The sequence below is a fragment of the Pseudaestuariivita sp. genome, from assembly GCF_052825805.1.
The window spans coordinates 225,603-338,091 of sequence record NZ_JBRBVB010000002.1 but is presented as its reverse complement, the minus strand read 5'-3'; the positions used below and the strand labels follow the sequence as shown (position 1 = coordinate 338,091).

The 112,489-nt window shown below is 65.9% G+C and carries 104 protein-coding genes (2 of these 104 only partly in view); 40 read left to right on the top strand and 64 right to left on the bottom strand.

Features of this window, described 5'->3' with window-relative positions:
- From ACU0B3_RS02690 to ACU0B3_RS02670, 5 genes are all read right to left on the bottom strand, one after another.
- Positions 1–481: the 5' portion of a carnitinyl-CoA dehydratase gene (locus ACU0B3_RS02690; RefSeq protein WP_446259266.1), read on the bottom strand. It extends 302 nt beyond the left edge of the window; the window shows 481 of its 783 coding nt (coding positions 1–481); its start codon is at positions 479–481; its stop codon lies beyond the left edge, outside the window.
- Entirely contained in the window at positions 478–2,499 is a 2,022-nt protein-coding gene (locus tag ACU0B3_RS02685; RefSeq protein ID WP_446259265.1) for an acetate--CoA ligase family protein, read from the bottom strand. Before ACU0B3_RS02685 ends, ACU0B3_RS02690 begins: the two co-directional genes overlap by 4 nt.
- A gap of 253 nt (positions 2,500–2,752) precedes the next feature.
- Complete coding sequence (locus ACU0B3_RS02680) at positions 2,753–3,913, bottom strand: acyl-CoA dehydrogenase family protein (protein WP_446259264.1); 1,161 nt, start codon at positions 3,911–3,913, stop codon at positions 2,753–2,755.
- The gene (locus tag ACU0B3_RS02675; RefSeq protein ID WP_446259263.1) at positions 3,910–5,325 is read right to left on the bottom strand and encodes a carnitine 3-dehydrogenase; all 1,416 of its coding nucleotides are present in this window, start codon (positions 5,323–5,325) and stop codon (positions 3,910–3,912) included. The genes ACU0B3_RS02680 and ACU0B3_RS02675 overlap by 4 nt, the downstream gene beginning before the upstream one ends.
- Positions 5,326–5,377: 52 nt before the next feature.
- On the bottom strand, positions 5,378–6,286 hold the full coding sequence (locus ACU0B3_RS02670) for a 3-keto-5-aminohexanoate cleavage protein (RefSeq protein WP_446259262.1): 909 nt from the start codon (positions 6,284–6,286) through the stop codon (positions 5,378–5,380).
- Positions 6,287–6,361: 75 nt separating this feature from the next.
- Here ACU0B3_RS02670 and ACU0B3_RS02665 point away from each other — a divergent pair, with 75 nt between their 5' ends.
- Complete coding sequence (locus tag ACU0B3_RS02665; RefSeq protein WP_446259261.1) at positions 6,362–7,336, top strand: GlxA family transcriptional regulator; 975 nt, start codon at positions 6,362–6,364, stop codon at positions 7,334–7,336.
- Positions 7,337–7,747: 411 nt separating this feature from the next.
- On the opposite strand, the gene ACU0B3_RS02660 is transcribed toward ACU0B3_RS02665, so the two are convergent.
- The 3 genes from ACU0B3_RS02660 to ACU0B3_RS02650 form a co-directional block, all read right to left on the bottom strand.
- Positions 7,748–8,479 (bottom strand): RlmE family RNA methyltransferase, encoded by a 732-nt coding sequence (locus tag ACU0B3_RS02660; RefSeq protein WP_446259260.1) that lies wholly within the window; start codon positions 8,477–8,479, stop codon positions 7,748–7,750.
- 92 nt (positions 8,480–8,571) lie between these two features.
- Positions 8,572–9,684, bottom strand: a complete 1,113-nt coding sequence (locus ACU0B3_RS02655; protein ID WP_446259259.1) for a Ppx/GppA phosphatase family protein — start codon at positions 9,682–9,684, stop codon at positions 8,572–8,574.
- 95 nt (positions 9,685–9,779) lie between these two features.
- The gene (locus ACU0B3_RS02650; RefSeq protein ID WP_446259258.1) at positions 9,780–10,451 is read right to left on the bottom strand and encodes a sulfotransferase family 2 domain-containing protein; all 672 of its coding nucleotides are present in this window, start codon (positions 10,449–10,451) and stop codon (positions 9,780–9,782) included.
- 164 nt (positions 10,452–10,615) lie between these two features.
- Between ACU0B3_RS02650 and ACU0B3_RS02645 the strand changes: the two genes are divergently transcribed.
- The 5 genes from ACU0B3_RS02645 to guaA all read left to right on the top strand — a co-directional run bounded on the left by ACU0B3_RS02645 (position 10,616) and on the right by guaA (position 16,124).
- Positions 10,616–10,912, top strand: coding sequence for a virulence factor (locus ACU0B3_RS02645; RefSeq protein WP_446259257.1), 297 nt, complete (start codon positions 10,616–10,618; stop codon positions 10,910–10,912).
- 26 nt (positions 10,913–10,938) lie between these two features.
- Positions 10,939–11,859 carry a methylenetetrahydrofolate reductase gene (locus tag ACU0B3_RS02640; RefSeq protein WP_446259256.1) on the top strand — a complete coding sequence of 307 codons (921 nt, stop codon included), beginning with the start codon at positions 10,939–10,941 and terminating at the stop codon, positions 11,857–11,859.
- Between the two features lie 185 nt (positions 11,860–12,044).
- Entirely contained in the window at positions 12,045–13,127 is a 1,083-nt protein-coding gene (locus tag ACU0B3_RS02635; protein ID WP_446259255.1) for a methyltetrahydrofolate cobalamin methyltransferase, read from the top strand.
- Between the two features lie 162 nt (positions 13,128–13,289).
- Positions 13,290–13,901 carry a LysE family translocator gene (locus tag ACU0B3_RS02630; RefSeq protein WP_446259254.1) on the top strand — a complete coding sequence of 204 codons (612 nt, stop codon included), beginning with the start codon at positions 13,290–13,292 and terminating at the stop codon, positions 13,899–13,901.
- A 639-nt stretch (positions 13,902–14,540) separates the two neighbouring features.
- Positions 14,541–16,124: a glutamine-hydrolyzing GMP synthase gene (gene guaA, locus ACU0B3_RS02625; protein ID WP_446259253.1), complete on the top strand. Its 1,584-nt coding sequence runs from the start codon at positions 14,541–14,543 to the stop codon at positions 16,122–16,124.
- A gap of 363 nt (positions 16,125–16,487) precedes the next feature.
- On the opposite strand, the gene ACU0B3_RS02620 is transcribed toward guaA, so the two are convergent.
- Together ACU0B3_RS02620 and ACU0B3_RS02615 are read right to left on the bottom strand one after the other, a co-directional pair.
- Positions 16,488–17,537 (bottom strand): phosphotransferase, encoded by a 1,050-nt coding sequence (locus ACU0B3_RS02620; protein WP_446259252.1) that lies wholly within the window; start codon positions 17,535–17,537, stop codon positions 16,488–16,490.
- Positions 17,538–18,164 carry a hypothetical protein gene (locus ACU0B3_RS02615; protein WP_446259251.1) on the bottom strand — a complete coding sequence of 209 codons (627 nt, stop codon included), beginning with the start codon at positions 18,162–18,164 and terminating at the stop codon, positions 17,538–17,540. It abuts the gene before it with no gap.
- A gap of 80 nt (positions 18,165–18,244) precedes the next feature.
- Here ACU0B3_RS02615 and ACU0B3_RS02610 point away from each other — a divergent pair, with 80 nt between their 5' ends.
- From ACU0B3_RS02610 to ACU0B3_RS02575, 8 genes are all read left to right on the top strand, one after another.
- Complete coding sequence (locus ACU0B3_RS02610; protein ID WP_446259250.1) at positions 18,245–19,150, top strand: DMT family transporter; 906 nt, start codon at positions 18,245–18,247, stop codon at positions 19,148–19,150.
- Positions 19,151–19,314: 164 nt separating this feature from the next.
- Complete coding sequence (locus ACU0B3_RS02605) at positions 19,315–20,631, top strand: OmpP1/FadL family transporter (protein WP_446259249.1); 1,317 nt, start codon at positions 19,315–19,317, stop codon at positions 20,629–20,631.
- 267 nt (positions 20,632–20,898) lie between these two features.
- On the top strand, positions 20,899–21,807 hold the full coding sequence (locus tag ACU0B3_RS02600; RefSeq protein ID WP_446259248.1) for a DMT family transporter: 909 nt from the start codon (positions 20,899–20,901) through the stop codon (positions 21,805–21,807).
- A 52-nt stretch (positions 21,808–21,859) separates the two neighbouring features.
- Complete coding sequence (locus ACU0B3_RS02595) at positions 21,860–22,720, top strand: ATPase (protein WP_446259247.1); 861 nt, start codon at positions 21,860–21,862, stop codon at positions 22,718–22,720.
- 62 nt (positions 22,721–22,782) lie between these two features.
- A complete protein-coding gene (gene metA / locus ACU0B3_RS02590; RefSeq protein ID WP_446259246.1) occupies positions 22,783–23,715 on the top strand; it encodes a homoserine O-acetyltransferase MetA in 933 nt (310 codons plus the stop codon).
- 41 nt (positions 23,716–23,756) lie between these two features.
- Positions 23,757–24,713, top strand: a complete 957-nt coding sequence (locus ACU0B3_RS02585; protein ID WP_446259245.1) for an alpha/beta fold hydrolase — start codon at positions 23,757–23,759, stop codon at positions 24,711–24,713.
- A gap of 258 nt (positions 24,714–24,971) precedes the next feature.
- Positions 24,972–25,841, top strand: a complete 870-nt coding sequence (gene ppk2 / locus ACU0B3_RS02580; protein ID WP_446259244.1) for a polyphosphate kinase 2 — start codon at positions 24,972–24,974, stop codon at positions 25,839–25,841.
- Entirely contained in the window at positions 25,834–26,445 is a 612-nt protein-coding gene (locus ACU0B3_RS02575; protein ID WP_446259243.1) for a TetR/AcrR family transcriptional regulator, read from the top strand. The genes ppk2 and ACU0B3_RS02575 overlap by 8 nt, the downstream gene beginning before the upstream one ends.
- On the opposite strand, the gene ACU0B3_RS02570 is transcribed toward ACU0B3_RS02575, so the two are convergent.
- Positions 26,426–27,580 (bottom strand): glycosyltransferase, encoded by a 1,155-nt coding sequence (locus tag ACU0B3_RS02570; RefSeq protein ID WP_446259242.1) that lies wholly within the window; start codon positions 27,578–27,580, stop codon positions 26,426–26,428. The genes ACU0B3_RS02575 and ACU0B3_RS02570 overlap by 20 nt on opposite strands.
- Positions 27,581–27,619: 39 nt before the next feature.
- Between ACU0B3_RS02570 and ACU0B3_RS02565 the strand changes: the two genes are divergently transcribed.
- Entirely contained in the window at positions 27,620–28,540 is a 921-nt protein-coding gene (locus ACU0B3_RS02565) for an ATP-grasp fold amidoligase family protein (RefSeq protein WP_446259241.1), read from the top strand.
- Between the two features lie 60 nt (positions 28,541–28,600).
- On the opposite strand, the gene rpsI is transcribed toward ACU0B3_RS02565, so the two are convergent.
- Complete coding sequence (gene rpsI / locus ACU0B3_RS02560; protein WP_446259240.1) at positions 28,601–29,104, bottom strand: 30S ribosomal protein S9; 504 nt, start codon at positions 29,102–29,104, stop codon at positions 28,601–28,603.
- Entirely contained in the window at positions 29,104–29,568 is a 465-nt protein-coding gene (gene rplM, locus ACU0B3_RS02555; protein WP_446259239.1) for a 50S ribosomal protein L13, read from the bottom strand. Before rplM ends, rpsI begins: the two co-directional genes overlap by 1 nt.
- A gap of 205 nt (positions 29,569–29,773) precedes the next feature.
- Here rplM and ACU0B3_RS02550 point away from each other — a divergent pair, with 205 nt between their 5' ends.
- Together ACU0B3_RS02550 and ACU0B3_RS02545 are read left to right on the top strand one after the other, a co-directional pair.
- Complete coding sequence (locus ACU0B3_RS02550) at positions 29,774–30,079, top strand: hypothetical protein (RefSeq protein ID WP_446259238.1); 306 nt, start codon at positions 29,774–29,776, stop codon at positions 30,077–30,079.
- Complete coding sequence (locus ACU0B3_RS02545; protein ID WP_446259237.1) at positions 30,079–31,110, top strand: hypothetical protein; 1,032 nt, start codon at positions 30,079–30,081, stop codon at positions 31,108–31,110. The genes ACU0B3_RS02550 and ACU0B3_RS02545 overlap by 1 nt, the downstream gene beginning before the upstream one ends.
- 104 nt (positions 31,111–31,214) lie before the next feature.
- On the opposite strand, the gene ACU0B3_RS02540 is transcribed toward ACU0B3_RS02545, so the two are convergent.
- A complete protein-coding gene (locus ACU0B3_RS02540) occupies positions 31,215–31,640 on the bottom strand; it encodes a PaaI family thioesterase (RefSeq protein WP_446259236.1) in 426 nt (141 codons plus the stop codon).
- Between ACU0B3_RS02540 and ACU0B3_RS02535 the strand changes: the two genes are divergently transcribed.
- The 3 genes from ACU0B3_RS02535 to trmFO all read left to right on the top strand — a co-directional run bounded on the left by ACU0B3_RS02535 (position 31,639) and on the right by trmFO (position 35,567).
- Positions 31,639–32,484 carry an enoyl-CoA hydratase gene (locus ACU0B3_RS02535; RefSeq protein ID WP_446259235.1) on the top strand — a complete coding sequence of 282 codons (846 nt, stop codon included), beginning with the start codon at positions 31,639–31,641 and terminating at the stop codon, positions 32,482–32,484. The genes ACU0B3_RS02540 and ACU0B3_RS02535 overlap by 2 nt on opposite strands.
- A gap of 259 nt (positions 32,485–32,743) precedes the next feature.
- On the top strand, positions 32,744–34,090 hold the full coding sequence (locus tag ACU0B3_RS02530; RefSeq protein ID WP_446259234.1) for a cytochrome-c peroxidase: 1,347 nt from the start codon (positions 32,744–32,746) through the stop codon (positions 34,088–34,090).
- A 121-nt stretch (positions 34,091–34,211) separates the two neighbouring features.
- Positions 34,212–35,567: a methylenetetrahydrofolate--tRNA-(uracil(54)-C(5))-methyltransferase (FADH(2)-oxidizing) TrmFO gene (trmFO, locus tag ACU0B3_RS02525; RefSeq protein ID WP_446259233.1), complete on the top strand. Its 1,356-nt coding sequence runs from the start codon at positions 34,212–34,214 to the stop codon at positions 35,565–35,567.
- Between the two features lie 169 nt (positions 35,568–35,736).
- On the opposite strand, the gene ACU0B3_RS02520 is transcribed toward trmFO, so the two are convergent.
- Entirely contained in the window at positions 35,737–36,612 is an 876-nt protein-coding gene (locus ACU0B3_RS02520; protein WP_446259232.1) for an NAD(P)-dependent oxidoreductase, read from the bottom strand.
- Between the two features lie 98 nt (positions 36,613–36,710).
- Between ACU0B3_RS02520 and ACU0B3_RS02515 the strand changes: the two genes are divergently transcribed.
- Positions 36,711–39,179 carry a penicillin acylase family protein gene (locus ACU0B3_RS02515; protein WP_446259231.1) on the top strand — a complete coding sequence of 823 codons (2,469 nt, stop codon included), beginning with the start codon at positions 36,711–36,713 and terminating at the stop codon, positions 39,177–39,179.
- Between the two features lie 70 nt (positions 39,180–39,249).
- Here the strand turns inward: ACU0B3_RS02515 and hflX are convergent, their stop codons facing one another.
- The 9 genes from hflX to dusB form a co-directional block, all read right to left on the bottom strand.
- Entirely contained in the window at positions 39,250–40,542 is a 1,293-nt protein-coding gene (gene hflX / locus ACU0B3_RS02510) for a GTPase HflX (RefSeq protein WP_446259230.1), read from the bottom strand.
- A complete protein-coding gene (gene hfq, locus ACU0B3_RS02505) occupies positions 40,539–40,778 on the bottom strand; it encodes an RNA chaperone Hfq (protein WP_446259229.1) in 240 nt (79 codons plus the stop codon). Before hfq ends, hflX begins: the two co-directional genes overlap by 4 nt.
- 124 nt (positions 40,779–40,902) lie before the next feature.
- Positions 40,903–42,429 (bottom strand): TrkH family potassium uptake protein, encoded by a 1,527-nt coding sequence (locus ACU0B3_RS02500; RefSeq protein WP_446259228.1) that lies wholly within the window; start codon positions 42,427–42,429, stop codon positions 40,903–40,905.
- Positions 42,429–43,805 carry a Trk system potassium transporter TrkA gene (gene trkA, locus ACU0B3_RS02495; RefSeq protein WP_446259227.1) on the bottom strand — a complete coding sequence of 459 codons (1,377 nt, stop codon included), beginning with the start codon at positions 43,803–43,805 and terminating at the stop codon, positions 42,429–42,431. Before trkA ends, ACU0B3_RS02500 begins: the two co-directional genes overlap by 1 nt.
- A gap of 193 nt (positions 43,806–43,998) precedes the next feature.
- Positions 43,999–45,411 carry a nitrogen assimilation response regulator NtrX gene (gene ntrX / locus ACU0B3_RS02490; RefSeq protein ID WP_446259226.1) on the bottom strand — a complete coding sequence of 471 codons (1,413 nt, stop codon included), beginning with the start codon at positions 45,409–45,411 and terminating at the stop codon, positions 43,999–44,001.
- Between the two features lie 17 nt (positions 45,412–45,428).
- Positions 45,429–47,678: an ATP-binding protein gene (locus tag ACU0B3_RS02485; protein ID WP_446259568.1), complete on the bottom strand. Its 2,250-nt coding sequence runs from the start codon at positions 47,676–47,678 to the stop codon at positions 45,429–45,431.
- A gap of 189 nt (positions 47,679–47,867) precedes the next feature.
- On the bottom strand, positions 47,868–49,247 hold the full coding sequence (locus tag ACU0B3_RS02480) for a response regulator (protein WP_446259225.1): 1,380 nt from the start codon (positions 49,245–49,247) through the stop codon (positions 47,868–47,870).
- Positions 49,248–49,250: 3 nt separating this feature from the next.
- Complete coding sequence (locus ACU0B3_RS02475) at positions 49,251–50,336, bottom strand: two-component system sensor histidine kinase NtrB (RefSeq protein WP_446259224.1); 1,086 nt, start codon at positions 50,334–50,336, stop codon at positions 49,251–49,253.
- A complete protein-coding gene (gene dusB, locus ACU0B3_RS02470; protein WP_446259223.1) occupies positions 50,336–51,319 on the bottom strand; it encodes a tRNA dihydrouridine synthase DusB in 984 nt (327 codons plus the stop codon). Before dusB ends, ACU0B3_RS02475 begins: the two co-directional genes overlap by 1 nt.
- Before the next feature lie 160 nt (positions 51,320–51,479).
- Here dusB and ACU0B3_RS02465 point away from each other — a divergent pair, with 160 nt between their 5' ends.
- From ACU0B3_RS02465 to ACU0B3_RS02455, 3 genes are read left to right on the top strand one after another with little or no spacing between them, the layout of a single operon-like run.
- Complete coding sequence (locus ACU0B3_RS02465; RefSeq protein ID WP_446259222.1) at positions 51,480–52,622, top strand: bifunctional 2-C-methyl-D-erythritol 4-phosphate cytidylyltransferase/2-C-methyl-D-erythritol 2,4-cyclodiphosphate synthase; 1,143 nt, start codon at positions 51,480–51,482, stop codon at positions 52,620–52,622.
- On the top strand, positions 52,619–53,107 hold the full coding sequence (locus ACU0B3_RS02460; protein ID WP_446259221.1) for a phosphatidylglycerophosphatase A family protein: 489 nt from the start codon (positions 52,619–52,621) through the stop codon (positions 53,105–53,107). Before ACU0B3_RS02465 ends, ACU0B3_RS02460 begins: the two co-directional genes overlap by 4 nt.
- Complete coding sequence (locus ACU0B3_RS02455) at positions 53,104–53,595, top strand: CinA family protein (protein ID WP_446259220.1); 492 nt, start codon at positions 53,104–53,106, stop codon at positions 53,593–53,595. Before ACU0B3_RS02460 ends, ACU0B3_RS02455 begins: the two co-directional genes overlap by 4 nt.
- 4 nt (positions 53,596–53,599) lie before the next feature.
- On the opposite strand, the gene ACU0B3_RS02450 is transcribed toward ACU0B3_RS02455, so the two are convergent.
- Together ACU0B3_RS02450 and ACU0B3_RS02445 are read right to left on the bottom strand one after the other, a co-directional pair.
- Positions 53,600–54,943 (bottom strand): MmgE/PrpD family protein, encoded by a 1,344-nt coding sequence (locus ACU0B3_RS02450; RefSeq protein ID WP_446259219.1) that lies wholly within the window; start codon positions 54,941–54,943, stop codon positions 53,600–53,602.
- A gap of 84 nt (positions 54,944–55,027) precedes the next feature.
- A complete protein-coding gene (locus tag ACU0B3_RS02445; protein ID WP_446259218.1) occupies positions 55,028–55,474 on the bottom strand; it encodes a type II toxin-antitoxin system RatA family toxin in 447 nt (148 codons plus the stop codon).
- Positions 55,475–55,586: 112 nt separating this feature from the next.
- Here ACU0B3_RS02445 and hpt point away from each other — a divergent pair, with 112 nt between their 5' ends.
- The 3 genes from hpt (at position 55,587) to ACU0B3_RS02430 (ending at position 57,589) form a co-directional block, all read left to right on the top strand.
- A complete protein-coding gene (hpt, locus tag ACU0B3_RS02440) occupies positions 55,587–56,123 on the top strand; it encodes a hypoxanthine phosphoribosyltransferase (protein ID WP_446259217.1) in 537 nt (178 codons plus the stop codon).
- 90 nt (positions 56,124–56,213) lie between these two features.
- Positions 56,214–56,693, top strand: a complete 480-nt coding sequence (locus ACU0B3_RS02435; RefSeq protein WP_446259216.1) for a c-type cytochrome — start codon at positions 56,214–56,216, stop codon at positions 56,691–56,693.
- A gap of 8 nt (positions 56,694–56,701) precedes the next feature.
- Entirely contained in the window at positions 56,702–57,589 is an 888-nt protein-coding gene (locus ACU0B3_RS02430) for a c-type cytochrome (protein WP_446259215.1), read from the top strand.
- A gap of 211 nt (positions 57,590–57,800) precedes the next feature.
- Here the strand turns inward: ACU0B3_RS02430 and lipA are convergent, their stop codons facing one another.
- Entirely contained in the window at positions 57,801–58,769 is a 969-nt protein-coding gene (lipA, locus tag ACU0B3_RS02425) for a lipoyl synthase (RefSeq protein ID WP_446259214.1), read from the bottom strand.
- Between the two features lie 216 nt (positions 58,770–58,985).
- Positions 58,986–60,062 carry a DUF6456 domain-containing protein gene (locus tag ACU0B3_RS02420; protein ID WP_446259213.1) on the bottom strand — a complete coding sequence of 359 codons (1,077 nt, stop codon included), beginning with the start codon at positions 60,060–60,062 and terminating at the stop codon, positions 58,986–58,988.
- Positions 60,063–60,339: 277 nt separating this feature from the next.
- Here ACU0B3_RS02420 and ACU0B3_RS02415 point away from each other — a divergent pair, with 277 nt between their 5' ends.
- Positions 60,340–60,636 carry a DUF6477 family protein gene (locus tag ACU0B3_RS02415; RefSeq protein WP_446259212.1) on the top strand — a complete coding sequence of 99 codons (297 nt, stop codon included), beginning with the start codon at positions 60,340–60,342 and terminating at the stop codon, positions 60,634–60,636.
- Positions 60,637–60,958: 322 nt separating this feature from the next.
- Here ACU0B3_RS02415 and ACU0B3_RS02410 read toward each other — a convergent pair whose 3' ends face one another.
- The 20 genes from ACU0B3_RS02410 to ACU0B3_RS02315 form a co-directional block, all read right to left on the bottom strand.
- The gene (locus tag ACU0B3_RS02410) at positions 60,959–62,557 is read right to left on the bottom strand and encodes an isochorismatase family protein (protein ID WP_446259211.1); all 1,599 of its coding nucleotides are present in this window, start codon (positions 62,555–62,557) and stop codon (positions 60,959–60,961) included.
- Positions 62,558–62,724: 167 nt separating this feature from the next.
- Positions 62,725–63,573, bottom strand: coding sequence for an N-acyl homoserine lactonase family protein (locus tag ACU0B3_RS02405; protein WP_446259210.1), 849 nt, complete (start codon positions 63,571–63,573; stop codon positions 62,725–62,727).
- 66 nt (positions 63,574–63,639) lie between these two features.
- Positions 63,640–64,728, bottom strand: a complete 1,089-nt coding sequence (locus ACU0B3_RS02400; RefSeq protein ID WP_446259209.1) for a vWA domain-containing protein — start codon at positions 64,726–64,728, stop codon at positions 63,640–63,642.
- 64 nt (positions 64,729–64,792) lie between these two features.
- On the bottom strand, positions 64,793–65,674 hold the full coding sequence (locus tag ACU0B3_RS02395; protein WP_446259208.1) for an AAA family ATPase: 882 nt from the start codon (positions 65,672–65,674) through the stop codon (positions 64,793–64,795).
- Complete coding sequence (locus ACU0B3_RS02390; protein WP_446259207.1) at positions 65,674–66,705, bottom strand: xanthine dehydrogenase family protein molybdopterin-binding subunit; 1,032 nt, start codon at positions 66,703–66,705, stop codon at positions 65,674–65,676. The genes ACU0B3_RS02395 and ACU0B3_RS02390 overlap by 1 nt, the downstream gene beginning before the upstream one ends.
- A gap of 1 nt (position 66,706) precedes the next feature.
- Positions 66,707–68,548, bottom strand: a complete 1,842-nt coding sequence (locus ACU0B3_RS02385; protein ID WP_446259206.1) for a xanthine dehydrogenase family protein molybdopterin-binding subunit — start codon at positions 68,546–68,548, stop codon at positions 66,707–66,709.
- Positions 68,548–69,030 (bottom strand): (2Fe-2S)-binding protein, encoded by a 483-nt coding sequence (locus tag ACU0B3_RS02380; RefSeq protein ID WP_446259205.1) that lies wholly within the window; start codon positions 69,028–69,030, stop codon positions 68,548–68,550. The genes ACU0B3_RS02385 and ACU0B3_RS02380 overlap by 1 nt, the downstream gene beginning before the upstream one ends.
- Positions 69,031–69,810: an FAD binding domain-containing protein gene (locus ACU0B3_RS02375; RefSeq protein WP_446259204.1), complete on the bottom strand. Its 780-nt coding sequence runs from the start codon at positions 69,808–69,810 to the stop codon at positions 69,031–69,033.
- The gene (locus ACU0B3_RS02370) at positions 69,807–70,253 is read right to left on the bottom strand and encodes an SRPBCC family protein (protein ID WP_446259203.1); all 447 of its coding nucleotides are present in this window, start codon (positions 70,251–70,253) and stop codon (positions 69,807–69,809) included. Before ACU0B3_RS02370 ends, ACU0B3_RS02375 begins: the two co-directional genes overlap by 4 nt.
- The gene (locus ACU0B3_RS02365) at positions 70,253–70,693 is read right to left on the bottom strand and encodes an SRPBCC family protein (RefSeq protein ID WP_446259202.1); all 441 of its coding nucleotides are present in this window, start codon (positions 70,691–70,693) and stop codon (positions 70,253–70,255) included. Before ACU0B3_RS02365 ends, ACU0B3_RS02370 begins: the two co-directional genes overlap by 1 nt.
- Positions 70,694–73,534, bottom strand: coding sequence for a flotillin domain-containing protein (locus tag ACU0B3_RS02360; RefSeq protein ID WP_446259201.1), 2,841 nt, complete (start codon positions 73,532–73,534; stop codon positions 70,694–70,696). It abuts the gene before it with no gap.
- Positions 73,535–73,577: 43 nt separating this feature from the next.
- A complete protein-coding gene (locus ACU0B3_RS02355) occupies positions 73,578–74,384 on the bottom strand; it encodes a phosphoenolpyruvate hydrolase family protein (protein ID WP_446259200.1) in 807 nt (268 codons plus the stop codon).
- A gap of 24 nt (positions 74,385–74,408) precedes the next feature.
- Entirely contained in the window at positions 74,409–76,550 is a 2,142-nt protein-coding gene (locus ACU0B3_RS02350) for a Tm-1-like ATP-binding domain-containing protein (RefSeq protein ID WP_446259199.1), read from the bottom strand.
- Positions 76,547–77,317, bottom strand: coding sequence for an ABC transporter ATP-binding protein (locus tag ACU0B3_RS02345; protein WP_446259198.1), 771 nt, complete (start codon positions 77,315–77,317; stop codon positions 76,547–76,549). The genes ACU0B3_RS02350 and ACU0B3_RS02345 overlap by 4 nt, the downstream gene beginning before the upstream one ends.
- A complete protein-coding gene (locus ACU0B3_RS02340) occupies positions 77,314–78,384 on the bottom strand; it encodes a branched-chain amino acid ABC transporter permease (protein ID WP_446259197.1) in 1,071 nt (356 codons plus the stop codon). The genes ACU0B3_RS02345 and ACU0B3_RS02340 overlap by 4 nt, the downstream gene beginning before the upstream one ends.
- Before the next feature lies 1 nt (position 78,385).
- On the bottom strand, positions 78,386–79,408 hold the full coding sequence (locus tag ACU0B3_RS02335) for a branched-chain amino acid ABC transporter permease (RefSeq protein ID WP_446259196.1): 1,023 nt from the start codon (positions 79,406–79,408) through the stop codon (positions 78,386–78,388).
- A 170-nt stretch (positions 79,409–79,578) separates the two neighbouring features.
- Positions 79,579–80,400, bottom strand: coding sequence for a helix-turn-helix domain-containing protein (locus ACU0B3_RS02330; protein WP_446259195.1), 822 nt, complete (start codon positions 80,398–80,400; stop codon positions 79,579–79,581).
- A gap of 134 nt (positions 80,401–80,534) precedes the next feature.
- A complete protein-coding gene (locus ACU0B3_RS02325) occupies positions 80,535–81,968 on the bottom strand; it encodes an aldehyde dehydrogenase family protein (RefSeq protein ID WP_446259194.1) in 1,434 nt (477 codons plus the stop codon).
- A 24-nt stretch (positions 81,969–81,992) separates the two neighbouring features.
- Complete coding sequence (locus tag ACU0B3_RS02320; RefSeq protein WP_446259193.1) at positions 81,993–83,075, bottom strand: hypothetical protein; 1,083 nt, start codon at positions 83,073–83,075, stop codon at positions 81,993–81,995.
- A gap of 159 nt (positions 83,076–83,234) precedes the next feature.
- A complete protein-coding gene (locus ACU0B3_RS02315; RefSeq protein WP_446259192.1) occupies positions 83,235–84,497 on the bottom strand; it encodes an ABC transporter substrate-binding protein in 1,263 nt (420 codons plus the stop codon).
- A 267-nt stretch (positions 84,498–84,764) separates the two neighbouring features.
- Between ACU0B3_RS02315 and ACU0B3_RS02310 the strand changes: the two genes are divergently transcribed.
- Both ACU0B3_RS02310 and ACU0B3_RS02305 read left to right on the top strand, forming a co-directional pair.
- On the top strand, positions 84,765–85,868 hold the full coding sequence (locus ACU0B3_RS02310) for a 2'-deoxycytidine 5'-triphosphate deaminase (RefSeq protein WP_446259191.1): 1,104 nt from the start codon (positions 84,765–84,767) through the stop codon (positions 85,866–85,868).
- Positions 85,869–85,881: 13 nt separating this feature from the next.
- Positions 85,882–86,967: a hypothetical protein gene (locus ACU0B3_RS02305; RefSeq protein ID WP_446259190.1), complete on the top strand. Its 1,086-nt coding sequence runs from the start codon at positions 85,882–85,884 to the stop codon at positions 86,965–86,967.
- 255 nt (positions 86,968–87,222) lie between these two features.
- Here the strand turns inward: ACU0B3_RS02305 and ACU0B3_RS02300 are convergent, their stop codons facing one another.
- The 7 genes from ACU0B3_RS02300 to ACU0B3_RS02270 form a co-directional block, all read right to left on the bottom strand.
- On the bottom strand, positions 87,223–87,426 hold the full coding sequence (locus tag ACU0B3_RS02300; protein ID WP_446259189.1) for a hypothetical protein: 204 nt from the start codon (positions 87,424–87,426) through the stop codon (positions 87,223–87,225).
- 54 nt (positions 87,427–87,480) lie between these two features.
- A complete protein-coding gene (gene scpB / locus ACU0B3_RS02295; RefSeq protein ID WP_446259188.1) occupies positions 87,481–88,149 on the bottom strand; it encodes an SMC-Scp complex subunit ScpB in 669 nt (222 codons plus the stop codon).
- Positions 88,146–88,928, bottom strand: coding sequence for a segregation and condensation protein A (locus ACU0B3_RS02290; RefSeq protein ID WP_446259187.1), 783 nt, complete (start codon positions 88,926–88,928; stop codon positions 88,146–88,148). Before ACU0B3_RS02290 ends, scpB begins: the two co-directional genes overlap by 4 nt.
- A gap of 10 nt (positions 88,929–88,938) precedes the next feature.
- A complete protein-coding gene (locus ACU0B3_RS02285) occupies positions 88,939–89,931 on the bottom strand; it encodes a glycoside hydrolase family 3 N-terminal domain-containing protein (RefSeq protein WP_446259186.1) in 993 nt (330 codons plus the stop codon).
- Positions 89,928–90,881, bottom strand: coding sequence for an SPOR domain-containing protein (locus tag ACU0B3_RS02280; protein ID WP_446259185.1), 954 nt, complete (start codon positions 90,879–90,881; stop codon positions 89,928–89,930). The genes ACU0B3_RS02285 and ACU0B3_RS02280 overlap by 4 nt, the downstream gene beginning before the upstream one ends.
- 71 nt (positions 90,882–90,952) lie before the next feature.
- A complete protein-coding gene (gene argS, locus ACU0B3_RS02275) occupies positions 90,953–92,698 on the bottom strand; it encodes an arginine--tRNA ligase (protein ID WP_446259184.1) in 1,746 nt (581 codons plus the stop codon).
- Positions 92,699–92,764: 66 nt separating this feature from the next.
- Positions 92,765–93,934, bottom strand: coding sequence for a deoxyguanosinetriphosphate triphosphohydrolase (locus ACU0B3_RS02270; protein WP_446259183.1), 1,170 nt, complete (start codon positions 93,932–93,934; stop codon positions 92,765–92,767).
- Between the two features lie 77 nt (positions 93,935–94,011).
- Here ACU0B3_RS02270 and ACU0B3_RS02265 point away from each other — a divergent pair, with 77 nt between their 5' ends.
- Positions 94,012–94,335, top strand: coding sequence for a HesB/IscA family protein (locus ACU0B3_RS02265; RefSeq protein WP_446259182.1), 324 nt, complete (start codon positions 94,012–94,014; stop codon positions 94,333–94,335).
- 131 nt (positions 94,336–94,466) lie between these two features.
- On the opposite strand, the gene ACU0B3_RS02260 is transcribed toward ACU0B3_RS02265, so the two are convergent.
- A complete protein-coding gene (locus ACU0B3_RS02260) occupies positions 94,467–95,567 on the bottom strand; it encodes a DUF6902 family protein (RefSeq protein ID WP_446259181.1) in 1,101 nt (366 codons plus the stop codon).
- A 68-nt stretch (positions 95,568–95,635) separates the two neighbouring features.
- On the bottom strand, positions 95,636–96,367 hold the full coding sequence (locus ACU0B3_RS02255) for a hypothetical protein (RefSeq protein ID WP_446259180.1): 732 nt from the start codon (positions 96,365–96,367) through the stop codon (positions 95,636–95,638).
- A gap of 459 nt (positions 96,368–96,826) precedes the next feature.
- On the opposite strand from ACU0B3_RS02255, the gene xth reads away from it, so the two are divergent.
- The gene (gene xth, locus ACU0B3_RS02250) at positions 96,827–97,609 is read left to right on the top strand and encodes an exodeoxyribonuclease III (protein WP_446259179.1); all 783 of its coding nucleotides are present in this window, start codon (positions 96,827–96,829) and stop codon (positions 97,607–97,609) included.
- A gap of 78 nt (positions 97,610–97,687) precedes the next feature.
- Here the strand turns inward: xth and dksA are convergent, their stop codons facing one another.
- Positions 97,688–98,110: an RNA polymerase-binding protein DksA gene (gene dksA, locus ACU0B3_RS02245; protein WP_446259178.1), complete on the bottom strand. Its 423-nt coding sequence runs from the start codon at positions 98,108–98,110 to the stop codon at positions 97,688–97,690.
- A 186-nt stretch (positions 98,111–98,296) separates the two neighbouring features.
- Here dksA and ACU0B3_RS02240 point away from each other — a divergent pair, with 186 nt between their 5' ends.
- The 6 genes from ACU0B3_RS02240 to ACU0B3_RS02215 all read left to right on the top strand — a co-directional run bounded on the left by ACU0B3_RS02240 (position 98,297) and on the right by ACU0B3_RS02215 (position 103,593).
- The gene (locus ACU0B3_RS02240) at positions 98,297–99,139 is read left to right on the top strand and encodes an AAA family ATPase (protein ID WP_446259177.1); all 843 of its coding nucleotides are present in this window, start codon (positions 98,297–98,299) and stop codon (positions 99,137–99,139) included.
- Positions 99,140–99,361: 222 nt separating this feature from the next.
- A complete protein-coding gene (locus tag ACU0B3_RS02235; protein ID WP_446259176.1) occupies positions 99,362–99,817 on the top strand; it encodes an N-acetyltransferase family protein in 456 nt (151 codons plus the stop codon).
- Positions 99,817–101,190, top strand: a complete 1,374-nt coding sequence (locus tag ACU0B3_RS02230) for a DUF2927 domain-containing protein (protein ID WP_446259175.1) — start codon at positions 99,817–99,819, stop codon at positions 101,188–101,190. The genes ACU0B3_RS02235 and ACU0B3_RS02230 overlap by 1 nt, the downstream gene beginning before the upstream one ends.
- Before the next feature lie 14 nt (positions 101,191–101,204).
- Entirely contained in the window at positions 101,205–101,375 is a 171-nt protein-coding gene (locus ACU0B3_RS02225; RefSeq protein ID WP_446259174.1) for a hypothetical protein, read from the top strand.
- 292 nt (positions 101,376–101,667) lie between these two features.
- The gene (locus ACU0B3_RS02220) at positions 101,668–102,852 is read left to right on the top strand and encodes a vWA domain-containing protein (protein ID WP_446259173.1); all 1,185 of its coding nucleotides are present in this window, start codon (positions 101,668–101,670) and stop codon (positions 102,850–102,852) included.
- A 57-nt stretch (positions 102,853–102,909) separates the two neighbouring features.
- Positions 102,910–103,593 carry a M48 family metalloprotease gene (locus ACU0B3_RS02215; RefSeq protein ID WP_446259172.1) on the top strand — a complete coding sequence of 228 codons (684 nt, stop codon included), beginning with the start codon at positions 102,910–102,912 and terminating at the stop codon, positions 103,591–103,593.
- A gap of 141 nt (positions 103,594–103,734) precedes the next feature.
- Here ACU0B3_RS02215 and ACU0B3_RS02210 read toward each other — a convergent pair whose 3' ends face one another.
- The 3 genes from ACU0B3_RS02210 to ACU0B3_RS02200 are packed head-to-tail and all read right to left on the bottom strand — an operon-like array spanning position 103,735 to position 106,006.
- Positions 103,735–104,277: an RSP_2648 family PIN domain-containing protein gene (locus tag ACU0B3_RS02210; protein ID WP_446259171.1), complete on the bottom strand. Its 543-nt coding sequence runs from the start codon at positions 104,275–104,277 to the stop codon at positions 103,735–103,737.
- A gap of 1 nt (position 104,278) precedes the next feature.
- Positions 104,279–105,487 carry an RSP_2647 family RNA methyltransferase gene (locus tag ACU0B3_RS02205; RefSeq protein ID WP_446259170.1) on the bottom strand — a complete coding sequence of 403 codons (1,209 nt, stop codon included), beginning with the start codon at positions 105,485–105,487 and terminating at the stop codon, positions 104,279–104,281.
- A gap of 54 nt (positions 105,488–105,541) precedes the next feature.
- Positions 105,542–106,006: a hypothetical protein gene (locus ACU0B3_RS02200; protein ID WP_446259169.1), complete on the bottom strand. Its 465-nt coding sequence runs from the start codon at positions 106,004–106,006 to the stop codon at positions 105,542–105,544.
- A 352-nt stretch (positions 106,007–106,358) separates the two neighbouring features.
- On the opposite strand from ACU0B3_RS02200, the gene edd reads away from it, so the two are divergent.
- Positions 106,359–108,164, top strand: coding sequence for a phosphogluconate dehydratase (gene edd, locus ACU0B3_RS02195; protein WP_446259168.1), 1,806 nt, complete (start codon positions 106,359–106,361; stop codon positions 108,162–108,164).
- A 10-nt stretch (positions 108,165–108,174) separates the two neighbouring features.
- Complete coding sequence (gene eda / locus ACU0B3_RS02190) at positions 108,175–108,813, top strand: bifunctional 4-hydroxy-2-oxoglutarate aldolase/2-dehydro-3-deoxy-phosphogluconate aldolase (protein ID WP_446259167.1); 639 nt, start codon at positions 108,175–108,177, stop codon at positions 108,811–108,813.
- A gap of 77 nt (positions 108,814–108,890) precedes the next feature.
- Here the strand turns inward: eda and ACU0B3_RS02185 are convergent, their stop codons facing one another.
- The 3 genes in view from ACU0B3_RS02185 to ACU0B3_RS02175 are tightly spaced (each overlapping or abutting the next) and all read right to left on the bottom strand, a layout consistent with a single transcriptional unit that may run on beyond the window.
- Positions 108,891–109,613: an alanyl-tRNA editing protein gene (locus tag ACU0B3_RS02185; RefSeq protein ID WP_446259166.1), complete on the bottom strand. Its 723-nt coding sequence runs from the start codon at positions 109,611–109,613 to the stop codon at positions 108,891–108,893.
- On the bottom strand, positions 109,610–112,027 hold the full coding sequence (locus ACU0B3_RS02180) for a DUF3772 domain-containing protein (RefSeq protein ID WP_446259165.1): 2,418 nt from the start codon (positions 112,025–112,027) through the stop codon (positions 109,610–109,612). The genes ACU0B3_RS02185 and ACU0B3_RS02180 overlap by 4 nt, the downstream gene beginning before the upstream one ends.
- On the bottom strand, positions 112,024–112,489 hold the 3' portion of the coding sequence (locus ACU0B3_RS02175) for a cysteine synthase A (protein WP_446259164.1). 569 nt of this gene lie beyond the right edge of the window; the window shows 466 of its 1,035 coding nt (coding positions 570–1,035); its start codon lies off the right edge, out of view; its stop codon occupies positions 112,024–112,026. The genes ACU0B3_RS02180 and ACU0B3_RS02175 overlap by 4 nt, the downstream gene beginning before the upstream one ends.

Below are 112,489 nucleotides of genomic sequence, written 5' to 3'. Positions count from 1 at the left end.
CGGTCAGCAGCATCTCCATCGCGATGTGGTACGGGATGCGCTTTGGCAGCTTGACGCTGGCGGCATCGGCCACCGTGCCCGAGCGGATTTCCGGCAGCGCAAAGCTGGCGTGCTCGGCTGCGATCAGGATGTCCGCCGACAGCGCCAACTCCAGCCCGCCGCCGCAGCAAATCCCGTTGATCGCGGCGATCACCGGTTTGTTCAGCCCGCGCAGCTCTTGCAGGCCGCCAAAGCCGCCGACGCCGTAATCGCCGTCCACCGCATCGCCGTCCGCCGCCGCCTTGAGGTCCCAACCGGCAGAAAAGAACTTCTCCCCGCCGCCCGTCAGCAGCGCCACGCGCAGCGCCGGGTCATCGCGAAAATCCCGGAACACCTCCCCCATCCCGCGGCTTGTCGCGAGGTCGATCGCGTTGGCCTTGGGGCGGTCCAGCACCACCTCCAGCACCGCGCCGCGGCGCGTGATCGTCAGGGCATCTGTCATGCGGGCGTTCCTTTCCGAACCAATGCGTCCACCGCGACCGCGCGCGTATGCGTCACGATCAGCGGGTTGATTTCCACCTCTTCGAGCGTTGCGGCCTCGGCGATGACCGCATCCTGCACCGCCATGACCGCGTCGAGCAACGCCGCGCGCGCGACAGGCGGCGAGCCGCGCCAGCCGTCCAGCAGCGGCGCGATCCGGAGCGATGCCAGCGCCGCATCGACGGAGGCGCGGGAGGCCGGCACCAGCAGCGAGGCGGTGTCCTGCCAAAGCTCGGTCAGCGTCCCGCCCGCCCCGAGCGTCAGCACAAAGCCGTGCGCCGGATCGCGCACCACGCCCACCAGCAGCTCGGCGAGCCCGTCGGTCACTTGCTCTTCGATCAACACGTGCGTGCCTGGCAGTTCCGCCGCCGTGCGGGAGAGGTCCGGGATCGAGAGGCCCAGCCGCACCGCGCCCGCCTCGCTCTTGTGCGCGAGCCCCTGCCCCTTGGCCACCAGCGGTGGATGCAGGTTTTGCGCGGCGTGCGCAGCGTCGGCCCTGGTGGCGCTGACGCCCCTTGGAACCGGCACGCTGTATCCGGCCAACCACGCTTTGGCTTCCGCCTCCGCCAAAAGCGCCACGTCCGTCGGCGGCTCGGTCCAGACAACAGGCGCTGCTTCAGGCACACCGATGCCACCCGCCGCCCGGATCGCGCGTAGACCGTCCTCCATCCCGCAGAGCGTCGCGATGCCCGTGGCATGCAGGTCCTGCGCAGTCTCCTCCGGCATGGTCTCGGGCAACGTCGAGAGCAGCGCCAGCCTCCCGCCCGTCTCGGCCACCGCCGCCTTCGCTGCATCAACGATGCACATCCAGTCCGCCGGGTCTGCGCGATCGGCCAGCGGAAAGTCGGCGACGATGCAGGTCAACGCCTGATCGCCGCGCAGCATCGCCGCATAGGCGCGCGTCATCGCAGGCACGTCGTTCCAAATATACGTGTGATAATCCAACGGGTTGGCAATCGCGACCTTGGGTCCCAGTGCTTGCGACAGTGCGTGCGTCTGCGTGCCTGAAAGCCGGTGCCAGGCGACGCCTCCCACGCGATGCGCGGCATCTGCCATCAGGCTTGCCTCGCCGCCAGAGCACGACATCGACGCGATGGCATGGCCCTTGAGCGGACCGCCGACGTGCAACAGCTTGAGCGTTTCGAGGAAATCCTCGACCCCCTCCGCCTCTGCGCAGCCAAGGCGCCGAAAAAGCGCAGATGCACCGGCGTGCGAACCGGCAAGCGAGGCCGTGTGCGAGACTGCCGCCGCCTGCGCCTCGCGTGAACGGCCGGTCTTGAGTACAACCACGGGCGTACCGGCGCGGTGTGCCGCCACTGCGAGTGCCTCGAACGCGCGCAGATCACCGATGCCCTCGATATGCAGGCCAAGTGCCGTGATACGCCGGTCCGCGACCAACGCGCGCCCAACTTCCGCGAGGCCAATCTGCGCCTGGTTGCCGGCGGTCACGACCATCGCGATCGGCAAGGCGCGCCTTTGCATCGTCAGGTTGATCGCAAGGTTCGAGGATTGCGTGACGACAGCCACGCCTCGGTCGACGGGTTGGCACCCGTGCACGTCCGGCCAAAGCGCAACACGGTCGAGCGCATTGACAAAGCCGTAACAATTCGGCCCGAGCACAGGCATCTCGCCCGCCGCCGCGCGCAACGCAGCCTCGCGCGTAACTCCGCCGTCGACTTCGCCAAATCCACTCGCAAAGGCAACCGCACCGCCCGCCCCCTTGGCGCGCAGGTCCGCAACGACCTCCAGCGTTGCAGCATGATTGACCCCGATAAAGGCGGCGTCTGGTGCGATCGGCAAGTCGCGCACCGAAGGATAGGTTGCGATCCCATCGATCCTGTCCCGTGTCGGATGCACCCGGAACACCGGTCCGCCAAAGCCGAAACGCGCAAGTGCGTGCACCGCATTTGTACACCAGGTCCCGCCCCCGACAACGGCGACGCTTTTCGGCGCAAGCAAACGGGAAAGTTCGCGTTTCATGGGGAGATGGCAGCGCAGGCGGACGCGTCGGAGCCTCCGGCGGGGATATTTTTCGCCAGAAGAAGCCCGAGGTAACGCCCTGTTAATGCGCGTCGTGACAGGAAGGGATGCGGTACAGGCGGGGACGCCGATGACCGCGCCAGGAGAAGCCCCCGAGCTGCCAGCGCACCTCGGGGGTGGACCCAGGTCTTGTGACTTCTTCTGGCTGAAAATATCCTCGCCGAAGGCATTGGACTTTTGGGTACACCGCGTGTCATGCGCCGAGCGGTCGCAGCAGGCTGCGCGCGATGATGTGGCGCTGGATTTCCGAGGTGCCGTCCCAGATGCGCTCGACGCGGGCATCGCGCCAGAATCGCTCGATGGGAAAGTCGCTCATCAGGCCCATGCCGCCGAAGATCTGCAGCGTGGTGTCAGTGACCCGGGCCAGCATTTCGGTGGCGTAGAGTTTGGACGAGGCGATTTGGCGGTTGGCGTCATGGCCCTGGTCCAAAGCCCACGCCGCGGCCAGTGTGAGGTGGTCGGCTGCATCGATTTCAGTGATCATGTCGGCGATCTGGAAGCCGACGCCCTGGAACTTGCCGATCTGCTGGCCGAACTGGCGCCGGGTCGCGGCGTGGTCGAGCGCGTAGTCGAAACAACGCCGCGCGCGGCCGACGGACATCGCCGCGACGGTGATGCGTGTGGCGTAGAGCCAGGTGTTCATCACCTCGAAGCCGCCATCGACCTCGCCCAGCACTTGCGCATCCGGGAGGCGGCAGTCGTTGAACTCCAGAATGCAATTCTTGTAACCGCGGTGGCTGACCGACTGGTAGCCGTCGCGGACCTCGAAGCCGGGGTGACCACGGTCGATGAGGAACGCCGTGATGCGTTTCTTGGGTCCCTTGCGGGTTTCGTCGACGCCCGTGGCGATGAAAACGATAAAGAAATCAGCGTGATCGGCGCCGGAGATGAAGTGCTTCGTGCCGTTAACGACCCAATCGCCGCCCTCGCGCTGCGCCGTGCAGCGCATGCCGCGAACGTCTGAACCGGCCTCGGGCTCGGTCATGGCGAGCGCGTCCATGCGGTCGCCGCGTACGGCGGGCAAAAGGTAGCGTTCGCGTTGGTCGCCCTCGCAGGCCATGAGGATGTTTTGTGGCCTGCCGAAGAAATGCGTGAGCGCCATGGAGCCACGCCCGAGCTCGCGTTCGACAAGGGCAAAGTCGAGGTGGTTCAGCCCGGCGCCGCCGACCTCTCCGGGGAAGTTGCAGGCGTAAAAGCCAAGCTCCTGGGTCTTGCGCTTGATGTCTGCGGCGAGGTCGGGCGGCACTTCACCGGTGCGTTCGACCAGCTCTTCGTGCGGGTAAATTTCGTTCTCCACGAAGCTGCGCACGGTGGAGACGATCATCTCCTGCTCGGACGTCAATCCAAAATTCATGTTTTGGCTCCGTGGGTTGCGGCGAGGCGTTCAACCTCTTCCATGACGTCCGCGCGCGGCGGGCAGCTACGGCGGGTCTCGAGGCTGACGTGGATGAGCATTTGCGTGCACGTGGCGTGGAGCGTGCCGTCAGCGCCCATCATCTCGTGGTGCAGTTTCAGCTTTTTGCCTGCACCCTCAATTACTTGCGTTGTGACTTTGATGTCTGCGCCCGCGTGCGTCTCGGCCAGATACTTGATGGTCGTTTCGACTGTGAAATAGCTGAGGCCCGCGTCGATGTAGGTTTGGTCGGCGCCGACGAGGCGCATGACGCTGTCGGCGGCGTCGGAGAACACTTGGCCGTAGCGCCCCTCGTTCATATGGCCGTTGTAGTCGGTCCAATCGACGGGAACCGTGCGCGCCACAGTCTCCAAAGGAGACGCATTATCAAGGGTTTGCGAAATGATCTTTTCATGGTGATTTAAGTGTGCACCGGCTGCGCTGCCTTGTTGGCGGAGGGCCCGCAGAAGGGCGACTAGGTTGTCGTCGCGAAGGCGTTCGAGTTCGCGGATGGACAGATGGCCCGATTGCGCGTCGGATTGCGCGGCAATCTTGTCGATCAGCGCGGCGTCAAGGTCGGGGACGTCCATCAGCTTGGTCCATGGCCAGGCGAGCGCGGGGCCGAATTGTTCGATGAAATGGCGCATGCCGGCTTCCCCGCCGGCAATCCGGTATGTCTCGAACAATCCCATCTGCGCCCATCGGAGGCCGAACCCCATGCGGATGGCCTCGTCGATCTGGGCAGTTGTGGCGATGCCGTCCTTGATCAGCCAGAGCGCCTCGCGCCAGACGGCCTCGAGAAAGCGGTCGGCGATGTGCGCATCGATTTCTTTCTCAACGCGGAGTGGGAAGAACCCGATATCTGTCAGGAGGTTCTGGGCCTTTTCAAATGTTTCAGGTGAAGATTTTGAACTGCCGACGAGTTCAACGAGCGGCAGGAGGTAGACCGGGTTGAACGGGTGCGTGACGAGGATGCGGTCCGGGGTCTTCGAGCCCTCTTGCAGCTCCGACGGTTTGAAGCCGGAGGTGGATGAGCCGACGAGCGCGCCCGCGGGTGCGTGGGCGATGATCTCTGCGAGGACCTTGTGTTTGAGCGGCAAGCGCTCGGGAACGCTCTCCTGCACCCAAGTTGCGCCGGTTACCGCGTCCGCGATCGTGTCGTGGAACGTGAGATTCCCTTCGGGCGGCAGGGCCACGTCGTAGAGCATCGGCAGGGCACGGCGGGCGCCGGCGAGGACTTCACCGATCTTGCGTTCGGCCTCGGGGTCGGGATCGTAGACACGCACATCCCAGCCCATCAGGAGGAACCGCGCCGCCCATCCGCCGCCGATGACGCCGCCTCCGATGATCGCTGCCGTGGTTTGGATCTGCATTGATGTATTGCCTGAGCTTTGCCGTGTATGGCGTTGCAATTGCTTATCTACTTCAAATTGGCGCGCGCTTCGTAAGACCCAGCCGGGTGCGCACTTCGGCGGGGCCAAGGAGCGTTGCGCCGAGCCCTTCGATGATGGTGCGGGCGCGCGTGACGAGCTCGGCGTTGGTGGCAAGCTGGCCCTTGCCGAGCCAGAGATTGTCCTCGAGCCCGACGCGCACATGGCCGCCTGCCAGCACGGAGGCTGCGACGTAGGGCATCTGGTGGCGTCCGAGCGAAAAGGCAGAAAACGTCCAGTCGGGCGGGACGTTGTTCACCATCGCCATGAAGGTGTTGAGGTCGTCGGGCGCGCCCCAGGGCACTCCCATGCACAGCTGGACAAGCGCGGGCGTCTCGATCACGCCATCCGCAACCAATTGTTTTGCATACCAAAGATGGCCAGTGTCAAAGGCTTCGATTTCGGGCTTCACGCCGAGGTCGGTCATGATCCTGCCCATGGCCTGCAGCATGCCGGGGGTGTTGGTCATCACGTAATCGGCCTCGGCAAAGTTCATCGTGCCGCAATCGAGCGTGCAGATTTCCGGGCGGCACTCGGCGATGTGGGCGGTGCGTTCTTCGGCGCCGACCATGTCCGTGCCGGCCACAAGGGGGAGCGGCGCGTCAGTGCCGCCGAACACCAGATCGCCGCCCATCCCGGCGGTCAGATTGAGCACGACGTCGACGTCCGCGTCGCGGATGCGGTCGGTCACCTCGCGGTAGAGTTTGAGATCGCGCGAGGGCGTGCCGGTTTCGGGATCGCGCACGTGGCAGTGGACGATGGCCGCGCCGGCCTTGGCGGCGGCGATGGCGCTCGATGCGATCTGCTCTGGGGAACGCGGGACGTGCGGGCTGCGGTCCTGTGTGCTGCCCGAGCCGGTCACGGCGCAGGTGATGAAGACCTCGCGGGTCATGGTCAGTGGCATGGCGCTCCCCCCCCGGTTGCGCTGCCACGGTAGATCGGAGATGACATGGCGACGCCCCAGAATTGGACGAAAATCATGCCGGATTGGACATGTGTGCCGCAGGAGCGGGTAAACGTCAGCTTTCTACTGCTCGATCAATTCTCGAACCTGTGTCTGGCCAATTGCCTTGAGCCGCTGCGCGCGGCGAACATGTTTTGCGGCGCGCCGGTCTTTGCCTGGCAGGTGTTCAGCGTCGATGGCGGGCCGGTGGAATCTTCGTCGGGGCTGCCGATCGTGCCGGATGGCGCGTTCGAGGAGCTGCTGCCGGAGGGCGTGGTGCAGGTGCTGGCGAGCTATGGGCATGGGGCGCATGATACGGCGGCCTTGCGGCGGCGGCTGGCGGCGCTGAGGAGGCCGGGTGTGCGCGTCGTCGGGCATGATACGGCGCCTTGGTTGATGGCGGCGGCGGGTCTGCTCGACGGGCGGATGGCGACGGTTCATTGGGATGTGCTGGACGCGTTTGCGGAGCGGTTTCTGGCGGTGACGGCGCTGCGCGAGCGGGTGGTACGGGACGGGCCGGTCTGGACCTCTGCGGGGGCGATGGCGGCTTATGATCTGACGCTCAAGCTGGTGGAGGAGACGTGCGGTGCTGCGATGGCGATAGATATCGCGGGGCTGTTTCTGAGCGATGGGCGGCAGACGGGGCGGCATGTGCATGAAGGCGACGAGATCGGCGCGATGCTGGCGGTGATCCGGGATACTTTGGAGGCGCCGCTGTCGGTGCCGGAGCTGGCGCGGCGGGTGGGCCTCGATCCCAAGACGCTGGAGCGGCGATGCCGGGCGCGGCTCGGGGCGCCGCCGAGCGTCGTGGCGCGGCACATTCGGCTGAGCGCGGCCTATCAGTGGGTCCTGACGACGCGCCAGCCTGTGAGCGAAATCGCGCTGCGGGCGGGGTACGAGACACCAGCCGCGCTGACGCGGGCGTTCAAGGCGCGGTTCGGGGTCACGCCGCGCGATTTGCGTCAAACCGGATCAAAACGCCATGAAATCGCCGCGTGGACGGTCGAGTAATGCCGCCTTGGGGCGGTATCCGGCGCGCATGGAACAGCGCAAGTTTGATGAGATCGCAGCTGCGGCGTCAGGGCATGGGCGTGTTTTGGCGCGTGGATCCGGTGGCCGTTCACAAGATGCGCGGACGCGCGGGCGGGCGCGGCTCTTCAAGCTGGTTGAACAGCAATCCCGCGATGAGGCGCCCGTCGATGACGCGCCAGCGCTCGCAACGCCCAAGCCGCGACGGGAGGCCGAGGTCTGTCCGGCGTTTGCCCGGAGGTTTCAGGAGATGGCGGCCCAGTCGCTGGGACATCGCCCTGCCAACCGCGAGTTGACGCTGAGGTTGCGCGGTCGATGAGACGGCGGATGCCCGGCATTTGAAGACAACGAACTGGTTCTAGGTCAGAGCAGTGTCTGCTAGACCTGCGAAGGCTAATCGTCTGACGATATCTCGCGGTTCGGGCCGCCGCGAAAGCCCCGAGCGACGACGAACTTTTCCGAGCTGTCGGAGCGCGAGGCGGGCGGTTTGACGTTGGCCACGGTCGTGAACTGCTGTTTGAGAAGCGTCTGGAGGCTGGCCTCCGCGCCGCCCTGCAGCACTTTGGCAACGAAGGTCCCGCCGGGGCTCAGCACCTCCATTGCGAAATGCGCCGCGGCCTCGCAGAGGGTGATGATGCGCAGGTGGTCGGTCTGCTTGTGGCCAGAAGAGGCCGCGGCCATGTCGGACATCACCACGTCCGCCGGGCCTCCGAGCCAGTCCTTGACCTTGTCGTCGGCGCCCTCTTCGAGAAAGTCGAGCTGGTGCAGCTCGGCACCCGGGATCGGCTCGACCTCCTGCAGGTCGATGCCGATGATACGGCCCTGCGCTTTGCCCGCGCGGTCGCCGAGGGCGTTGATGCGCGGGACGGCCACCTGGCACCAGCCGCCCGGCGCACAGCCGAGGTCCACGACGCGCGCGCCTGGCACCAGAAAGCGGTACTTGTCGTCGAGCTCGAGGATCTTGTAGGCGGCGCGCCCGCGCATGCCTTCGGCCTGGGCGCGTTTGACGTAAGGGTCGTTGAGCTGGCGCTGCAGCCACCGCGTCGAGCTGAGCTTGCGCCCGCGGGCGGTCTTGACCTTGACCTTGAGATCGCGCTGTCCGCGCCCGGAGGGGTTCTTTGCCATGGGCCTGTTTTAGGCGCAAACGGGGATGGGTGGAACCACCCATCCTACGGGGCGCGCGACCTCGTAGGATGCGGTGCTTGCACCCATCCCGGTCAGAAGGGGCCGTCTTCGAGCACGCCGTCGGCGCACATCTGCGCGTAGAGCAGCCCCTCGCGCAGACCACGGTCGGCGACGGAGAGACGGTCGGTCGGCCAGAGCCGGAGCAGAGCTTGCAGGATTGCAGCGCCCGACATGATGAGCGCCTGCCGGTCCTGCCCGATGCGCGGGTCGCGGCGGCGGCCTGCGGGACCAAGCTCGAGGTAGTCGCGGATCACCGCCTCGATCTGGGCGGAGGTCATACGCAAACCGTCCACCTTGGTCCGGTCGTAGCGCTTGAGGCCGAGGTGCGAGGCGGCGACGGTTGTGACGGTGCCGGAGGTGCCGACGATCTGAAAGCCCGCGCGGGCCTGCTCGTCGCCGTAGGGGGTGAAGTCCGACAGGTTCTCCTCGAAATACCAGCTCATCAGGGCGTAGCGCGCGGCGTCGTCGCTGACGTCCGAGAACTGATCGCGGAGCGTGGCGACCCCGAGCGGGACGGAGATCCAGTCGACCACCTTGGCGGCCGGAAAGGGGCTGTCGGGCGTGTGAAAGCCGGCGTGCAGGCGCATGATCGATTTGGGGCGGTCGTGCGCGGGCACGCCCGAGAGGTCGATCCACACCAGCTCGGTCGAGCCGCCGCCGATGTCGACGACAAGCAGCTGCTCGGTCTTGGTCGAGACAAGCGGCGCACAGGAGATGACGGCGAGGCGCGCCTCCTCCTCCGGCTCGATGATCTGCAGGCCGAGGTCGGTCTCGCGCTTGACGTAAGCTAGAAACTCCTTGGCGTTGCGCGCGCGGCGGCAGGCTTCGGTCGCCACGAGCCGCATCCGTTTGACGCGGTGGCGGCGCAGCTTTTGCTGGCAGATGCGCATCGCGTGCACGGTGCGTGACATCGAGGCACGGCTGAGCCTCCCCGACCCTTCGAGGCCAGAGCCCAGCTGGACGGATTTCGAGAAACTGTCGACCACATGGAACTGGTTGCCCTTGGGTTGGGCAATCAGCATGCGGCACGAATTTGTGCCCAGATCCAGCGCCGCATAGAGGTCGGCTGGATCGGGTTTGGCCGGTGCGGGGCTCTCAACCGGTTTCGGGAAGGCGCCCGCACCTTTGGGGCGCTTGGGCGCCATGTCACGCCCTCCGAGTCATGTGTTGCTCTAGAGACTAGGGACGGCCCGCGAGTCGCGCAAGGTGCGTACGGGGCGCGCGTGCTGTGCGCGGCGGATCAGGCGGTGTGCGCCGGCAGGGGATTGCGGTAGAGCCCGCCGAGATAGACATATTCCGCAGCGAGGCGCGCGCTGATCGCCTGCACCGTTTTTGGCGCCAGATCCCCCAGCGTCAGCCGCGCCTTCGACGAATTGGCGCGGGGCATCTGCACCTCTCGCCCCGTGCGGGCGCTCAGATCATCGGCGAGCTGTCCCAGCTCTTCGGTCTTGTAGACGCGGTCGAAATGCTCCTGCACCTGCCGCGGTCCGAGAAAGAGCCAGGCCGGCAGCACGTGGTGTTTCACGACCGAGGAGGCGCCGATGTAGGCGTCGAGGTTCTGAAAGAAGAAGTCCGGGTCCGGGTCGAGCGGCAGATGGGCGTAGTCCGGGTGCGACAGGTTGGGCGAATTGTGCAGCTCCTGCCGTCCGACCACCCGGTCGGTATAGGCCGACATCAGCCGCTTGACCGGATCGCGCACCACGCAAAACCGCCAGTGCTTGCGGTATTTGTGCCAGCGGTGCGGACGGAACCGCATGGTCTGGTAGATGTCGTGCACCTCTTCGCTGTCGGTGATCGTCTCGGGCGCCGGCGCGGTGGGGTCGAGCGCCAGAAGCGCCGATTTCACGGACGTACACCCCGCCTTGGGAAGCGCCATATAGGCGATCTGGAACGCGTCGACTGCAATGACCATCTGACGGACCTACCTCGAAAATGTCGCCCACGACCTCGCCCTGCTACGCGGCGTTAGCGGCAAGACCATGGCACAAGTCGGCATTGGACGTGGCAATGTCGAATTTGTCTCAGAGCTTTGCGATACCATCTCTTAACGAAGGGATAACTTGAGAGGATCGGCACATGCCCGACGTCACCATCGTCTACTGGCGCGACATTCCCGCCCAGGTCATCGTCGGCAAGGGCCGCCGGGGCGCGAAAAAGCAGCTGCCCGAGCGGTTTGAGCAGGCCATCGACCGCGCCGCGATGAAGGTGGGCGCGGCGGACACCGACGCCTACCTAGCCGAATGGCGCAAGGCGCCGCCGGTGGCGATGGAGGGCGATCCGCACGAGATTTGCGAGGCCGAGGCGACCCGGCTCGACACCGAATACGACACCACCCGGATCAAGGCACTCATCGCCAACGACGGATGGGCCTGACACCTTTGCGGATATGGGAGACCGCCATGGCTTTGCTCAACTTCAAGCGCAAGAGCGCACCCGGCCCGAGCGCCGACATGTCGGCCTTCCTTGCGGGCTACTCGATCGAGGTGATGCCGCGCACCGCCGAAAAGGTCGATGATTTCAAGACCCTGCTTGCCCCCGGCACGCGCGTCTACATCGCCCATATCGAGGGCACCCCGATTGAGGATATGGTGGCCACGGCCAAGCGTCTGGCGGACGACGGCTTTCCGGTCATGCCGCACTTTCCAGCGCGCATCATCAAGGATGACGCGACGCTTGGCGACTGGATCGCGCGCTACCAGGGCGAGGCGGGCGTCGATCAGGCGCTGCTGCTGGCGGGCGGTGTGACCACGCCTCACGGCGAATTCGACAGCTCGATGCAGCTGATGGAGACCGGGCTTTTCGACAAGGCGGGCTTTACGCGGCTGCACGTCGCCGGCCACCCCGAGGGCAACCGCGACATCGACCCGGACGGCGGTGAGGCAAACGTGATGGAGGCGCTGCGCTGGAAGCAGGCGTTCTCCGAGCGCACCGACGCGCAAATGGCGCTGGCCACGCAGTTCGCGTTCGAGGCGAAACCGATCATCGCCTGGGTCGACGCGCTGACCGCGGCGGGCATCGACCTGCCGGTGCACATCGGGATCGCGGGTCCGGCCAAGTTGCAAACGCTGATCAAGTTCGCCATTGCCTGCGGCGTCGGCCCCTCGCTCAAGGTGCTGCAAAAGCGCGCGCTCGACGTGACCAAGCTGGTGCTGCCCTACGAGCCGACGGACGTGCTTTCCGAGCTGGCCGCGCACAAGGCCGCGAACCCGGGCTTTGGCATCGAGCAGGTGCACTTCTTCCCGCTCGGCGGGATCAAGACCAACGCACGCTGGGCCATCGAGAACGGCGGCGCAGGCACCCGCCCGGTCGCCGCCGCGTGACCTTACAGATGGGGCGCGCGCCTCGCGCCTCATAATCAACCTGAGCAGATTTCACGCCCCTGCCCTCGCGCCTACCCGCGCGGGGCGGTAAAGAGCACCCAAGCCCAGATGTTTCGCGCGCGAAACATGGATTAACCAAAAGTTGCGCACGCAGCGGCGCACGACCCCCAGACAGAGAGCCCGCCATGACCCGCACCGTGATCGAAAGCCAGACCAAGACCGCCGTCATCGGCTTTGACGAGCCCTTTTGCGTCATCGGCGAGCGCATCAACCCCACGGGGCGCAAGATCCTGAACGAAGAGCTCGAGCGCGGCGATTTCTCCCGCGTGGAGGCGGACGCGCTCGCGCAGGTCGCGGCGGGGGCCAACGTGCTCGACATCAACTCGGGCGCGGTGTTCTCGAACAAGATGGCCGAGGACCCGCGCTACGCCGACAACAACTTTGTCGAGCCGACCCTGATGCGGGAGCTGGTGGAAAAGGTGCAGGCCGTGACTGACTGCCCGCTCTGCATCGACTCATCCGTGCCGGGCGCTTTGGAGAACGGCCTCGCCGCCGCCAAGGGCCGCCCCCTGCTCAACTCCGTCACGGGTGAGGAAGAGCGGCTCGAGATGGTCCTGCCGCTGGTCGCAAAATACAACGTGCCGGTGGTGGCGATCTCGAACGACGACACCGGCATCTCCGAAGACCCCGACGTGCGCTTTGCCGTCGCCAAGAAGATCGTCGAGCGCGCCGCCGACTTTGGCATTCCCGCCCATGACATTGTGGTCGACCCGCTTGTGATGCCGATCGGCGCGATGGGCACCGCAGGCCTCCAGGTCTTCACACTCGTCCGCCGTCTGCGCGATGAGCTGGGCGTGAACACGACCTGCGGCGCGTCCAACATCTCCTTCGGTCTGCCGAACCGCCACGGGATCAACAACGCCTTCCTCCCGATGGCGATGACCGCAGGCATGACGTCGGCCATCATGAACCCCGTCGCACTCCCGGTCGGTCCCAAGAAGCTGGCCGAGAAAAAGGCCGAGGTCGAGGCCGCCGGGATCGTGTTGCCCGCGGACATGGATGACGAAGCCTTCTGTCAGATGTTCGGCCTCGGCTCCACCAAACCCCGCGCCGGCAAGGAGATGGAGGCCATCCGTGCCGCCAACTTCCTGACGAACAACGACGAAGGCGGCGGCAACTGGATCGCCTTCAACCGCGCCCCGCCCAAGGCCGGCGAGGAAGGCCGGGGCCGCGGCGGCCGCGCGGGCGGACGTCGCCGCCGGGGGTGAGGCCACCTGAGCGCGCGCCGAGCGGGCGTTTTCGCTCCCTATCGGTCATGACAGGGTGCAAGACGCACGCGTGACATCTTTGAGGGAACCATCGCCGCGGCTGCGGCGCTGGGCTCTTGGTCGGTTCGTGCAAAGCGGGCCGGGGGCAATAAGGACACCGCCATGACCTTCGAGCAACTCATCGTCTTCCTTCCTGCCGCGCTTCTGCTGGCGGCTTCGCCCGGTGCGAACAACCTTTTGGCCTTCGTGTCGGCCACGAGGGCCGGATGGTTGAGGACAGCCAAGGGCATTCTCGGCCGGCTGGCGGCGTGGGCGGTGCTGGTCGTTCTCGTGTCCCTCGGCCTCGACATGTTGCTGCGCACGTCCGAGGTCGCCTTTGTGGCGCTGAAATGGGTCGGCGTTGCCTATCTGATCTACCTCGCATGGCAATTCTGGTCGGCGGATGTCTCGCAAGAGACCGAGGCGCCGGACGTTTCGACCCTGATGCGCCGCGAGTTCTTCACTCTGATGGGCAATCCCAAGGCGTATCTGCTGCTGACTGCCTTCTTGCCGCAATTCGTGAACGACGAGGCGGCGCTCATGCCGCAACTCTTCTCGCTGGGTGCGCTCTATTTGCTGGTCGAGGGCGTGGCCGCGCTCGTCTGGGTCTCGGCAGGCACCTTTGTCGGGGCGCGCGCCCTCACGCCGCTGCGGCGCAAGATCATCAATCGCGCCTCCGCCGGGCTCATGGGGGCTGCGGCTCTCCTGCTCGCGCGCACCGACCGGACGGTCTAGCACCAGCTTTCCCAAGCTAAACGCCCGGCACACGCCGCATTCCATCGCGCGTCCATGCCCGCACAAAAAAACCGCCGCGCAGCGGGAAGCTGGCGGCGGTGAGGTGAGCATTCGCCCATGTGGGACCCTCGGAGGCCCGAAAGTCAGCGGCAGGCAGTCCGCTGGGGTGCGCGTCAGGCAGAGCGCGCAAGCAACGAGGCAGTTGCCCGGGGCCGAGGCATGGGGATGCAGGCAGAATTCCTAGTGGAGAGCGTGAGAGGACCTTTGGATCAGACCGGAAGGTAAAGCGCGGCGAGCAGCATCACGGTGAGCGCGGCAGCGCCCACAGCGTCCTGCACCAGCGTGGCGCGAGAGCGGCGGAGCGTCGTTTTGAGTTGTGTCATCATGGCGAAACCTGCGGTGTTCTTGTTTGTTGACCCTTTGTTCTCATATTGACCGCCGGGCTGTAAAGAACTTTTTAAGAACATTGGTGAACGAAAGGTGTATTTCGGCGGTATGACCGACTAACACTCTGAGATTGCACGGAACTTTTGTTCTTTTTACGTTCTGCGCGCCTGTGCCTTGCGCGCCACAGCCCTGCCCCGCGCGCCGTGCATTTCGCGTGTTCACCCCTGTGGCAAAACGAATTAAGAGCGGGCCATGCTTGATCCCTCCCACGACCGCCTTTTGATCATCGACTTTGGCTCCCAGGTCACGCAGCTGATTGCGCGGCGCCTGCGGGAGCTCAACGTCTATTGCGAGATCCACCCCTTCCAGAGTGTCGATGCGGCGTTCCTCGCCGAGTTCGCCCCCAGGGCGGTGATCCTGTCCGGCGGGCCGGCGAGCGTGGTGCATGAGGGCGCACCTCGCCCGCCTGCGGAAGTGTTCGAGCTGGGCGTGCCGGTGCTGGGCATCTGTTACGGCCAGCAGGTGATGATGCAGATGCTGGGAGGCGAAGTCCTGGGCGGCAAGCACACCGGCGGCGGCGGTACGGCAGAGTTCGGGCGGGCCTACGTGACCCCTTCGGAGGCTCGCTGCGACCTGCTCACCGGATGGTTCCTTGATGGCACCGGGCGCGAGCAGGTCTGGATGAGCCACGGCGATCACGTGAGCCGGATTGCGCCGGGGTTCGAGGTCTTCGGGACCTCGCCCAACGCGCCCTTTGCGATCACGGCGGATCCTGCGCGCAAGTTCTACGCGGTGCAGTTCCACCCGGAGGTGCATCACACGCCGAACGGCAAGACGCTCTTTGAGAACTTTGTGCGTGAGGCGGGGTTCACGGGCGACTGGACGATGGGCGCCTACCGCGAGCAGGCGATTGCCGCGATCCGCGAGACGGTGGGCGACAAGCGAGTGATCTGCGGGCTTTCCGGCGGGGTCGACAGTTCGGTGGCGGCAGTGCTGATCCACGAGGCGATCGGCGATCAGCTGACCTGTGTGTTCGTGGACCATGGCCTCTTGCGCAAGAACGAGGCAGATGAAGTCGTCGCCATGTTCCGCGACAACTACAACATTCCGCTGATCCACGCGGACGAGACGGAGCTTTTCCTCGGGGAGCTGGACGGCCAGAGCGACCCGGAGACCAAGCGCAAGATCATCGGGCGGCTCTTTATCGACGTCTTCCAGAAATACGCCGATCAGGTGGAGGGGGCGGAGTTCCTGGCACAGGGGACTTTGTACCCCGATGTGATCGAGAGCGTGTCATTCTCGGGCGGGCCTTCGGTCACGATCAAGAGCCACCACAATGTCGGCGGTCTGCCGGAGAAGATGGGCCTGAAGCTGGTCGAGCCGCTCAGGGAGCTCTTCAAGGACGAAGTGCGCGCCCTGGGGCGGGAGCTGGGCTTGCCGGACAGCTTTATCGGGCGGCACCCATTTCCGGGGCCGGGTCTGGCGATCCGCTGTCCCGGTGAGATCACCCGCGCCAAGCTCGACATCCTGCGCGAGGCGGACGCGGTCTATATCGACCAGATCCGCAAGCACGGGCTTTATGACGAGATCTGGCAGGCTTACGTTGCGATCCTGCCGGTGCGCACGGTGGGTGTGATGGGCGACGGGCGGACGTATGACTACGCCTGCGCCCTGCGTGCGGTGACCTCGGTGGACGGGATGACGGCGGATTACTACCCGTTCAGCCACGAGTTTCTGGGCGAGACCGCGACGCGAATCATCAACGAGGTTTCGGGCATCAACCGGGTGACCTACGACATCACGTCGAAGCCGCCGGGGACGATCGAGTGGGAGTGAGCTGACCGGGTCTGGGCGGCTGAGTGGAGGCTCGGCTGCTTGGGGTGTCTTGAGCGGTGTTTACCAGTTTCGGCAGTGCCCACCTTACCAGTAAGGTGGGCACTGCCGTTTTAAGGTGTGGGTGTCTTTTACGTTGCGAGCCTAGTGTCAGGACTGTGGCTCCAACCGCGAAGCATCGCGGTCACTGACTCGAAAGCGGCGTTCAGAACCTAGGCGTCAGCGGCGATGAGTGGAGACGGTGCCTCTGATCCCGCAGAAGAAATGCGAGACCCGCCCCTTGGATTGGGATCATGAAACGCGGCACCGTTTTGTCTTAAAGGGAAGCAGGGTTGTCTTGCACAGAACTATGGCCCGCAGACCGGGTCAGCCGAGCCGGTCGAGGATCAGATCGACCGTCCCCATCACTTGCAAGAGCCGCGACTGTTTGGGGGTGAAGCGCTGGACGGTGCCGAATTGGCGGTACCAGCAGCGCAAGAGCTCCTTGCAGAGGCAGGCGTCGACGAGGTCTGCGTCGACCCGGCAGTCGCGGATGTCGGCGTAGAGGTCTACGAGGTTGGCGAGGCGTGGGTCGTCGCGGTGGCTGGCGACGGGCTCGCCGGACACCATGCCGAGGCGGAAGACGACGCGGGACAGAATGTTGGCGACCTCAACGATCGCGGGGCCCGGGCCGACCATGTCCATGTCGATGCCGACGATGCCGGCCTCGGTCACAAAGAAGTTCCGCAGATGCGCGTCGTTGTGCAGGGTGGCCACCGGCGAAACGGCGCCCTCTACGAGGTAGTCGGCTTCCTTGAACCGGTCGAAGGCCACGAGAAAGCGGCGCATTTCAGGCGCCGGGTTGCGCCCCACCTCGATGTCGCGGTTCACGATGTGCCACCAGTCGTCGAGCAGTTCGAAACAGGGGATCGTCTCGCCGGTGTCCGGTCCGTGAAAATGCGCCAGCCACTCCATGAGGTCGGTGACAAGCCCGTCCTTGTCCTCCACCTCTTCGAGCACGGGCATCAGGAGTGGTCCCTCGACAAAGGCGTGCACCAGCGTCGTGGTGGCGTGCGCGGCGCCGAGGCAGCGGGCCACCCTACCCTTTGGCGCGTCCGCCAGCCGGTCCGTGAGGGCCATCTCCTGCGCGGCCATCTCGGCAAAGATGTCGGCGTCCATCTCGCGGAACGCCTTGACGAGGAAGGCGGTGCCGTTTGCGTCCACCACCTTGGCCGAGACATTCGGGCAGGCGAACTCGTGCCGCGCCTCGCGCCATTCCACGGTGAGCGGCATGGTCAGCGCCGGGACCTCCTCGCAGACGCGGGCGAGATGGTTGGGAGACATCAGTTTCACGGGCGGGTCCTCGCGGGTGTTCGCGGCCTTGTGCACCGATCCCGAGGCGAGGGCAAACGGTGACAGGCCGTGTCTCGGCGGCATTCAACCGGGTGCGCTGCGCAAGGCGTCCTCGAGCGGAGCTGTGGGGATTTCCCCCACGGCGCAGGCGGCGATGTCCCCGGCCATCTGGCCACGGTCGAACCATCGGGCGCGGGCCTCGAGCCCGATGGAGACCTTGGGCCCGATGCGCAGCGGGTTGCGCCCCCAGTGGCTGCCGGTGAAGGGCTCGGCATCGTAGAGCGCATCGAGCCTCGTAAAGGGCAAACCGGCTTCGGCATAGAGCACGCCTGCGAGGCATTCGACTTGCCGCGTGACCATGCCGCGCAGGGCCGCCTCTTCGGATGGACGGGCTCGGATGGTGCGCAGCGCGATGTCGGCGATGCCGTGGCGCACCTGGATCGCATGTCCCAAAAGATGCGCTGTGCGGTAGGTGGCGTCGTCGGCCTCGAGCGCGCCCGGCACCCAGTAGATCGTGTTGTCGCTTGTACAATACGCCATCGGGGACGGCATATCGGGCGCCCATCCGCAGCGGTCTTCGGGCGTGCGCTCTTGCAGCTCGGGCATCTGCGGAAAGAGCGCGTCGGCCGCCGCGCGCACCGCGGCGGCATCACCCAAGGCAGGCAGCGGGGCGGCAAGCGCGAGGACGAGGGGCCAGAGACGGAAAAACATGTATCCAAGGGTGGCGCACCGGGCGGCGCGGTCAAGGGTTAGCGCTTGACCCCACCTTCAAAGCGCTGCACGCCGGAGCCATGGCGCAGCCCCGTTCGCAAATCCTGACAGCCGGCCTCTGGATGATCGGCTCGATCCTATCGTTCTCGCTCATGGCGGTGGCGGGGCGCACGCTGGCGGACACGCTCGACACGTTCGAGATCATGTTCTACCGCAGCGTGATCGGCGTGGTGATCATCGCCGCGATCCTGACGCAGAGCGCCAAGTGGCACGAAGTCACCACGGACCGGCTGGCGCTGCACGGGCTGCGCAACGTGGCGCATTTTGCCGGACAAAACCTGTGGTTCTTTGCGATCACGGCGGCGCCCCTGGCGCAGGTCTTTGCGCTCGAGTTCACGACGCCGCTCTGGGTACTGCTGCTCTCGCCGCTGTTTCTCGGGGAGCGGCTGAACCGGGTCAAGGTGCTGTCCGCCATCCTCGGGTTCATCGGCGTGCTGATCGTGGTGCGCCCGGGCGCAGATTTCGCTTTGGGTCCTGGCACGACGGCGGCGGCGCTGGCCGCGATCGGCTTTGCCGGGTCCATGATCGCCACGAAACTGCTCACGCGGACCGCGTCGATCCTCTGCATCCTCTTTTGGCTGACGGTCATGCAGGCCGTGTTCGGAGCGGTCACGGCAGGCTTCGATGGCGACATCGTCTGGCCGCCGCTCAACCGGATCACCTGGGTGGCGGTGGTCGCGATCTGCGGGCTGACGGCGCATTACAGCTTGACGCGCGCGCTGTCGCTGGCGCCGGCGAGCGTGGTGATCCCCATCGACTTTGCCCGCCTGCCGATCATCGCGCTCATTGGTGTGCTGCTTTACGGCGAGATGGTCGAGCTGTGGGTGATTCTCGGCGCGGCGGTGATCTTTGCCGGAAATTACCTCAATGTCTGGTACGCGGCGCGTGGAGAACGGCAGCTTTCGATGGAAACCGGCCGAACATAAAGTCCAGATAGATGCAAAAACGTGACTCATTATTGTCACGCTTTTTCTGACGCCGCGTCATCAATTGACCCAAATAACATGCGTCTGCATCACTCTTGCCCAGCGAATGGGCAAAAGTCCGCCGGTTTCACTCACCAAAAGGCGGCGCAACGGGGATACGTATGATGAACAAGTTTTTGACTGGCGCAGCGGTGTGCGCGCTTGTGGCGGGAGCGGCACAGGCCGACGGGATCTCGCGCTCGGACATTCCGCTGTCGGTGATGTTCGAGGAGGGCAACTACGCGCAGCTGTCGTTCGGGCATGTCACGCCCGAGGTTTCGGGCAGCTACCCGGCCGCGCTCAGCTTTGCCGGTGGCGCGTCGAGCACGGGCCGGATGTCGGACAATTACTCGAACGTCGGCGCGGCGATCAAACTCGACATGTCCGAGCGCCTGTCCTTCGGCCTGTTCTTCAACCAGCCCTATGGCGCGAACGCGACCTACAGCCAGGGGTTCTACAACGGCCTGACCGCCGATTGGCAGTCCGAGCAATTCTCGCTGGTGGCCAAGTACAAGTTCAACGACAACTTCTCCGTCTACGGCGGGGTGCGCCAGGTCACCTCGGACGCCAGTATCGCGATCCCCGACCAGCTGATCCGTCCAGGCGTGTCGAACGCGGTCGACGAGCAGTTTGCCGGTCTCGACACGGCGTTTGGCTCCGGCACGGGCAACGTGGCAGGCGGTGAAGCAGTCGCGGGCAGCCTGCAAACCGCGCTGAGCTCCCTGCCTTCGCCCACTGCCGCAGAGCAGGCACAGCTGGCGCAGATCAACCAGCTTCTGGCGCTGAATGCCGCTGTCGACACGACCCCGGCGGGAACGTTCGGCTATACCGCCGACGGCGAGGCGGACACGCAGTACGGCTACCTCGTGGGTGTCGCCTACGAAAAGCCCGAAATCGCGCTGCGCGTCGCGCTGACCTACGAATCGGCCGTCACGCACGAGTTCGACACGGTCGAGGCGCTGCCGGGCCTCGGCATTGCAGGCACCGATGTGACCGAAGTGGAGATGCCGCAATCCGTGCGCCTCGATTTCCAGTCGGGCATTGCCGAGGACACGCTGATCTTTGGTACGGTCGAATGGACCGAGTGGTCGGTCTGGGAAGTCGCCCCGCCCGCCTACGAGGCGGCGTTCGACCAGAACGTGACCAGCTTTGACAACGACGTGTGGCGCTACCAGCTCGGTCTTGGCCGGCGCTTTACGGACAGCTTCTCGGGCTTTGCCCGCGTGACCTACGAAAGCGCCAAGGGCGGCGAGGCGTCGCGCCTTGCACCCACCGACGGCTCGATCGCCTACGGCATCGGCGGCACCTGGAGCAACGACACGATGAAGCTGACCGCCGGCCTCGAATACGTGCGTCCCGGCGACGCCGAAGACGGCTCGGGCGTCGAGTTCGAGAACAACGACGCGATTGGCTTTGGCATCTCTCTCGGCTTCAAGTTCTGAGCCAAAGTTAGAGGTTTTTTGGAAGCCCCGTCCTTTGTTGGCGGGGCTTTTTCTTTTCTGAGAATGGAATTGAGCGCCTAAATCAAAGCACCCGCCTGACGGGCACCGTCAGGCCGCGTCAAACCAAAGGTTTGCCTTCGGCAAAACGGGCGGCACGTGAACTTTTTTTTCGCCTTTAACCGGTGAAGGTTGGACAGCTGCAAATCCTTTTTTTGAAAGCGCAGGAACCGGATTGGCGCAGGCATTTCCAAAAGGCACTCTCCAGACATGGTCACGCCGCAGAAAACCGTCTCCACCCGCGCCTGGCTCGAGCTTTTGGCGCTGGGTCTGCTTTGGGGCGCCTCGTTCTTTTCAATCCGCATCGCGCTTGACGAGATTGGCCCTTTGACGCTGGTGCTGCACCGCACCGGCTGGGCGATGCTGGTGCTCTGGGCGGTGGTCTGGCTGCGCCATCTGCCGGTGCCAAGGGACCTGCGCGTCTGGGGGGCTTTCCTGGTGATGGGCGCGCTTAACAACGTGATCCCCTTCAGCCTTATGGCCTGGGGGCAGCAGTTCATCGAGAGCGGGCTGACGTCGATCTTCAATGCAGCCACGGCGATCTTTGGCGTGCTGCTGGCGGCGCTCTTTTTCGCCGACGAGCGGCTCTCGGCGCGCAAGGCCATCGGCGTGGGCCTTGGCTTTGCCGGAGTGTCCATCGCCATCGGGGTGGAGGCTTTGGGCAGCTTCGACATCCGCTCCACCGCGCAGCTTGCCGTGCTGCTCGGCACGGTCTCCTACGGGTTTGCCAGCGTCTGGGCGCGCAAGCACCTCGGCGCCCTGCCCCCGGTTGTCTCGGCCGCCGGGATGCTGACCGGGAGCACCGCGATCATGATCCCGCTGGTGCTGCTGACCGAAGGCGTCCCGAGCCTCGCGCTGGAGCCGCGCACTTGGGCCGCCATCGCCTATTTCTCGCTGGCGGCCACGGCTTTGGCGTATCTCCTTTACTACCGCGTGCTGGCGCAGGCCGGGTCCGGCAACCTGATGCTGGTTACGCTCATCATCCCGCCCATCGCGATCCTTCTGGGCGCCTGGGGGCTGGGCGAAACCCTGCACCCCTCGGCCTACGCAGGTTTCGTGCTGCTCGCGCTGGGTCTGGTCGTGATCGACGGGCGTCTCGTGGCGCGCCTGCGCGCTTGACCTCCCGGCACGCCCCCGCCTAGGTGGAGCGCGACTGAGACGGAGGCCCGCCATGCTCTACCCCGACGCCCGCGCCTGGCGCGCCGCGCCCCGCAAACGCGTGCTGCTCTTTGCGATGTCTGGGCTGGGGAAGACGCATATCTCGAACATCCTCAGGCAGTCTGGCGACTGGTTCCACTACTCCATCGATTACCGCATCGGCACGCGCTACATGGGCGAGCACATCACCGACAATGCCAACCGAGAGGCGATGCAGGTGCCGTTCCTGCGCGAGCTGCTCATGAGCGACTCGATCTACATCGCGTCCAACATCACCTTCGACAACCTCACGCCCGTCTCGACTTACCTCGGCAAACCGGGGGACCCGGCCAAGGGAGGGCTGGCGTTTGGCGAGTACACCCGGCGGCAGGCGCAGTTCCGCGCCGCCGAGGAAGCGGCTTTGACAGATACCGCGCATTTCATCGAACGGGCGGAGGCGCTCTACGGTTACCCGCATTTTGTCTGCGACACCGGCGGGTCGATCTGTGAATGGGTGGATGCCGATGACCCGAACGATCCCCTCCTCACCGCCCTGTCGCAAACCGCGCTGCTGGTGTGGATCAAAGGAACCGAGGCGCATACCGAAGAGCTGATCCGCCGGTTCGACCGCGCACCCAAACCCATGGCGTATCAGCCGGAGTTTCTGGCGAACGCTTGGGAAAGTTACCTGACCGAGACAGGCGATGCGCCGGACAAGGTGGACCCCGATGCCTTCATCCGCTGGACCTACGCAAGGGCGCTCGCCCACAGGCAACCACGCTACGAAGCGATGGCGCAGAACTGGGGGATCACCGTCGATGCCGAGGATCTCTCCGGCATCACCTCCGCCGCAGGTTTCGAAGACGTGATCGCGAACGCCCTGCCCCCTGGCTGACGCGCGCTTGCGCACATCTCCTCAGACGACTACCCCTCACGGCTCACCCAAGGACGCCGACCATGCCCATCAAACTGCCCGCCTCGCTGCCCGCCTACGACGTGCTCACGCGCGAGGGTGTGATGGTCATGTCCGAGGACGCCGCCGCCCGGCAGGACATCCGCCCGCTGCGCATTGGCCTCCTCAACCTGATGCCGAAAAAGATCCAGACGGAGACACAGTTCACCCGGCTCATCGGCGCCACGCCCCTGCAGATCGAGCTGTCGCTCATCCGCATGACCGAGCACCAGACGCGCAACACGGCTGCGGCGCATATGGAAGAGTTCTACCGCCCCTTCCAGGACGTAAAGCACGAGAAATTCGACGGCCTGATCATCACCGGCGCTCCGATCGAGCATCTGGAGTTCCCGGACGTCACCTACTGGGATGAGCTGACCGAGGTGATGGACTGGACACAGACCAACGTGCACTCGACCTTTGGCGTCTGCTGGGGCGGGATGGCGATGATCTACCACTTCCACGGCGTGCAAAAGCACATGCTGGACGACAAGGCGTTTGGCCTTTACCGCCAGCAAAACTTGGCCCCAGCCTCGCCCTATCTGCGCGGGTTCTCGGATGAGTGCTTTATCCCCGTCTCCCGTTGGACCGAGATGCGGCAGGAAGAGATCTCCGCCGCGCCCGGCCTGCGCACGTTGCTCGCCTCGACGGAGACGGGCCCGTGTCTGGTCGAAGACCCAGGCCACCGCGCGCTCTACATCTTCAACCATTTCGAATACGACAGCACGACGCTGGCCGAAGAGTACCAACGCGATCTGGCGTCCAACCAGGTGGAGGGCGCGGAGATTCAGCTGCCCGAAAGCTACTTCCCGAACAACGACCCGAGTGTGCCGCCGTCGAACCGCTGGCGCAGCCACGCGCATCTGCTCTACGGCAACTGGATCAACGAGATCTACCAGACCACGTCCTACGATATGGAACGCATTGGCCAAGGGTGAGTTGGCCGACTGACTGACTTTACCGCACCGGACCTTTCTCTATGCCTGCCAAAGCCCTCTGGATTACGCCCCTCGCGCTTGCCGCCGCCGCCCTTCTGGTGTCGGGCTGCGCCTCCGTGCGCGAAAGCGCCGCCGAGCGCAGCCACCCCCCGTCCGGCCAGTTCGTCGAGGTGGACGGCCACCGCGTGCACGCCTGGGTCGAGGGGTCCGGCCCGGACTTGGTGCTGATCCACGGCTCGTCCGGGAACCTGCGGGACTTCACCCACACGCTCACGGCCAAGCTGACGGGCCGCTACCGCGTCATCGCGTTTGACCGCCCCGGCCTGGGCTACACCCCGGAGATGAACCCGGACGGAGATTCGCTCAAGGCGCAAGCGGCGCTACTGCAAAGGGCGGCGGCGCAGCTTGGCGCGGACAAGCCCATCGTCCTCGGCCAGTCGCTTGGCGGCGCCGTCGCGCTTGCCTGGGCGACCTACACCCCCGACGCGCTATCGGCGCTTGTGACCGTGTCGGGCGTCTCCCACCCCTGGGACGGTCCTCTCTCGACCTACTATCAGGTGCTCTCGAACCCTGTTGGCCAGGTTACCGCCGTGCCCGCCATGACCGCCTTTGTCCCGCGCAGCGCCATCGAAAGCGCGCTCGAGGATGTGTTTGCCCCGCAAGCGGTGCCCGAGGGCTATCTCGACCACTTCGGTGCGCGCCTGACGTTGCGCCGCGCCACACTGCGCGCCAATGCCGACCAGCGCGCGCGGCTCAAGTCGGACGTGGAGGCGCAATGGCCGCTCTACGCCTCCGAGATCAAAGTTCCCATCGAAGTGGTGCACGGCACCGAGGACACGACCGTCGGCTACGGCATACACGCCGTGCGCATGGACGTGGAGGTCGACCTGGCCAACGTCACGCCCATCGAGGGCGCCGGCCACATGCCGCACCACACCCACCAGGACGCCGTGATCGCCGCTATCGACCGGGCCGCTAGTCGGGCCGGATTGCGTTAGAACAAGCAACCATCGCCCGACAAGCGTTCTCCTAAAACAAAGCACCCGCCTGACGGCCACATCAGGCCGCGCCGGCCCGCCCCGTCAAACCGTAGGTTTGCCTCCGGCAAAACGAGCGGCGCGATCGCGCCACCCCGGGCCGGCGCGTGCACATCTGTTCCCGGTGAAGCAATTGAACGGCCTCACGCTTGGCCTGGCCCGGATTGCGCTAACCGCGGGCAGAGGCCATATAAACGGGCAGACAAGCCCGGAGGTCCCATGCCCCTGCCCTTTGACGGAGCCATCTCCGACTTCTACCGCAACGCCGCGCCAGAGGCGGTGCGCCACGCCATCGAGACGCGTGAGAAAGGGCGGATGCTCTCCGAGGGCTACCCCTACGCCAAACGCATGGACAAGGACGCCTACGAAGACGAACTCCACGCGCTCCAGATCGAGCTCGTGAAATTGCAGACCTGGGTCAAGGACAGCGGCGCACGCATCGCTATCGTCTTCGAAGGGCGCGACGCCGCCGGCAAGGGCGGCACGATCAAACGCTTTGCCCAGAACCTCAGCGCCCGCGTCGCACGCACTGTGGCCCTCTCCAAACCTTCCGATCGGGAGGCGGGCGAGTGGTACTTCCAGCGCTACATCCGCACGCTCCCGACCGAAGGCGAAATCGTCTTCTACGACCGCTCGTGGTACAACCGGGGCGTCGTCGAAAAGGTGTTCGAGTTCTGCGACGAGGACGCGCGCCAGCTCTGGTTCCGCCAAGTCACCCCCTTCGAGCAGATGCTTGTCGACGACGGCATCCTGCTCTTCAAGCTCTGGCTCAACGTCGGGCGCGCCGAACAGCTGCGCCGCTTTCTCGACCGCGAAAAAGACCCACTCAAACAGTGGAAGCTCAGCTGGATCGACGTCGAGGGCCTGAACCGCTGGGACGCCTACACCAGCGCCATCGCCGAAACGCTCGACCGCACCCACGCCGAGGCCGCGCCCTGGACGGTGGTGCGCACCGACGACAAGCGCCGCGCGCGGGTGAACGCCATCCGGTCCGTCCTCAGCCGCATCGACTACGCCCAGAAAGACGCCAAGGCACTCGGAGAGATCGACCCGCAGATCGCCGGAGGCCCCGACCTCTGGCATGCCTAAGCGCGGCTATCACCACGGCAACCTGCGCCAGGCGCTTGTCGACGCCGCCCTCCAGTTGATCGAGGCGAAGGGACCGACCGGGTTTACCCTCTCGGAGGCCGCCAAGACCGCCGGCGTGACCCCCGCCGCCGTCTACCGCCACTTCGAAGGACGCGAGGATCTCATCGCCGAATGCGCGCGCCAGGGATACGACATCTTTGCCGACCTGATGGACTTTGCCTACGGCAAGGAGGACACCGCGCTTGCCGCGTTCGAGGCCACAGGCCGCGCCTATCTCGCCTTTGCCCGCCGTTATCCGGGCCACTACATCGCCATGTTCGAAAGCGGCGTGTCGGTCAACCGCACGCCCGAACTCGCCGCCGTCGCGTCGCGCGCAAGAGGAGTCTTGGAGAAAGCGGCCAGCGATCTCAGCCAGCACATCCCCGAGGGCAAACGCCCGCCCGCCTCGATGTTCTCCGCCCATATCTGGGCGCTGAGCCACGGCGTCGTCGAACTCTTTGCGCGCAACTCCGGCAGCCAGAGCCCCTTCCCGCCCGAGGACCTTTTGGAAAGTGCCATCGGCGTCTACCTGCGGGGCCTCGGCCTCATCGCGCCGGACGGCTGAGCGTCTCCGAAATCACGTCTTCGAGCTTGGTGAGCAGCCGCGCGTTGTCAAACCGTGCCTCCGCCGTCCCCCGCGCCTCGGCCGCCATGGCGCTTTGCTGCTCCGGCGAAAGCTCCAGCATCTGCCGAATGGCCTGGGTGAACCCATCCGCATCATGCTCCTCCACGAGCATCCCCGTTTCGCCATGCGTGACCGCCTCGGGGATGCCTGCGTGCCGGGTGGAGACCACCAGACACCCGCAGGCCATCGCCTCCTGAATCGACGTCGGCAACCCCTCGGTGTTGCCGTCCTTGCCGGTCACCGAATGCTGCAAGAACAGCGCCGAACTCTGAAGCGCCTCGCGCACCTCGTCGTGTGGCAGCGCGCCCGGCAGCGAGACCTTGGCCTCCGCGCCCATCTCCGCCACCATCGCGCGCGCTTTGCTCAAAAGAGGACCGTCGCCGATCATCGTAAGGTGGGCCTGCGGCAGGTGCTCCGTCGCCTCCACGAACGCCCTCAACGTCAGGAGCGGCGCCTTTTTCTCTATGAACCGGCCCACCGCCAGACAGCTGAGCGGGACTTTCGTCCCCGGTTGGAACCGCCGCACATCGACGCCCGACGGGATCACATGCGCGTTGCGATGCACCGCGCCTGCCTCCGCGAGGTTGTCGAGCAGGAACTGGCTCACCGCAAAGACACCCGCGAGCTGCGGCATCAGACGGACATAGGCGCGGCGGTGCTTGGCGCTCCGCAAATGCGCCGAGGCATCCGCCCCGCGAAAATATGTGAACATCGGGATGCCAAGCCCCGTCACCACCGGCGCCAAAGGCACCGCCTGCGTGCCGAACTCCGACAGGACTAAGTCCGGCTGGTGGAGGCGCAGAAAATCCTCGATCCGCCGCCTCTGCACGCCCGCCGGCACCGACCCCGACGCATAACGCAAGGTGCTCAGTCCCGACCGCAGCGGACGCAGCGCACGGTCCACCAGCGGCACTTTCGTGGCGTTACGGTCCAGAAACCGCCCGTCCACCTCCCGCAGCGCGTTCACCCGCGACGCGATCACCACGGTATCGCCGCCAAAGAGCCGCTCGATATGGCGGTTTACAAAGGTTTCGGAGGGTTTGTAATACTCGCCCACCGCGATACAGGCCTTCATCCGCGTCCTCCGCCCCCGATCCTTCGGAGCCCTCTTCCCATGCACATTCCCAAGCCGACGATCAACCGCTCGCGCCTCGGTGACATGGTGAACGAGGTGAAGATCGATCTGCGCTGCCGCCTCGACCACCTCCGCGGGTACCCGGCGCTCCTTGATATGGCAGAGCGCAGGCTCGGGTACAGGCCGAACCTGGCGGACCCCAAGACTTACAACGAAAAGGTCATCTGGCGAAAGCTGAACGACCGCAATCCGCTGCACCCGATCCTGTCGGACAAGCTGCGCGTGCGGGACGAAATCCTGCGGCGCCTCGGTCCCGAAACAGGGCGCAACGTGCTGACAGAGGTCTACGACACGACCGCCGACGCGGACGGATACGACTTCACGCGACTGCCGCCGAGCTACGTGGCCAAGGCCAACCACGCCTCGGGCTGGAACATCTTTGTCAAACCGGATGACCCTCTGGACGAAGCCCGCATGCGCCTCGAGATGCGCCGCTGGCTGCGCCGGTCTTATGGCAAGCTCAAGCACGAATGGGCCTACCAGGAGGTGCCGCGCCGGGTCATGTTCGAGGAATACGTGACCCAACCCGATGGCCGCGTGCCAGACGATCTCAAGTTCATGTTTTTTCACGGGGAGTGCCAATTCGTCCTCTGGGACGACGACCGTTTCGGCACATGGGCGCAGCACTACATCCGCCCCGACTGGGCGCCCTACGGATTCAGCTCACTCGAGCTCGTCAAGCGGGATCTTCCCCCGAAACCAAAGCTTTACGACGAGATGCTCAGGCTCGCCTCGGTCATGGCAAAGGACCTCGACAACGTCCGCGTCGACTTCCTCTTTACCGAGGACCGCATACTTTTGAACGAGATGACCCTCTACCGCGGCAGCGGCATGAACCCCTTCGATCCCCCCGAATGGGACCGCCACTTTGGCGATTTGTGGACGCTGCCAAAGGTGTGAGGCGACACAAAAAGGGCGGCCACTTGGACCGCCCTCTCGCAAACTCTTGGTATCCCAAACTTAACGCTTGGAGAACTGGAAGCTCCGGCGTGCCTTGCGCTTACCGTATTTCTTGCGCTCGACCACGCGGCTGTCGCGGGTGAGAAAGCCCGCGGCCTTGAGCGCGCCGCGCAGGGACGGGTCGTAGAGCTGCAGCGCCTTGGAGATGCCGTGCTTGACCGCGCCGGCCTGGCCCGAGAGGCCGCCGCCTTTGACCGTCGCCATCACGTCGAACTGGTCCTCGACCCCCGCCACCGTGAAGGGCTGGCGCAGGATCATCTGCAGCACCGGACGCGCAAAGTAGGCGTTCATCTCTTTGCCGTTGACCGAGACCTTGCCCGAGCCGGGCTTGATCCAGACGCGCGCAACGGCGTCCTTGCGTTTGCCGGTAGCATAGGAGCGGCCCAGGTCGTCACGGACCGGCTCGCGCGGCTCTGCCTCGGCCATGTCCATCGCAACGGCGGCGTCCGCGACACCGCTCGCCAGAGCGTCGAGCCCATCGAGGGATTTCACTTCATCAGCCATCAGCTTGCCACCCGGGTGTTCTTGGAATTCATGGATTTCACGTCCAGCACTTCGGGCGCCTGCGCCTCGTGCGGATGCTCGGTGCCGGCGTAGACGCGCAGGTTCGTCATCTGCTTGCGCGACAGGCGGTTGCCCGGCAGCATGCGCTGCACGGCCTTCATCACCACCCGTTCGGGGTGGGCGCCCTCGAGGATCTGCTGCTTGGTGCGCGACTTGATCCCGCCGGGGTGGCCGGTGTGCCAGTAGTAGCTTTCCTGGCGCTTGTTGCCGGTCAGCTGCACTTTGCCCGCGTTGATCACGATCACGTTGTCGCCCATGTCCATGTGCGGGGTGAAGGTGGCCTTGTGCTTGCCGCGCAGGCGCATGGCGACGATCGAGGCAAGACGGCCCAGCACGACGCCCTCGGCGTCAATGATGATCCACTTCTTGTCGATGTCCGCCGGTTTTGCGGAGTAGGTTTTCATGGTCAGTCTCTTGATGCGGTGCGAGCCGGGCTCGCGGATGCTTGCGATGGCCGGGTTATACAGACCCCGCGCAACGCGTCAATGCACCAAGGCGAGATTTACACAAGCCTTATCAGTGGCTTACAATTACGGTATCAATATACCCCATACAACCAACCTCGAAAACATCTTGCAAAACTGCGGCAAAGCCCGCACGCACAGGCCCATGTTCGTCGAGCCCTTTATCATCGCCGCCGCGCTTTTGGCGGTGTCGACCGTGATCGGTCTGGCGGGCGTGCGCAAGCTGATCGAGGTCTACGAGGCGAACCACGAGCTCAAACGCGGCTCGGCGGGGTTCCTGCGCACGATGTCCGGCTGGGGGCTGGTGCTGCTGTGGCTCATGGCGGTGTGGTTTTGCGCCACGATCCTCGGCGATTGGCACGCGACGGGCGATCTCGACGGCGCGATCGAGCGGTCCTGGCTGCGCCTGCGCATCCTGCTCGAAATCGCCGCAGCCTTCGGGGACAATTGATGGCTGTCGCGCAAACGGACCTGCTCTGCACCAGCTGCGGCGGGCAATGCGCCTACGCGCCCGAGACGCAAAAGCTGACCTGCGCCAGCTGCGGCACCGCCCATGACATCGTCGACGAGGCGGGCGATCCGACCGAGGAGTTCCACTACCACCCGGGCCTGCCGCACACCGAGCAGCGCTTTGTCGCGCCCGAAACCCTGCACAGCTGCGAGACATGCGGCGGAGGCGTCGTCTTCACCGGCGCAGCTCTCTCGGAACGCTGCGCCTATTGCGACGGACCGGTGGTGCGCGGCAGCGCCGACCAGCGCTTCCAGGCACTCGGGCTGATCCCCTTCCAGGTCACTGCCGAAGACGCGCAGGCCCGCGCCCGCGCCTGGATCGCCGGCCGCCTCGCGGCCCCTTCGAACCTCGGCGCCATCGTCGCACAAGGCCGCGTCGCCGGCATTTACGTGCCCTTCTTTACCTTCGACAGCCATGAGGCGATCGACTACTGGGCGAAGTATCGCACGGGCGGAAAGAACAGCGTCACCCGCACGGTGAAGGGCAAGATGAAGATCGCCTTCGACGACCTTCTCGCCCCCGCCTCGCCCCATATCACGCCGCTGATCCGCGATGGCATCCTGCACGACTTCCGCCCCGCGACGCTGCGCCCGTTCACACCCGCCTACCTTGCGGGCTTTGCCGCCGAGCACCACCACCTGAGCGTCAGCGACGGCCTCGCCTCGCTTGCGGACGACAAGGCGCTGCTGATCCGCAACCGCATCCAGCGCAAACACGGCTCCAAGCGCCTCTTCAATATCGGGTACAAGACGCACACTTCGGGCATCCACTACCGCCGCATCCTGTTGCCGGCCTGGATCCTGCACTACACCTACAACGGCACGCCCAAACGCGTCGTCGTCTGCGGCCTGCACGGACGCACCTTCGGCGAGCGCCCCTTTTCCCGGGCCAAGCTCGCCGCCTACGCCGCCGCCCTTTCGATGCTCGCCATCGTCACCGGCTGGCTCTGGGGCGCCGCCGGCTTCCTCTGAACGCGCTCCGCTCTGGCCCGCATCAAGACACCGCCCGCTCACTTAAGGGCGCCTCGCTCCAGCTTCATCTTCCCAGATAAACTCCCGCCGGAGGCTCCCGCACGTCACACCCGCGCAGGTGGTATCGCATAGGTCATCGACGCCCGTGCCACAGGCGCCTCCACACCGTCCGAGTAGATCAGACAATCGCCCACCGCGAGCGCACGCCCAAGCTTCAAAAGCCGCGTCTCGCACAGCAAATCCACCCCGGCAGCCGGCTTGCGCATGAAATCCATCGAGATGTTCGTCGTGACCGCCAGCGCCTGCGGCCCGATCATCGCCAGCGTCGCGAGATAGACCGAGACATCCGCCAGCGCGAACATCGACGGCCCCGACACCGTGCCGCCCGGACGCAGATGCTTCTCGGCCACCACCAGCCGCACGGTCAGGGCCATCGGCGCCACCGACACGATCTTGAAATCGTCACAGACCTGCGGAAAGGCTGAGGCCAGAAACGCCTCCAGCGCGCCTGCGTCCATTTTCAGCTCCATGCCCTTCCCTCTCACCGGCCCCTCGCCTACCGTGACGCGCAGAGCGAGGGAGGACAAGATGGCGCTTGTGCTGCGAGAGGACCGGACGGGCGTGGCCCGGCTGACGATGAACGCGCCCGAGCGGCTCAACGCGCTCTCGGACGAGATGCTCGCCGCCCTGCACGAGGCGCTCGACCAGGTCGCGGGCGATCCAGCAGTAAAGGCGGTGACCCTCGCTGGCGCTGGTAAGGCGTTCTGCGCCGGACATGACCTCAAACAAATGCAGGCCGGACGCCAATCAGAGGACGGCGGCGCCGCCTATTTCAAGGATCTCTTCGACCGCTGCACCGCGCTCATGCAGCGCATCCGCACCCTGCCCCAGCCGGTCATCGCCCAGGTCCACGGCATCGCCACCGCCGCCGGCTGCCAGCTTGTTGCGACCTGCGATCTCGCCATCGCCGCAGAGGGCACGAAGTTCGGCGTGAACGGCGTCAACATCGGCCTTTTCTGCTCGACCCCAATGGTGGCGCTCAGCCGCAACATCCCGCGCAAACAGGCGTTCGAGATGCTGACCACCGGCCAGTTCATCGAGGCCGCCCGCGCCGCCGAGCTCGGCCTCATCAACCGCGCCGTCCCGGCCGACGACCTGCCGGCCGCCACGCAGGAGCTCGCCGAAACCATCGCCGCCAAGCTCGCCAGCGCCGTGCGCATCGGCAAGCACGCGTTCTACGACCAGCTCGAAATGGACATCGCCAGCGCCTATGCCTTTACCGGCGATGTGATGGTCACCAACCTCGCCGAGCCGGACACCGCCGAAGGCATGGCCGCTTTCCTCGAAAAGCGCCGCCCCGACTGGCAGAGCTAGGCGCAAGGCACACCGCGCCTTGACCCCGATCAACAAAGGCTCACGTCGGTCAATATAGTTGCACGGCTGAGAACAAACGGCTGCGACAAAACGGCCCGCGCGCCTGCGCCCCGGTCCGTTAACCATAAGTTATCCCTCACAAACCGCCTTTGTTGCTAAGACAGAAACGCTGTGTTTCCAAGGTAATGTCTTTGAGGCGCACCCGCCCCGCGCAAAGCTGATCACATATTTGTGAAGCCTTATTCAGCGAGGGACCGTCATGGGCCGTGCTTTGAACCCACGTACATTTCTGGCAGGCGCCGCATGTCTGGCCGCCAGCATCGCGCAGGCCGACACCCTGCCCCGCGCCCTCGAGCCTGCCGACTTCTTCGACATCGACATCGAGATGGCCGCCATCGGGCGCAACCTCTTCTTTGACAAGGTCCTGTCGGGCAACGACAACATCTCCTGCTCGACCTGCCACCACCCGGCGCTCGGCACCGGCGACGGCATGGCCCTCCCCTTGGGCGAAGGCGGCGTGGGCCTCGGCCATACCCGCATCGCGACGGACACCAACATCCCGCTCATGCGGGTGCCGCGCAACGCGCCGCCGCTCTTCAACCTGGGCGCGCGGGGCTTCGAGGTCTTCTTCCAGGACGGGCGCATGACCCGCGACCGCGACGCGCCCTTCGGCATTCAAATGCCCAAGGGCAACACGCTTGAGCGGCGCATGCCGACGATGCTGAGCGCGCAGAACCTGCTGCCGATCCTCAACGTCGAGGAAATGGCCGGGCAGCCCGACGAAAACGCCATTGGACTTGCCGTCGCGGAAAACCGCCTGACCGGAGAAGGCGGCGCCTGGGATCTCATCGCCAAAAAGGTCGAGGCGATCCCGGAATACCGCCAGGCGTTCGACTGGATCATCGGCCCGGACGAGCCTTTGCACATCAGCCACATCGGCATCGCGCTCAGCTCGTTCATCTCCTACGAGTTCCGCGCCGCCAACACGCCCTTCGACCGCTACCTGCGCGGCGACAACGGCGCGCTGACCGACGTGCAGATGCAGGGGATGGAGCTCTTTTACGGCGACGCCGGCTGCGCCAGCTGCCACTCCGGCACGCTCATGTCCGACTTCGGCATGCACGCGCTCGCGCTGCCGCAATTCGGGCCGGGCAAGCGCGAGAACCCCGATTTCCCGCATGCCGACGAGGGCCATATGCGCGCCTCGGGCGCCTACAAGGACATCTACACGTTCCGCACGCCGATGCTGCGCAATGTCGCCCTGACGGCGCCCTATGGCCATAACGGCGCATTCACCTCGCTCGAAGGCATCGTGCGCCACCACCTCAACCCGATCCAGTCGCTCGGCACGTTCGACCGCGATCAGGTGCTGCTGCACGACGTGCCCTCGTTCACCGACGATTGGGTCGCGCTCGATGCGGTGAACGAGACGCTCCAGATCGCTGCCGCCGTGTCGATCGCGCCGGTCGAACTCGAAGACGCAGAGGTCGACGCGCTCCTGTCCTTCCTCGAGGCGCTGACCGATCCCGTGGCCATCACCGGCCGGCTCGGCATCCCGCTCTCCGTTCCTTCGGGCCTCAGCATCGACATGCCCGCACAGCCCTAACCCCGTCCCGGACTTGATCCGGGACCTCCAAGCCACGCAAACTCCACGAGGCCCCGGACCCCGTCCGGGGCGAACATCCGTCGCGCTTCCCTTCCCTCCGCCCCGGCGCTACACCCGCGCCATGACAGAGGTTCTCAATATCGTGGGCGGCGGCATGGCCGGGTCCGAGGCGGCCTGGCAGGCCGCAGAGATGGGCGTCGACGTGGTGATCCACGAGATGCGCCCCAAAACGGCGACCTTCGCGCACCGCACGGGCGATCTGGCCGAGATGGTCTGCTCCAACTCCTTCCGCTCGGACGATGACGAGCAAAACGCCGTCGGCCTCCTCCACTGGGAGATGCGCGCGGCAGGCGGGCTCATCATGCAGACCGCCGACGCGCACCGCCTCCCCGCGGGGGGCGCGCTGGCCGTCGACCGCGACCCCTTTGCCGCGGCCGTCACCGCGCGCCTGACGCAGCACCCGCGCATCACCCGCGTCGACGCCGAGATCACCGACATCCCCGCAAACGGCCACTGGATCATCGCCACCGGCCCGCTCACCTCCGACGCGCTGGGCGCTGCCATCCAGGCCGAGACCGGTGCCGAAGCGCTCGCCTTCTTCGACGCCATCGCACCCATCGTGCACCACGAGTCGATCGACATGTCCAAAGCGTGGATGCAGTCGCGCTACGACAAGGGCGAAACCGAGGAGGAGCGCACCGCCTACCTCAACTGCCCGATGGACAAGGCGCAGTACGAGGCCTTCATCGACGCGCTGCTGGCCGCCGACAAGACCGAGTTCCACGAGGGCGAGACGGCCAAATACTTCGACGGCTGCCTGCCCATCGAAGTCATGGCCGAACGGGGCCGCGAAACGCTGCGCCACGGACCCATGAAGCCCGTCGGCCTCACCAACCCGCACGCCCCCGACGTCAAACCTTACGCCGTCGTGCAGCTGCGCCGCGACAACGCGCTCGGCACGCTCTTCAACATCGTCGGCTTCCAGACCAAGATGAAATACGGCGCGCAAACCGAGGTGCTCCGGCAAATTCCCGGCCTCGAAGAGGCGCGCTTTGCCCGGCTTGGCGGCATCCACCGCAACACGTTCCTGAACGCGCCCACGCTCCTCGACGCACAAATGCGCTGGCGCGAGCATTCCCACATCCGCTTTGCCGGCCAGATCACCGGCGTCGAAGGCTACGTCGAAAGCGCCGCCATGGGGCTGGTCGCCGGGCGCATGGCCGCCGCAGAGATGCTCGGCCAGCCCCTGCCGAACGTGCCGCAGGACAGCGCCATGGGCGCGCTTGTCCACCACATCACGGGCGGCGCGGAGGCCAAGACCTTCCAGCCGATGAACGTGAACTTCGGCCTCTTCCGCCCCCTCGAGGGCCTCAAGGGCGGGCGCAAAGGGCGCAAGGACCGGTACAAGGCGTACACCGACCGGGCCAAGGCTGCCTGGAGCGGATGGCTCGAAAGCCAAAGGGAGCACGCGGCTTAGACCGGGTCATGGGGGCCAGCCCCCATACCCCCGAGGTATTTGAAAACTAGAGAAGATAAGACCTCGTCCGTATTTCTTCTGGCGAGAAATATCCCGGGGGGCCGTTCGTTTGGCGCCATTGGGTCAAGCCCAATGGACGGCGGGCAGAGCCCCCATTTCTTTTGGAGCGTCAGCTATCCAGAGCGCGGAGGCGTTTGATGAGGGACGACGTGTCCCAGCGGCCGCCACCGAGGTTCTGCACGTCCTTGTAGAACTGATCGACCAGCGCCGTGACCGGGAGCGAGGCGCCGGTCTCGTTTGCGGTGGCAAGGCAGATGCCGAGGTCCTTGCGCATCCAGTCGACGGCAAAACCGTGGTCGAACTCATCGTCGATCATCGTCTCGAAGCGGTTGACCATCTGCCAGGAGCCCGCAGCGCCGCCGCCGATCACCTCGACCACGTCGCGGCCATCGAGGCCGGCCTTGGCGGCGAAATGCAGCCCCTCGGAGAGGCCCTGCACGAGGCCCGCGATGCAGATCTGGTTGACCATCTTGCAAAGCTGGCCGGCGCCGCTGTCGCCGAGGCGTTTGCAAAGCTTGGCGTATCCGTCGATCACCGGCGCGGCGCGGTCGTAGGCGGCGGCGTCACCGCCGCACATCACCACGAGCTGCGCGTTCTCCGCCCCCGCCTGTCCGCCCGAAATCGGTGCGTCGACAAAGTGGAGACCCTTTTCTTGCGCCGCGTCGCAAAGTTCGCGTGTAACGGCGGCAGAGACAGTGGTGTGGTCGACGAAAACTGCATCGCTGGACATGCCGGCAAAAGCGCCCTCGTCGCCGAGGCAGACCGAGCGCAGGTCATCATCATTGCCCACGCAGGCCATCACGAACTCCGCGCCTTTGGCAGCTTCGGCGGGCGTTGCGGCATGCGCGCCGCCATGCTCCTTGGCCCAGGCTTCGGCCTTGGACGCGGTGCGGTTGTAGACGGTGACCTCGTGACCCGCGGCCTGCAGATGTCCGGCCATGGGCGCGCCCATCACGCCAAGCCCCAAAAACGCAACCTTTGCCATCGCCCTGATCCTTTCCGTTTCAATTCGCTCTCGACTGTCCCGCGCCATGCCGTGTAACGCAAGGACGCGCAAGCCTGCAGACCGCTTTGGGAGGCATCATGGGGTTGATCTTTCGCTGGCTCTTCCGCCTGACGGGCGTGGTGCTGCTGATCGTGCTGGTCGCCCTGGTGGCGGTCTACTACCTCGCGTCGCGCTCGCTGCCGAGCTACACCAAGGAGGTGCCGGCAGTGGGTCTGGAGGCGCCGCTCGAGATCGTGCGCAACAACGCCAACGTGCCGCATATCTTTGGCCAGAGCGATGCGGACGTGTTCCTCGGCCTCGGCTATGCCCATGCGCAGGACCGGCTCTGGCAGATGATGACGCTGCGGCGCACGGCGCAGGGCCGGCTGAGCGAGGTGTTCGGCACGCGCACGGTGGAGATCGACACGCTTTTGCGCCGGTTCGACATCTATCCGCTCAGCGTGCAGTCTGTGGCGGCGCAGACACCGGAGACGCTGGCGGCGCTCGAGGCCTATGCGGCGGGTGTGAACGCCCGCATCGACGAGATCAACCGGGACGCGCTGGGGCGCGGGGCGCCGGAATTCTTCCTCTTTCCCGGGCCCTTGGCGCCGTGGAAGCCAGCGGATTCGATTGCGATCATCAAGCTGATGGCGCTGCAGCTGTCGGCGCATCTCGAGGACGAGGTGCTGCGCGCACAGGCGTCGCTGTTGCTTCCCGACGCGGATCGGCTGGCGGACATCATGCCGGACATTCCCGGGGCGGGTGTCGCGGCGCTGCCGGAGTACGCGGAGATCTTTCCGGGTGTGGAGCCGAGCTTTGCCAGCCTCGACCAGACGCGGCATCCGCTCGACCCACGCCCCCTCCGCGGGCTGGGCGGCGCGTCGAATGCCTGGGCGGCGGCCTCGGCGCGGTCGGCGAGCGGCAGCGCGCTGCTCGCCAATGATCCGCACCTGGGGCTGACGGCGCCGACGATCTGGTATCTCGCGCGGCTCGAGTTGGAGAGTGGCGGTGTGATCGGGGGGACTATTCCGGGGATGCCGGTGGTGCTGGTGGGGCGCTCGGACCGTCTGGGCTGGGCGATCACCTCGTCTTACCTCGACGATCAGGACGTGTTCATCGAGCGGCTGAACCCCGCCAATCCCGAAGAGGTGGAGACGCCGAGCGGGTTTGCGCCGATGCGCACGCGCCGGACGATCGTGAACATCAAGGAGGCCGAGCCGGTCACGCTGACACTGCGGTGGACCGAGAATGGCCCGGTGCTGCCGGGCTCTGCCTACAACCTGAGCGCGATCACGCCGCCGGGGCATGTGGCGGCGCTGAGCTGGACGGCGCTCTCGCCGCGAGACACGTCGATGAGCGCGGCGCTGGCCTTGATGCAGGCAAAGGACGTAGACGCGGGGCTGGCGGCTGGGGAGCTCTATGTCGCGCCGTCGCAGAACCTGACGCTGGCCGACAGTGCGGGCAATGTCGCGATGAAGACGATCGGCGCCATGCCGCGCCGCGATGCTGCGCACCAGAGCCAGGGGCGTATTCCGTCGCCGGGCTGGATCGCGGCGAACCGCTGGCAGGGACGCCTGCCCTATTCGGCGAACCCGGAGTTTCGGATGCCGGTGGGCGGGATCGTCGGGAACACGAACAACAAGGTGGTCGCGCGCCCCTTCCCGCTGCACGTGAGCCACCGTTGGGGGGACAGTCAGAGGGTGCAGCGCTGGCAACTTTTGATGCAGTCGCGGGAGGTGCACACGCGCGACAGTTTCATCGAGGCGCAGCTCGATACGGTGAGCTCGGCGGCGCGCACGCTGCTGCCGCTCATCGGTGGCGAGCTGTGGTTCACCGGAGAGGCCGCGCCCGCCGGTACGCCCGAGCGGCTGCGCCAGGATGCGCTGCGTCTGCTGGCCGACTGGAACGGGGAGATGAACGAGCATCTGCCCGAGCCTTTGCTGTATGCCGCGTGGATGCGGGCGCTGCAGGACCGGCTGATCCGCGACGAGCTGGGCACGGTTGCGGATCGGTTCACACATGTGGAGCCTCTGTTCCTCGAGCGCGTCTTTCGCGATGTGGACGGGGCGTCGGTCTGGTGCGACGTGATCCAGTCGGCGGCGGTCGAGAGCTGCACCGACACCGCGCGCCGCGCTTTGGACGATGCGCTGGTCTGGATTTCGGACACCTACGGCGATCAGCTGGCGAGCCTGCGCTGGGGCGACGCGCACCAGGCGACGCACGATCACCAGACGCTGGGCGGTGTGCCTTTGCTGCGGTATTTCGTGAACATCCGGCAGTCGACGAGCGGCGGGGACCACACGCTCTTGCGCGGGCGCACCTCAGGTACTGGGGACGATCCGTTTCACAACGTGCATGGCGCGGGGTATCGCGGGGTGTATGATTTCCGCGATCCCGACAGCTCGGTCTTTGTCACGGCGACGGGGCAGTCGGGGCATCTTTTCTCGCGCCACTACGACGATATGGGTGTGCTGTGGCGGCGTGGAGAGTATGTGCCGATGTCGCTGGATGAAGGGCTCGCGCGGGCGGCGGCGGTTGGGGTGACGACGCTGGTGCCGATGGAGTGATTGGCTGAGGTAGTTGGGGGCTCTGCCCCCGGCCTTCAGCCTCCCCCGGGATATTTTCAGCCAGAAGAAGTTACAGGACGTCCTTGAACTGAGACGCTTGTTTCTTTGTCCAGCGGACGGAGACGGTGAAGCCTTCGTCGATTTGGGACTCTTCTTCGACGACGCCCTGGTCGAAGAGCCAGGCACGGGCGCGGCCTTGGTCGAAGGTGAGGTGCAGGGTCTCGGTGCTTGTGCCGGCGGCGAGCTGGTCCTTGATCGCATCCAGGAGCGGGTCCATGCCGGCGCCGGTGATGGCGGAGACGAGGTGGGTCTGATCGAGGCGCGCGGCCTGCGTGGTGGCGGTCTCGCGCGCTTCGGGGTCGAGCCGGTCGAGCTTGTTCCAGACCTCGAGCATCGGTTTGGTCTCGTCGACGCCAAGCTCGGCGAGGATGGTGGCGACGTCGCCTGCCTGAGCCTCCGTCTCGGGGTGGGAGATGTCGCGCACGTGCAGGATCAGGTCGGCGGCGAGGACCTCTTCGAGCGTGGCGCGGAAGGCGGCGACCAGCGAGGTCGGCAGGTCGGAGATAAAACCCACCGTGTCGGACAGGATCACCTCGGGCCCGTTCGGCAGCGTCACCGCGCGCATCGTCGGGTCGAGCGTGGCAAAGAGCATGTCCTTGGCCATGACCTCGGCGCCTGTCAGGCGGTTGAAGAGCGTCGACTTGCCGGCGTTTGTGTAGCCCACAAGCGCGACGATCGGGTACGGGACCTTGGCGCGGGCGGCGCGGTGCAGGTCACGCGTCTTGACCACCTTGCCGAGTTGGCGGCGCAGGCGTACCAGCTGCTCGTCAATGGCCCTGCGATCTGCCTCGATCTGCGTCTCGCCGGGACCGCCCACGAAGCCGAGGCCACCGCGTTGCCGCTCGAGGTGGGTCCAGGCACGCACGAGGCGCGTGCGCTGGTAGCTGAGGGCGGCCATCTCGACCTGCAGCACGCCCTCGCGGGTGGCGGCACGGTCAGAGAAGATCTCGAGGATCAGCCCGGTGCGGTCGAGGAGTTTGACCCCCCACGCCTTTTCCAGGTTGCGTTGCTGAACCGGGGTCACCGGGCCGTCGATCAGCACGAGCTCGGCCGCGGCGCCCTGAAAGCGCTCCTTGAGCTCGGCGATCTTGCCCGAGCCGAAGAGCATGCCGGGATGGGCGCGCGGCAGGCGCACGACTTCGGCGCCCGCGACCTCGAGCCCCGGCAGGGCGGCGGCGAGCGAAACAGCCTCCTCAAGCGCCAGCGCGGCCTCGCGCGGGCGGCGTTCAGAGGTGATGTCGGGATGCAGGATCCAGGCGCGCGTGTCGGGCGTTCCGGTGTCCTGCGGCGCGCCGCGCTTCAATTGTCGCCTTCACCGTCGTAGAGGTTGATCGGCTGGGACGGCATGATCGTCGAGATCGCGTGCTTGTAGACCAGCTGCGACTGCCCATCGCGGCGCAAGAGCACGCAAAAGTTGTCGAACCACGTGATCACACCTTGCAGTTTCACACCGTTGATCAGGAACACGGTCACCGGCACTTTGGTCTTGCGCACATGATTGAGGAAGGCGTCCTGGAGGTTCTGACGATCCGAAGCCATTGATTTAAGCCTTTTTTTGTTATGACCCCGCCGGGCCCCTCGTATCCGTCGCCAAGTATGTCGGCAGGTTGGAAAAGATGCCACCCCCAATTTCGGGGAAAACGCGCGGGCGCCGTGTGCGCGCCTAGCTGCGCCAGAGCTCGGGCGTCAAAAGCGCGATGATTGCCAAAATTTCAAGCCGCCCGATGATCATGGCTGCCGAAAAAATGAGCTTTGCCGGTGTGGTGAGTTGCCAGAGCGGGATCGGCGTTTCTGCCGCCGCCGTCATCAGCGGACCCGTCGTCGAGAGCGCCGTGACGCTGAGGATCAGCGCGCTGGCAAAGTCGAGTCCCGTTGCTGCCAGCGCCACCGCGATCACCGCCAGCGAGAGCGCAAAGAGCATGAAGAAGACAAAGGCGATGAACGCTCCCTTGCGCCGGATGCGGCGGGACTGGCCGACGGCGGCGCCGACAAGCGAGGGGTGCACGAGCCGGTCGAGCTCGCGGTGGCCGTGGCGGTAGAGCACGTAGACGCGCAAGAGCTTGACCCCGCCGGCGGTCGTGGCGACCCCGCCTCCGATCAGCGCGAGACCGAGCAGCAGAAGGCCCGACGAGGGCAGCGCGGACCAGTCCTGCGCGGCGAACCAGTCGCGGCTTTCGAAACCGGTCGTGGTCAGGAACGACAGCACGGTGAAGGCCGCCCCCCAGAGCGCGGAGAGCGCGCCCTCGACGCTGGTCTCGGCCAGCTCGTAGGCGCCGATCCAGTGGCGGGCAAAGAGAAAGAGCGTCACGCCGAGCACGAGCGCCAGGCCCAGCTTGAACTCCGGGTCGCGGCGGAGCGCGGCGCGCGTGCCGACAACCGTGTCGCTGGAGAACGTCAGGCGCGAGAGGCCGAGCACGAGAAATGCGGCGATGACGATCTCTCCGGCAAAGCCGCTTGGCGCTTCGGCGACGCCGCCGATGGCCGAGATGCCGCTGGTCGACAGCGTCGACATGGCGTGCACAAGCCCGGTCAGGGGCGCATCGCCCAGCCCCACGAGCAGCGCCCAGAGCGCGCCTGTGAGGCCGATGTAGACCGGCGCGAGGCGCTGGGTGATGCGCACGAGCCGAGTGGCGGTGTTCGCGCGCCGGGTGAATCCGCTGCCGATGGTGCGCGTGCCGGGCTCGGCGGAGCTGGTGACTTCGAACCCGCCAAGATGGCGCGGGGCGAGGATTGCCGCTGCTGCGATCCACATCAAGAGACCGCCCATCCAGGCCACCTGCCCGCGCCAGAGATGCAGCGTCGGGCTGAGCCGGCCTTCGGGGAAGAGTGGCGCGCCGGTGGTCGTGAAACAGGAGACCATCTCCATGTAGGCGCTGACAAATGTAGTGGTGCGCAGGGTCTCGTGGAACGGCACCGCCATGAGCGCGGGCAGCGCGACAAAAGCACCCAGCAGCGAAAAGAGCTGGTCGAGGCCGCGCCTTGAACGGGGGCGCGCGGAGACGGCGATGGCAATCAGGAGTGCCACCACCGAGCCGAGGATCGCGGCATAGAGGAAGGTGCGCGCGGCGTGGAAATCCTCGGTCACGGCGGCGTGCAGCGCGGGCACCAGCATCGAGAGGCTCGTGAGCCCCGACAGCACCACGAAGAACGGCAGCGACGTGATCCAGGAGATGCGGCGCGCCTGGTCCATCAGAAAAAGTCGATGGACACCTGGAAGAGCCGCTCGACCTCTGGCACGTCGGCGGCCATGGCAAAGACGACGATGGTGTCGCCCTCCTCGATGCGGGTGCTGCCGACGGGTTTGATGACCTTGTCGCCCTTGCGGATCGCGCCGACGAGCACGCCTTCGGGGAAGCCCACGTCGCGGATCAGCTGGCCGGCGATGGGCGAGGTGGAGAGGACTTCGGCCTCGATCACCTCGGCCTCGGCGTCGCCCACCGAGTAGAGCGCGCGCACGCGGCCGTGGCGGATGTGGCGCAGGATCGAGCTGACGGTGGTGGCGCGCGGGTTGATGTAGGCGTCGATGCCGAGCGGATCCATCATCGGCGTCATGGTCGGATCGTTCACCAGCGCGATGGCCTGTTTGCATCCCAGGGATTTGGCGCGGACGGAGGCGAGGAGGTTGGTCTTGTCGTCGTCGGTGACGGCGAGCACGGCGTCGGCGCGGGAGATGTTCGCCTCTTGCAGGAGCGAGATGTCGAGGCCGTCGCCGTTGAGCACGATCGTGCGTTCGAGCGCATCGGCGGCCCTTTCGGCGCAGGCGCGGTCGCGCTCGATCACCTTGGCGCGGATGCGCTCGGCGCGGCCTTCAAGCTCGGTCGCGACGGCGAGCCCGACGTTGCCGCCGCCGATCAGCACCACCCTTTCTTGTCTGTTGTGCGGCTTGCCGAAGATTTCGAGCGTCCGGGCCACGTCGTCATGGTGGGCCACCACGTAGGCGCTGTCGCCGGGGAAGAGCTGGTCGCGGGGCTCGGGCGCGAAGAGCCGGCCGTCGCGGCGGATGCCGACGGCAATGGCGCGGAGCGTGCTGAAGAGGTCGTTGAGCTGGCGCAGCGGCGTGTTGATGATGGGGCAGTCTTCGTCGATCGTCAGGCCGAGGAGCTGCGCCTTGCCGTCGAGGAAAAGCTCGGTGTCGAAGGCCGCCGGCACGCTGAGGCGGCGCAGGGCTGCGGCGGCGACTTCGCGTTCGGGCGAGATCACCACGTCGATGGGCATGTGCTCGCGCCGGTAGAGGTCCGAGTAGATCGCAGTCAAATAGCTTTGGGCGCGCAGCCGCGCGATCTTGCGCGGGATCTCGAAGATCGAGTGGGCCACCTGGCAGGTGACCATGTTGACCTCGTCCGAGTGGGTCGCCGCGATGATCATGTCCGCGTCGCGGGCGCCGGCGCGCGACAGGATGTCGGGGTAGCTGGCAAATCCGGTGATCCCCTGCACGTCGAGCGTGTCGGTCGCGCGGTGCACGAGGTCGGGGTTGTTGTCCACGACGGTGATGTCGTTGCGCTCACCCGAGAGGTGCCGGGCGATCTGCCAGCCCACCTGCCCGGCTCCGCAAATGATGACCTTCATGTCCGGCCCCCAACGCCGCGTCTGACGCCTCTTGCATGGCAGAGCGTCGCGCGGGGGTCAACGCGGGGGCGATGGGTGCAAGCACCCATCCTACGGGCTGCGGTTTCGGGAACGCAAAACCGGCGAGGTCTGGAGGGACGTCGCCGGCAGGTTTAAGGTATTTTTAAACCAGAGAAGCTGGACCGGGGTGCGGTCAGCCTGCCTTGCGCTCTTCGGGCTCGAGGCGCGCGATGCGGGCGCCTGCCTTGGACGTGGTGACCACGCCGAGCGATTTGAGTTTGCGGTGGAGGGCCGAGCGCTCCATCCCGACGAAGTTGGCGGTGCGGCTGATGTTGCCGCCGAAGCGGTTGATCTGCGTCAGGAGGTACTCGCGTTCGAACGCCTCGCGCGCCTCACGGAGCGGCAGGGTTGCGAGGGCGCCGGAGAGCACGACGCGGCTTTCGTCCTCGCCGCCTTCGGCCTCTTGCGGGAGCTCGCGCGCCTCGATCGGGCCGGTGCCATCGCCGAGGATGAGCACGCGTTCGATGAGGTTCTTGAGCTGGCGCACGTTGCCGGGCCAGACCAACGTTTGCATCAGCGCGATGGCGTCTTCGGCCAGTTCGCGTTGCGGCAGGCCCTGCGAGCGGTGGCACTGGTCGATGAAGTACTGCGCGAGGAGCGGGATGTCCTCGCGGCGGTCCTCGAGGCTGGGCACGGTAATCGGAACGACATTGAGCCTGTGGAAGAGTTCGCGGCGCAGCGTGCCCTCTTCGATGGCGAGGCTGAGGTCGCGGTTGGTCGAAGAGATGACGCGCAGGTCGACGCGCACCTTGTCAGAGCCGCCGACGCGGGTGAATTGCTGGTCGACGAGCACGCGCAGGATCTTGGACTGCGTGCCGAGCGGCATGTCGGCGATCTCATCGAAGTAGATGACTCCGCCGTGCGCCTCTTCGAGAAGGCCCGGCTCGATCCCGCGCTCGCCGCCTTCGCGGCCGAAGAGGACTTCCTCCATCGTGTCGGGCTCGATCGAGGCGCAGTTGACGGAGACAAAGGGCGCGTCCTTGCGGGCGGAATTGGCGTGGATGTAGCGCGCGGCGATCTCCTTGCCCGCGCCGGCGGGGCCGGAGAGCATGACGCGGCCGTTGGATTTGGTGACCTTGTCGAGGTGGCTGACCAGCATGCGGAAGACGGCGCTTTCGCCGATCATCTCGGAGGCGGCGACGTCGCGGCGCTTGAGCTGTTGGTTTTCGCGGCGCAGGCGCGAGGTCTCCATCGCGCGGCGGATGACCACAAGGAGCTGGTCGATGTTGAAGGGCTTTTCGATGAAGTCGTAGGCGCCCTGTTTGATTGCCGCCACGGCGATCTCGATGTTGCCGTGACCCGAGATGATGACCACCGGCACGCCGGGGTTGTCGCGCTTGACCGTCTTGAGGATGTCGATGCCGTCCATGCGGCTGTCCTTGAGCCAGATGTCGAGGATCAAAAGCGCGGGCGGCTCGGCGTTGATCGCCGCCATGCACTCGTCGGACGAGCCTGCCAGCCGGGTCGTGAACCCCTCGTCCTCCAGGATATCGCCGATCAATTCGCGGATGTCGCGTTCATCGTCTACGATAAGAATGTCGCTCATCTGTCTGTCCTCACACCTTATTTTTGATTTTGGTCTTGTTGGTTGGGTTGATCCGCGCGGGGCAAGCGGATCACTGCTCGTGCGCCCGCGTGGGACGCGTTTGTGAACACCGGCGCGGTTTCGAGCGCCAGCGTGCCTCCGTGTTCTTCGATGATCTTCTTGACGATGGGCAGGCCGAGGCCGGTGCCCTTGTCGCGGGTGGTCACGTAGGGCTCGAAGAGGCGCGATGGGTCCTCCGGCAAGCCGATGCCGTTGTCGTCGATGGTGATCGTGATGCTGTCCGCTTCGGGTGTGCAGGTGATCCGCACCTCCGCGGCGAGAGCCTCGCCAGTCTTTTCCTTAAAGGTTTCCGTGGCTTCGCCGGCGTTCTTCATCAAGTTTGTGAAGGCCTGGGCGATCATCGTATCATCGACGTCCACCATGAGCGGCGTGCCGGGGATGTCTGAGGTGAAGGCCACGTCGGGCTGGCCGGCGTCCTGCAGAAGCACGGCTGCCTTGAGCAGCTCGGCGATGTCGTGGGTCTTGAGGACCGGCTCGGGCATGCGCGCGAACTTGGAAAACTCGTCAACGATGCGTCGCAAGTCGTTGGTTTGGCGGACAATGACGCCGGTCATCTGTTCGAGCTGGTCGCTGTCTTCGCCCAACCGGGAGGCGAACTTGCGTTTGATGCGTTCGGCGGAGAGCTGGATGGGCGTGAGCGGGTTCTTGATCTCGTGCGCGATGCGGCGGGCGACGTCGCCCCAGGCGGCGGTGCGCTGGGCGGTTACGAGGTCGGTGACGTCGTCGAAGGCGACCACGTAGCCTTCGTTCTCTCCCTCGGCGCCTTCGCGCCGGGCCATGCGGACGAGGAGGTTTTCAGTCTTGCCCGCGCGGGAGACTTTGATCTCTTCCTGCACGGTGGCGGCGTGGCCGTCCTGAAGCTGTTCGAAAAGCGCGCCGAATTCCGGGACGGCAAGCGCGAGGGCCAGCGATTGCTGGTTTTCCTGCCAGTCGAGGAGCCGCTCGGCGGAGCGGTTGACGAAGGTCACGCGGCCTTGCGCGTCTAGGCCGACGACGCCGGAGGTGACCGACGTCAGCACCGAGTCAAAGAGCCGGCGGCGGCGTTCGATCTGGTCGGTGTTGGTCAGAAGGGTCTGGCGCTGTCCTTTAAGTTGGCGCGTCATCTGGTTGAAATAGCGCGACAAAAGGGCGATCTCGTCGTCGCCTTCCTCTTCGAACACCTGCACGTCGAGATTGCCGGCGCCGACCTGCTGCGCAGCACCGGTGAGCCGGCCCACGGGGCGCGAGAGGCGTTCGGCGAACCAGAGGCCAAGCCAGACGGAGGCGAGGATCAGGAGCACCGCGAAGGCGAGATAGAGGATGGCGAAATCAAAGAGGACCCGGCCCCGCTCGCTTTCCTTTTCGGCGTAGAATTGCGCGGTCTTTTCGGTCTCGTCGAGAAGGTTCAGCAGCGCCCCGTCGACGATGCGTGTGACATAAAGGTAGTGCCCGTCGTAGCCGCGGATCGGGACAAGCGCGCGGAATTCGTTGTTGTCCCAGTCTCGGATGAGATGCACGCCGCCCTCTTCGGCAGCGAGGATATCTTCGGGCGATGGGCGTTCGTAGTCAAAGAGATAGGAGCGCTCGCCCCGCGCGACGATCTCGCGGGAGGCGTCGATCAGGAAGGCTTCGCGCAGGCCACGCTGGATTTGCGTCTGGCCCTGACTGAGGATCTGGCGGGCCCGGTCCTCGAAGGCACGCGCGCCCAGCACGTTGCGCTGGATCGACACGAACCCGGCGAGCGCCACCGCATCCGCCTCAAGCCCGACGCTTTGATCGGTCTCATAGCTTTCCGCGGCCGCCTGCGAGGCCGCAACCACATCGCGCACGCGGTCCGAAAACCATGCCTCGAGACCCATGTTCACGCTTAGCGTGGCAAAGACCGCCACCGTGATCGTCGGGATCAGCGCCATGACGGCAAAGACACCCGTCAGGCGCAAGTGCAGCCGCGAGCCGGCGGATTGTGCGCGCCGGGCGGCGACGAGGCGCGCCACGCGGGAGAGCACAAGCGCTGCGATAACAAGGATATAGACGAGGTCGGCGAGCAGTACCACGCGCAGCCAGGACGACGATGCGTTTTGGTCGAGCGGGCCTAGGACGACGAAGGTTGCAAAGGCGAGGACCGGGCCGAGTAGCACGAGACCCAGCGTGGCAAGGGTCTGGGCACGGCGCGTGCGGCGCAGGCGGCTCAGCTGGGCGAATACGCCGGCTGGCGCGGATGCGGGCAAAGACGCTGTCTGCTGCAGACCCGAAAGCGGGCCAGCTGATGTGCTGGTGTCGGTCGCCAAACTGCGCCCTCATATTCCAGGAGGCCGACCGAGAGGTGTGGATAACCCTGTGGACAACCGCCGCAAACCGCCATTTCCGTGATCATTCTGGGGAGTTTGTCCCTCTTGCGCCACGGTTCTGTTGCGGTTTTACATCAACTTGCGGCGCCGTGTCACGGAAATTTCGAGGTCATTTATCTTTTTTCTGAGCGTGTTCCGGTTGATGCCCAGAAGCTCGGCGCATTTGATCTGGTTTCCGCCGGTCGCGTCGAGGGCGATCTCGATCAGCGGCGCCTCGACCTCGCGCAGGATCCGCGCGTAAAGGCCGGGGGGCGGCAGCATTGCGCCGTGCAGGTCGAAATAGCGCCGGAGGTGCCGGGCGATCGAGGCGGAAAGCTTTTCGGTGTCGACCGGCGCGCCACCGGTCAGCGCCGGCTCGGTTTCGGGCTGGTGACCCAGTACCAGCTCGACCTCGGTCTTGGAGATGTCTTCATTCTGCGCGGTCAGCGATAGGCGCCGGCAGGCGTTCTCGAGCTGGCGGACGTTGCCGGGCCAGGAATACTGGCGCACCAGCTCGGCGGCCGCTCCAGACAGCTGGCGGCGCGGCAGGCCCTCGCGTTCGGCGCGCAGGAAGAAGTGCTCGGCCAGAAGCGGGATGTCCTCGACCCGTTCCCGGAGCGCCGGGACGTGCAGCGCCGCACCGGACAGGCGATAGTAGAGGTCCTGCCGGACCCGGCCTGCGTCCATCGCCTGGTTGAGGTCCTGCTGGGAGGTTGCCATGAAGCGCGGCACCTGCTCGCCGAGGCCATCCATCATGCGCACGATGCGGGTCTGGAGCTCGTCGGGGATCTCGCCGATTTCTTCGATCAGGACGGTGCCGCCGCGGGCCTTGGCGAGGCTGCGCATGGGGCCTTCGAGGTCCTGTAGGTCGCTGGCGGAGACGGTGACGAAGGGCAGCGTACGGCGGTCGGAAAAGTCGTGGATGGCGCGGGCGATGAGCGATTTGCCGGTTCCGCTCTCGCCGGTGATCATCACCGGCAGGTCGGTGTTCATCACGCGGGCGACGAGCTGGTAGAGCGCCTGCATCGCCGCGGTTTTGCCGACCAGCGGCAGCTCGTCCGGCTCGGCGGAGACGACATCGTCGGCGGGCACCGAGGCGCGCTGCGTGCGCTGTTCGAGCGCCTTGGCCGTGCGCTTCATCAGGTCGGGCAGGTCAAAGGGTTTGGGCAGGTAGTCGTACGCCTCCGCCTCGGCGGCCTGGATCGCGGTCAGGATGGTGTTCTGCGCCGAGATCACGATCACCGGCAGTTGCGGGCGGTCCTGCTTGATCTTGGGCAGCATCTCGAGCCCATTGCCGTCAGGCATCATCACGTCGGAGATGACGACGTCGCCCTTCCCCTCCCCCACCCAGCGCATGAGCGTGGTGAGCGACGAGGTGGCGTGCACCTTGCACCCGGCACGGCTCAGTGCCTGGGTCAGCACCGTGCGGATCGTACGGTCGTCGTCGGCCACCAGAACAGTGCCATCCATGGGTCAACCCTCCTTGAGTTGCGCGCCGCCTGCGTCTTTGGCGCGGGGCAGTGAGATGCGGAAACGGGTGCGGCCGGGCACGCTGTCGACGGCCACCCAGCCGTTGTGGTCTTCGATGATCTTCGACACGAGCGCGAGGCCGAGGCCGGTGCCGTTCTCGCGCCCCGACACGAAGGGGTCGAAGATGTCGTCGCGGATCGCGGCCGGCAGGCCGGGTCCGTCGTCGATGATCTCCACCTGCAGGGGCAGCGAGCGCCCGGTCCCGTCCGAGCGGCGCAGGCGGTAGGAATGTTCGAAATACGTGCGGATGCGGATCGTGCCCTTGCCCTCCGGCGCGGCTTCGGAGGCGTTCTTGAGCAGGTTCAGCACGACTTGCAGCAATTGGTCGGGATCGCCAAGCGCGGGCGGCAGCGAGGGGTCGTATTCCTCGATGATCTTCATGCTCGCCCCGAACCCGAGCTGCGCGGACCGCCGTGCGCGGTCGAGCACGTCGTGCAGGTTGACCTCCTGCCGGTCGGGCGGGGAAAGGTTGCCGAACTGCTCCACCTGGCTGAGCAGCTTGAGGATGCGGCGGGTCTCGCCCACGATCAGGTCCGTCAGCTCCAGATCGCCGTTCGACAGGTTCATCGACAAAAGCTGCGCGGCGCCGGTGATGCCGGCCAGCGGGTTCTTGATCTCGTGGGCCAGCATCTCGGCCATGCCGATGGCGCTTTTGGCGGCGCTCTTGACGGTGTGGTTCTGGCTCATCCGGCTGCCGAGCTCGCGTGCGGAGATCAGCAGCAGCATGTGGTCCTGATGCGCCTGCACGGGCGCCATTTGCAGGTTGCACATGACCGGAGGGCGCGTGCCGGTGCCCACGTCCACGTCATTCACATAGAGCGGCGTGCCATTTTCGCGCGCGCGGGCGAGCGCCGCCTCGAGGGGCGCGTCGACGGCGAGCTTGTCCCACATAGGCTGACCCACCAAAGCTTTGGCCGAGGCGTTGAAGAAATCCTCCGCCGCCGGGTTGAGCGCCACGATCCGGTCATCCGCGCCGAGCACGAGCGCCGGCAGCGGCAGGGAGTGCCAGATGTCGTAGGGCGCCTCCATCAGGCGGCCTCGCAGGCAGGTTCGGTGAGCGCGGGCGCCAGATCGCGCATGACTTGCGCGGGGTCGCGGGCGGTCAGGACCTGCCGGCGCAAGGGCGCCGCCGTGCGCGCCCGGTCCATGTACCAGCCCAGGTGCTTGCGCGCGACGCGCAGGCCGAGGTCCGTGCCGTAAAAGGTAAGCATCGCCTCGTAGTGGCCGCGCACCATGTCGACGAGGGCCGCGCCTTTGGGGACGTGCGGCTTGGGCGTGCCGTGGAGCGCGTGCGCCACCTCCGCCACCACCCAGGGCGCGCCCTGTGCGCCGCGTCCGATCATCACGCCGTCGGCCCCGGACGCCTCAAGCGCCTGACGTGCGGTGGCCGCGTCCACGATGTCGCCATTGGCGATCACGGGGATCGAGACGGCCTCTTTGACATTGGCGATCGCGTCCCAGTCGGCTGTCCCTTTGTAGAACTGGCAGCGCGTGCGGCCGTGGATCGTGACCATCTGCACGCCCGCCTCTTCGGCGCGTTTCGAGATGGCGGCGGCGTTGTGGCTCTCGTCGTCCCAGCCGAGGCGCATCTTGACCGTGACCGGCACTTTGACAGCGCCCACCACCGCCTCGATCAGCGACAGGGCGTGGTCGGGCGTGCGCATGAGGGCGGAGCCGGAGTAGCCGCCCACGACCTTTTTCGCAGGGCAGCCCATGTTGATGTCGATAAGCTGGGCGCCCATGCCTTCGACCATCTTTGCGGCCTCGGCCATCCAGGCGGCGTCGCGCCCGGCGAGCTGCACCGAGGTGCGCGCCCGGTCGAGGCCAAGCGCCGCGCGCTCCCGCGTGCCGGGTTTGGCCTGCACCATCTCCTGGCTTGCGACCATCTCGGACACCGTCAGACCTGCACCAAACCGCGCGACAAGGTCGCGGAACGGCTGGTCCGTGATCCCCGACAGCGGCGCAAGCACCACGGGCGGGTCGGGCGGTAGAGAGGGCGAGACGGCGCTCAATGCTCAATCCTTGTGCAGATACCCTTAGGCAATAGGGCCGCATCTTGCGCCCCACAACGGCATTGGCACTTTGAGACGGAGCTCGCGCGGCTTTGTGCCTACTTATTAGGCAACAAGTCCGCCGTTGCGCGAAACCGCGCCGTAGCCTACCACCACGGGCATGAGCACGACGCCCTCCTTTGCTGCGCTGATCGTCGCCGCCGGACGCGGGCGCCGCGCGGGCGGAGACATCCCCAAGCAGTGGCAGACGCTGGCCGGTCAGCCGGTGGCGGCCTGGACCGTCGCGCGGTTCCGGGCGATGCCGCAGATCAGCCGCATCCTGCTTGTCGTGCACCCGGACGACGCCGCTTATGCGGAGGAGATCACGGGCGTGACCTGCGTGCCGGGCGGCGCGACGCGCGCGGCCTCGGTTCGGGCGGGGCTGGCGGCGCTTGCAGAGGACCCACCCTCCCACGTGCTGATCCACGACGTTGCACGCTGCACGGTGCCGGCGGAAGTGATCGCCGCAGTGTGCCACGCGCTCGAGACACACGACGGTGCCGCCCCCGGCCTTGAGGTCAGCGACGCACTCTGGCGCGTCGACGCGGGCGCGATCAGCGGCACGCAGGACCGCGGCGGGCTCTTCCGCGCGCAGACGCCGCAAGGGTTCGACTACGCCGCGATCACGGCCGCGCATGACGCCTTCCCGGGCGAGGCCGCCGACGACGTGGAGGTCGCGCGCGCCGCGGGGCTGGACGTGGCCTGCGTGCCGGGCGATGAGGCGAACCTGAAGATCACCACGCCCGGCGACTTTGCCAGGGCCGAAGCGCTTTTGAGGACGACGATGGACATACGGCTGGGCAACGGGTTCGACGTGCACCGCTTTGGACCTGGGGATCACGTGACGCTCTGCGGGCTCGACATCCCGCACCCGCGCGGGCTGCAGGGCCATTCGGACGCCGACGTCGGCCTGCACACGATCACCGACGCCCTTTATGGCGCGCTGGCCGAAGGCGACATCGGCCAGCACTTCCCCCCGTCCGATCCGCAGTGGAAGGGCGCGGCGAGCGACATCTTCCTCAAGCACGCGGTGGCGCTGGTGGCGGAACGGGGCTACCGGATCGCCAATGTGGACCTGACGCTGATCTGCGAGGCCCCCAAGATCGGGCCACACGCGCCGGCGATGCGCGCCCACGTGGCGGGTCTGATGGGGCTCGATGTGGCGCAAGTCTCGATCAAGGCCACCACGTCAGAGCGGCTCGGGTTCACCGGGCGCGAGGAAGGCATCGCGGCGCTTGCCACCGCGGCGCTGGTGCGCGCGTGACCCCTGCCCGGCTGATCGGCACGCTGGGCGGCGTGGGTCTTTTGCGTCCTGCGCCCGGCACCTGGGGCTCGCTCGCGGCGCTGCCGCTGGCCTGGGCGCTCGACGCGCTGGGCGGGCCGGTGCTGCTCGGGGCCTGTGCGCTGGCGCTTTACCCGCTCGGGCTCTGGGCGCTGGGGCAGCAGGACGCGGGCCAAGCGGACCCGTCTGAATTCGTGCTCGATGAAGTGCTGGGCCAGTGGATCGCCGTCTACCCTGTGGTGTTCGGCGCGGCGATGGCAGGCCACCCGAGCCTGTCTCTGTGGCCGGGCTGGGTGGCGGGGTTCGTGCTCTTTCGGCTGTTCGACATATTGAAACCCGGGCCCGTCGGCTGGGCGGACCGGCAAAAGACGGCGCAGGGCGTGATGCTCGACGACGTGGTCGCGGGCGCGCTGGCGGCGGTCTGCGTGCTGGGTCTTGCGGCGCTTTTCCATGGGGTAGCCGGATGAGTTTGCCGAGCCTGATCCTCGCGGAGGCGCGTGCGCAGGGCGTGACGCTGACCACCGCCGAAAGCTGTACGGCGGGCATGGTGGCAGCGGCACTGACCGACCCGCCGGGCGCCTCGGCGGTCTTTGAACGGGGCTTTGTCACCTATTCCAACGCCGCCAAGACCGAGATGCTGGGCGTCGATCCTGCGCTTTTGTCGGCGCATGGCGCGGTGTCCGAAGAGGTCGCAGCCGCCATGGCGACCGGCGCGCAGCAGGCCGCAGGCGCGGCGCTTGCGGTGGCGATCAGCGGGATTGCCGGGCCGGGCGGGTCGGAGACCAAGCCCGAAGGGCGGGTCTGCTTTGCACTTGCTTCGGCGCGGGGGACCACAGCAGAGACGGTCGAGTTTGGAGCCTTGGGCCGGGCGGGCGTGCGGCTCGCGGCGCGTGATCACGCGCTGCGGTTGCTGCTCGGCGCGTTGAGAGGCGGCGCGACAAAAGGCAGCGCCTGAAGCGTCAGCTCGAGGCGCGGGGCTCAGTCTCCGGCGGCTCGAAGGCTTGCGCCAATTCCGAAGGTGACGCGTAGCGCAGGATGCGGCGGCGCAGGGTCAGCGCAGTGTCCTGGCCGACAAGTTCGCTTGATTTCGACAGCACCCGGCGGGTGCGCTGCGCCAGGGTCATCGGTGTGTCGAGGTTGCCGAACGCCTCGTGCACATCGCCGTCCGTCGTGCGGAGCGCAAGCCGGGCCTGCGTCTCTCCAAGGCTCTCGTCACCGGCCACATGCACGCGCTGGCCAAAGCCGATGACATGAGGGTCCTGGGCCACGTCCATCCCGTAGCTTTCGAGCCTCGACGTGCTGATCCCGCGTGCGGCCATCGCGAGCACGCCGGCAAAGGAGAACTTGAGCTCGAGCCCCGTCATCGGCTGCGGTTTGTCACAGACCCCGAGCCAGCGCGGGTGGACCCGCACATCCAGCGAGGCGATCTGATCGGGCGCGACGCGCGGCAACGCCGCAAACGCCTCGAGCGCGGCGTGCAGGCCGTGGCAACAGGCGTGAAACTTGTGCTGCACCCGCGGCAGCCGCCAGACGGCGCCAAGCTGCGTCAGCCCGCTGGTGTCCAAATCGCCGTGGTGCGTCGCGCCAAAGCCCTGCATCCCCTCGAGACCGCGGGGTTTGGACTGGAGGCCGTGCGAGACGAGCAGCGCCGCCTCCACCCCGTTCGAGGCCGCGATCCCGGCGTTGTAGGGCTTGCCCATCGTGCCGAACTGGCTCTTGAGCCCGGAGGCGCGGGTGGAGACGAGCCCGATCGTGCGCGCCATCTGCTCGGTATCGAACCTGAGGAGCCGGCCCGCCGCGATTGCCGCGCCAAAGGCGCCTGCGGTGGCGGTCTGGTGAAACCCGATCTGGTAATGCGCGCGGCCGAGCCAGACACCCACGGCAATCGACGCCTCCATCCCGATGAGGGCCGCGTCCTGGAACGCCCGCCCCGAGACGCCCGCACGCTGCGCCATGGCGAGCGCTGCCGGGATCACCGCCACGGAGGGGTGGCCGATGTGGTCGAAATGGGTGTCGTCGTAGTCGAGCGCGTGGCTGATCGTGCCGTTGGCCAGCGCCGCCGCGCGGGCAGGCAAACGTGGCCCGTGCACGACGGAGGCTTGCGGCGCGCCGCCCTCCTCCCGCACCATCGCGCGCACCCGGCGCGACACGGGCTCTTCGGCGCCTGCGATGGCGACGGCAAACCAATCCTGCAGCGACAATTGAAAGACGGAACGCGTGGCCTCGGGTATCTCGCGCGCAGGCTGACCGGCACCAAACCGTGCCAGCGCACGCGTCGCGACAGCGTCCGATACGTCCATCATGGACGGCCTCCACAGGTTCCCTAGCGTCGTATACGACAGAACACAGGAGGACGTACAGAGGTTGCACAAAAATGAGACGGTTGCCTAACCGTAGAGCTGTGCCGCGCGCTCCTCGAAGGCGCGCACGATGCGCTGCATGGCCTGGTTGAAGACCACGCCGATCACGCGCTGCAGGACTGCGTTCTTGAACTCGAAGTCGACAAAGAACGACACCTCGACCCCGCCGTCCACATCCTTGAAGTCCCACGTCGACTTCATGTAGCGAAACGGGCCGTCGAGGTACTCGGTGTCGATGTGGCGGGTCTCGGGGTAAAGTCCGACGCGGCTGCCGAAGCGTTCGCGGAACACCTTGAAGGAGATCACGAGGTCGGCCAGCACCTCCTCCGCATCCCCTTCGAGCGGGTTCCGCTCGCGGATGCGCGCCGCCGCGCACCATGGCAGGAACTCGGGGTACCGCGCCACGTCAGCGACCAGATCGTACATCTGCTGCGCCGTGTACGGCAGGGTGCGGGTTTCGGAATGAGTTGGCATGAGCCTCTGATTTGCAGTATCGCGCTCAGGCGATGTCGTATCCTGGCGCGCGAAAATCAAGTGCAAAGGCGCCGTGACGCGGCGCCGCGAGGAGCCAGCCAAAGAGGTATCCATGCCAGAGGCGCCCTACACGATCGACCAGATGATCTCGGCCAAATCCATCGCCGCGCGGATCGAGGCGCTCTGCGGTGAGATCGCAGGCGAGTTCGCCGGCACGCAAAAGCTGGTGGTGGTGGGCCTGCTCCGAGGCTCGTTCGTGTTCATCGCGGACCTCGTGCGCGAGCTTGACCTGCCGGTGGAGGTCGACTTTCTCGAAGCGTCCTCTTACGGCGACGGTACCGAATCGAGCCGGGAGGTGCGCATCCTCAAGGACCTGCGCGGCGCCATCGAGGGGCGCGACGTGCTGGTGGTCGAGGACATCGTCGACACCGGCCACACGCTGGCGCATGTCACGCACCTCTTGGCGGCGCGCAGCCCGGCGCGGATGAAGACGATTGCCCTGCTCGACAAACCCTCCCGCCGCGAAGTGGACATCCGCGCCGACTGGATCGGGTTCGAGATCCCCGACGAGTTCGTGGTCGGCTACGGGATCGACTACGCGCAGCGCAACCGCAACCTGCCCTTTATCGGGAAGGTCCGGTTCCTCTGACCACGCCGCTTGCGCGCTGGACCTGCGACGCAATGACGCTACCTGCCCTGACACAGTGATCCCCGCCACACCGCCAGGAGACCCAGTTCGATGCCCCGCAAATTCCTTGTCCCCACCGTCGCCGCCCTGTCCGTCGCCGTCACCACCGCCGCCTTTTCCGGCGGGCACGGCAGCCCCGAAGAGCAGGTGATCGGCGCGCGCAACGCGTTGATGACCTTGTATGGGTTCAATTCCGGCATCCTCGGAGGCATGGCCCGCGGCAACGTGCCCTACGACGCCGAAAGCGCGATTGCGGCGGCCGAGAACCTCGCCGCGGCCGCGTCCATGGACCAGATGCACTTTTGGGTTCCGGGCACGGACAACGTCGCGATGGAGGGCAAGACGCGCGCCCTGCCCGCGATCTGGGAGACCCCGGACGACTACGCCGCCAAGAATCAGGATCTCGCCGACGCTGCCGCGGCGCTTGTCGCCACCGCCGGGGATGGGGTCGAGGCCGTCGGCGCGGGCATGGGCCAGGTCGGCGCCGCCTGCAGCGCCTGCCACAAAGCCTACCGCGGTCCGCGCATTTAAGACGCGCGATGCCGCCTATCTTGCGCTGGTTGCTCGCGATCCTCGCTTTTGTCGGGGTCGCCGGCTGGGTCCTGACGATGCCGGACACCCACGACGCCGCCGCCTTTGACGGGCTGGTGGGCGATGCGGAGGCGGGTGCATTGGCCTTTGCCGCCGGCGGGTGTTCCTCCTGTCACGCAGCGCCCGGCGCATCGGGCGCGGACAAGTTGGTGTTGGCTGGTGGTCAGCGACTGGAGACGCCTTTCGGCACGTTTGTGGCCTCCAACATCTCCCCCGGTCCCGCGGGCATCGGCGGCTGGAGCCTAATGGAATTTGCGAACGCCGTGCAGCGCGGCGTGTCGCCCGAGGGCGCGCACTACTACCCCGCCTTCCCCTACGCCTCCTACAGCCGCGCGTCAGATCAGGACATCGCGGACATGTTCGCCTACATCCAGACGCTGCCCGTCTCAGACCGCGCCTCCGAGCCGCACGACATGGCCTTTCCGGTGACGGTCCGCAGGGGGATCGGGCTCTGGAAGGCGCTGAACATGCCCGAAGACTGGCACCTTGAGGTCGGCGATGACCCGGTGCTGCTGCGCGGCCGTGAATTGGCCGAGGGGCTGGGCCACTGCGCCGAGTGCCACACGCCCCGCGATGCCACGGGCGGACTCGACCGGGCGCGCTGGATGGCCGGCGCAGAGAACCCGTCAGGCCCCGGCCGCATTCCCGGCATCACGCCCGACCAGCTCTTCTGGAGCGCCTTCGACCTCGAAGCCTACTTCGAGTCCGGCTTCACGCCCGAGTTCGACAGCGCCGGCGGTTCCATGGCCTCAGTCATCGAAAACCTCGCGCAACTGCCCGCCTCGGACCGCGCCGCGCTGGCGGCTTATGTGAAGGCGTTGCCTGCGGCGGACTGACGTCGTCGTGCTCGTGACATCGAGGCCCCGGGTCAACCCCGGGCCGGGAAAAGCAAACCCGTCCCGGACTTGATCCGGGACCTCCTGTCCTGTCGAACTGAACGTTTTGCTTTCTCGGTAGCAAGGCAGTCGCATCTTTGACGTCGAGGCCCCGGGTCGACCCCGGGGCGGGAGAGATACCCGTCCCGGACTTGATCCGGGACCTCGTCACCTACTGCGCCAACGCCTTTTCCCGCGCCGCGCGCAGACGGGCGAAATCGTCGCCTGCGTGGTAGGACGAGCGGGTCAAGGGCGTGGCGGAGACCATCAGGAAGCCCTTGCCCCACGCCGCCTTCTCGTAGCCCGCGAACTCGTCCGGCGTCACGAAACGGTCGACCGCGTGGTGCTTGGGCGTGGGCTGCAGGTACTGACCGATGGTCAGAAAGTCGATGTCCGCGGCGCGCATGTCGTCCATCACTTGCAGCACGGCCTGCCGGTCTTCACCGAGGCCCACCATGATGCCGGACTTGGTGAACATCGCGGGATCGAGCTCCTTGACCCGCTGCAAGAGGCGCAGCGAATGGAAGTAGCGCGCGCCGGGACGCACCTCGGGATAGAGTCCGGGCACCGTCTCGAGGTTGTGGTTGAAGACATCGGGCCGCGCCTCGACAACCACCTCTAGAGCGCTGGCATCGCAGCGGATGAAGTCGGGCGTCAGGATCTCGATCGTCGTGCCCGGGGCCTGCTTGCGCACCGCCCGGATGGTCTGGGCGAAATGCTCCGCACCGCCGTCCTCGACATCGTCGCGGTCGACGGAGGTGATCACGACGTGGTTGAGGCCAAGCGTCTTGACCGCGTGCGCAACGCGCCCCGGCTCGAACGCGTCGAGCGCCTCGGGCGGCTTGCCGGTCGCGATGTTGCAGAAGGTGCAGGCGCGGGTGCAGACCTCGCCCATGATCATCATCGTGGCGTGACCCTGGGACCAGCACTCGCCAACGTTCGGGCAGCCGGCCTCCTCGCAGACGGTCACGAGCTTGTTCTCGCGCATGATGTCGCGGGTCTGCTTGTAGCCCGCCGAGGTCGGCGCCTTGACCCGAATCCAGTCCGGTTTCTTGGGCTGGACGTTGTCCGGCTTGTGCGCTTTTTCGGGGTGGCGCAACTTTGTTTTGTTCAGGACGGGCGGCGTGACGTTTTGTTTCATAAATTCCCCGCGACACTGGTCCCACCATATTTAACGTGAGACCCGTGCAGGGGAAAGGCACCCGGCTGCAATTCCGCCATGCGGACCGCGCAGACCCAGATCTTCGGATCGCACCCTAGCGTAACGAGTGCCCCTGCTCCGACGCGCCGCGCGTGCCTTGGCTTTCGGTCGGGGTGCGCCCGGCAGCCGGGTGCCGTTTTCGGGGTCTGTCGCGCGTCAGCCGATCAGCGGGCCATGAGGGCCATAGGTCTCGTCATAGTGCCGGCGCAGCCGCTGGAGCGCGATGCGCAGGACGATCTTGCCCGAGCGGGCCGACCAGCCCATCCGCTTTTCGGCCGTCTCCAGCCCTTCGAGAAAACAGCAGCAGCGCAGCACCACGTCGCCAAGGCCCGGGCCGAGGTCACGCAGCGCCGCCATCACGCGGTCCTTGGCCTTGTCCGAACCGCCCTGCCCGCCGCTGGAGGCGTAGCTGGAGGACGTGCCGGCGGTCAGGAACTTGTCCCAGTTCTGCGTGACCTTGGGACCGAGCTGCGCCAGCTCGAAATCCTCGCGGAGGCGCTCGCCGGCGGCGACGAGCTCGGGCGCAAGAAAGGGCGTTCCGTCTTTCTCTTTGCGGCGGCTGAGCGCGGCGAGCGGCGATTCGGCGAGGTTGTAGCGCACACGGCGCGGCGCGCCGCTGCCGGGGTCTTCGCCGTCCCGGTCCTCGAGGATGCGGTGCTGATCGCCGTATTGCGCCTGCGCCTCGGCGCGGTCGCGCGCCTTGTTCTCGTCCTCGGCGATCATGCGGCTGAGCGCGGCGCGCCCGGGTCCGGTGATCGTGTAGCGGCTGATGCGGCCGGGGGATTTGCACGCGATCCAGTCGCTGAGCGCCAACCGTTCGGCCACGTCGCTCGCCACCACAGCGGTGCGGGTTGGCGTGCCGGTGCCGGTGTCGCGCACGACGACGGCCTTGTCCATGTCCTGCGCCACCGCCAACAGCGCGCCGGTCTCGCACATGCGGCGCAGCACGCGGCGCGCCTCGCGCTGGAACTTCGCCTCTGCCACCGCTTCGGGCGGCAGCGCGTTGGGTCCTTGCAGTGACATGGCATGTCCTTCCGTGTGAGGTGGCGTGGGCGTTTCGGTGAGGCCAAGGTCCGTCCCGAGCCGGGTGAGCGCAGCGTCCATCAGCGGATCGTCCCGGCGCGCCTCGAGCCGCCGGACCTGGCGCAGGATCGTCGAGGGGTGGCAAGCCGATTGGCGCGCGATCTCGCGGATCGGCTGGCCGTGTTCGACATGGGTCAGATAGGTGCGCACCGTGTCTGGTACCCATGCCGGCCAGCGCGGCGTCGGCGTCGCGGCGCCCCTGTCCCGCTTTGCGTTATCCAAAAGGTATCCCCAGAGTTATCCCGAGTTTTTACACAACCTATACGTGTATTTGTTACCGAAACGTTAAAACTGACCGATCAGATGCCAGCATTGTTTCCAAAAGATAAACAGTTCTGAGAGCGGCGCGCGCCGCTTTTGCCGCGCCCGCAACACCCCGCAGGGCTGTGGAAGGTTTGGACCAGATACCACGAGGGGAGCCTTTGCCATGCAAGACCTGATGTCTGTTCTCAAGCGCCTGCACCGCCCGCGTCTTTTGGCGCGCGCCGCCCGGATCGGTGCCGAGCAATACCAGCGAGGCCGTCACCTGCGCCGCGTTCTGCAGCTCGAGCGCGCGCCGGGCTCGGGGGTTGCCGTGATGGCGCTATTGGAGCTCGAGGCCGAGATGGACGAGCTGCGTCGCGCTGATAACGCTGGATATTCCGCACTGCGCCACATCGACGTGCTGATCGCGATCATCGGCGAGGCGCGGCTGTTGCGGATGCATGGTGTTGCGGAGGGCTAAGTTGTGCGCGGCCTGTGCTTCCGTCTGACAATTGGTTCTTCAACATAGACCATGCGCAAGCCGCAAAGCCCATGTCTTCACCGACCTTGAGCACACGACCTTAAAGCTGATCCATCCGAAATCGATGAGCACGCGCCGGCCCGCGGGGTGGCGCATCGCGCCGCCCGTTTTGCCGAAGGAAAACCTACGGTTTGACGGGGGCGGGTCGGCGCGGCCTGACGGTGCCTGTCAGGCGGGTGCTTTGGTCCAAGTCAGTTTGCATGAGCTTAAAGCTCACCCGCTTGAGACCGGACAGACTCCACTCAACCTAAGGATGTGCGCCCTACCCCAACGCTGCAATCACGGCATCGACATTTGTGACCGTCGCCACGTTCTGCATCGCGAAGTTCACGCTGGCCTTATGCCAGTCGGCGTTCATCGTCGAACATGCGTCCTCCGGCAAGATCACGGTGTAGCCGAGGTCCGCCGCCGTGCGCGCGGTGTGCTCCACGCTCATGTTCGTCCAGGCGCCCGTGTTGATAATCGTGTCCCGCCCGGCCATGCGCAGATGCGCGTCGAGGCGGGAGGTCGGAAAGGCCGACATTGACATCTTTTCGATCACCAGATCATCGCCCTGCGGCTCCAGCCCCTGTGCCGGCTGCACACCCCAGGTGCCGCGCACCAGCGCGTTGGCCTCCTTGAGGCCGCGCAAAAGCGCCGAGTGCTGGCCGAGGTGCGGATGGCCTGGCTCGCAGACAAACCAGACGTGGCAGACAAGCACGCCGCACCGCCGGCACGCCTCGAGAAGCCGCGCGGAATTGGCGACGACGTTCTGCTGCTTGGCGTGCACGGGCGAGCCCGACCCCGCGAACGCACCGCCGTCGATGATGACGTCGTTCTGCATATCCTGCACGATCAGCGCGCAGCGCGCCGGGTCGAGACGGTCGATAACCGTTTCGATCTCGAGCCCACCCGACTGGATGGCAGGCGCGCTCAGCGACGCCGCGGTGCCAGCCCCCGCACCCGGCTTCATAAACGACTCCTCCTTGCCGCGCGTCTGCGTCTGCAGCTCGTAGACCGAGGTCGAGGCACAGATGTAAAGCGTGCTCCAATCCGCCCCGCCCCAGTGCAGGTTGGCGGTCAGCTCCGGTACCCCGATTTCGCCCAGCTTGATCCCGTGGAAATCGTAGACCCAGATGCCCCCCGGCGCGGTGACGAAGATGTTGCCCTTGTCGTCGACCTTCATCCCGTCGGGCACACCCGGCCGCCCCGCCTCCTGGATCCCCGAGGCAAAGATGCGCGCGTTGCGCAGCTGGCCGTCGGCGCCCACATCAAAGAATCGAATGTTGGCCTGATCGGTGTCGTTCACCCACATGAACTTTTCGCACGGAGACAGACACAGCCCGTTCGGCTGGCTGAACATGTACCGATCGCTCACCAGCACCGCCTCGTCGCCCGGGCGATGGCCCGGCGGCAGCATGTAGACACCCTGAAAGCCCATGACCGTGGGGCGCGGCACGCCAAACCCCTCCATCCGGCCATAGGTCGGGTCCGTGAAAAAGATCGCCCCGTCCGAGCGCACCACGACATCGTTCGGGGAATTGAGCTCGCGCCCCTCGAAGTGGGTCGCCAGCACCTCCCGTCGCCCGTCTGGCGCAAAACGCACGACGCTCGACGTGCTATGCTCGCAGGCGATGAGGTTCAGCTGCGCGTCATAGGTCAGCCCGTTGGCCTTGTGCGAGGGGCGCATGACCTCCGCCACACCCTGCCCGGGCGTGTATTTGCGCCGCACATCCGCCGGCATGTCCGAAAAGAGCAGCGTCTGGTCCTTGGGATGCCACAAAGGGCCTTCGGTAAAGGTAAACCCCGTGCCCAGCTGGCGCAGGGGCGCATGGACCGAGACAAGCTGGTGAAAGCGGTCATCGATGGCTTTGTGGGTCATGGCGGGTCTCCTCGGCAGAGAGGCCCCGGGTCAGGCCCGGGGCGCGTTGGTCTTGGCGTTCCCCGTCCCGGGCGCGACCCGGGACCTCGCGGTCTTTGCATCCTCCGTCCCGGGCGCGGCCCGGGACAAGCCCGGGCACATGAGCTCAGCCGGAGCGCCAGCACCCCTCACATCGGGAACCATTGCCGCGCCGGCAGGCTCTCGGTCATCGGTCCGGGCACCTGCATCCCGAGCCGGCCCACCACCTGCGCGTTCTCGATCTTGGCCGGGCGGTCGTGGATCGGCAAAAGGAACGTGTAGTTCTGCAAGAGCTTCTTGACCGCGCCCTTCTCCGCCCGTTTCGAGCCCGAGTGGTTGCCGGTCACCTGCGGCTCCATGTGGTTGTTCACGCGCACATGGTTCACGATCTGGTCGTTGAAATCGTAGATCACATCGCCGCAGATGCACGCCAGCCCCTCGGCCGTCTCCACGATCACGTTCATCGACCCTTCGGTATGCGCGCCCGCGGGCTCACACCAGACGCCCGGGATGATCTCCTCGGCACCGGTGATCTCCAGATCGAGAAAACGCATGGCATCCGGTTCGTAAATCCGCTCCACCAGGTGCAGAATGTCGGGCTTGGGATACTGGGGGTACATGATGCCCGAGACGCTGAACTCCATCTCGCGGCGGTTGATGACCACCGTGGTGTTCATCGGGAACTGGTCGTCCTTGCCGGCGTGGTCGATGTGCAGATGCGTGTGCAGGATATAGCGGATGTCACCGGGTTTCAGCCCGTGCTTGGCCAGCTGGGTCTCGATCATGTTCTCGTGGAACTGAAGCCCGCGCATCCCGAGGCTCTCCATGATCGCGTTGTCGCGATACCCTGTGTCGACCAGCACCGGATAGGTCCCCCCGGTGATCAGAAAGCCATAGACCGGCACCCGCCGGGTCCGCCCGCATTCGTGACCCAGCACCAGAAACGAGGTCTCCAGCTCGATGTCGCCGTAGTCCAGCACGTGAATTTGCAAAGCCATGGTGGGTCCTCCCGGGTTACGCCGGCGTGCGCCGGGCGCCTTGGTTCGTGATGTGTGCGGCGCCGGTCATGCCGCCCGCGCCGCCGTCAAAAGCTGGTGTGAGATCGTGCCGAGCGTGCTGCCGTCGCTGAGATCGTCGAGCCAGGGCAGGATGCCCGCCATCGCCGCCGTGGCAGGGCGATAGGCGGGATCGGCAGCCAGCGGCGTCAGCCAGTGCAGGCGCCAGGCCAGTCGCGAGAGCCGCCGCGTGGCCTCCACCATCAACGCCGGATTACCCCGCTCCAGCCCGTCCGACAGAACCGCCACCAGCGCCCCACGCGCAAAGCCCGCATAGCGCGGCACCGCGAGGAAGGCACTGAGCGCCTCCCCAAGCCGCGTGCCGCCGTCGAGGTCCGCCAGTGCCGCGCCTGCTCTTGCCAAAGCGCGCGTCTGGTCCACCGGCGCCAGCGTCTGTGTCATCCGCGTCAGCCGCGTGCCGAGGGTAAAGACCTCCGCCCGCTCCGCGCTCTGCACCAGCGTATGGGCAAAGCGCAGATGCGCGTCCGAGCGCTCCTTCATCGAGCCCGACACGTCGATCAAGAGCACGATCTTGCGCTGCCGCTGCTTCCGCCGAGTTTCCGGCAGGCGCATGACCTCCCCGTCCCGCCGCGCCGCCTCTTTCAGAGCGCGGCGCAGGTCGATCCGATCGCCGCGCTTCACCGACTTCCGCCGATAGCTCAGCCGCCGCGGCAACCTCGCATCCGCCTGACGCGCAAAGACGGCCAGCGCCGCATCCTCGCCGCCAGCAACACCGCGCGCCGCCAAGCGCTCCGCCGCCGTGGCCTCCTCCCCGGTCGGCTCTTCGGCCTCCTCGATCTCGACCTCCAACGAACTGTCATCCGGCTCGACCGCATCGACCTCGTCGTCATCGCCCTCGGCGTCGGCCATGACCTCACGTCCGGCAAAGATCGCGTCGAAGATCGCGTCAAACTCTGCCCGCCGCTCCGGCGGGATCGCAAAAAGCGCCAGCGCCGCCGACCGCACATCCTCGAGGCCATCAGGCCCAAGAAGGCCCACCGCCGCCACAAACCCCTGCGTCTGATCCGGCGCCACGGCAAAACCCGCGGCCCGCAAAGCGCTCGCCAGGGCAAAGAAGGGCTGGAGGACCTGGCGCATCAGCTCCCCTTCATCTTCCAAAATAAACTCAAAATCCGGCGCTTGCCGCCCGCGCAACGCCCGCTCATGCTGCCTCTCCCGGCAACACCTGCGCCATCCGCCCTTCGAGATAGGCAAGATCGTCCTGATCCTTGAGAGCGACCCCAATAGCCCGGCGAAACGCGTCCGGCCAGCGCGCGCCCTGCGCGGCCAAAAGCGTCGCCGCCTCCGCCCACTCCACCGTCTCGGCCACACCCGGCGGCTTGGCCAAGGGCTCGGCGCGCAAGAGACCGACCGAGGCCACCACCGCCTCCGCCGTCGCCCGCGCAACGGACGAGGCGCGCATCATCACGATGTCTGCTTCGAGCTCCGGCGAGGGGTAGTCGATCCAGTGGTAGACGCAGCGCCGCCTGAGCGCTTCATGCAGATCGCGCGTGCGGTTCGAGGTCAGCACCACAATCGGCGGACGGCTCGCCCGCACCGTGCCCGTCTCGGGGATCGAGATCGAAAAGTCGCTCAGAAACTCGAGAAGGAACGCCTCAAACTCCTGATCAGAGCGATCGATTTCGTCAATGAGGAGAAGCGTTTGCGCGGGGTTCTTCAAGCTCTGGAGCAAAGGCCGTTCGAGCAAAAAGTCCTCGGCATAAAGGTTCACATACGTCTCACCCGCCTGCCGGATCGCGAGCATTTGGCGGGGGTAGTTCCACTCGTAGAGCGCGCCCGCCGCATCGATCCCTTCGAAACACTGCAGGCGAATCACGTCCCGCCCCATCACGCCGCTCAACGCCTTGGCCGCCTCGGTCTTACCCACGCCCGGCGCGCCTTCGAGCAGCAAAGGCTTGCCAAGCGCCAAAGCCAAGTACATCGCCGTCGCCAGATCGTCCGACGCAATATACTGCGCATCGCGCAAGGCTTTGGCCAAGGGCTGAGGCCCGTCGATCCCCGATATGACCGGCGTGACCGCCATCAGCGCGCCCCGCCGAACGAGGGCTTGCGCACCCCGCCATTGGCATCGAGCCCGCGCAGGATCTTTTCCGGCGTGATCGGCAGCTTGTCCACGCGAACCCCCACGGCGTTGTAGACCGCATTGGCAATCGCCGGCAGGACTGGGTTCGCGCACATCTCGCCGGGTCCCTTCCCACCATACGGCGCATCCGCCGCGGGCCGTTCTAGGATCGCGATGTGATGATCGACGGTCTCCCCCGGCCCCGGCATTAGGTAACCGTTGAAATCCTCGGGCCCATGCTTGCGGTCGGGGTAGTAAGGCTCCGTCGTCTCATAAAGCGCATGGCTCACCCCCATCCAGGCACCGCCAACGATCTGTTGCTCCACGAGCTTGGGGTTGAGCGCGCGGCCGACCTCGTAGGCCGAGTTGATCTGCGTAACCTCCACCTCACCCGTCTCATCGTCCACCGTCAGGTCCACGACCAGCGCGGCATGGGCGTAGGTGGTGACCGGGCTCATCTCGCCGGTGTCGGGGTCATAGCCGGACGGCTCGATCAGAAAGATGCCCCGCCCGGCGAGCGTCTTGCCCTGTTTGAACTGCGCAGCCTGCGAGGTCTCCATCACCGTGATGCTGCGCGAAGGCGCACCTTTCACATGGATGTTGCCTTGCCCGTCGGTATCGAGATCCTGCGCGCTCACCTCCAGCTCCTCGGCGGCGGCCTCCATCAGCTGCGCGCGCGCCTCGCTCGCCGCCCGGATCACCGCATTGCCCACCCGGTGGGTGCCGCGCGAGGCAAAAGACCCCATGTCGTGCGGTCCCGTATCGCTGTCGGCGGTGTCCACGTAGACATCCTCGATCGGGATCCCCAGCGCCTCCGCCGCGATCTGGCGCGTCACCGACTTCATCCCCTGGCCCAGATCGATGGCGGAGAGCGTCACCATGAACTTGCCATCCGGCGTCGCATGCACCAGCGCCTGCGCCGGGTCACCGCCCATGTTCATGCCGATGGGATAGTTGATGGCAGCAAAGCCGCGTCCCTGATGCACCGCCATCTCAGCGCCTCCTCGACCCGGACAGGAACCGCGACACACCCGGACGCTTCACCCCTTTGGAGAATTTTTCCGCTGGCTTGTACGGCTCGGCGTCCGGCGCACTTGTCGCGGCTGGCGCAGGCGGCGCAGCCTGCGGCGGCGGGCTCGGCGGCGGTGGAGCGCTGTGCGCGCCACGCGGAGGCACAGGCGCCGCGCCTCTCGGCGGCTGCGGCATGGCCGGGGCGGCAGGCGGAGGCGCTCTTGGCGCAGGCTCGGCGCTCTGCGGGATGTCGTGCCCGATCCGCTCGGCCAACATCTGCATGTCCGGGCGCTGCACCTCGACGGCCTTTGCCTCCTTCCCGCGCGTGCCGGCGGGCAAACGGCGGGTGGGCGCATTCGAGGGCGCCGCGCGCGCGGTCTGGCCGGCGCGCCGTGCGCCCACCCTACCCTCGTCATCGAGCGCCGTCTCCGGGATCAACTGGCGCTCTGCCGTCGTGCCCGTCATCGACGTCGCCGCCATATCCTCGACCGGCAGTACCCAGCCCGCCTTGCCCGCGACCACCTGACAGCACTCGACCAGCGCGCAGTTCTTGGCAGGCCTGCGGTGCGCCTTCATATCGCCGTCGCGGTAGGCGTTGCGGATGCGCAGCGAGATCGGGTCTATCCCCACGACCTCCGCCACCCGGTCCATGTGGCACTCGATGGCAAAGTCGACGCCGGTGATCCCGAACCCGCGCATCGCCGTCGCCGGGGTGCGGTTGGTGAACACGCAATAGGTGTTCGCGGCCACGTTCGGGATCGAGTACGGCCCCGGCAGATGCCCCGTGCATTTTGTGCCGGCATACGAAGACAGCCGCGTATAGGCACCGGCATCGAAGTACCCGGTGAACTCGCGCGCGATGATCTGGCCGTCGTTCATCACGCCATCCTTGATCACCCAGCGCTCCGCCCCGCGCGGCGCACCCACCTGCATCTCCTCGGCGCGGTCCCACTGCATCTTGCAGGGCTTGCCGGTCAGCATCGCGCCAAGCACGGCCAAAGGCTCGGTGAGTGAGTCCACCTTGCCACCAAACCCGCCGCCTGCCGTGCCACCGATGAAGTGCAGGCGCGATGACGGCACATCCAGCATCTTGGCCGTGACCCCGAGCGAAAAGAAGAGCGCCTGCGTGCCGGTGTGGCAGACATACCGGTCGTTCGTTTCCGGCGCGGCGATTGCGCCGCAAGTCTCGATCGGGGCCTGCTCGATGGGAGACATCTCGTAGGTCGCCTCGACCACGTGATCGGCACGGTCAAAGGCTGCGTTCACATCGCCAAACCGCAGCTTGACGTGGTCATAGGGCTCATAATCGAACGTGTTGTTCGGATAGACCTCGTTCACGACCGGCGCGCCGGGCTGGATCGCCTCCTCGACGTCGAGCACGTGGGGGAGCACTTCATAATCCACCCGCACCGCCGCGACGGCCGCGCGCGCCTGTGCCTCGGTCTCCGCAACTATGGCGAGAACCGGCTCACCGACATAGCTCACCTTCTTGTCCGACAGTAGCGGCTCGTCATCGCGGCCGAAATTAATCATCGTCAGGAGCGCGTTGAGGTTGTTCGGAATGTCGCGTGGCCAGATCAGACGCTTGACGCCCGGCATCCGCTCCGCCGCCGAGGCGTCCACATGCCGGATGCGCGCATGATGATGCGGCGAGCGCACGCAGCGAATGTGCAGCAGCCCTTCAAAGAGATGGTCATCGTAATAGGCCGTCGTGCCGCGCACATGACCCTCGATGTCCTGGCGCAGCTTGGGCTTGCCGATCTCGTTGAGGTCCTCGCGCCGCTCGTCGGCAAAGAGATCCTTGCGAAACTCCACCGATCCCATCAGACGGTCCTCCCGTTCAGGCGGTTTGCCGCTTCGAGTATTGCATCAACAATGGGCTGGTACCCCGTGCAACGACACAGGTTTCCGCTGATCGCTTCGGTAACGTCCTCGCGTGTCGGACGCGGGTTCTTGTCGAGGAGCGCCTTCGCCGCCACGAGCATTCCAGGCGAGCAAAATCCACACTGGGCCGCAAAACCTTCCATGAAGCATTGCTGGAGGGCGTGCAGATCAGGTCCGCCCGATAGACCGCGCGTCGTGTCGATGCGCTTGCCGTTCGCAGTTTGCGCAAGCGTCAGACAACCGAGCACCGGCGCGCCGTCGACCATCACGGTGCAGGCCCCACAGGTCCCCTGACCGCAGCCGTACTTCGGCGACAGATCCCCACCCTTGCGCCGCAGCGCCTCGAGCAGGTTCTCCGCAGGATCGACAAAAACGCCCGTCTCGGCGTCGTTGAGCGTAAAGGTCACCGGCACTTTCGCCATCTATCTGGCCTCCAAAAGCACACGTTTAAGCTGAACCGGCGCAACGCGCTTGCGGTACCACGCGCTCGCAAGCGCGTCGTCGGCCGGAGCCAGGTCCTGCACACAGGCCTCGCACGCCCGTGCCACACCCGCTTCGTCCAGCGAGGCGCCCTGCAGCGCCTGTTCGGCACTTGGCGAGCGCATGGGCGTCGGACCCATCGCCCCAAACGCAACGCGTGCGCTGTTCACGCGGCCACCCATCGCATCGAGCCTGACCGCGACCGACAGAACCGAGACGCCCTTGGGCTTGGTCCGGCTGAGCTTGCGAAACCGCAGCTGTTCGGGCCTCAGTCGCGGCATCGTTACCGCCACTACGCAGCCACGCGCCGCATCGCGGCTCTTGAGCATAGCCTCGAGGTCTTCACTGCGCCCGTCCGCCCAATGCACCTGCGCCCCCGCGGCCAGGAGCGCGGTCGCAAAGTCACCGTAGGGATGCGGCGCAAAGAGATTGCCGCCCACCGTCCCCATGTTGCGGAGCGCTGGTCCGCCGATGGCGCGCGCCGCCGGGGCAAAGGCCGCAAGGTCGGGATGCGCGATCACCTCCGCCATGGTCACGCCCGCGCCGATGCGGATGTCAGAGCCTTCGGCTCGCACGGCTTTCAGCTCGGGGTCGGAGACAATGACAAGCCTGTCAATGTCTTGCGGGGCGTAGTTCACCTGACGCATGAGGAGTGTACCCCCGCCGAGGACATGGCCCGAGGTCACCTCTGCGGCGCGCGACACCTGATGCACATCGGTCATGCGCCCTCCAATCCCATCTCGGCCCGGATTGCGTCGAACCCGGCCTGATAGATGCCCTCACCGACAAGTGTGCCAAGCTCCTTTTCGCGTCCCTTGGGGGTGTCGAACCGGCTTTCCCACTCCCAAAAGGTGGCATCTGCGTCGGTCACCGGCGTCAGGCGCACGTGGCTGACGTAATTGAGGAGCGGTACGGGCGTATCGAGCAGGCAGTAGGAATACGCGGTTTCCATGTCGCTGAGCGTCAAAAGCTGTTCGCGCAGCTCGGCACCGTCCTGCAGTTTGAAACGCCGCACGCAGCCGACCATGTCACTGTCTCTTCCGCGCTCAATCTGGCTGGTGGCAATTGCCGGATGCCAGCGGTCATGCCCGTTGAAATCGCGCAGCTGCTCCCAGACCGCCTCGATCGGCGCCTCCAGAACCGTGCTGCGGTACACCTTTGGCATCAGGCGCCTCCGAAGTGGCGTTTGAGCGCATCAAAGCCGCCCTGGAACACGTTATTTCCAATACCGGAAACCAGATCGTCCTCGTCCTCGGGCGCGCAGGAAAACTCCGCCGTCCACTCGATAAACGTCCGGTTGCCCTCGGTGATGGGCGTCAACCTTAAGGTCGCCACGTAATCATCTAAAGGCATTGGACTTTCCAGGATCGCGTAGGTGCAAAACATATCATAATCGCTGAGCCCGAGCAGTTGCTCGCGAATGTTGTCGCCGTTTTGCAGGTTGAAGTTGCGGATGCAGCCGACCTTGTCCGATGGCAGCGCGTCCTCGATGCGGCTGTCGCGGATCAGAGGGTGCCAACGCGGAAGGGCGTTGAAGTCGCGCACGCGCTCCCAGACCTTGGCCGCTGGCGCGCTGACGACGGAGGAGACAAAGACGCGCGCCATTTACTTGCCGCTCCCTTTGCTGGCGTCTTTGGCGGCCTTGGCGCGGGCCAGTTCGGACGACGCGCGGGTCATGTCGGAGGCCGAACGGATGATGTCCGATTTCGCGACATTGGACCCGTCGATTCCGATTTCCTGCATCAGGCTGTCGACGAAAGGCGCTTGCACGCGATAACGCAGGGCGGAGTTCATCACCTCGTCCGTGGGGCTGCTGCCGCCCCCGCCGCCACCGTCCGAGCCGCCGCCGGAGCCGGCCCAGTCGAGCCCCTGAGTACCGGACCCTCCAAGCTGCATAATCTTGATATCGCTGACTTTTTCGAGCGGCTTCACGCTTGCGGACACAATGCCCTCGACGTGCTCGAGCATCTTGCGTTTGAAGAGCGAGTGCCGTGCCTCGTCTGTGAGCACGTTCTCAGCCTCGTTGATGAGCTTGGCGGCCTCGGCCTCCACCGCTTTGCGGACCTGCTCGGCCTCGGCGAGGATGCGCGTGCGCTCGGCCTGCATTTGCGCCTTGAGCTCGTCGACGGTTTTCTCGCGGCTCGCGGCCTCCGTTTCGGCGGCTGTCTTGGACTTTTCGGCCGCCTCCAGGGCGCGGGCCTTGGCGTTCTCGGCCTCGACTGCCGCTGCACTTTCGTCGAGCGATTTTTGGTAAAGAGCAATGGCCTTGTCCATGCTGGCCTCTTCGACGGCCTTCTCGCGTTCGATCTCGAGGCGGCGGCGTTCGGTCTGGTGGCCGATGCGGGCATCGTCGAGCCCGCGTTCGGAGGCGATCTTGGCGCGCTCGACCTCTTCCTGACTTGCGATCTCGGCTTCACGAAGGGCCTGAACCCGTGCGATTTCAAGCTGTTCCAGGGCTTTCTTACGGTCGAGTTTGCGCGCGTCTAGCTCTTGCTCGGCGGTGATTTTCTCGGCGTCGATCACCTTGCCCTTGGCGACACGTGCGGCCTCGATGGCCTCGTCGGCTGCGATCTGGGCGGCGTCCATCGCCTTGTTCCGGGCGATCTCCATCTCGCGGATCCGTTGGTCGCGCGCGATTCGTTCTGCAGAGGTTTCTGCCTCCTTTTCAATGCGTTGGCTCTCGACAAGCCGGCGGGAGGAGATTTCGGCGGCCTCGACGGATTCCTGCTTTTCGATCTCGCGGGCGCGCAGCTCGGCCTCCTTGGCGATCTCGGCGGCCCGGGTGCGGCGCTCTTCGTCGATGCGCGCCTGGGAGACCTCTTCTGAGGCCGCGAGGTTCGCCACGTCCACCGCGCGGTTGCGGGCGATTTCGCGTTCGCGCAGGTCCTGTTCGTAGGCGATGCGCTCGGCGGCGAGCTTCTTTTCCTTGGCGATGCGCGCGGCTTCGGTCGCCTGTTTCGATGCGATTTCAGCTTCTTCGAGGGCTTTCTGCCGGGCGATCTCGAGTTTGCGGGTGGCTTCGTCGGCGCCGATACGCTCGGCGTTCACCGTCTTTTCCTGCTCGATCCGCAGCTTTTCAGCCGCCTCGCGGGCGTTGATGGTGGCCTCGTCGACGGCAAGGTTGCGGGCGATCTCTTTCTCGCGGGTCGTCCGTTCCAGTTCGATGCGAGCTTCGGTCACTTCACGCTCCTGCGCGATGCGGGCCTTTTCGATCACCTCCTTCGCGGCGATGTCGGCCTCGTCGATCATGCGCTGCCGCTCGATCTCGCGCGACTGGGTCTCGCGATCCTTGGCGATGCGCGCCTCGGTGATGGCCTGCTCCTGCGCGATGCGGGCTTTCTCGATGGCTTCTTTGGCAGCGATATCAGCGGCTTGCGTGTCTTTCTCGGAGGTGATGCGGGTCTCGGAGAGCACCCGTTCCTGGCCGATGCGCGCCTTTTCGACCGCCTCGCGCGTGGCAATCTCGGCCTCGTCGATGACCTGCTGCCGCTCGATCTCTTGCTGGCGGATCTTGCGCTCGGATTTGATACGCGCCTCGGCGATCTTTTCCTCGTTGGTGATGCGCGCCGTCTCGATCGCCTCACGGCTGATCAGGGTCGCTTCTTCACCTTCCTTATCGCGCTCGGAACGTTCGCGGGCCAGCTCGGCACGCTGTTGTGCACGGCGGAACTCGATCTCGCGCTCCTGATCGAGCCGTGCGCTCTCGGATTGCTTTTCGATCTCAAGTGTCTGTTTTTCAGCCTCTAAATTGCGCTCGCGGATGCGCACCATCGTGTCCTGTTCGATGTCGTTGCGCAGCTTGCGGCGTGCCTCGACCGCCTCGATGACGGAGGTCAGACCGATGGCGTCGAACTGGTTGGAGGGATTGAAATACTGGATATCGGTCTGATCGATGTCGGTGATCGCAACGCTTTCGAGCTCGAGCCCGTTCTTGTCGAGCCCCTCCTGCGCCAGTTCGGTGACGCGCTCGGTGTAGGTCTTGCGGCCCTGGTGCAGCTCGGCAAGCGTCATTTCCGCCGCCACCGTGCGCAGGGCGGAGATGAACTTCCCCGACAGCAGCCGGTGCAGCCGTTCCGGCTCGAGCGTGCGGCGCCCCATGGTGGAGGCGGCGAGGCTGACGGCCTCCTTCGTGCCGCGCACGCGGACGTAGAATTCGGCGTCCACATCCACGCGGAGGTTGTCCGCCGTGATGAGCGCCTCCTCTTTTTCGCGGGTCACGGCGAGGTCGAGGGAGTTCATGTTCACAGGCGTGATGTCATGCACGATGGGCCAGACAAAGGCGCCGCCGTCGATCACGACGCGCTCGCCGAGAAAGCCGGTGCGCACGAACGCGATCTCTTTGGTGGAGCGGCGGTAAAGCCAATTCATCACCCAATAGAGGATGAAGATGACGATGACGGCGACGATGAGCCAGAGGATCAGCTGTCCGATGAGTTGGCCGGTCATTGGGTGTCTCCTGTGGCTGCATTGAAGGTTAACGGGCGTGCCATCAGCGCCTCCCGATCTTTTTGAAGGCGGCGGTTTGCTCGCGCAGGGCGATCTCGGTGGGCAGGCGCTCCATCGAAGAGGCGCCGTAGAAGCCGTGGCAGTGCTGGGTGTTTTTCAGAACAAAATCAGCGTCTTCGGGCATCGCGACCGGGCCGCCGTGTACCAGCACGATCGCGTCTGGATTGACGACGAGCGCAGCCTTGGCCCAGGCGTCGGTGAGCGCGGGCGCCTCTTCGAGCGTGACACCGGTTTCGGCACCGATTGCGCCGCCGGTGGTCAGGCCCAGATGCACGACGATGATGTCGGCGCCCGCCTCGGCCATGGCGCGGGCGTCGTCCTCGGAAAAGACGTAAGGCGTTGTAAGCAGGCCCTTTTCCGAGGCCATGCGGATCATCTCGACCTCGTGGGCAAAGCCCATGCCGGTCTCTTCGAGGTTGGCACGGAAGGAGCCGTCGATCAGCCCGACGGTCGGGAAGTTCTGGACGCCCGAGAAGCCCGCTGCCTTTACCTCGTCGAGGAACTTGTCCATCAGGCGGAAGGGGTCGGTCGCGCAGACGCCCGCGAGGACGGGGGTGTGTTTGACGACGGGGAGGACTTCGCCGGCCATCTCCATCACCACGCCGTTCGCGTCGCCGTAGGGCATGAGACCGGCAAGCGAGCCGCGGCCGGCCATGCGGTAGCGCCCAGAGTTGTAGATGACGATGAGGTCGATACCGCCGGCCTCCTCGCATTTCGCGCTGAGCCCAGTGCCTGCACCGCCGCCGATGATCGGTTCACCTTTGTCGCGCATCGCCCTGTATTTGCTCATCAATTCCGCGCGGTCATACATGGGTCAGGCTCCTTTCGCGCGGGCAGGACGGGCGTGGAAAGACCGGAAGGTCTTGACCACAAGGTCGGCAAAATCCGCATCGTTGATGTTGTTTGGCACGCGCACTAGTTGGCGGTTCGCGGTGTGATTGACGGTCGCCTCGAGCGTGTCGAAAAGCGCTTTGTTCGCGGCTGGGTCCCAGAACGGCTGGCCTGGCGCGTCGAGCATCGACACGCCACCCTCGGGCAGGAAAAAGCGCACCGGGCCAGTCATCTGATTGAGTTTTTCCCCGATAAAACGGGCCATTGCGACGTTTTCTTCAGGCGTTGTGCGCATCAAAGTGATCTGCGGGTTGTGCTCGTAAAAAAGCCGGTGCCGGTATTTCTCAGGCACTGTGTCCGGCGCGTTGAAGTTCACCATATCGAGCGCACCGCAGGACCCGATGAAGGGCAGACCTGCGCGGATCGAGGCATCGAACCGGGTGCCCTGAGCGGCAAAGACACCGCCGGCCACCATGTCACAGACTTCGGTCGTCGTGAGATCAAGAACGGCCGATAACATACCGCTATCAAGCAGTTTTTCCATGGAGCGTCCGCCAACGCCGGTGGCGTGAAAGACGAGGCAATCGTAGTCATCGCCGAGTTGCGCGGTGACTTGCTGGACGCAAGGGGTGGTCACGCCAAACATCGTCAGGCCGATGGCGGGTTTGTCCTCGCTGGGCGCGTGTGTGCGTCTTGCATGAACCATGCCCGCCAAGGCATTGGCACCGTTGGACAAAACCTCTCTCGTGATCGAGTTGATGCCCTGCACATCCGACACCGAATACATCATCGTGATGTCCGAGGGGCCGACGTATTGCTCGGTGTTGCCGGAGGCGACGGTAGAGACGATAAGCTTGGGCACGCCGACGGGCGGCACGCGAAAGGCGGGAGAGACGAGCGCCGTGCCGCCCGACCCGCCTGCGCTGAGAAGGCCAGCGATGTCGTGCTGGCCGCGCACCCATGCCTCGAAGGCGCGGGTCATGCCGGCAACCGCACTGCCCCGGTCGCCGGTGAAGACGGCGGACGCGCCGCGCGGGTGGTGGGCTGCGATGACATGGGGCGGAATGTCGGCGTTTGACGGGCCGCCGCTTGTGGAGAGGTCCACAAGTTTGACGGGCAAGCGCTGCGCCTTGACCGCGTCGGCCATGAAACGCAGCTCGGGGCCTTTGGTATCGAACGTGCCGCAGACATAGACGGTGCCGGTGCCTCTGGGCGCGCGCGTCTGGGCGGGGGCGAGCGGGACCACTTCGGCCTTAGGAAGATCGGTGACCGTGCGGGCAGAGCCCTCAAGCACGCGGACGGGCACGGGCGGGGTCCAGCGCGTCGGGACCTCCGGGTTCGACAGGTAAATCTTGGTGATCGCGCGGGTGTCGGGGGCAGTCTCTTCGGTCTGGCGCGGGCCGTCGTCAGTCTCGTCATGGGCGTGCCGCCCCACTCCGAGCAGCGCCTGCTGCAGGTCGCGGTCGCTGGCGAGAATGGAGCTTTCCATGACGCGGTTGATGCGCCCGTTCACCATGATCGCGACATCCGAGGCGACCTCGCAGGCGACGCCGATATTCTGCTCGATCACGAGGACGTCGATGTCGCCCTCCTGTCCCAGCCGCACGAGCATCTCGGCAACCTGGTTGACGATGACCGGCGCGAGCCCTTCGGTCGGCTCGTCCATCACGAGCAACTTGGGGTTGAGCAGGAGCGCGCGCCCGATGGCGAGCATCTGCTGTTCACCACCCGAGAGCTGACCGCCGCCGTTGGACTTGCGTTCGGCAAGGCGGGGGAAGACGGAGTAGACACGTTCGACCGTCCAGGCACCGCCGCGGGTCGCGACCAGCTTGAGGTGCTCGTCGACGGTGAGCGAGCGCCAGAGGCGGCGACCCTGAGGGACGTATCCGACGCCCATGCGGGCGGTCTCGGCAGGGCCAACGCCCGAGAGATTCTGTCCGTTCAGCGAGATCGAGCCGGAGGCGACGGGGACCAATCCCATGATCGCCTTGCAGAGCGTCGTCTTGCCCATCCCGTTGCGCCCGACGACCGACAGCACGCCTTTTCCGAGGGTCAGATCGACGCCTTGCAAGGCGTGGGACTGGCCGTAGTAGACGTTGAGATCGCGGACTTCGAGGGCGGTCAATGGTCGTCCCCCCCGAGATAAAGCGCTTGAACTTCAGGGTCTTCCTCGATTTCGGCGGGCTTGCCCTCCTTGAAGATGCGCCCGTTGTGCATCATCGTGACGTAGTCGCTGACGCGCAGGGCGACGTCCATGTCGTGCTCGATGATGATGTAGCCCATGTGGCTCGGCAGGCCGGTGAGGATGTCCACCAGCTCGCGCCGTTCGGTGGGGCTGAGACCGGCGGCGGGCTCGTCAAAGAGGATAAAGCGCGGCGCGCCGGAGAGGGCCATGGCGATCTCGAGCTGGCGCTGCTGCCCGTAGCTGAGATCGCTGACGATCGTGTCGCGCGCATCCCAGAGGTTGACCGTTTGCGTCAGCTCTTCGGCGGAGGAGACAAGCGCATCGTTCTTGCGGGGACGCACGAAGGAAAAGCGGCCGCGCGACACTCCGAGGCAGGCCAGATAGACGTTGTCGATCACCGAAAGGCCGGTGAAGAGAAGCGAGATTTGGTAGGTCCGGCGGAGCCCTCGGCGGATCCGCTCTTGTGGGGGAAAGGCGGTGACGTCTTCGCCGAAGAAGCGGATGGAGCCGGTGGTGGGCGGGAAATCCCCGGTGATGCAGTTGAAGAGCGTCGTCTTGCCCGCACCATTCGAGCCGAGCACCGCGCGGCGTTCGCCGGGGCGGACGGTCAGTTCGATGTCTGCGAGGGCCGCAAGCGCGCCGAAGGATTTGGACATGCCTTTGAGCTCGAGCGCGTTCTCGGTGCCGGTGGTGATGCGGGCGTTCATGAGCCACCCTCACCGGACTTGGCTTCCCCCGTCAGAGGGTCGCGGTTGCGGGAGGCTTTGAGCTTTTCCCAGAGGCCAAGAAGGCCGTCGGGGGAGAAGAAGACGATGACGAGGAACCCAAGCCCGATCAGCAGCTGGAAGCGTTCGCCCGAGAGGCCGAGCGTCAGCAGCACGTCGATGGCGAAGGTCTTGAGGATGACGTAGATGAACGCCCCGATAAAGGGTCCGATGGGGTGCAAGAGCCCGCCGACGACGGCGATCACGAGGATGTCGATGGCGGGCTGGATGCCGACGGTGCCGGGGCTGATCTGCGCCGATTGCCAGGTCAAGAGGATGCCGCCGATGCCTGCCGGGATCGCGGAAAAGGCATAGGCCGCAACACGATGCGCGGTGACGTTAAACCCAAGCGCCGACATACGGCGGGGGTTGTCGCGCACCCCTTGCAGGGCCAGCCCGAAGGGCGCGCGCTTGAGGTAGAGGACGGAGAAATACGTCGCCGCCGCCCAGAAGAGCGTCATGTAGTAGAACGCCTCGGGACCCCGCCAATCGACGCCAAAAAGCTGGGGCGGCAGGACTCCGTTAAAGCCTGAAAAGCCGTTGAAGATGTCGTAGTTCTGCCGGGTAAAGTAGAAGAACGCCGCCGCGATCGCCAGCGTGATCATGATCGTGTAGATGCCCTCGGTGCGCACCGCGAGCCAGCCGATGATGGTCGCAAAAAGCACGGTGATCACGAGCGCCAGCGGGATCGTCAGCCACCAGGGCCAGCCCATCGAGATCGTGTCGATGGCGCTTTCACCAAAGATCGCGACCATGTAGCCAGCGACCCCGGCAAAGGTCATCTGCGCGAGGCTCACCATGCCGCCGTATCCGGCGAGGAACATGAGCGACGAGGCGATCATGCCGAGGATGAACGTCCAGCCCATGATCTGGAACATGAAGAAATCCGAGGCAAAGCTGGGCACCACGAGCAGCACAAAGCCGACCACCCAGTAAGGGGCCGGGATGCGCTCGATCCAGACCTTGTTGGCGTCGCGCTTTTGCGCCGGGGTCATGTCGGTGACAGCCACGTCAGGACCTCCCCAAAAGGCCCTGCGGGCGGAAGGCGAGGACGACGACCATGATCAGGAACGTCAGCACGACGGCGTAGGTCGGGAAATAGACGGAGCCGAATTGCTCGGCGAGGCCGATGAGGAGCGCGCCCAAAGCGGCGCCCGGGATCGAGCCCATGCCGCCGACGATCACGACGACGAGCGAGGCAAGCAGGAACCGGGTGTCTTCACCCGGCGCGACGGACTGGAACGTGCCGCCCACGACGCCCGCGAGGCCGGCAAGCCCCGCGCCAAAGGCAAAGACGCCGACGAACACCAGCTGGATGCGTGCTCCGGTCGCGCTCAGCATGTCGCGGTCATCGACGCCGGCGCGGATCAGCATGCCGACGCGCGTCTTGTTGAGGAGCAGCCACATGGCAATCCCGATCACCACCGACGCGGCAAAGATCACGATCCGCACCATCGGGTACTTGAGATAGGAGGTCACGACCTCACCCGACCGGCGCACACGCTCGGAGGTCACAAGACCGGTCTCCAAAGGCCCGGACAGCCACTCGGGCGGGGTGATGTTGTAGAAATCACCCCCGAACGACCAGAGCATCAGGTCGGCGAGGACGATGGAAATCCCAATGGTGACAAGCGTTTGACGCAGGTCCTCGCCCTCCATCCGGCGGAAGACGAAGATCTGCATCAAAACGCCGACAATCGCAACGACGACAAACGCCACCGGGAAGGCAAGCAGCCACAGCCCCGTCCAATCGGCCACGAAATACCCGATGTACCCGCCCATGAGGTAGAGCGAGCCATGCGCCAGGTTGACGTTGCGCATCAGGCCAAAGATCAGCGTAAACCCGGAGGCCACGAGGAAATAGAGACCGCCCAGCGTGATCCCGTTGAAGAGCGCGTTGAGGAACACTTTCTTGCGCCCAATCGCGTCGATCAGCCATTCGGGCCAGACCGCGAATATCAGGTAGAGCAGCGCCAGCGCCAGCACGCCAAGGATCGCCGTCCAGATGGGATGCGCGCGGCCGAACGCTCTCATGCGCGGCCTCGCAGGCACGCGCCGCAGTGGCAGATGTCAGGGCCTCGTAATCTGGCCAAAGCTCTCCTCCCAGATGCTGACGGAGAGGCTAGCCAAGGGCGGCGGTCAGACCCGTATCCAAAAGTCTTGTCCGGTGCCCGCCCGTCGGTAAAAGAGGCGCCGCGCGCGGCTCAGGTCACCGTCGCCACGCGCCGGTAATCGGTGGGCGAAATCCCGACGTTGAGGGAGAAGAACCGCGTGAAAGACGCCTGGCTGGCAAACCCAAGATCATAGGCGATGTCGGTCACCGATTTGTCGGTGCCTGTCAGGTCCTCGATCGCCTGCTCGGAGCGCAGCGTGTTGAAGTAGACGTTCGGCGTCACGCCAGTCTGCATCTTGAAAAGCTTGAAGAAATGCGGCCGGCTCAGGCCCACTTCGGAGGCCAGCGCATCGAGGCCGTGCTGGTTGCCGAGGTAGCTCTTCATCAGCTGTTGCGAGCGGCGCACGCGGAAATCGGAGAACCGCCGCGCGCAGTCGAGGGCGTTCGGACGGCGCCGCCCGTCCCAGCTGGCCTCGTAGGCGCGCGAGACGAGATCGAGCAGCAGCGTCTCGACCTGCACGTCGCCGGCATCGGCCAGCATCATCGTCGTCAGCCGCCGCACCAGCGCGTCCATCATCGGCGACACCGTGACCTGCCGCCGCCCGAAATTCAGCGCGAAATCGGCGGAGCCGGAGTGTTCGAGGAACCACATCGGCTTGATGTAGAGCGTCAGCGTGAACACCGCGCCGTCGTCGGCAAGGTCAAAGGCGTGCGGCTCCCACGGGCTGATCGCAGCGGCGGTTGTCTTGTCACAGACCACCTTGCTGCGCCCGATCTTCATCCCGATGCGCGCGCCGGAGACGTAAAAGATCAAATGCCCTTCGCGGTGCGCATGTGTCGTGATCGGGCGGTCGAGTTCGTAAAGGGCAGCGCGCCCGAACTCGCCGTGGCTCACGGCAAGTGCTTGGCTCATATATCTCCTCCCCAGAAGATGGCGTGGTCGAGCTCCCCAGCCTGCCCGCGATTGAGGCAGGCGATTCGAGTCGTGGCAAGTGCCCGGGCGCACAATGAGACTTTTTGGTATGCCGCCCCGTCAAATGACGGGGTCTAGCCGCCGAATACGTAAGAGGTCTTGACCTGAGTGTAGAAGGCGCGGGCGTGGGCGCCCTGCTCTCTTGGCCCGAAACTCGATCCCTTGGTGCCGCCAAACGGCACGTGATAGTCGACCCCGGCGGTGGGCAGGTTCACGAACACCATCCCCGCCTGCGCGTGCCGGCGAAAGTGCTGCGCGTGTTTCAGCGACGTGGTGCAGATGCCCGCCGAGAGGCCAAAGGGCGTGTCGTTCGCAACGTGCAAGGCTTCTTCGTAGTCCCGCACCCGGATCACGCTCGCGACCGGGCCGAACACTTCCTCGCGGTTGATTGTCATGGCCGGGTCCGTGTCCGAAATGAGCGTCGGCGCGAGGAAGTACCCGGGCGTCGCGCAGCGCACCATATTGCCGCCCGCACGCAGGTTGCCACCCTCGCGCCGGGCAATGTCGATGTAGCGCAGGTCCTGATCCAGCTGCGTCCGATCCACCACCGGGCCGATCTGGCTCGCCGGATCGAGCGCCGGACCAACCTTGAGACCGCGCACTTTTTCAGCGAGCAACTCCACAAACCGGCCATGGATCCCCTCGGTGACGATGATCCGCGAGGACGCCGTGCACCGCTGCCCGGTCGAGAAAAACGCGCCATCAAGCGCCACGTCCGTCGCGCGCTCAAGATCGGCGTCATCCAGCACGACGAGGGGGTTCTTGCCGCCCATCTCGAGTTGTACCTTGCGGTTCATCGGGACCGAGGCCGCAGCAATGCGCTGGCCCGTGGGAACCGAGCCGGTAAAGCTGACCGCCTTGACCTCGGGCGCCGCGAGCAGGGCCGCGCCCACGACGCTCCCCTCGCCCATCACAAGGTTAAAGACACCCGGCGGGCAGCCGGCATTTTGAAGGACCTCCGCCAGCACCCAGGCGCAGCCGGGCACCAGCTCGGCGGGTTTGAGGATCACCGGGTTGCCGAAGGCCAGCGCCGGCGCCGTCTTCCAGGCCGGGATCGCAATGGGAAAATTCCAAGGCGTGATGAGCGCGACCGGACCCACCGGCTCGTGCGTGATCGCCACCTCGATGTCCGGCCTGACCGAGGGGAGCAGCTCTCCGCCTGCCCGGAGCGCTTCGCCTGCAAAAAAGTCGAAAATCCGTGCCGCGCGCGTTGCCTCGGCGATGCCCTCGGCGCGGATCTTGCCCTCCTCGCGGCTGAGGAGCGTGCCGATCTCCTCCGCTCGGGCCATCAGGTCAGCGGCAACCCGCGCCAAAAGATCGTGCCGCTCCTGCGGCGTGCTATGCGCCCAGCCCGGTGCCGCATCAGCGGCGGCACGCACGGCGGCTTGCGCCTCCGCCCGGCCGCCTTGCGCGTAGTGATCGATGATGTCTTTTGTGTCCGACGGGTTCACATTCGGCACCGCCTGCGCAGTCTCGATCCACTGGCCCCCGATCAAAAGCGGTTTCATGGCCGAAGTCTCATAGCGCGCGCCTCAATAGCTGGCCTCGAGGATCGCCTCGAGCCGTTCGGGCGGCGGCACCGGACAGCGCGCCGTGCCGCGCAGCACGTCGGCGGCGGCCTGCACATCGTCCCGGGCCAACCCCATATCCGCGAACTGGCGCGCCAGCGGGAGCGGGTCGAGGTGCTTGTCCAGCGCGCCCGCAAAGGCATCGGCCTGCGGCAAGCCGAGAATGGCGCGCACGACCTTTTCGTGGGCAAAGTCGCGCATCGCCGGATCGCCAAAGAGCCGCGGCGCCAGGATACGCCGCACCGCGCCCGCGTCGATCGCCCGCCCCGTCTGGCCGGCAAGGGCGGCGGTGAAAAGCTGCAAGGCGCCCGGCCCCTTCTGCTGCGCCAGCGCGCTCAGGAGCGAGGCCGCCATCAGGTTCTGCCCGGCCCGTGTCGTGTCCGGCCGCGGCCGCGCAAGCACAAGCCGCTGAAGCCCTTCGACCGCATACCCGTCTGCAATCGGGTTGAAATCCTCGCTCACCAGCGCCTCTAGGCAGCGCCCCAGCGTGTTGGCATAGCTGCTCGCCGCACCCTCTTCGGAGGCGCCGTCGAGAATCGTCGGATCGCAGATGATGACGCTGGGCGGCGCGATCTTGACGTCGGTGCGTCCCGACGCGGTTGTGGTGCAGGGATCCGGCAGACCATCCAGGCCCGGGATGACGTAAAAGTCGGGCAAGAAGCTGCGCTCCCGCAAGGTCTTGCGGTCCTGTGCCGGAACGGCCCCGTAGCGCTGCTTGGCGATCTCCTGTCGGCACTTGCGCGCAAAGGCGATGGCGCGGGCGGAGCCGTAGGCGACGATGGCCTGCGCCTTGCAGGCCGCGCCGTCCGCCAGCACCCGCGCACTCACGTCATACTTCGTGTCCTGCGCAAAAATCTCCACCCGCGTGATCGCACCCCGGTTCGGCAGGCCCGCCGCCACGCGCGCGGAAAGCTCGCTGCCCGACGGCGCGGCCTCGCTCAGCACCAACACATGCGCCGATCCGGCCTGCTCGAGCTCTGCCCGCAGCGCCTCTTCAAGCACATGCGCCGCAAAGTGGATGCGAGACTGGATGGAGATGAGCGTCATAAAGGGCAGCCGTTCGGGAGTGGCCGGGTCTGGCCTGCAGCGATGCGCCGGGCAAAACAGGATGGGACGTCTTGCCCGGCAAGATCAAAGGCCACCGCTAGGCGGCCTTTGAAGCTCGCGCCCGGGAACTCAGGCTCCCGGGCGAACGTCAGCGCGGCGTCAGTAGGACGTCTTGCACTCGGGCGTGTCACGCGAGGGCAGCCCCAGCGCGGCGAACGCCTCGGCATCGACGCCCATGGTCTGGTTCACGTTCTCGACGACCTTGATCAGCTTGTTCGAGAGCGTGCCGTCCTCGTTTTCGACCACTTCGGTGAGGAAGTTCGTGCCGATCGCCTGGCGGTTCTCGTCAAGCCGGATCGGCCCGTTCGGCGCGTCTTCCATCACGAGATCCGACAGGCAGCTGCGGAAAGCGGCATGGCCGTCCGACAGATCGCCCTCGACCTCGTCCATGCAGCGCGCCATCGCGATGGTCGCGTTGTAATACCCGGTCGCCATCAGCGCCGGCGAAGGGAAGCGGTCTTCAGGGGCAAACTGCTCCTGGTAGGCGGCAACAAACCGCTTCCAGTTCTCGTTGTCGAAATCGTCCGCCTGCGGGCCAGACGAGGGCACGCCGATCAGCGCCTCCTTGGCAGACCCTTTCGAGTTAAGGACCGTGCCGTCGACCATGATCGTGCCGCCAATCAGGTTCGCGTCGCCGCCCGCCTGCTGGTACTGGTTGAGGAAGTTCACAGCGTCGCCGCCGCCAAGGCCGAGGTAGATCGCGTCCACGTCATCCGGCAGCGCCGCGATGATCGAGCCAAAGTCCTTGGTGCCGAGCGGCACCCAGAAGCGGTCCGTGATCTCGCCGCCGGCCTGGCAATACTCCAGCGCGAAGCCGAGCACCTGCGTGTAGATGAACGAATAGTCTTCGCCGATCGTGGCAACGGTCTCGTAGCCCTTCTCGTTGAACACATACTCGCCAAGGCCCGCAGACCACTGCGCGCCGTCCATGTTGAACCGGAAGAAGTTCTCGGACGGCTCGACAAAGGTCGTCTCCTGCGCGCCCGAAATGCCGTTGATGAAGGTCACGCCCGGCTGGGTCTTGGAATAGTCGCGCAGCGCGATGCCTTCGGAGCCGGAGAGCGGCCCGATCAGGATGTCGACGCCGTCCTGCTCGACCACCTTGCGGGCGGCGCGCACGGCGCTGTCGGGGCTGGCATCGGTCGAGGCGGTGATCACCTCGATCGAGCGGCCACCTGCCATGTTCTCGATCTCGGCGAGCGCCACTTCGAAGCCGCGCTGGCCGTCTTCACCCAGCGCCGTATAGGTGCCTTCGAGCGTCGCCAGAAACCCGATCTTGAGCGGTTCGGCATGTCCGTCGGCAAAGGCCGCGGTGCCAAGCGTCAGCGCCAGCACGGAAGTGGCGCAGAATGTCCGTTTCATCATTGAGGATCCTCCCTGGGGTCTTGCGTCCCGGCCCGTAGGCGGGGCGCACAACATGTGCCGCGACGTGGCGCGCGGCCTGCCCCGTATTGGGACCCATGGCGTGGCGGGCGGGGATAACAAGGAATGCGGAGGCGTTACGAAAGGTCTCTTTATTGGCGGCTCGGCGCGGGCAGTCTGGCGCTTGGCCCTCCACCGCGGCACCGGCATTGAAGTTGCGCGCGCACGCGGGCAAAGTTGCGGCAGGATGGATTTAGGACAGTGCCGATGACCCCTGCCCCGGAGACACGCGCGGGTGTTCTGCCCAGCCAGGCGCTGCGCGAGATGATCGCGGCGGGCGCGCTTGCCGGCGCGCCGGAGATCACGCCCGAACAGGTGCAGCCCGCGAGCCTCGATCTGCGGCTCGGGACCGTGGCCTACCGGGTGCGCGCCTCGTTCCTGACCGGGCAGTCCAACACCGTGGCGGATCGCCTGCCGGAGTTCGAGATGCACCGGATCGAGCTTGGCGCGGAGGGCGCGGTGCTCGAAAAAGGCTGCGTCTACCTCGTTCCGCTCATGGAGCGGCTGGCTCTGCCCGAGGGCATTTCGGCCGTCGCCAACGCCAAGAGCTCCACCGGGAGGCTGGATCTCCTCACGCGGCTGGTGATCGACGGCGGGGCGGAGTTCGACCGCATCCCCGCGGGCTACACCGGTCCGCTTTACGCCGAGATTTGCCCGCGCTCGTTCTCGGTCAAGGTCCGGCCCGGGATGCGGCTCAACCAGATGCGCCTGCGGCAGGGTGATGCGGTGCTGAGCGACGCGGACCTGACGGAGATGCACGCGGAGAGCCCTCTGGTGACGGGCGGCGCGCCGGTGATCGCGGATGGTCTCGGCTTTTCCGTGGACCTGAGGCCAAAGGACGGCACGCTGGTCGGCTACCGGGCCAAGCCGCACACCGGGGTCATCGACCTCGACCGGCTCGGCCACTACCCCATCGCTGAATTCTGGGAGGACGTGCGGTCCGAAAACGCTCGCATCATCCTCGACCCCGGCGCGTTCTACATCCTCGTCAGCCGCGAGGCCGTCACCATCCCACCGGACACCGCCGCCGAAATGGCGCCGTACCTTGCCATGGTCGGCGAGTTCCGCGTGCACTACGCGGGCTTTTTTGATCCCGGATTTGGCCATGCAGCCGCTGGCGGCGCAGGCGCGCGCGGCGTGCTCGAGGTCCGCTGCCACGAGGCGCCCTTTGTGCTCGAACACGGGCAAATCGTCGGGCGATTGATTTACGAGCGGATGCTGGCGGAGCCTGACGTGCTTTACGGACGCGAGATCGCGTCCAACTATCAGGGTCAGGGACTGAAACTGTCGAAACACTTTCAACCGAGCTGACGAGGAGGCTGCGATGTCGACCGAAACCTTCATGGCCATGAAAGGCGCCGGCTACTACTCCCGCGCCACGACCGGCGCGCGTGACGTGATCCTCAAGGCGAAAACGGATGTGGAGGCGGCGTTGTCCGGCCTCATCGCCGACGGCGGCCCGATCACGCTGACCGACATGGGCGCGGCGGACGGAGGCACGTCGCTGCCGATGTGGGGGGAGGTCATCGCCGATCTCAAGGCCCGCCTGCCGGAGCGCGATGTGCAGCTGGTCTACACAGACCTGCCGCGCAACGACTTCTCCCAGCTCTTCCAGATCGTGCAGGGTCTGACCGAGATCGAGAGCCCGCTTGCCGGGATGCCGGGCCTGTCGGTGCTCGCCTCGGCCACGTCCTTTCACCGGCAGATCGTGGCGGCAGGCACGCTCGACCTCGGCTTCTCCGCCACTGCCTCGCACTACATCGCCGAGACGCCCTGCGACATCCCTGATCACGTGCACATGGTCGGCGCCTCGGGAGACATCCGCGATGCCTACCGCGCCAAAGGCGCCAAAGACTGGGAGGCGCTCCTCCTCGCCCGCGCGCGCGAGCTCAAACCCGGCGGTCACCTCGTGCTCTACAACTTCGGCATCGACGGAGAAGGCCGCTATCTGGGCAACACCGGCGGGCAGAACATGTTCGACACGTTCGACGCCCTCTGGCGCGAGATGGGCGCCTCCGGCGATTTGACCGAAGACGAAGTGCGCGGCACCAACTTCCCGCAGGTCTACCGCACGGTCGAAGAATTCACCGCACCGTTCGAGGGTGGCCCGGTCGTCGAGGCCGGCCTCGAGCTGGTCTCCGCCAAAACGCTCGTCACCCCCTGCCCCTACGCCGTGGCCTTTGCCAAAGGCGGGCAAAGCGCCGCGGACTTCGCCAAAGCCTACGTGCCGACCCTGCGCAGCTGGTCCGAACCGACGTTCGCATCGGGCATCGCATCGCGCAGCCCGACCGAACAGGCGCGCCTCCTCGACCAGTTCTACGGCGCCTACGAGGCGCGCGTTGCCGCCGATCCCACGGGCCACGGCATGGACTACGTCCACTGTGCCATCGTCGCCCGCAAACGCGGCTAGCAACATGCGCCTCAGACTTGATCCGGGGCCTCTAGGTTATGCTGAAGGCGAGGCTGCCTAAGACCATAAACAAATTGGCCTAGATCAAAGCCCCCGCCTGACGTTTACGTCAGGCCGCGCCGACCCGCCCCCATGGGGCGGCGCGAATGCGCCACCCCTCGGGTCGGCGCGTGTACATCCGTTTCGAATGCCCCACATATCAGTCGTGTGCAAAGCAAGTCTCGGGTCAGGCCCGGCACGCAAACCGCATCATCTCTACCCGATGCTGCGCCCGATCCGGCGGGCGCGGCGCTCGGCGCGGATGCGGTCGCGCTCGGCGAGGTCGGCGTCAGACACCGGCACGTAAGGCCCCGCGTTCTGACGGTTCTTGACCGCGCGCACACCGGCGCCGACAGCCGCATTCATTCCGCGCCGCATCACCATGCGCAGCGCCATGTTCAAAATCTGATTGGCAGACATCACTCACATCCTCAGTCAACTCCCCGCCCGCAGACGTAGCGCCGAAATGTGACGTCACCTTGGCGACTTCTCGTCCTCTTCTGCATCAAAGAGGCCATCTTGAGTCGAAGTGTCGCCATCCTCGCCCTCGTCAGGCGGCGGGCGGCTCTCGAGCAGCCCCGCCGAACGTAGCTCCTGCAGCCCCGGCAGATCCCGGGCGCTTTCGAGGCCAAAGTGATCGAGGAACTTTTCCGTCACCACAAAGGTCACTGGCCGCCCCGGCGTCATGCGCCTGCGGCCGAACCGGATCCACTCCAGCTCCAAAAGCTGATCAATCGTCCCCCGGCTGACCGAGACGCCCCGGATCTCTTCGATCTCGGCCCGCGTGACCGGCTGGTGATAAGCGACAATCGCCAAAGTCTCGACGGCGGCGCGGGAGAGCTTGCGCACCTCAACCGTCTCTTTCTGCATCAAAAACCCGAGGTCCGCCGCCGTGCGGATCGCCCAAGCCTCGCCCACCTTGACCACCGCGACGCCGCGCCCCTCATAGCGCTTTTGCACCGCGCGCACCGCCACCGACGCGTCCGAGCCATGCGGCATGCGTGCGTTCATGTCCGCCACCGACACCGGCTCGGCGCTGGCAAAGAGGATCGCCTCGACCATGCGCTCCTGCTCGCCTTGCGGCGGCGCCTCGAAAAGGCTGTCGCGGATCGGGTCCTCGGGGGCGTTACTTGCGTCTGTCACGTGGCTTTCCGGCGCAGCTCGATAGGGGCAAACGTCTCGGATTGGCGTAGCTCAAGGTGCCCCTCCTTGGCCAGTTGCAGCGAGGCGGCAAAGGTCGCCGCCGTGGCCGAGCGGATCATGTCCGGCGCGCCCGTCCAGCCCTCCGGCAGATAGGCCGAGAGCGTCGTCCAATTGCCGGCAAACCCGATCATCCCGCGCATCCGGTCGAGCGCCTGCTCCATGGTAAAGACGCGGTCGCGGTCCATCACAAACGGGCGGAACTCGTCCTTGGTGCGGATGCGCGCATAACCCTGCATCAGATCGAGCAGCGTCGCCGTATATGTCACCTTGCGCACCCGCTCGACGCGCTCCGGCACACCGCGTTGGAAGAAATCGCGCCCCAGCTGGTCCCGCCCCATCAGCCGCGCCGCCACGTCGCGCATCGCGTTCAGCCGTTCGAGTTGGAAGGCCAGGTGCGCGGCCAGCTCCTCCCCCGACGGCCCTTCGTCCGCCGGATCGGGCGGCAAGAGCAGCCGCGATTTGAGAAAGGCGAGCCAGGCCGCCATCACGAGGTAATCGGCAGCCAGCTCGATCCGCAGCTCCTTCGCCTTGTCGATAAACGCCAGGTACTGCCGCGCGAGCGACAGAACGGAGATCTGCCGCAGGTCGACTTTTTGCGTGCGCGACAGGGTCAGCAGCAGGTCCAGGGGGCCTTCGAACCCGTCCACGTCCACGATCAGCGCCTCCGCCGCGAGGCGGTCGGCCACCGGGAGGTGCGCGTCTTCGAAATCGTCAGCCATCGGGGCGCTTTCAGCCGGGCAAGAGTTCTGCCAGCTTGGCCTCAAGGGCGGGAATGTCAACCGGAGCGGGTGTGGCCCGCGCCGCCAGCGCCGCCCGCCCGCGCTTGAGACTGTCGGCGCGCATGGTCGGTACAGCCTCGGCAATCGACCGCATCTCGCCCAGATCGCCGTTGCAATGCAGCGTCACGTCACAGCCCGCCTCGAGCGCCTGAACCGAGCGCTCGGCAACCGTGCCATCAAGCGCCTCCATGGAAATATCGTCCGTCATCAGAAGGCCTTGGAAGCCGATCTTCATGCGGATGAGGTCGATCATCACCGGGCTGATCGTCGCCGGGCGCGGGTCGATCTGTTCGTAGATCAGGTGCGCGGTCATACCCAGCGGCAGGTCAGAAAGTGCTTGAAACGGCGAAAAGTCATTGGCCTCGAGCGTTTCTGCGGCGTATTTCACCCTTGGCACGGAGAGGTGCGAGTCCACCGTCGCGCGTCCGTGGCCGGGAATGTGTTTGATGACCGGCAGGACCCCGCCCTCCATCAGACCGCCCGCAACAGCTTGCCCGATGGCGGAAACCGACGCCTTGTCAGAGCCATAGCAGCGGTTCTTGAGAAACGGGTGCGTGGCGTCGTTTGCGATGTCGAGGGTCGGGATGCAATTGACATCGATCCCGAGCGACAAAAGCTCGTGCGCGATGATGCGCGCGCGCAGATACATGCTTTGCGCCGCGGAGGTGCCCGCGGCCTGCACCTGATCGAGGGGCGGCATCCATTGGCGCGCGAGGGGTGGCGTGATGCGTTGCACCCGGCCACCCTCCTGATCGATAAGGATCGGTGCATCGTAGCCTACTGCATCGCGCAAAGCTTCCGTCAAAGCAATGGTTTGCGCTGCACTCTTGATGTTTCGCGTGAAGAGGATAAAGCCCCACGGCCGCACGTCGGCAAAGAACCGCGCCTCCTCGCTGGTCAGCTTGTCTGCCGCACACCCGAGGATGGCCGGCAGATGGCTCATCGCGCCACCACCGGGATACAGTCGGCGCGCTGCGCGGAAAGTGCGGAGCAAAAGCGGCGTGCGTCGCTGAGGTCGGCAAAGCCGGTTGCGCGAAGGCGATAGAACACGCGGCCACCCGTGGTTGCCTTTTGCACAACGCGCTGTTTTCCCTCGAAATAATCTCCGAAGCGGGCTGTCAGGCGCTCCCATTCCGCGCGCGCGACGGTGGGGCTGTCAAAGGCGCCGAGCTGCACGAGGCGGGTGCCGGCAGGGATGCTGGCCGCCGCCACGTGCTGCGGCGCGGCCTGAACGGCAGAAACGGATGCTGCCGCAACGCGCACGGTAGAGAGGTCCGCCGGGCGCAGCTGCGGGCGCAAGGACCGAGCCAGGGCGCCCTCGGGAACGGGGATCACTTCTGGCGTGGCAACGGTCGCGCCGTTTGTGGACACAACCTGCGTTTGCACCTCGGGCGTCTCGACGGGGGCCGACGCGCTGAGGGGCGCGACGCCATTTGCGATCTCGTCCGCGAGGGCGAGAATGGCCGCTGTGCCGGTGGTTTCGGAAGCTGTTTCAGGGGCTTGCACGGCGATCTTCGGCTCTGGGGCAAGCTCGATCGCGGCGGTGCCAACACCGAGGGGCGCGTCATCACCCGTGATGCCGGGTTGTGCCGGGATAAGGAGGAGACGCTCTGCCGTGGGTTGCGCGGCGCCGGCGCCTGCGACCTTGTTCACGGCAAAGCCCTGGTGCGAGGCCGCCTGCCCGCCGGGATTTTCCGGCGCGATGCGCATCGGTCCGTCGAGTGCGCGTACGACCGGCACGCCGCTCACATCGCGCATGACCATCTGATAGCCCCAGACGCCAATGCCCGCCAGAAGCGACAACGACACCACGGCGCCCGCCACATTTGCCAATGTTCCAAAGGAGTTGTAGGGCGAAGCTGAGCCCGCCATCTGCATGGATAAATCCGCCATTTCTGCCTCACCTGCCGTGCGGATACGGTGCCCGCGCGATCACTTGGTTGATGCCCGAATGGCGGTTGCGCTCAGCGCATATCCGCCATCGGAACAACCCCAAGGATACCGAGGCCCGCCGCGATCACAACAGAAACGCCCCGCGCGAGCGCGATTTTCGCCTGAGATGTGGCAGTGTCGCCATCTTGCACAAAACGAAGGCTGGGCTCGTCGTTGCCACGGTTCCAAAGCGCGTGGAACTCAGCGGCAAGCTCCCCCAGATAGCCCGCCACGCGGTGCGGCTCGTTCGTGCGCGCGGCGATCTCGATCAGGCGCGGGAACTCGGCGATCTTGCGCAATACGGCAAGCTCCGCCTCGTGATCGAGGCACGACAGGTCCGCCGCGCCAAGCGCCTGATCCGACACGTCAATTCCGGCCTCGCGCGCCTTGCGCAGCACAGAATGCACGCGCGCATGGGCGTATTGCACGTAGAACACCGGGTTCTCGCGGCTTTGCTCGAGCACCTTGTCGAAATCGAAATCGAGCGGCGCGTCGTTCTTGCGCGTCAGCATGATGAAACGGGTCACGTCCGGGCCGACTTCTGCGATCACGTCGCGCAGGGTCACGAAGGTCCCTGCCCGCTTGGACATCTTGAATTCGGCGCCGTCTTTCCAGAGCTTGACCAGCTGCGTGAGCTTGATGTCCAGAGGGACCTTTTCGTCCGAAAGCGCGGCGACGGCGGCCTTCATCCGTTTGACATAGCCGCCATGGTCGGCGCCGAAGACGTCGATGAGCGCGTCGAAGCCGCGTTGGCATTTGTCGTAGTGATAGGCGATGTCAGGCGCGAAATAAGCCCAAGCGCCGTCCGATTTCTGCACCGGGCGGTCCTCGTCATCGCCGAATGCGGTCGAGCGGAAGAGCCACTGCTCGCGCGCCTCCCAATCCTCGGGCTTTTTGCCTTTTGGCGGGGGCAAGGTCCCCCAATAGATGAGGTCCTTGCCTTTGAGATCGTCGATGGCCGCCTCGATCCGGCCGGTCCCGTAGAGCGACTTTTCACTGAAAAACACGTCCATCGTGACGCCAAGCGCGGCGAGGTCGTCGCGGATCAGGTCCATCATGGCATCGGTGGCAAAGACGCGCACATCGGCGAGCCAGACCGATTCATCGGCACCGACATAGGCATCGCCAACCTTGTCCTTGAGCGCCTGGCCGACGGGAACGAGGTAGTCACCTGGGTATGTGCCGTCCTCGAAGGCGACGTCCTGGCCGTGTGCCTCGAGGTAGCGCAGGTAGACGGAGCGCGCGAGCGTGTCGACCTGGGCGCCGCCATCGTTGATGTAGTATTCGCGCGTGACGTCATAGCCGGCGAAGGCAAGGAGCGCGGCGAGCGCGTCGCCGAAGACTGCGCCGCGGGTATGGCCGACGTGAAGCGGACCGGTGGGGTTGGCGCTGACGTATTCGACGTTGACCTTTTGCCCGGCGCCCATAGCAGACCGGCCGAAATTTATGCCGTGTTCCAAGACCTTGGGCGGCAAAGCTTGCCAGACGGAGGGCGCAAGGCGCAAGTTGAGGAAGCCCGGGCCGGCGACGGAGGCTTCGGTGATACTTGCAACCGATTGCAGTTGGGCGGCGAGCGCCTCGGCGATGGCGCGGGGCGGCATCTTGGCCTTTTTGGCGAGCACCATGGCGGCGTTGGTGGCCATGTCGCCATGCGCCGGATCGCGCGGCGGCTCGACGGTCACCGCGTCAAAGCTGAGCCCTTCGGGCAGCGTGCCTGCCTCGGTCATCGCGGTCAGATCACCCAAGATGCGCGCGCGCATGTCGGCAAAAAGGTTCATGGGCCAAAGGCTCCTTGGTGGGACGAGCGGGTGGTACGATTCTCCCCGAGGTTCGTCAATCGGCGCTCAGGTGTGCGGCCCGGGTTTGAGCCCGGCGGGCAGCGGGCCGATGAGGCGCTGGTGCTCCTGCAGGGCAAAGCGGTCGGTCATGCCGGCGATGTAGTCAGCCACCAGCCGGGCACGCGCGGTTTCAGTGCTGCCTTGGGTCCCGGCGCTCCACCGGTCGGGCAGATCGGAGGGGTGCGCCATGTAGTGCGGGAAGAGCGCATCGATCACTTGCGTGACACGCGCGCGTTCATCCATCACTTGAGGTGCGCGGTACATCTGCCTGAAAAGAAATGCTCTTATCGTTTGCAGGTCGCGCCAGTAGCTGTCCGAAAAGCGGATGACGGGACGGCCAAGGTTGCGGATGTCAGCGGCTGTCTCAGCGCCGCTGTCCGACAGGAGCGCTTGCGAGGTTTCGATCACATCCCCAACCATCTCGCCAAAGACATGGCGCAGCGCCTCGTGCCTGCGGCGGCGCGGATCGAGGCCGGGCCAGTCGGCATCGACGCGCGCATAAGCGGGTGCAAGGAGCGGCAACGCCTCGAGATCGGCGTCGGTGAAGAGCCCTGCACGCAACCCGTCGTGCAGGTCGTGGTTGGTGTAGGCGATGTCGTCCGAGAGCGCCGCCACCTGCGCCTCGGCGCTTGCGTGGGTGGCCAGCTCGAGGTCATGCTCGGCGCTGTAGGTGGCCAGCGCATAGGGCAGTTCTCCGGTCACCGGACCGTTGTGTTTTGCAATGCCTTCAAGGGTTTCCCAGGTGAGGTTCAACCCGTCGAAGGCGGCATAGTGCCGTTCGAGCGAGGTCACGATGCGCAGCGTCTGGGCGTTGTGGTCGAACCCGCCGTAGGGCGCCATGAGCGCGTCGAGCGCGTCCTCTCCGGTATGGCCAAAGGGCGTGTGGCCGAGGTCATGCGCAAGCGCGACCGCCTCCGTCAGCTCGCCATTCAGTCCGAGCGCCCCGGCAATGGTACGCGCCACCTGCGCCACCTCGATCGAGTGCGTGAGGCGGGTGCGGTAGACATCGCCCTCGTGCTCGACGAACACCTGCGTCTTGTGCTTGAGCCGCCGAAAGGCCGTCGCGTGGATGATCCGGTCGCGGTCGCGCTGGAAGCAGGAGCGAAAGGCGCTTTCTTCCTCGCGCACGCGTCTGCCGCGCGACGCCGCCGGGTCGCACGCATAGGGGGCTGCCATGGTCTGCCTCGCGTCTTGTTGCGCGTATGCTGCTACATATATAGTGAGGTGATCCCAAACGCCATCGAGGTGATCCGATGAATGTGCCCCCGTCCGTGACCGATGCCGCCTTTGACCGGCTGGCCGAGATTGGCGCCGCCGATGCCGGCCAGGCTTTGCGCGTGGCTGTGGAGGGCGGCGGGTGTTCGGGCTTTCAGTACGACATCAAGCTGGATGCGCCGGGTGAGGACGATCTGGTGCTGTCGGGCAAGGGGCAAAAGGTCGTGGTCGACGCGGTTTCCCTGCCCTTTCTGGCGGGCGCGGTGATCGACTTTTCCGACGAGCTGATTGGCGCGCGGTTCGTGATCGAGAACCCGAATGCTACAGCCTCCTGCGGCTGCGGCACCAGCTTTTCGATCTGAGCGGCGATTGCAATAAATCGGAAATTCAAAGCACACGCCTGACAGGCACTGTCAGGCCGCGCCGACCCGCCCCCCTGGGGCGGCGCGCGAACTTCTGTCGCCAAGAAGCCAAAATAAATTTGGCTTCGTTCCTAAACACCAAATCCCGACGTCAGCCCCATCGGCACGGTGTCCAGCTGCACCGGGCGGGCAAAGTGACCGAAGAACGCCTCGAAATCCGGCGCCGTCTCGGCGACATACATCAAGTGCTCATAAGCCGTATCGCTGATCGCGGCCGCGAGGCGGCGCTGCATCAGCGGCCAGTCGGGGCTGCGCGCGGGGTCGAGCATCAGCGCCTGGCTCACCTCCCGCAGTGCATGGACGTCGGGCTGCGGCACGACAAAGTCGACCGGGCCGCTCTCGGGCAACTCGCTGGCAAAGAGCGCGCCGCCCCGGATGTGCGCGTGCCAGGAGGTCACGAGGAACTGGTGGTACCCGTCGGGCTGCGCGGTGTGATCGCGCGGCAGAACGCGGGTCTGCGCGACATACCCCTCGAGCCAGGTCTCCCACGCCGCGGGCACGGACCAGCCGGCAAAGCGCAGGGCGACGCAGATTTCTGAAAGCAGGTCCGCGTTCATCTCGAGCGCGGCAAGCGTGCCGGCGGCGTGCAGCGACCGCTCCACGGCACGAGGCAGGTTCGGGTCCCACCGGCCGTAGCCGCTAAGGTAAAAGACGATGTGCGTCAGCTCGTAGGCCGCCTTCTTGTTCGGCAGTGCAAAGGTCGCCTCGCGCGACGCAAAGGCGCGCAGTCGGTCGTCGAGGCCGGTATCCTGGACGGGATCGACGCCGCGCCGCTGCATCAGGCGCCGCGCTTCGGCGCGTTGCAAATCGCTCATCTCGGCATCGGCCAGGCCGGACTGCGCGGCAAAGGCGACAAGCGTCTCGCCCGTCGTGCCACAGCCGGTCAGGTCCTCGAGGTCCAGCGTCATGGCGAGGAAAAAGCGGTAGTATTGCGGGAAATACGCCATCCGCTCGGCGACGCGGTCGTAGAACACGTCATAGGCCGAGAGCGCGTTCGCCGGCAGCTCGATGTCCGCGCTTTCCAGCACGCCCAGCAGCTCGGCGTTTTCCTTGAGCCAGAGCACGTCTTCGCCAAAGCGGCGCCCGTGGGCAAAGATGTCGGCCAGGCGGCGGATGCGCTCGGGCTGGCTTTGCACCTTGGGTTTGAAATTCACAGCAACGACGTTGGACATGGTGTGCTCCCCTGGCAGCGTGACGCAAAAAGGGCGCCCACAATGGACGCCCCCTTGCGCAGGTCGATTTACATCGAGGTGGTGAAGGCGTGTGCGGCCTCACCTGCCTCGGCGTCCGAGCCGGAGACCATGGAGGTGGTAAATGCTTCGGTGGCTTCGCCTGCGCCTGCGTCGGAGCCGGAGATCATCGACGTCGTGAAGGCTTCGGTTGCCTCACCTGCGCCTGCGTCGGAGCCGGACACCATCGACGTGGTGAACGCCTCGGTGGCTTCGCCAGCGCCTGCATCGGAGCCACAGATCATCGAGGTGGTGAACGCTTCAGTTGCTTCGCCCGCGCCTGCATCCGAGCCTGAGATCATAGAGGTCGTGAAGGCTTCGGTGGCCTCGCCTGCGCCTGCGTCGGAGCCAGAGATCATCGAGGTGGTGAAAGCTTCAGTCGCCTCGCCTGCACCCGCGTCGGAGCCGGAGATCATCGACGTCGTGAAGGCTTCGGTTGCCTCACCTGCGCCTGCGTCCGAGCCGGACACCATCGACGTGGTGAAGAGATGCGCGCCTTCGCCCGACGCTGCGTCCGAACCGGAAACCATCGAGGTCGTGTACGCACCAACCGCGCCGCCTGTGCGGGCGTCGGTGCCGCTGACCATCGAGGTGGTGAAAAGCTCGGCGCCGGTGCCGGCGAGGATCGACGTGTCCGCCGAAACCATGGACGTGGTAAACATGTCCGCGCCTTCGCCCGTCAGAGCGTCGATACCTGCAACGTCTTGAACTGCCGAGGTATTTTTGAACTTGAGCTGTGTCATGGGGTTCCCTCCGTGGGTGTCAAAAGTGTCAAAGACCAACACCTCGGAGGCTTGCACGGAAGGATTGAGTGGAAAATGTTAATTTCTTGTTAAGGTAGTTTTCCACAAGGCATTTCGCCTTAGAAGATCGCCTCAGATTGTTGATGTGGGGGCATCAATCAATTAACGATTTGATCCGAAATTTTCTTATCCACAGCCCGTTAATAAACATTAACGGAGCGCCCTCGCGGGAGGGTAGCGCTCGAATCATTAAGGCTTTGTTAACGTTCTCACCCGGGCGAAAAGGTCGAATTGGAACGACGATTCGCGCTAGGCACGGCACTCATCGGCGTCCGCACCAGTGTGGGATCTGAGTTTCGAACGCCGCGAGCCGCCACAAGGTTCCAGACGTCGGTTCCTGGCTGCGGGTTGCTCTTGGCCCGGCACTCGCCGATAGAGGGGCATCGGGAGGGCCGCGCCATGAAAATCGCCACGTTCAACATCAACGGGATCAAGGCGCGGCTGAGCGCGCTCTGCGACTGGCTGGACGAGGCGCAGCCGGACATTGTGGCGCTGCAGGAGATCAAGTCCGTCGACGACGCCTTTCCCCGCGAGCCGTTCGAAGAGCGCGGCTACAACGTCGAAACGCACGGGCAGAAGTCGTTTAACGGTGTGGCGCTGCTCTCGAAACACCCGCTCGAGGACGTGGTGCGCGGGCTGCCCGGTGACGAGAGCGACGAGCAGGCCCGCTGGATCGAGGCGACCGTGGTCGGCGAGACCCACGCGCTGCGCGTCTGCGGGATGTACCTTCCGAACGGCAATCCGGCGCCGGGGCCGAAGTACGACTACAAGCTGGCCTGGATGGAGCGCCTGCATGATCGCGCCCAAGCGTTGATGGAGGCCGAGGAGCCGGCGCTGATCATGGGCGACTACAACATCATCCCGCAGGCCGAGGACGCCAAGACGCCGGAGAGCTGGCGCGAGGACGCGCTCTTTCGCCCCGAAAGCCGGGCCGCGTATCGGCGGATCCTCAACCTCGGGTTCACCGAAGCCTTCCGCGCGCGGACTTCAGGGCCGGGGCATTACTCGTTCTGGGATTACCAGGCAGGCGCCTGGCAGCGCGACAACGGCATCCGCATCGACCACGTGCTGCTGACGCCGGAGGCGGCGGACCTGGTCACAGAGTGCAAGATCGACGCCTACGTGCGCGGCAAGGAAAAGCCGTCGGATCACGTGCCGGTCTGGATCGACATTTCGTTGTAACGGCAGATGGGTGCGAGCACCCATCCTACGGAGTATGCGCTTGGCGCGTAGGATGGGTGCTTGCACCCATCGCCCCTCTCAGTCGTCGCGGTGGACCTTTTCGCGGCGCTCGTGGCGTTCCTGCGCTTCGAGGCTCATCGTCGCGATCGGGCGCGCGTCGAGGCGGCGCAGCGAGATCGGCTCTCCGGTCACGTCACAATAGCCGTATTCACCCTCGTCGATCCGGCGCAGGGCGCTGTCGATCTTGGCCACCAGCTTGCGCTGACGGTCCCGGGTACGCAGTTCCAGCGCGCGGTCCGTCTCTTCGGAGGCGCGGTCGGCGACGTCCGGGATGTTCCGGGTGCCGTCCTGAAGGCCCTGGATCGTGTCGCGGCTCTCGTCGAGGAGGTCCGCTTTCCAGGCCAGCAGCTTGCGGCGAAAATACTCGGTCTGCCGCTCGTTCATGAACGGCTCGTCTTCGGCAGGGCGGTAGTCGTCGGGCAGAAAGGTCTCGGCCTTCATCGGTGTGTCCTTTTCCAACGCCTTGTCAGCAACGCGAGCTGGCAACTTGTAAAGGAGGGCTGGCGACCACCCCCCGTGCTCGTTGCGCGTCGTTTACGGCACGCGCCAACCCTTGTCACTAGCAATTCGCACTGGCATGGAACGCCCCAGGCCGCCATGCGCACCACCCACCTCAGGAGCCTCGCCATGCAGTTCACCGGCACCGAAACCTACGTCGCCACGGACGATCTGACCGTCGCCGTGAACGCCGCCGTCACGCTCGAACGCCCACTCCTGGTCAAGGGCGAGCCCGGCACCGGCAAGACCGAGCTGGCGCGGCAGGTCGCCAGTGCGCTCGGGCTCGAGATGATCGAGTGGTCGATCAAGTCCACCACCAAGGCGCAGCAGGGGCTCTACGAGTACGACGCGGTCAGCCGTCTGCGCGACAGCCAGCTGGGCGACGCGCGGGTCGAGGACGTGAGCAACTACATCAAGCGCGGCAAGCTCTGGCAGGCGTTCGATGCGGACAAAAAGGTCGTGCTGCTGATCGACGAGATCGACAAGGCGGACATCGAGTTCCCGAACGACCTGCTGCAGGAGCTCGACCGGATGGAGTTCCACGTCTACGAGACCGGCGAGACGGTCAAGGCGCGCCACCGCCCGATCGTCATCATAACCTCGAACAATGAAAAGGAGCTGCCGGACGCGTTTCTGCGGCGCTGCTTTTTCCACTACATCCAGTTTCCCGAGGCGGAGACGATGCGCAAGATCGTCGAGGTGCACCACCCGGACATCAAGGCGCAGCTCCTCGAGACCGCGCTCACCCAGTTCTACGAGCTGCGGGAGACGCCCGGCCTCAAGAAAAAACCCTCTACCTCCGAAGTGCTCGACTGGCTCAAGCTGCTGCTGGCGGAGGACCTGAGTGCGGAGGACCTCAAGTCGTCCGGCGCAAACGCCCTGCCCCGCCTGCACGGCGCACTTCTCAAGAACGAGCAAGACGTGCATCTCTTCGAGCGGCTCGCCTTTATGGCGAGAAGCGGGCGGCTCTGACACGAGCCCGGACACGCGCGCGCCAAGGCCATACGGCAAGATTTCCTCATCATTCCCAGTGCCTTACACCTACGGCGCCGCTTCCTTGTCCAAAACGCAACAGTTTTCTCGCTGCGCCCGCACATGGTTACGAAACCGTGAAAATGCCTTATAGTCATCGGAAATAAGTCAGGGTCGCCCGGCAAGAAGGTAAGACCTGATAACGAGCATAATGGCAGGCACATGACCGCAAGTCGCACTGGGTTCGTGCGCGCCCTCACCCGGGAAGACCGGGGGGCGTGGGTCGACCTTTGGACACAGTATCTGGCGTTCTACGACACCGCAGTGCCTGCGTCGGTCTATGACAGCACGTTTGACCGCCTCCTGGGGGAGGACCCACGCGACTTCAACGCCATGGTCTATGAGCATGACGGCGCGGTCGTGGGGCTGGTCCATTACCTTTTCCACCGTCACTGTTGGAAAGTCGAAGACACCTGCTACCTGCAGGACCTTTTTGTTGCACCAGATGCACGCGGCCTGGGGGCCGGGCGTGCATTGATCCAAGCTGTCTACCAAGCCGGCGACGCCGCCGGCGCCCCGTCCGTCTATTGGCTCACTCAGGACTTCAACGAAACCGCGCGAACGCTCTACGACCGTGTCGGAGCGCTCACGCCCTTCATCAAGTACCAGAGAGCCTGATGCGCCAGTATCGAAAATACATTCTGCCTGTATATCTGCTGCTCGGTGCCTGTATGCCGGTGTCGCCGTCGGAAACCCCGACCCGCGCGCTTGCACACGAAACCCAGCTGCCGATCATGAAATCCTTCGCGTCGCCCCGTCCCGTGGCGCCGCAACGCTCCAATTCGGACATCGCCCGCGATTTCCTGGATTTGTCCTTCTCGCTGGAGTCGGGTCGCACCATCCCGACGCTCACGCGGTTCGAAGGTCCGATCTCGCTGCGCGTGACGGGGACGTTCTCCCCGACGCTGCAAAGCGATCTGAGCCGCTTGCTCGCGCGTCTGCGCAACGAGGCGCGCATCGACATCCAGCAGACCAACGCGCCCGCCGCGAACATCACCATCGAGAGCGTCAGCCGGGCCGACATCCGCCGCGCGCTGCCGATGGCGGCCTGTTTCGTGGTGCCGAACGTCTCGTCGCTGGCCGAGTACCGCGCCAACAAGCGCAGCCAGGCGGTGAACTGGACAAAGCTGCGCACGCGCAGCCGGATCGCCGTCTTTGTGCCCTACGACGCGCCCCCGCAAGAGGTGCGCGACTGCCTGCACGAAGAACTCGCGCAAGCGCTGGGTCCGCTCAACGACCTCTACCGGCTGCCGGATTCGGTCTTCAATGACGACAACGTGCACACGGTGCTGACCGGCTTTGATATGCTGATCCTGCGGGCCTACTACGATCCGGCCCTGCGCAACGGCATGTCGCGCCGCCAGGTCGCACGGCTCATCACGCCGATCCTGTCGCGCATCAATCCCGCAGGGGACGGCATCCCGAGCGCCCGCATGGCCCGCACGCCGCGGCCGTGGATCAACGCGGTGCAGACCGCGCTTGGCCCGGGCGCCAAGGCCGAGGCGCGGCACGTGGCCGCGGTCGAGGCGCTCAACATCGCCGGCGCGCTGCGCTGGTCGGACCACCGGCGCGGCTTTTCGCACTACGCTGTGGCGCGTCTCAACCAGCTGTCGAACCCGCGTCTGGCGGAAACCGAGTACCGCAACGCGTACGCCTATTTCTCGCGCTCAAGCCTCTTTACGCTGCACCGCGCCTTTATCGCCTCGCAACTGGCGGGCATGGCGATTGCCGCAGGCGATGCCAATGCCGCACTCCAGCTGGTGATGCCGAGCATCCCGGTCGCGCAGCGCGCTGAGAACGCCGCGCTTCTGGCGACGCTCCTGATGCTGCAGGCCGAGGCGATGGAGCTGCAAGGCCGCAGCGCCGAGGCCGAGCGGGTGCGTATGGACAGTCTTGGCTGGGCGCGCTACGGGTTCGGCCCGGAATGGGCGGTGCGCTCCAAGATGCGCGAAATCGCGGCACTCAACCCGCAGAAACGCCCGCGTTTGTAACCGCGGAGAACCTCATGCCGCTCGCTTTGACCGGTCTTGCGTTAGGCGCCCTTCTGGGCGCCTTCGTTGCGTGGAGGCGCAAGGGCAAGATCACCGACATCCTGCAATATGCCGCGGGCTACGGCATCTTCTTTGCCCTGATCGGCATGATCGCCGCGATCACGATCTTTCGGATGGCCGGCTAAGCCGCGCCATCGACGGGCCGCGGTACGTCGATCCACGGTCCTTCTAAACACCTTTATGGTGGCCAAGTCCGGAAGACCTTCGAGCGACCGGCTGACTAAAACGTATCGACGTGCGTCACGCCAAAGGCGTGCCGTTCACAAGTGGCGCACCTCTGGTGCGACGGGGCGGCCCGTCATGTCGAAGACATGCCTCTGGCATGATGGCGCGGCGGCCTACGGCCTTGATTCCGCGCTCGGTTCATTGCTCAGAAAGCCTATTCACCATGCCGAATGAGGATGCTACGCCGCCCCCATGTTCGTCCCCTTCTTCGAAACCCTCCGCCGTACCGGCGTGCCGGTCTCCCTGCGCGAGTACCTGACCTTCCTCGAGGCGATGAGCGCGGGGCTCGTGACCTATGACGCCGAGGCGTTCTACTTTCTGGCGCGCAGCGCGATGGTCAAGGACGAGCGCAACATCGACAAGTTCGACCGCGCCTTTGCCGAGATGTTCGAAGGACTCGAGAAAATCTCGCTCGAGGACATGGTCGAACAGACCGAGATCCCGCACGAGTGGCTCGAAAAGCTCGCCGAAAAGACGCTGAGCCCCGAAGAGCGCGCCGAGATCGAGGCGCTCGGCGGGTTCGACAAGCTCATGGAAACGCTTAAGAAACGCCTCGAAGAGCAGAAAAAGCGCCACCAGGGCGGGTCCAAGTGGATCGGCACCGCAGGTACCTCCCCTTTTGGCGCCTACGGCTACAACCCCGAAGGCGTGCGCATCGGCCAGGACAAGAGCCGCCACCAGCGCGCGGTCAAGGTCTGGGACAAACGCCAGTTCCGCAACCTCGACGGCGACGTCGAGCTGGGCACCCGCAACATCAAGGTCGCCCTCAAACGCCTGCGCCGCTGGGCGCGCGACGGGGCGGCGGACGAGCTGGACCTCGACGGCACGATCCGCGCCACGGCTGAGCATGGCTATCTTGATGTGCAGACCCGGCCCGAGCGGCGCAATGCGGTCAAGGTGCTGCTCTTCCTCGATGTCGGCGGTTCGATGGACCCGCATGTGAAGGTGGTCGAAGAGCTCTTCTCCGCCGCCCGCGCCGAATTCAAGCACCTCGAACACTTCTACTTTCACAACTGCCTTTACGAGGGTGTCTGGCGTGACAACGCCCGCCGCTGGCAAGAACAGACACCGACATTCGAGGTGCTGCGCACCTACGGGCCGGACTACAAGTGCATCTTTGTCGGGGATGCGTCGATGTCGCCTTACGAGATCGCCTATCCGGGCGGCGCGAACGAGCATTGGAATGCCGAGGCGGGCCAGGTCTGGCTCGCGCGTGCGCGCGAGCACTGGACCTCGCACCTCTGGATCAACCCGACGCCCGAGCGGCACTGGCGCTACACCCAGTCGATCGGCATGATCCGCGAGATTTTCGAGGACCGCATGGTGCCGATGACGCTCGAAGGGCTCGAGGCGGGGATGCGCACTTTGACGCGTTAACGCCGTGCCGCCGCGCGCCGACTTGCTCCGCCCGCGCGCTGCCCCCATATCAGGCGCATGATCAAGCTTCTCCCGATCCTGCTCGCCGTGGGCTATGGCCTCGTGATGTACCGCCTGTCGGTCTGGCGGACAAAAAAGGAGCTCGACGAACGCTCGACCGAGCTGGCGGACCCGAGCTTGCGCCAATATTGCGACCAGCTGGCCGCCGCGCTCGAGATCGACCGGGTGCGCGTCTTTATTTACGAGATCGACCCGGTGAACGGGCTCGCCGCGCCGGACGGGCGCATCTTCATCACACGCGGCTTCTATCGCAAGTTCAAGCAGGGCGAGGTCTCGGGCGCCGAGATGGCATCCGTGATCGCACACGAGCTGGGCCATGTGGCGCTGGGGCACACGCGGCGGCGGATGATCGACTTTTCCGGGCAGAACGCGATGCGCGCGACGCTGGGCATGATCCTGTCGCGGTTTATCCCAGGCATTGGCGTCTGGATCGCCAATGCGCTGACGACGCTGGTCGCGGCGCGCATGTCGCGCGGTGACGAGTATGAGGCGGACGCCTATGCCGCGGCGTTGTTGACCAAGGCCGGGATCGGGATTGGGCCGCAAAAGACGCTGTTTGAAAAGCTCGAGGCGCTGACGCAAAGCCGTGGCGGGGCCATGCCCGCTTGGCTGATGAGCCATCCCAAGACAACCGAGCGCATCGCCGCACTCGAGGCTCTGGAGCACAAGTGGCAGGCTTAGAGAGCCTTGCGTAAGCCGATTGCAAGCCGTAATTCACGCGCCGTCCCGCGGGGTGGCGCAATCGCGCCGCCCCAGGGGGCGGGTCGGCGCGGCCTGACGGTTCCCGTCAGGCCGGTGCTTTGATTTAAGCGTGAGTTGGCTTTACGATTCCAAAGCCTTCCCGAGCCTAGGCAACCGCGCCTTGCGCATGAGCTTGCGGATCGGCCACGCCTCACCGGACAAACGCTCCGCCTCTGCCTGAACGCGCTCGGCGACGGGTGTGACCTTGGACGCGTCTGCGTTGAGCAGACCCAAAAGCAGGGCGTCGGGATTGGACCTTGTCAGCCCCTCTTCGGCGAGCACATTGCGCGGAAAGTCCTTGGCGTTCACCGTGACGATCCCGTCAGCCGAGCTGCTCACTGCGAGCGCAAGCACGTGGATGTCGGCGGGATCGGGCAGCCAGAGGCGGCGTTCGAGCGCTTCGGGCCAGTCCTTTGCCGCGTCCGGGAACGCGCGGGACACGGCGCTGATCTCGATCTCGGCCTGCACCTGCCCTGCGGGTCCCAGCTTGAGCGCCGCCCGGCGCCACTCCTCGAGGATGCGCGCGGACCAGATGGGAGTGTATGCGCCCGCGCCCGCGACCCCCAGCAGCATCTCCCGCATCACAGTTGGGTAAAGCACGCAGGTGTCGAGGACGAGCTTCATCCTAAAGCGCGAAGAAGAGCGATTTGAGGTAGCCCGATTCCGGCAGCTGCGGCAGTTGCGGATGGTCGGGACCCGCGCCGCCCTGGTGGATCAGCTTGCCCGTGCGTCCGGCGCGCCCGATGCCGCGGATGCAGGCACCGCGAAACGCCGGCAGGTCGGCGGCGTGCGAGCAGGAGCAGAGGCCGAGAATTCCGCCCTCTTCCACCAAAGGCGCCGCGAGCCGCGCGATCCGCTCGTAAGCGCGCAGCCCTGCGTCTCGCGCCTGTTTGCTGGGTGCAAAGGCGGGCGGGTCGCAAATGACAACGTCGAACCTCGCGCCTTCGGCGTTCAAGGCGGCGAGCACGTCGAAGGCATCGCCCGTTCGGGTGGAGAACCGGTCCCTGGCGCCCATCCGCTCGGCGCCTTCTTCGGCGAGCGCCAAGGCGGCGGCGCTGGCGTCGACCGACAGCGCGGATGTTGCGCCGCCCGCGAGGCTGGCCAAGGCAAACCCGCCGACATGGGAAAAGACGTCGAGCACGCGCGCGCCCTCGGAGAGGCTCCGGGCAAACGCGTGGTTCGGCCGCTGGTCGAAAAAGAGCCCCGTCTTTTGCCCGCTCACGAGGTCAGCCATGTAGGTCGCCCCGTTCATCGGGACCGGCAGCGGTGCATCCGGCGCCTGACCGCGCAAGACGCCGGACACATCGTCGAGCCCCTCGAGCCCGCGCGTGCGCCCGCCAGCGTTTTTCAGAACATGCGCCGCGCCCGTGACCTCGCAAAGCGCATCCGCGAGCATCTCGATCCGCGCGTCTGCCCAGGCGGCATTCGGCTGCAGGGCGCAGGTGTCGCCAAACCGGTCGATGATGACGCCGGGCAAGCCGTCCGCCTCGGCATGGACCAGACGGTAATACGGCGCATCAAAGAGCCGATCCCGCAGCGACACCGCACGGCGCAGACGCGCACAAAGCCATTCATGGTCAATGACTTGCGTCAGATCGCGGTCCAGAACACGCGCCGAGATCTGCGAGCCAAGGTTCACCGCAACGAGCGCCAGCGGCTGACGCTCGGCATCTTCGAGCACCGCGATGCTGCCCGGCGCGATCTTTTTCGCGCGGCGGTCGAGGACCAGCTCGTTTTGGTACACCCAAGGCGCACCATGGCGGATCGCCCGCGCGTTCGCCTTTGGCTTGAGACGCAGAACAGGGAGATCGGACAAAGAAAGGGGCGGCTTCATGCCGCCCCTGATAGCTTTGTGACCAAGACAAAGAAACCCGTCTATGCGCTGCCGTTACAGACGGTTTTTTAACGTCGCAAGTTCAGACGAAAGCTGGCTTGCGATCTGTTGCACCAGGTCGGTCCGGGTGAGAGCAAGCTGCTGACCTGACTGCAGCTTGAACCGAACGTTCCTGGCCAGACCAATCGCCCGATTGGTGGCGGGGTCCACCGGCTGGAGCCGGAAGACGACCGCCTGGGGCGACGGGCCATCCTGTGTGACGCCGGGAAAACGCCTGACCGTCAGATCGAGCCGTACGGGACGGTCCACCGCCCAGGTGGCCAGCACCTGGTCGAGACTGTCTTCGAACAGCTCTTCGATCTGCGGACGGCTGTGCGGCACCCGTGCCTCCACCCGGCTTTGCACCATCGCATGCATCGACATGCCATAGACCGAGCCAAGTGAGGTTTGCGCCTCCGCCCCAACGGTTAGGAGGGCGAAGCCCGCGACCATAAGCGGCCGCATCCATTTGCCCAACATCGTACTGCCTTTCCTCAAATCCGCCGAATTATGTGATCTGATGTCTCTCGGCGGTTGACCCTTTGTTTACGATAATCTGGGCGACTTTGTGGCAAAGCGCAGACTTATTTGAGATTTGGGTCTCAATTAACCCTTTATTCGCCGATTGAGCCCCGATTTCGGGACAATCGCGGCAGCGCGCCGCGGCATCGAGCCTTGCAGGAGAAACAATGCGGAGGTACACGGCAGGCAGCCGTTAGCGCTATCATGGCCTTTCCCCCCGCGCTTTGGTAGACGCACACCAGCCGGACCCTCCGGTCCACGCCAGCCTGCCGCCCTGCCCCCGGGCGCGCCCTGCCACAAAAGGTGCTCCATGTCGCTCCATCCCACGCTTGCCAAGGTCACGGACCGCATCCGCGCCCGCTCCGAAGAGAGCCGCGCCGCCTATCTCGACAAGATCGGCAAAGCAGGCACCGACGGCGTGCGGCGCGCGCATCTGACCTGCGGCAACCAGGCCCACGCCTATGCCGCGATGGGCGCCGATCAGAGCCCGCTCGTCGAGGCGCGCGCACCGAACCTCGGAATCGTGACCGCCTACAACGACATGCTTTCGGCGCATCAGCCGTTCCAGACATTTCCCGACATCATCAAGGCCGCGGCGCGCGCACAGGACGGCACTGCACAGGTCGCGGGCGGCGTGCCGGCGATGTGCGATGGCGTCACGCAAGGCCAGCCGGGCATGGAGCTGTCGCTCTTTTCCCGCGACGTGATCGCGCTCGCGGCGGGGGTGGCGCTGAGCCACAACACCTTCGACGCCGCGCTCTATCTGGGCGTCTGCGACAAGATCGTGCCGGGCCTCGTGATCGCCGCCGCCACGTTTGGCCATATCCCGGCGGTGTTCATCCCCGCCGGTCCCATGCCCTCGGGCCTGCCAAACGATGAAAAGCAGGCGGTGCGCAAGAAGTTTGCCGCCGGCGAGATCGGCCGCGACAAGCTGATGGAGGCGGAGATGGCTTCCTACCACTCCCCCGGCACCTGCACATTCTATGGCACCGCCAACTCGAACCAGATGCTGATGGAATTCATGGGCCTGCACCTGCCCGGCTCGTCCTTCGTCAACCCCGGCACGCCGCTCCGCGAGGCGCTGACGGTGGCCGGGACCGAGCGGGCGCTGGCGATCACGGCGCTTGGCAACGACTACCGTCCGGCAGGCCATGTGCTCGATGAGAAGGCGTTTGTGAACGGGATCGTCGGGCTCATGGCGACGGGCGGGTCGACCAACCTCGTGCTGCACTTGCCGGCGATGGCGCGGGCGGCGGGGGTGCTGCTGGCACCGGAGGACTTTGCCGAGATTTCTGCCGAGGTCCCCCTCCTCGCGCGGGTCTATCCCAACGGTCTGGCGGACGTGAACCATTTCCACGCCGCCGGAGGTCTGGGCTTCGTGATGGGCCAGCTTCTGGGTCAGGGCCTCTTGCACGACGACGTGGTGACCGTCGCGGGCGACGGCCTCGCGCGCTATACCGAGGAGCCGCAGCTCAAGGACGGTGCATTGACCTACGTGCCCGGCCCGACCGACAGCCTCAACGACAAGATCGTGCGCACCGCCGCAGCGCCTTTCCAGGAAAGCGGCGGACTGGCCGCGCTGAATGGCAATCTCGGCGGCGGCATCATGAAGGTCTCCGCCGTCGCGCCTGAGCTGCACGTGGTCGAGGCGCCCGTGCGCATCTTCCACGATCAGAACGACGTCAAAACCGCGTTCCGCGCAGGTGAGCTGACCGAGGACGTGGTGGTCGTGGTGCGCTTTCAGGGACCCGCCGCGAATGGCATGCCCGAGTTGCACTCGCTGACGCCCACCCTGTCGGTGCTGCTCGACCGCGGGCTCAAGGTGGCGCTGGTCACCGACGGGCGCATGTCGGGCGCGTCGGGCAAGGTGCCGTCGGCCATCCACGTCGCGCCCGAGGCGGCCAAGGGCGGACCGCTTGCCAAGCTGCGCGACGGCGACATTGTCCGGGTGGATGCCGTCAAAGGCACCCTCGACTGCCTCGCGGAGGACTTCGACGCCCGCGAGCCGATCTCCGTCGATCTGTCCGCCAATACGGTTGGCATCGGGCGCGAGATGTTCGAGATGTTCCGCCAAACCGCCGGAACCGCCGACACCGGCGCCGGCGTTGTCGTGTAAGGAGGCCCCCATGATGACACCGCAAGAAGCCAGCAAGCGCGCGTTTGAAATCTGCCAGATGGCGCCTGTGGTGCCCGTGCTGGTCGTCGACGACGCCGCCGTCGCCGCCCCGCTGGCCAAGGCGCTCGTGGCCGGCGGATTGCCGGCGCTCGAGGTGACGCTGCGCACCGAGGCCGCGCTCGACGTGATCCGCGAGATGGCGGGCGTCGAGGGCGGCATCGTCGGCGCCGGCACGCTCATCACGCCCCAGGACGTGCAGGCGGCCAAGGACGCGGGCGCGCAATTCGGCGTGTCTCCGGGTGCGACCGAGCGCTTGCTCGCGGCCTGCGAAGAGGCCGAGCTGCCCCTCCTGCCGGGCGCCGCGACGGCCTCCGAAGCGATGGTGCTCCTCGAGCGCGGCTACACGCTGCAAAAGTTCTTCCCCGCCGAGGCCTCCGGCGGCGCCGCCGCCTTGAAAGCAATCGGCGCGCCCATCCCTCAAGTCACTTTCTGCCCGACAGGCGGCGTGACGCCCGGCAACAAAGCCGACTACCTCAGCTTGCCCAACGTCGTCTGCGTCGGCGGATCGTGGGTGGCCCCCAAGGACAAGGTCGCTGCGGGCGACTGGAACGGGATCGAGGCGCTGGCGCGCGAGGCCGCAAAACCCTGACGCCGGGGATGTGTGACATCACCCATCCTACAAGTGCAGCACTTAACCCGTAGGATGGGTGCTCGCACCCATCCCGCTCAGCTGCCCAGATGCAGATAGACCCGCCGGTTCTGGCGGCCTTTCTTCTCGAACTTGCCGAGACGCAGCGCGCCGATCTCCCCGGTGCGCGCCACATGCGTGCCGCCGCAGGGCTGCAGGTCCACCTGCTCCCCGTCCTCGCCGATCCGCACCAGCCGGATCATGCCCGCCCCGCGCGGGGGCTGGACGGACATCGTCTTGACCAGATCGGGCTGCCGGTCGAGCTCGGCCTCGCTGATCCAATCCTCGGTCACGACAAGATCCCGGTCCACGAGGTCCGTAAGCAGCTCCTGCAGCGCCTCCTTGTCCTGCGTCATATCCGGCATGTCGAAGTCGAGCCGGCCTTTCTCGGCCGAAATCGATCCACCCGTCACCGGCAACGGGATCACCACGGACAGCAAGTGCAGCGCCGTGTGCACGCGCATGTGCCGGTGCCGGCGGTCCCAGTCGAGCTCCTGCACGACCTCCGCACCCACAGGCGGCAAAGCGCCCGGCTCGCCGGGTACCAGCGCGATCTCGTCACTGCCGCGCACCTTGACCGCCGTGGCGATGGGCAGCGCCCCACCCTCCCAGCGCAGCACGCCGCTGTCGCCGGGCTGTCCGCCTCCCGTGGGGTAGAACACCGATCCCGCGCAGACCACGCCGCCCTCCGGCGTTTGCGCCGTCACGGTCGTTTCGGCCAGACGCTGGTAGGGATCGGAGCGAAAAAAGAGCTCGGTCATGACTGGCCCTCCGGGTTGCCCTCGCTGGGGTGAAATGTGCCGGCCTCCACGTCGTCTTCGTCCACGTGGCGCGGGATGTTCTTGCCGGGCTCGGACAGCGCCCCAGTGAGCGCATCGGCATTGCGCACCCAGATGTCGCGCTGCGCGAAGGGAATTTCGATGTTCTCGTCCTGGAAGCGCTTGGCGATCTCGTGGTTCAGGTCCGTGCGCACCGCCACCAGGGAGTTGATGTCACGGATGATGGCCCGCACGCGGAAATCGAGCGCATCCGCGCCGAACCCCATGAAGTCGACGCCAGGCGCAGGGTTCAGCAGCACCATCGGGTGCGCCTCGACGATCTCGCGCAGGATGCCCTCGACCTTGCGCGTGTCCGACCCGTAGGCGACGCCCACGGGGATCAGCACCCGCCCGACCTGGCTGCCCCGCGTCCAGTTGATCACGCTGCCCGAGATCAGGTCCGCATTCGGCACGATCACGTCCGTCCGGTCAAACGTCTCGATCCGCGTCGAGCGCACAGAGATGTTTTTCACGATCCCCATGTAGCTGCCGACCTCGATCCAGTCGCCCTCCGCAATCGGCCGCTCGATCAAAAGGATGATGCCGGAAACAAAGTTCGAGACCACCGTCTGCAGCCCAAACCCGATCCCGACCGACAGGGCGCCTGCGACGATGGCCAGCGAGCTGAGATCGATGCCCGCCGTCGTGATGGCGACGATGGCGGCGATGAATATCCCGACATACCCCAGCCCCGAGACGATCGCATTCTGCCCACCCGTGTCGATGCGTGTGCGCGGCAGGACGGACGAGCGCAGCGCGCCCTGCCCCAGCCGCGTGATCGTGTAACCGATGACAAAGACCAGAACAAACGTCAGGAAATCGCTCGGCGACACCCGCGTCTCGCCAATGGAAAAGCCCGCCTGGAACTGCGACCACAGCTCGGTCAGGTCCGCGACCCGCGCGCCCCAGATCAGCGACAGTGGCGGCATGGCAAGCAGCGTGATCGCAAAGTTGACCAACACTGGCGCCAGACCGTCGCCCTCGTGCGCCTTGTCCGCCGCGCGGAACGCCTCGCGCACAAGGCTGTGCAGCACCACCACGACCGCCGCGAGACCCAGCGTCAGGATGGTTGGAAAGACCAGACCCTCCGCCGCCGCGCGGTAACCCACCAGCGCCAGGACCGGACCGGCCAGCGCAACGAGAACGATCGCCCGCGCCAAAAGCTGCACGACGCGCCCGCGCAGCATGCGCTCCTCGCCGTCTTCCTCGGCAACGCGCACGGCCGCGATCAAAAGCGCACCCGCCCGGAACAGGATCAGGCCCGTCGCCACGATGATCGGCGCCACCAGCACCGCCATCGTCTCGGGGCTGTACCGGTCATAGACGCCGATCTCGGCCACGAAATCATGCACCACATAAAGCAGCGCGAGCAGCGTCATGTAGGTCCGCGCTTCCGCCCGCTGCAGGCCGCTAATGGCGAACAGTGCCAGCTCTGAATTGCGGTTAAAGATGCGATCCCCCAGCCAACGCGCCACAAGGATGATCGCCCCCCAAAGCGGCACAAAGTCCAGAAGGTGCGCCGCCCTCAGCCCCACCAGCCCGGTGGCAAAGATCGCCTCGGTCAGCGCATAAAGCCCGATCAGCGGCACGATGATCCCACCGAACGAGACAAGCGTCGCCCAGATCTCGAGCCCGCGCCGCGAATGCTCCGCAACGTAGCCCGAGGCCCGCGCGATCCAGACCCGGCCACGCAGCACAAAGGCGAGCGCGATCACGAGGTAAAAGAGGATTTGCGGGATATTTGCCCGCATCTCCTCGCGCTGCGCCTCCGACGCCCACGCCTTTTGCGCATCCCGCCCGATGGTGCTCAGCGACATGCTGAGGTCCGTGAAGGCCGGCCCCCAGTAGGCCGGGTTCACCGGGGTCGGCCCCATCGAAAACAGCTCTTCGGACTGCCGCTCGCGTATGGTCACGTCGATCTCGCCGATCAGCCCGTCCGCCCGGGTAAAGGCTTCTTCGGCCCGGCGCACCGGCGCCAAGAGCCGCTCGAGCTGCGCGTTGAGGTCCGCGCGGCGCCCGGCAATGTCCGGGTCCTCGCTTGCGCCTTCTTCCGGGACTGGGCCCAATGCGGCGATCTGCGTGCGCAGCGTCTCGATCCGGGCCGCGTTGATCGATTGCGCGGCCAGAAACCGCTCGCGGAACTGGGCAAGCTGCGTGCGCAACGTCTCGAGCGCCGCGGTCGAGGCGCGCCCGTTCTCCAGCGCCGTCTCCGCCCGCGTGGCCGTGCCGCTCCATTCCTCGTAATTTGGGACGACATCGGCCCCGGCCTCCTGCGCGGCCGCAGGCGCACCGAACATCACCCAGACCGCCAGAACCGCGACCAACAGCGCGCGGCACATCTGCGTCACCTGTCTCATGCGTCTTCAAAGACCTCCGGCACCGGCGCCGCGACCTTGTCCAGCCACTCCGGCACCGGCAAATCCTTGGAGCGCAGGAACTCGGGGTTAAAGAGTTTGGACTGATACCGCGTGCCGTAGTCGCACAGGATCGTCACAATCGTATGCCCCGGCCCCATCTCGCGCGCCATGCGGATCGCGCCGGCGACGTTGATCCCGGACGAGCCACCGAGGCAGAGGCCCTCGTGCGCAAGCAGATCGAACACAATCGGCAGCGCCTCCTCGTCCGGGATCTGGAACGCCATATCCGGCGTGAACCCCTCGAGGTTGGCAGTGATGCGCCCCTGCCCGATCCCTTCGGTGATCGAGCCGCCTATCGAAGCCAGCTCGCCTTGCGTGTAGAAGTTGTAAAGCGCGGCGCCCATCGGATCGGCCAGCCCGATCTTGACCCCCTTGGGTTGCAGCGCCATCCCGACGCCCGCC

Bases quoted from the DNA above. Each gene is read 5' to 3' on its own strand.
- argS (WP_446259184.1), bottom strand. From the start codon at position 92,698: ATGAACCTTTTTGCCGACATGCGCGCGCGCATCTTGGGTGATCTGACC.
- ACU0B3_RS02665 (WP_446259261.1), top strand. From the start codon at position 6,362: ATGCCGGATTGGACATGTGTGCCGCAGGAGCGGGTAAACGTCAGCTTT.
- ACU0B3_RS02635 (WP_446259255.1), top strand. From the start codon at position 12,045: ATGACCCGCACCGTGATCGAAAGCCAGACCAAGACCGCCGTCATCGGC.
- ACU0B3_RS02375 (WP_446259204.1), bottom strand. From the start codon at position 69,810: ATGACCGATGTGCATCAGGTGTCGCGCGCCGCAGAGGTGACCTCGGGC.
- ACU0B3_RS02645 (WP_446259257.1), top strand. From the start codon at position 10,616: ATGCCCGACGTCACCATCGTCTACTGGCGCGACATTCCCGCCCAGGTC.
- ACU0B3_RS02650 (WP_446259258.1), bottom strand. From the start codon at position 10,451: ATGGTCATTGCAGTCGACGCGTTCCAGATCGCCTATATGGCGCTTCCC.
- ACU0B3_RS02450 (WP_446259219.1), bottom strand. From the start codon at position 54,943: ATGATGGACGTATCGGACGCTGTCGCGACGCGTGCGCTGGCACGGTTT.
- ACU0B3_RS02535 (WP_446259235.1), top strand. From the start codon at position 31,639: ATGCCCTTCCCTCTCACCGGCCCCTCGCCTACCGTGACGCGCAGAGCG.
- ACU0B3_RS02600 (WP_446259248.1), top strand. From the start codon at position 20,899: ATGGTCACGCCGCAGAAAACCGTCTCCACCCGCGCCTGGCTCGAGCTT.
- ACU0B3_RS02680 (WP_446259264.1), bottom strand. From the start codon at position 3,913: ATGAATTTTGGATTGACGTCCGAGCAGGAGATGATCGTCTCCACCGTG.
- ACU0B3_RS02430 (WP_446259215.1), top strand. From the start codon at position 56,702: ATGCCGCCTATCTTGCGCTGGTTGCTCGCGATCCTCGCTTTTGTCGGG.
- ACU0B3_RS02585 (WP_446259245.1), top strand. From the start codon at position 23,757: ATGCCTGCCAAAGCCCTCTGGATTACGCCCCTCGCGCTTGCCGCCGCC.
- ACU0B3_RS02675 (WP_446259263.1), bottom strand. From the start codon at position 5,325: ATGCAGATCCAAACCACGGCAGCGATCATCGGAGGCGGCGTCATCGGC.
- ACU0B3_RS02455 (WP_446259220.1), top strand. From the start codon at position 53,104: ATGAGTTTGCCGAGCCTGATCCTCGCGGAGGCGCGTGCGCAGGGCGTG.
- ACU0B3_RS02570 (WP_446259242.1), bottom strand. From the start codon at position 27,580: ATGAAGGCCTGTATCGCGGTGGGCGAGTATTACAAACCCTCCGAAACC.
- rpsI (WP_446259240.1), bottom strand. From the start codon at position 29,104: ATGGCTGATGAAGTGAAATCCCTCGATGGGCTCGACGCTCTGGCGAGC.
- dksA (WP_446259178.1), bottom strand. From the start codon at position 98,110: ATGAAGGCCGAGACCTTTCTGCCCGACGACTACCGCCCTGCCGAAGAC.
- ACU0B3_RS02330 (WP_446259195.1), bottom strand. From the start codon at position 80,400: ATGAGCCAAGCACTTGCCGTGAGCCACGGCGAGTTCGGGCGCGCTGCC.
- ACU0B3_RS02220 (WP_446259173.1), top strand. From the start codon at position 101,668: ATGTTCGTCCCCTTCTTCGAAACCCTCCGCCGTACCGGCGTGCCGGTC.
- ACU0B3_RS02305 (WP_446259190.1), top strand. From the start codon at position 85,882: ATGTCGACCGAAACCTTCATGGCCATGAAAGGCGCCGGCTACTACTCC.
- ACU0B3_RS02475 (WP_446259224.1), bottom strand. From the start codon at position 50,336: ATGGAGGCGCCCTACGACATCTGGCACTCCCTGCCGCTGCCGGCGCTC.
- ACU0B3_RS02225 (WP_446259174.1), top strand. From the start codon at position 101,205: ATGCCGCTCGCTTTGACCGGTCTTGCGTTAGGCGCCCTTCTGGGCGCC.
- ACU0B3_RS02335 (WP_446259196.1), bottom strand. From the start codon at position 79,408: ATGAGAGCGTTCGGCCGCGCGCATCCCATCTGGACGGCGATCCTTGGC.
- hpt (WP_446259217.1), top strand. From the start codon at position 55,587: ATGCCAGAGGCGCCCTACACGATCGACCAGATGATCTCGGCCAAATCC.
- ACU0B3_RS02390 (WP_446259207.1), bottom strand. From the start codon at position 66,705: ATGGCGGTGCATCAGGGACGCGGCTTTGCTGCCATCAACTATCCCATC.
- ACU0B3_RS02180 (WP_446259165.1), bottom strand. From the start codon at position 112,027: ATGAGACAGGTGACGCAGATGTGCCGCGCGCTGTTGGTCGCGGTTCTG.
- ACU0B3_RS02410 (WP_446259211.1), bottom strand. From the start codon at position 62,557: ATGACCCACAAAGCCATCGATGACCGCTTTCACCAGCTTGTCTCGGTC.
- ACU0B3_RS02545 (WP_446259237.1), top strand. From the start codon at position 30,079: ATGGCTGTCGCGCAAACGGACCTGCTCTGCACCAGCTGCGGCGGGCAA.
- ACU0B3_RS02515 (WP_446259231.1), top strand. From the start codon at position 36,711: ATGGGGTTGATCTTTCGCTGGCTCTTCCGCCTGACGGGCGTGGTGCTG.
- trkA (WP_446259227.1), bottom strand. From the start codon at position 43,805: ATGAAGGTCATCATTTGCGGAGCCGGGCAGGTGGGCTGGCAGATCGCC.
- ACU0B3_RS02655 (WP_446259259.1), bottom strand. From the start codon at position 9,684: ATGGCGCCCAAGCGCCCCAAAGGTGCGGGCGCCTTCCCGAAACCGGTT.
- ACU0B3_RS02575 (WP_446259243.1), top strand. From the start codon at position 25,834: ATGCCTAAGCGCGGCTATCACCACGGCAACCTGCGCCAGGCGCTTGTC.
- ACU0B3_RS02685 (WP_446259265.1), bottom strand. From the start codon at position 2,499: ATGAAACGCGAACTTTCCCGTTTGCTTGCGCCGAAAAGCGTCGCCGTT.
- ACU0B3_RS02230 (WP_446259175.1), top strand. From the start codon at position 99,817: ATGCGCCAGTATCGAAAATACATTCTGCCTGTATATCTGCTGCTCGGT.
- ACU0B3_RS02500 (WP_446259228.1), bottom strand. From the start codon at position 42,429: ATGGACCAGGCGCGCCGCATCTCCTGGATCACGTCGCTGCCGTTCTTC.
- edd (WP_446259168.1), top strand. From the start codon at position 106,359: ATGTCGCTCCATCCCACGCTTGCCAAGGTCACGGACCGCATCCGCGCC.
- ntrX (WP_446259226.1), bottom strand. From the start codon at position 45,411: ATGAGCGACATTCTTATCGTAGACGATGAACGCGACATCCGCGAATTG.
- trmFO (WP_446259233.1), top strand. From the start codon at position 34,212: ATGACAGAGGTTCTCAATATCGTGGGCGGCGGCATGGCCGGGTCCGAG.
- ACU0B3_RS02595 (WP_446259247.1), top strand. From the start codon at position 21,860: ATGCTCTACCCCGACGCCCGCGCCTGGCGCGCCGCGCCCCGCAAACGC.
- ACU0B3_RS02445 (WP_446259218.1), bottom strand. From the start codon at position 55,474: ATGCCAACTCATTCCGAAACCCGCACCCTGCCGTACACGGCGCAGCAG.
- ACU0B3_RS02380 (WP_446259205.1), bottom strand. From the start codon at position 69,030: ATGGCGAAAGTGCCGGTGACCTTTACGCTCAACGACGCCGAGACGGGC.
- ACU0B3_RS02315 (WP_446259192.1), bottom strand. From the start codon at position 84,497: ATGAAACGGACATTCTGCGCCACTTCCGTGCTGGCGCTGACGCTTGGC.
- ACU0B3_RS02345 (WP_446259198.1), bottom strand. From the start codon at position 77,317: ATGAACGCCCGCATCACCACCGGCACCGAGAACGCGCTCGAGCTCAAA.
- lipA (WP_446259214.1), bottom strand. From the start codon at position 58,769: ATGAAACAAAACGTCACGCCGCCCGTCCTGAACAAAACAAAGTTGCGC.
- ACU0B3_RS02395 (WP_446259208.1), bottom strand. From the start codon at position 65,674: ATGGCGGTCACGCCGGTCATATCGGGGATCGACGGGCCTCAGCCCTTG.
- ACU0B3_RS02235 (WP_446259176.1), top strand. From the start codon at position 99,362: ATGACCGCAAGTCGCACTGGGTTCGTGCGCGCCCTCACCCGGGAAGAC.
- metA (WP_446259246.1), top strand. From the start codon at position 22,783: ATGCCCATCAAACTGCCCGCCTCGCTGCCCGCCTACGACGTGCTCACG.
- ACU0B3_RS02660 (WP_446259260.1), bottom strand. From the start codon at position 8,479: ATGGCAAAGAACCCCTCCGGGCGCGGACAGCGCGATCTCAAGGTCAAG.
- rplM (WP_446259239.1), bottom strand. From the start codon at position 29,568: ATGAAAACCTACTCCGCAAAACCGGCGGACATCGACAAGAAGTGGATC.
- ACU0B3_RS02550 (WP_446259238.1), top strand. From the start codon at position 29,774: ATGTTCGTCGAGCCCTTTATCATCGCCGCCGCGCTTTTGGCGGTGTCG.
- ACU0B3_RS02610 (WP_446259250.1), top strand. From the start codon at position 18,245: ATGGCGCAGCCCCGTTCGCAAATCCTGACAGCCGGCCTCTGGATGATC.
- ACU0B3_RS02605 (WP_446259249.1), top strand. From the start codon at position 19,315: ATGAACAAGTTTTTGACTGGCGCAGCGGTGTGCGCGCTTGTGGCGGGA.
- ACU0B3_RS02205 (WP_446259170.1), bottom strand. From the start codon at position 105,487: ATGAAGCCGCCCCTTTCTTTGTCCGATCTCCCTGTTCTGCGTCTCAAG.
- ACU0B3_RS02310 (WP_446259191.1), top strand. From the start codon at position 84,765: ATGACCCCTGCCCCGGAGACACGCGCGGGTGTTCTGCCCAGCCAGGCG.
- ACU0B3_RS02620 (WP_446259252.1), bottom strand. From the start codon at position 17,537: ATGCCGCCGAGACACGGCCTGTCACCGTTTGCCCTCGCCTCGGGATCG.
- ACU0B3_RS02210 (WP_446259171.1), bottom strand. From the start codon at position 104,277: ATGAAGCTCGTCCTCGACACCTGCGTGCTTTACCCAACTGTGATGCGG.
- ACU0B3_RS02385 (WP_446259206.1), bottom strand. From the start codon at position 68,548: ATGGGATCGGTGGAGTTTCGCAAGGATCTCTTTGCCGACGAGCGGCGC.
- ACU0B3_RS02630 (WP_446259254.1), top strand. From the start codon at position 13,290: ATGACCTTCGAGCAACTCATCGTCTTCCTTCCTGCCGCGCTTCTGCTG.
- ACU0B3_RS02565 (WP_446259241.1), top strand. From the start codon at position 27,620: ATGCACATTCCCAAGCCGACGATCAACCGCTCGCGCCTCGGTGACATG.
- ACU0B3_RS02520 (WP_446259232.1), bottom strand. From the start codon at position 36,612: ATGGCAAAGGTTGCGTTTTTGGGGCTTGGCGTGATGGGCGCGCCCATG.
- ACU0B3_RS02215 (WP_446259172.1), top strand. From the start codon at position 102,910: ATGATCAAGCTTCTCCCGATCCTGCTCGCCGTGGGCTATGGCCTCGTG.
- hfq (WP_446259229.1), bottom strand. From the start codon at position 40,778: ATGGCTTCGGATCGTCAGAACCTCCAGGACGCCTTCCTCAATCATGTG.
- ACU0B3_RS02290 (WP_446259187.1), bottom strand. From the start codon at position 88,928: ATGGCTGACGATTTCGAAGACGCGCACCTCCCGGTGGCCGACCGCCTC.
- ACU0B3_RS02360 (WP_446259201.1), bottom strand. From the start codon at position 73,534: ATGACCGGCCAACTCATCGGACAGCTGATCCTCTGGCTCATCGTCGCC.
- ACU0B3_RS02260 (WP_446259181.1), bottom strand. From the start codon at position 95,567: ATGTCCAACGTCGTTGCTGTGAATTTCAAACCCAAGGTGCAAAGCCAG.
- ACU0B3_RS02435 (WP_446259216.1), top strand. From the start codon at position 56,214: ATGCCCCGCAAATTCCTTGTCCCCACCGTCGCCGCCCTGTCCGTCGCC.
- ACU0B3_RS02415 (WP_446259212.1), top strand. From the start codon at position 60,340: ATGCAAGACCTGATGTCTGTTCTCAAGCGCCTGCACCGCCCGCGTCTT.
- ACU0B3_RS02280 (WP_446259185.1), bottom strand. From the start codon at position 90,881: ATGGCGGATTTATCCATGCAGATGGCGGGCTCAGCTTCGCCCTACAAC.
- ppk2 (WP_446259244.1), top strand. From the start codon at position 24,972: ATGCCCCTGCCCTTTGACGGAGCCATCTCCGACTTCTACCGCAACGCC.
- ACU0B3_RS02365 (WP_446259202.1), bottom strand. From the start codon at position 70,693: ATGGCGCGCGTCTTTGTCTCCTCCGTCGTCAGCGCGCCAGCGGCCAAG.
- ACU0B3_RS02405 (WP_446259210.1), bottom strand. From the start codon at position 63,573: ATGGCTTTGCAAATTCACGTGCTGGACTACGGCGACATCGAGCTGGAG.
- ACU0B3_RS02270 (WP_446259183.1), bottom strand. From the start codon at position 93,934: ATGGCAGCCCCCTATGCGTGCGACCCGGCGGCGTCGCGCGGCAGACGC.
- ACU0B3_RS02400 (WP_446259209.1), bottom strand. From the start codon at position 64,728: ATGCGCCAGGTCCTCCAGCCCTTCTTTGCCCTGGCGAGCGCTTTGCGG.
- guaA (WP_446259253.1), top strand. From the start codon at position 14,541: ATGCTTGATCCCTCCCACGACCGCCTTTTGATCATCGACTTTGGCTCC.
- ACU0B3_RS02185 (WP_446259166.1), bottom strand. From the start codon at position 109,613: ATGACCGAGCTCTTTTTTCGCTCCGATCCCTACCAGCGTCTGGCCGAA.
- ACU0B3_RS02370 (WP_446259203.1), bottom strand. From the start codon at position 70,253: ATGCCAAAGGTGTACCGCAGCACGGTTCTGGAGGCGCCGATCGAGGCG.
- xth (WP_446259179.1), top strand. From the start codon at position 96,827: ATGAAAATCGCCACGTTCAACATCAACGGGATCAAGGCGCGGCTGAGC.
- ACU0B3_RS02300 (WP_446259189.1), bottom strand. From the start codon at position 87,426: ATGTCTGCCAATCAGATTTTGAACATGGCGCTGCGCATGGTGATGCGG.
- ACU0B3_RS02465 (WP_446259222.1), top strand. From the start codon at position 51,480: ATGAGCACGACGCCCTCCTTTGCTGCGCTGATCGTCGCCGCCGGACGC.
- ACU0B3_RS02265 (WP_446259182.1), top strand. From the start codon at position 94,012: ATGAATGTGCCCCCGTCCGTGACCGATGCCGCCTTTGACCGGCTGGCC.
- ACU0B3_RS02240 (WP_446259177.1), top strand. From the start codon at position 98,297: ATGCAGTTCACCGGCACCGAAACCTACGTCGCCACGGACGATCTGACC.
- ACU0B3_RS02640 (WP_446259256.1), top strand. From the start codon at position 10,939: ATGGCTTTGCTCAACTTCAAGCGCAAGAGCGCACCCGGCCCGAGCGCC.
- ACU0B3_RS02355 (WP_446259200.1), bottom strand. From the start codon at position 74,384: ATGAGCAAATACAGGGCGATGCGCGACAAAGGTGAACCGATCATCGGC.
- eda (WP_446259167.1), top strand. From the start codon at position 108,175: ATGATGACACCGCAAGAAGCCAGCAAGCGCGCGTTTGAAATCTGCCAG.
- ACU0B3_RS02530 (WP_446259234.1), top strand. From the start codon at position 32,744: ATGGGCCGTGCTTTGAACCCACGTACATTTCTGGCAGGCGCCGCATGT.
- ACU0B3_RS02285 (WP_446259186.1), bottom strand. From the start codon at position 89,931: ATGAGCCATCTGCCGGCCATCCTCGGGTGTGCGGCAGACAAGCTGACC.
- ACU0B3_RS02255 (WP_446259180.1), bottom strand. From the start codon at position 96,367: ATGACACAGCTCAAGTTCAAAAATACCTCGGCAGTTCAAGACGTTGCA.
- ACU0B3_RS02200 (WP_446259169.1), bottom strand. From the start codon at position 106,006: ATGTTGGGCAAATGGATGCGGCCGCTTATGGTCGCGGGCTTCGCCCTC.
- ACU0B3_RS02320 (WP_446259193.1), bottom strand. From the start codon at position 83,075: ATGACGCTCATCTCCATCCAGTCTCGCATCCACTTTGCGGCGCATGTG.
- ACU0B3_RS02670 (WP_446259262.1), bottom strand. From the start codon at position 6,286: ATGCCACTGACCATGACCCGCGAGGTCTTCATCACCTGCGCCGTGACC.
- ACU0B3_RS02325 (WP_446259194.1), bottom strand. From the start codon at position 81,968: ATGAAACCGCTTTTGATCGGGGGCCAGTGGATCGAGACTGCGCAGGCG.
- ACU0B3_RS02480 (WP_446259225.1), bottom strand. From the start codon at position 49,247: ATGGATGGCACTGTTCTGGTGGCCGACGACGACCGTACGATCCGCACG.
- ACU0B3_RS02615 (WP_446259251.1), bottom strand. From the start codon at position 18,164: ATGTTTTTCCGTCTCTGGCCCCTCGTCCTCGCGCTTGCCGCCCCGCTG.
- ACU0B3_RS02540 (WP_446259236.1), bottom strand. From the start codon at position 31,640: ATGGAGCTGAAAATGGACGCAGGCGCGCTGGAGGCGTTTCTGGCCTCA.